Origin of the sequence: Methylobacterium organophilum (assembly GCF_022179465.1) — a bacterium.
Lineage (GTDB): Bacteria > Pseudomonadota > Alphaproteobacteria > Rhizobiales > Beijerinckiaceae > Methylobacterium > Methylobacterium organophilum.
This window is the reverse complement of sequence record NZ_BPQV01000007.1, coordinates 1-110,588: the sequence shown is the minus strand read 5'-3', so window position 1 is coordinate 110,588 and position 110,588 is coordinate 1. Positions and strand designations below refer to the sequence as shown.

Below are 110,588 nucleotides of genomic sequence, written 5' to 3'. Positions count from 1 at the left end.
CTGATCGAGCTCCAGGGTCTTGTCGATGGCGCTTCGGCTGTTCGAGGCGGCGAAGAACGCCGCGATGTAGTCGCGGCTATCATCGCCGTTCACGAAGTCCGGGGCGAGCGCCTGCTTCATCTCCGTGTGGTCGCGGTCGAAATAGGCTTTCGCGTAGTCGCCGACCGGATCGGTCGAGCCCATCAGCTTCGGATACCAGTGATAGCCGCCGAAGACCTCGTCGGCGCCCTGGCCGCTCTGGATCACCTTCACGTGCTTCGACACCTCCTGAGAGAGCAGCAGGAAGGCGACGGCGTCGTGGCTCATCTGCGGCTCGGCCATGGCGTGGATCGCGAGCGGCAGGGCGTCGAGGGTGCGGGCGCCATCGACAACGAGCTTGGTATGGTCGGTCTCGAATTCCCGGGCGATGATGTCGGAATACTTGAACTCGTCGCCCTCGACGCCGTTCACGGCGTCGAAGCCGACCGAAAACGTCTTCAGGCCGGTCTGCCCCTTCTTTGCCAGCAGGGCCACGATGATCGAGGAATCGAGGCCGCCCGAGAGCAGCACGCCGGTCGGCACGTCGGCGATCTGGCGGCGCTCCACCGCCGTGCCGAGGGAGTCGAGCACCGCGTCGCGCCAATCGGCCTCGCTCATCCCGCGGTCCGCGTCGCGGGGGCCGATGGTGAGCCTCCAGTAGGTCTCTTCCCGGCGCTCGCCGTTGGGCTCGATCGTCAGGATGGTGGCCGGATGCAGCTTGCGCACGCCCTTCAGGATGGTGAGCGGCGCCGGCACGCCCGCGTGCCAGCTCATGTAGTGGTGGAGCGCGCGCGGGTCGATCGCGGTGTCGACGTCGCCGGCCGCCAGGAGTGCGGGCAGCGAGGAAGCGAAGCGGAAGCGCTTTCGCGCCTCGCTGTAATAGAGCGGCTTGATGCCGAGCCGGTCGCGGGCAAGCACAACGCGGCCGGAATCGCGCTCATGCACGGCGAAGGCGAACATGCCGAGGAAGCGCGTCACGCAATCCCTGCCCCAGGCATGATAGGCCTTGAGCACCACCTCCGTGTCGCTGGTCGAGAAGAAGCGGTAGCCGATCGCCGTCAGCGCCTCGCGCAGGGCCGGATAGTTGTAGATGCAGCCGTTGAAGACGATGGCGAGCCCGAGTTCGGGATCGACCATCGGCTGCTGCCCCGCCTCCGACAGGTCGATGATCTTCAGGCGGCAATGGCCGAAAAGCACCCCGCCCTGGCCGTGGATCCCTCCGGCATCCGGCCCGCGCGGGTGCAACTCCCGCATCATCGCGCGGATCGCCGAGGGATCGGCCGCGCCGTCGAAGCTGATCTCTCCGCAGATGCCGCACATCGCTCACCCTCGCCTTCGGTGGCCGCCCGAGTGGACGAACCTCGACCGGCAGAACGGGGGCGCGCGCCGGGTGTTCCCATCCGTCCGCGATTGCCCCGGCATGGGATCGCCCGCGCGATGTCCGGGCCTGCCCGCCCGTTCAGGCCGGTTTCTAGGCTTTGCGCGGTGTCGCGCGGCGGACGAGGGCGAGGCCGGCGCCCATCCAGGCAAGCACGAGGAGCGGCCAGAGCGGGCCGGGCCAGGCGGGCGGTGGGTAGAGGCTGTTGAGGAGCGGCCAAGCCAGGAGCAGACTCCCCGCAAAACCCGTCACGCTCCAGCCCCAGCGCCGCTCCCGCGCCGCCAGCACGCCCTGGGCGAGGCCCACGGCCACGTAGACGAGAATGAGCACCAGGGTGGCGGTGGTGGCACAGGCCTCGCTGAAGGCCCGCGATCCGGCGAAGCTCCCGAAGACGATCAGCAGGAGCAGGTTGAGGCCGCCGACGAATCGGATCGCGGTTCGCGGCGCCCCGTGGGCGGGATCGATCTCGGCGAAACGGCCCCCGAGGCCGGCCCCGCCCAGCGCGTAGAGGATGCGGGCTGCCGCGGTCGCCGTGCCCAGCGCGCAGGCCAGCGAGCTGACGCCCGCGGCGAGGTCGAGGAAGATGCCGTAGCTCCGGGAGAGGTAACGCTCGGACAGCGTGTCGAGCGGTGCGGGCGCCGTGCCGAGGGCTTCGATGCCCATGCGCCCGTAGCCGAGCACCTGCGCGTAGGAGACGAGCGCGTAGAGCAGCGTCGCTGCGATCAGCGAGCCGAGGATTGCGCGGGGAATCGCCCGATGCGGGTCGCTGGTCTCTTCGGCGACCGTCGCCGCGCCCTCGAAGCCGGCGAGCGAGAGCACGGCGAAGACCATGCCGAAGCCGAGCCCGGAGAGACCGCGCGCCGGATCGGGCCAGAACGGCTCGGCCGTCAGCGGCACGCTCGCCAGGATCACCCCGGCCAGAACCACGATCGCCAGCACCGCCGCCACTTCGATGGCGAGCATCACCGCCGTGGCCTGCCGGATCTCCCGGCCGCCCAGCACGATCACCAGGGTGCCCCCGGAGAGCGCGATGGCGAGCCAGAGCCAGGGATGGCTGAGGCCCAGATGCGCGAGCCCCACCGCGAGGAAGCCGCCGATCAGCGAGGTCGCAGAGGCGAGGAAGGCAAGATAGGCGAGCAGCAGTCCCCACCCCGCCACGAACCCCCAGCGCCGGCCGAATACGGCGCCGACATAGGCCTGGGCCGATCCGGCGCTCGCGATCCGGCGGCTGAAAGCGACGAAGGAGAGGCCGATCAGCCCCATCGCCGCCCCGCCGACGAGGAAGGCGAGCGGCGCCGCCTGTCCCGCTGCCTGCACCGACAGGGAGACGTTGAAGGCCATGGCGAGTGTCGGCGCGATGATTGCCAGGGAGAGCACGAAGGCCTGGAAGCCGGTCAGGGTGCGCCGAAACTGCGTCATGCGATCGAGGGTTGTCGTGTGGGCGCCGGATGTCACCCCCCCCTGCCGGGAGCCCGCGAGGCGTGTCCTTGGAGCCATGCTTCCGGTGTCATTCACCTATGCGAAGCGCGGCCGCGTTGTCCGCCCTTGAAGCCTCCTCTATGGACACGACATTCCGAGCGGCCGCCGCCGGTCACCGCCCGGAGGCGGGCTCCGGCGCGTCCGTCTTCAACGATCGACGTTTCCCGGCGAGGCAGCGCATGGCGCGCGATACGTCCGACACCACCCCGCTCACCACGCGGGACGAGCTGATCGAGTGGTTCTCCGCCGGGGAGAAACCCGCGGATTCGTTCGCCATCGGCACCGAGCACGAGAAGGTCCCCTTCTATCGCGCGACCCGCCAGCCGGTGCCCTATGGCGGCGACACCGGCATCCGCGCCCTGCTCGAGGGGCTCGGCCGTGAGACCGGCTGGGAGCCGATCCTCGATGCGGGCAACATCATCGGCCTCGCAGGCGCCGAAGGCGGAGCGATCTCCATCGAGCCCGGCGGCCAGTTCGAACTCTCCGGCGCGCCGCTCCCCGACGTGCACGCCACCGTGGCCGAACTCTCCGAGCATCTCGCCGCGGTGAAGCGCGCTGCCGATCCCCTCGGCATCGGTTTCCTCGATCTCGGCATGAGCCCGAAATGGACGCGGGAAGAGACCCCGCTGATGCCGAAGAGCCGCTATCGCATCATGCATGCCTACATGCCGAAAGTCGGCAGCCTCGGCCTCGACATGATGCTGCGCACCGCCACCGTGCAGGTGAACGTGGATTTCTGCAGCGAGGCCGACATGGCCCGCAAGATGCGCGTCAGCCTCGCCCTGCAGCCGATCGCCACCGCGCTCTTCGCCAACTCGCCCTTCACCGATGGGCGCCCCAACGGCTTCCTCTCCCGCCGCTCGGAGATCTGGCGCGACACCGATGCCGACCGCACCGGCATGCTGTCCTTCGCCTTCGACGAAGGCTTCGGCTACGAGGCCTATGTCGACTGGCTGCTCGACGTGCCGATGTATTTCGTAAAGCGCGGCGAGACTTATCACGACGTGGCCGGCGCCTCCTTCCGCGACCTGATGGCCGGCCGGTTAGCGCAATTGCCCGGCGAGCGCGCCACGGTTTCGGACTGGGCGAACCACGCCTCCACGGTGTTCCCGGAGGTGCGGCTCAAGCGCTTTCTGGAGATGCGCGGGGCCGATGTCGGCGACGCGGGGATGATCGCGGCCCAGGCCGCCTTCTGGACCGGCCTGCTCTACGACGAGGCGGCCCTCGACGCGGCCTGGGATCTGGTGAAGGGCTGGAGCGCTTCGGAGCGAGAGGCGATGCGCTCCGGAGTGCCTCGCCTCGGCTTCAAAGTCTGTATCGACGGGCGCTGCCTCGGTACGGTCGCGGCAGAGGCCATCGCCATCGCCCGTCGGGGCCTGCAGGCGCGGGCGCGCCGCGACGCCTCCGGTCGCGACGAGACGATCTACCTTCAGCCCCTGGAAGAGATTATCGCCGCCGGCCGCAGCCATGCGGAGGATCTGCTCGCCGCCTACGAGGGCCCCTGGGAGCGCTCCGTCGATCCGGCCTTCGACACCTGCACGTTCTGAGGCGCGATTCCGTCCCTCTTCCTCCCCGCCCGCCTGCCCGTCATGTGCGGTTCGGCACCGGAGCCGCGCGCCCGCGCGTGAGGCAGGCGCAAGCACAGGAACGGTTTGTCATAGGTTATCGTTTGTGCGGTGGAAGATTCACTGACGGAGTTCTGCTCCCATGTCGCGCATCCGCACCTTCGCCGTCGCCGGCCTCGGCGTCGCGGCGATGACCTTCACCACCTTCGTCCCCGTCCAGGCCGCGCCGCTTCCCGCCGCGGGCAAGGGTCTGGTCGGCGGTGTCAACGGCACCGTGGACCAAGTCCATTGGCGCCGGGGCTATTACGGCGGCTACGGCTATCGCCGCGGCAATGTCGGCGGCGCTCTCTTCGCCGGCGCTGCCCTCGGCCTGATCGGGGGTGCCCTCGCGGCGAGTGCCGCCCGCCGGGACTACTATTACGGCGGCTACGGCTACCCGGCCTATGGTTACGGCTATTACGGCCGTCCCGTCGGCTACGGCTATTACGGGCGCCCGGTGAGCTACGGCTACTACGGCGGCTATCCGGGCTATTACGGCTGGGGCTACTGAGCTGCCCTACGGACGCTTCGATCGCGCCCTGCTGCCCTCGAGGCGGTGGGGCGTTTTCGTGCTATCGGGCCGGCATGCCCCCGGCCGACGCCCCTGCCCTCGAACTCGACCTCGTCGGCCTGCGCTGCCCCCTGCCGGCGCTGCGCACCCGCAAGGCCTTGCGGGCGTTGAGGCCGGGCCAGCGCCTCGTCGTCCGCGCCAGCGATCCCCTGGCCGGCCTTGATATCCCCAACGCCGTCCGGGAGGAGGGGGATCGGGTCGAGGACCAATCCCGTGAGGGGGCCGTCTTCCGCTTCCTCCTCCTGCGGCTTCCCCGTCCGGGCGAGGCAAGCCACCCCGCCGCCTGAATGCGCGGCCACCGGCTCCCTTGTCATCGCGCGGCGAGGATGGATCGGCGTGCGGACACCGTCCTCATCGCTGCATTGCCGTGCCCGACGAAGGGAGACGGCGGCTGCTTCGCAACGCCCCGCGTCACCCCTCGTGAGCGGTTCCTCGCGCCATGCCACAAGCGTGAAAAACGCGCGGATCTGTCGATGCCCCTGCCTCAGGCGCCCCGCCACCAGATGACGCCCATGATGAACAGGATGGCGAAGAACTGAAGCAGCACGCGCAGGCGCATCAGTTTCTGCGAGAGATTCGCGCTGCCCCCGCGCAACATGTTGACGAGGCCGAAGAGCAGCACGACGGCCACCGCGAGGCAGGCGATCAGGACGAGGGTGTCGGCGGACATCGGGAGTCGGATCTCTCGCGGTGGAGGCGGCCGCGCTTATGCCATGCGCGGCGGCGAAGGGCAGGAGCGCGTCAGTTCCGGCGCAGCAGGCGCTCGAAATAATCGAGCTCCTCCTGGGGCCGGGTCGGGTCGCCGAGCTTGCGCCGCAGCTCGTCCATGATCCGGCGGGCGCGCTGCACGGCGGATTCGTCGGCGTTGGGCACGCGCGCCCGGCCGTTCATGTCCCGCCCCTTGGTCGGGCGGCCGAGGGGATCGTCCTCAGAGGAGCTCGACTGGCCCTGCTGGCCGGGATTGTCGCTGGGCTGCTGGCCTTCCTGCCCCTCGCCCTCGGCCATCTGTTGCATCTGCTGCTGCATGCCCTCGGCGCCCTTCTTGAGGCCTTCGAGGGCGCGGCCCTGGGCGTCGACGGCGCGGCCGTCCTGACCCTTGCCCAGCGCATCCTCCGCCTCGCGCATGGCGTCCTCGGCGTCGGAGAGGCCCTGCTCGCCCTGCAGGCCCTGTTCCTTCATGCGACGCTGAAGGTCCTCCAGGCGCTGGCGCAGGGCCTGCTGGCGCTGCCCCGACCCCTGCTGGCCCTGCTGCGATGGGCCGTTGCCCTGCTGTTGGCCCTGCTCGCCCTGGCCGTTCTGGCCCTGCTGCTGCTCCGGCTGGCCCTGGGGCCGTCCCTGGCCCCGGCGCGGCTGCCCTTGGCGTTGCTGGCTGTCCCGCCGCTCCTGGCCCTCCTTGAAGGTCTGGTCGCGCAGCTCCTGCTGGTCGCGCGACATCTGGTCGAGCTCCTGCATCTGGCGGTTCATCTCGGCGCTGGACTGGTTCTGGCGCTGGCCGTTCTGGGCGCTTTGCAGGTTCTCCAGCACGTTGCGCAATTCCTCGAGCAGGCGTTGCGCCTCCGCGGTGTCGCCCCGGCGCATGGCCTCCTGCATGTCCTTGAGCATCTTCTGCAGGTCGTCGGGGGTCACCGTCTTGGCGTTGCGCTGATTCTGCTCGGCCTGCTGCTGGCGCTGCGATTGCGGGTTCTGCCGCTGCTTGTCGGCGAACTCCTTCATGAACTTGTCCAGCGCCTGCTTCAGATCCTGGGTCAGTTTGGCGATCTCCTCGTCGGAGGCGCCGCGCTCGATCGCCTCCTTGAGGCGGTCCTGGGCCGCCCGCAGGGCCTTCTCGGCGTCGGAGAGATCCCCGTCCTCGATCTTGAGGGCCATCTCCCAGAGCAGGTCGGCCACTTCGATCAGGTCGGCATCCTCGTCGGCGGCGCGCAGGCGCCGGGTCGCGGTCTTGAGGCCGAGGAACACGCTCGGCTGCGGCGTGAAGCGGTCGGGGGCGATCAGCAGGGCATCAAGGGCCGTCTGCACCCGCTTGCGGTCCTCGTCCGGCGCCGTGACCAGCCGCCGGCGCTCCTCGGCCAGCGCGCGGGCCAGGGGCTGGGTGAAGGGCCGCTCGGGCAACACGACCTCGGTGGGGGCGGTGCGCCCCTCCTGGCCGGCCTCGTCCTTCACCACCAGGGAGAGCCGCACCCGCGCCCCGGACCAGGGATTGTCGGTGAGGTCGATCAGCGTTTTCACGTCCGCCTCGCCCGAGGGATCGCCGGGCAGGGCCAGGGACAGATGCGGCGGCGGCACCAGGGAACGGGTGCCCTTCAGCGGCTCCACGATCCCTTCCGCGGAGGCGATGCCGTAATCGTCCTTGGCGCGGTAGGTCAGGTTGAAAGTGCCTCGGCCATTCGCCTCCAGGCCGCCGATCTGGCGTACCTCCGGCGGCTTGTCGGGGATCGCCTCGATCACGAGGCGCCGTGGTGCGGCGCCGGGCGTGGCCACGGAGAGCTCGGCGAGGCCGCCGGAGAGCCGGAAACGCTCCTCACGCAGGTCCGAGCGCGCCTCGCTCGGGGCTGGCACACGACCGGATCCGGCGGGGGCGGAGGCCGCCCCCTTGGCGTCCTTCTCCTTGCCGTTCCCCTCCCGGGTCACCGGTGTCAGGGCGGCGTTCGGGGTCAGGGTCGCCTCGCCATGCCCGGCGATGCGCACGATCAGGGTGGAATTGACCGGCGCGCGCAGGCGCTGCTCGGTCTCGGCGGCCGCGCCGCTCATGGTGACGATGAGCGGCGGCAGCCGGGTATAGAGCGGCGGGTCGATCCAGCCGTCGATGCGGAAATTCGGGGCGGAGGGCGGCGGAGCGCGCCAGTCGAAGGCGGCGCCAACGCGTTCACGCCATTCCGGGCCGGCGACGAAGAAGGCGGCGAAAGCCGCCACGATGACGCCCGCGCGCAAAGCCACGGGATCGTGGCGGGGCATGTCCGGTCGAGGCGGGCCGACCCTCAGCCGCGCGATCTGCGCCGCGGCGCGGCGCTGGTGGAGCGCCCACAGGGCCCGCGTCGCCGGGTCCGTCTGGCCTACGGCGAGGGTGTCCTCCAGGGTCGAGGCCGGATCGTGGGACAGGCCGCCTGCGCGCGCCGCCTCTCGGTCGAGGCGGGCCAGCGCCTCGCGCCGGTCGGGGCGCCCGACCCGCAGGAGCGGCAGGGTGGCGGCGGCGAGGAGCAGGGCGAAGAGGGCGAGCCCGGCGATCCGGGCGCTCGGCCCGAGATCGAGCCAGAGCCCGAGCCAGGAGCAGGCCAGGAACAGGAGCAGCACCCCGAGGCCGCGCCAGAGGATCGGCCAGACCCGCTCGACGAGCCCCGCCGCCCGCGCCCGGGCGACGAGCCGGTCGAGGCGCGCCGCGGGCGTCGCCCCGTTCCCGCTCTCAGGCCGCTTCCGAAAGACCCCTGCCATCCGTCCGTGGCTCCCACCGGGGCCGCACGCCTCGCGCAGCCTGCCCGGTCATCCAGGCTAGCATGGTGCCGGGCGGCTTCCGCCGGGTCAAATCAGCCCGGTCCGCGCGGTGTCCGCTCAGGTCAGCCAGTCCGGCAGATGGTCGAGGCTGATCAGGTCCTGGTAGGTCGGGCGCGGGCGCACGATGGCGGCCTTGTCGGCGCGCACCAGCACCTCGGGCACGAGGCGGCGGGTGTTGTAGGTGCCGGACTGGACCGCGCCATAGGCGCCCGCCGTCATCACCGCGAGCAGGTCGCCCGGGGCGACCTCGGGCATGTCCCGGGACAGGGCGAGGTAATCGCCGCTCTCGCAGACCGGGCCGACCACGTCGGCGACGATCCGGGGCGTGTCGGAGGCGGGCTCTGCCACCGGGCGCAGAGCGTGGAAGGCCTCGTAGAGGGTCGGGCGGATCAGGTCGTTCATCGCCGCATCGACGATGACGAAGGTGCGGCCCTCGCTCTTTTTCACGTAGATCACGCGGGTGAGCAGGATGCCCGCATTGCCTGCGATCATCCGGCCGATCTCGAAGACGGGGCGCAGGCCGAGCGGCTGGAAATGCGGGCGCAGGATCCTGGCCAGCGCCGCCGGGTCCGGCGGGGGCGCGTTGTCCTCGCGATAGGGGATGCCGAGGCCGCCGCCGAAATCGATATGGTCGAGCGTGTGCCCCTGGGCTATCAGTGCGCGGGCGAGTTCGGCGAGGAGCCGCGCCGCGTTGTCGAAGGGCGTCAGGTCTGTGATCTGACTGCCGATATGCATGTCGACGCCGGTGACGGCGATGCCCTTCAGGGTGGCGGCATGGGCATAGACCGTGGGCGCCCGGGTGATCGGGATGCCGAACTTGTTCTCGTACTTGCCGGTGGAGATCTTGGCGTGGGTGCCGGCATCCACGTCCGGGTTCACCCGGATCGAGACCGGCGCGCGCTTGCCGAGGGACAGGGCGACCTCGGAGAGCACGTCGAGCTCGGGCTCGCTCTCCACGTTGAAGCAGTAGATGCCGGCCTGGAGGGCCGCAGCCATCTCGTTGCGGGTCTTGCCGACGCCGGAGAAGACGATCTTCTTGGGGTCGACCCCGGCCGCCAAAGCCCGGTGCAACTCGCCCTCGGACACGATGTCCATGCCCGCGCCCTGGCGGGCGAGAGTGGCGAGCACCGCCTGGTTGGAATTCGCCTTCATCGCGAAGCAGACCAGGGCGTCGTCGCCCGAGAACGCCTCCGCGAACACGCGGTAATGCCGCTCCAGCGTTGCCGTGCTGTAGCAGTAGAAGGGCGTGCCGACCTGGGCGGCGAGCGCGGTGAGGTCGACCTCCTCGGCCTGGAGGCGGCCGTTGCGATAGTGGAAATGGTGCATCCGGCGTCCGAACTCGCTTCCGCCGCGGCTGCGGCGGCGGCGAGATGCCTAAAGCATATCCTGGCCGCGGGGCCAGGGCTGCCTCACGCAAAAACGCGCTGTGGCTAAAGGATCGGGTCGAGGATGAAGGGCTGCTTCGGGATGGTGTAGCCGCGTTTGGCGCCCTTGCCGGTGCGCACGGGCGGGCCGTCGCCGCCGGGTGCGGTGGCGGAGGGGCCGAGCTCGTCGCCCTCGCGCACCGCGTCCGGATCCGCCGAGGCCGAGCCGCCGCCGATCCCGACGCTGTTGGGCAGGCTGCGCGGCGAAGCCGGCATCGTCGTCCCCGACCCCTCCGGTCGTGCGGAGGCGGTCGCGTCCGGCGGCTGGAGCGAGCCGCGCCGGCCGCAGGCCGTGCAGGCGAGCAGCGCGAGGCCGGCGGCGGTCAGGAGCGTCAGGCGGTGCAGGCGGGCGGGCATCGGAGGGTCCGGCTTCTCGACGGGCATGAGCTTAGCCGTTGCCGCTCGCCGAGGCGAGCCCGCGGATGCAACGCCGCCGTCTCAGCTCTTCTTGCGCGGGGTGGTGGCGCCCTGGGGGTGATAGGCGTCGATGGCCCGGCGACAGTTCTCGGAGAGCTTCGCCCAGTTGGTCTTGAAGCAGGCATCCGTCGCCGGATCGTCCGGATCGAGATTGCCGCAATAGGACAGGTAATCCCCCGTGCAGTATTTCTTGAGGGTCTCGTTGCCGCGCTTGGACTGCGGCTCGGCCAGGGCGGACCCCGCGAAGAGCAGGGCGGTGCCGGCGAGGGCGGCAGTGAGCGGCGTCAGCTTCAAGGCCATGGGCAGTCTCGATCGTTCTTCTCTGCGAACGGGGAAGGAAGATCCCCGATGATGCCGGGGCGTGTTCGAAACAAGGCGCACGCGGGGTCGTGGCAAGACGATCCGTGAGGATGCGCTGCTTACGGGTCCCTGTGCCCGACTGCAAGTAAGCTCACGAAAGCGGGAGCGGAAGAAGCGGCTACCCGCGCGCCGCGGCGAAGGGGGTGGCCACGGGCAGCCTGTCGCGGTGGGCGAGGGCGTCGGCGACCTCGGTGATCCGCGCGCGTAGCGCGGCGTGATCGTGGTCGGCATCGGCGTCCCGCACCTCGGAGAGCATCCGCTCGGTGGCGTCGAGGCGGGCCAGCAGGGCCTCGTGCTCGGAGAGGGGCACTGCGGTGCCTGTCCCGTCCCCGCCGAGCTGCGCCGCAAGGTCGCGGCGGGCGCTCTCGCGCTCGCGCCGGGCGCTGCGCAGATCGTCGAGGAGCTCGCGATGGGCCGCTTCCAGCGCCTGCAGGGCGGCGAGGCCGACATCATGGTCGCTCCGCAGGGCGGCGAGGTCCTTGTCGAGGCCGTCGATGCGGGCGAGAGCCGCTTCGATCTCGGCCTTGCGGGCCTGCAACTCGGCCTCGCGCTCCTCCACCCGTCGGGCCATGGCGGCGGTCTCCAGGGTGCGCGCGCCGATCGCGACCATGTCGGCCTGCCGCTTCGCGCGGGCCTCGTCGACCTTGCGCTCGAGCCGGCGCTGCAGCACCGCGAACTCGGCCCGCAGGGCGTCGCGCTCGGCGGCGATCTCGCTGGTGGAGAGCGGCAGCGCCGCCTCCATGCGGCGGCGGGTCAGCCGGGCGGCGCGGGCGCTGACGGCCGGCAGCACGAGGAGGGCGCACAGGCTCGCGAGCAGGAACCCGAGCGCGAAGCTCATCACGGTCTCGATCACGCGGGCTCGCTCTTCACCGGCTTCGCGACAGGCTCACACGCGACGCCCGGCGGGCGGTCACTCGCGCGAGGTTGCGGGCCCGTTGTGCCCGCGATCCCGATCCCGAGGCAAGCCTTCCCCGTATCGTCCAGTGTCTCGATACAATCAGAAGGGATTCCAGGTCGGGTTCGCTGTGAATTTCAGATAGCCCACATTGATGCCGAGCCGGGCGCCGACGCCGGTGCGGATCGGCACCACGACCACGCCGTCATTGGTCACGGCGGTCATGCCGAAGCCGCCGATGAAATAGGCGGAGCCGTTCACCCCGCCGAAGCGGCGGTAGAGATCGCGCACCGAGGGCAGGTTGTAGACGAGCATCATGGTCCGCGCGCCGTCGCCGCCTACGTCGAAGCCGAGAGAGGGGCCCTGCCAGTAGACCCGGCGCTGGCCGGCATTGCGGGTGTAGAGCGTGCCCTCGCCGTAGCGCAGGCCGCCGACGAAGGCCCCGGAGGCCTCCTGTCCGAGGATGTAGCCGTTGGGCTCGCCCCAGCGGCGCGTGGCTTCCTCGACGGTGAGGGCGAGGCCGCGGGAGACGCTGCCGAAGAAGCGGTGGCCGTTGTCGACGACCTCGGAAACGCGGAAGGAATCGGGCCGCGACATGTCCTCGCCGACCGCCAGGGCCGGAACGCGGGAGAGGGCGAGCCCGGCCACGGTGGCGGCCAGCGTCGTCGCCAGGCGGCGGCGGGTGATCGGTTCGTCCTGCATCTCGGTCCTCCTCGGCTGCAGCGGCAGGCCGCGTGCCGCGAGCGGAACGCGTCCGATTCGCCGCATTATGGGTCGGATCGGTGCAAGAGATGGTTAACGGACGGTCACGCTCACGCTGACGTGACGCTCGGAACCTGTTCGGCGACAGGCCCGTGCGGTTCGACCTCGCCGGCGCGGCGCCGGTCGAAATAGCTCACCGCGCTCTCACGGGGCAGGCCGAGGCGCGGCGCGTAGGCCGTGTCGCCGAGTGCCGCGAAGGGGCCGTTCCGGTAGAAGCGGGCACGGTGGCCGTAGGTGACCTCCGCCCCCTCCGGTCCCAGCACCCGGCCGCCGGCGACGGTGAGCACATGGTCGCCCGCCGCGGTGTCCCATTCCATGGTGGGGGCGCAGCGGACATAGATGTCGGCCTCGCCCGCCGCGATCAGGCAGAACTTCAGGGCCGAGGAGGCGACGCGCCGCTCCGCGATGGGCAGCCGTTCGAGGCAGGCATCGGTGTCGCTGTCGCCGTGGCGGCGGCTCACCAGGGCGACGAGCCCCCCGCCCGGCGCGGCGCGGACGGAGACCGCATGCCATTCGGCCGGGCGCCCCTCGCGGATCGGCGCCTCGCGCGCCGTATCCCCCGCGCACCAGACCCGGAACAGGCCCGGCGCGGCGACGGCCGAGGCGATCGGGCGCTTGTCCCGGACGAGGCAGATGTTCACGCAATATTGCTGGCTGCCCGCCAGGAAGTCGCGGGTGCCGTCGAGGGGATCGACCAGGAAGAACAGGGGCGCGCAGGCGGCGTCGCAGCAGGTCTCCTCCGCCACGACCGGGATGCCGGGCCAGGCCTTGTGCAGGCGCTCGAGGATGCAGGCCTCCGAGCGCGCATCCGCCAGGCTCGCGGGGGAGCCGTCCGGCTTGAGCTGATGCGGGCAGTCGCCGCCGTGGTAGCTGCGCAGGATCTCCCCGGCCTCGCAGGCGATGGCCGCAAGCCGCTCCGCGATCGCGTCGCAGGTCTCGTAACCGAGGGAGGCGGTGGATGGTTGGGCGCTGACTGCCGGTGGCGCTGGAGGAGACATATCTCTGTCATGCCCCGATCACTCCGGGCTGTCGACCGTCTTCTTGCCCGTCATCCTGGTAGAGCGATGGCTTTTCAAACCACCGATCGGTGTCTATCGGTGCCCCTCCCGTCCCGCCGGCCCGTCATCGGGTCGTCCGGGGCCTTCGGGTTCGACCGACACCGCATCTCGGCGGAGCGCGCCATGACCACGACCGTGAATCTCGACGCCCTCGATCTCTCCGCGCTTCTCTGCTCGCGCATCTGCCACGACGTGATCAGCCCCATCGGCGCGATCGTGAACGGTCTCGAGGTGCTGGAGGATGACAACGATCCGAGCATGCGGGATTTTGCCCTCGACCTGATCCGCAAGAGCGCGCGCACCGCCTCGGCCCGGGTGCAGTTCGTACGCATCGCCTTCGGTGCCGCCGGCTCGGCCGGCGCCTCGATCGATCTCGCCGACGCGGAGAAGGTCTCCCGGGCGATGTATGCCGACGAAAAGACGCAACTGAGCTGGAGCGCGCCGCAGGCCTTGTTCCCCAAGAACAAGGTCAAGCTTCTCTTAAATCTCGTCGTCATCGCCGCCACCTCGATCCCCCGCGGCGGTACCATCGACGTGAAGGTGAGCGGCGACGGCGACGCGCCCGCGTTCGTGCTGCGCTCCAAGGGCAGCCATGCCCGCATCCCGCCTCATGTCGAGGAGCTGATCGCCGGTACGCCGGAGGGCGGCACCGTCGATTCCCACGGGATCGTCCCTTACTATTCCGGCCTCGTGGCCCGGGCCGCCGGCATGGGTGTCACCTTCACCCTCGAGGACGGCGAGGTCATCATCCGCTCGCATCCGCTCGCCGCCTCGGCCGAGCCTGCCGCGCCGTCGGCTCCGGCGAGCAGCGAGGACGCCCGCCCGTCCGACAGTTCTCCGCCGGACACGCTGCTGGCGTGAAATGACTGAAAAACATCACCGAGGAAGAGGCTATCCGCTTGCAAATCGAGACGTAGCAGCAACGCTTCACTAACGCCTTTGCGTCATCGTCCCCCTTGCACGGCTCTTCGTGTGCGTGACGAGTACCCGGCAATGGACGACCTTCTGCGAGAGTTCCTCACGGAGAGCGCGGAACACCTCGATACGGTTGACGCGGAACTGGTTCGGTTCGAGCAGGACCCCAACAACCAGCAAATTCTGCGTAACATTTTTAGGTTGGTCCACACCATCAAGGGAACCTGTGGCTTCCTCGGGCTCCCGCGCCTGGAAGCCCTGGCGCATGCCGCCGAAACCCTGATGGGCCGCTTCCGCGACGGTTATCCGGTGAGCGGCGCCTCGGTGACGCTGATCCTGGCGACCCTGGATCGTCTCAAGGCCATTCTCGCGGATCTGGAGGCGAGCGGCTCCGAGCCCGCCGGCAGCGATCAGGATCTGATCGGCGCCCTGGAGAAGATGGCCGGCGAGGAGGAGCCCCCGGTCGCTGCCGCCCCTGTCGCGCCGCCGCCTCCGCCGCCGGAGCCCGCCCGCGAGATGAAGCCCGGCGAGGTCTCGCTGGAAGAGCTGGAGCGCGCCTTCATGGAAGCGCCCGGCCCGGACGAGTTCCCCGCCGCCGAGGAACTGGCCCCGCCGCCCGTCGCTGCCAGCGCGCCGGCCCCGGAACCCGTCCACGCGCCTGCTCCCCGGCCTGAGAAGGCCGAGCGGGCCGAGGCCCCGTCCTCGGAAGGCGAGACCGCCGTCTCGAAGGTGCAGACGATCCGCGTGAACGTCGACACCATCGAGCATCTGATGACGATGGTGTCGGAACTGGTGCTGACCCGCAACCAGCTCCTCGAGATCGCCCGCCGCCACGAGGATTCGAGCTACAAGGTCCCGCTGCAGCGCCTGTCCCACGTCACGGCCGAGCTGCAGGAAGGCGTCATGAAGACGCGCATGCAGCCGATCGGCAACGCCTGGCAGAAGCTGCCCCGCGTCGTGCGCGATCTCTCGGCCGAATTGTCCAAGGGCATCGACCTGGTGATGCAGGGCGCCGAGACCGAGCTCGACCGGCAGGTGCTCGAGGTCATCAAGGACCCGCTGACCCACATGGTGCGCAACTCGGCCGACCACGGCATCGAGTCCACCAACGAGCGCATCAAGGCCGGCAAGCCGCCGCGCGGCTCGATCCGCCTCTCCGCCTATCACGAGGGCGGCACGATCACGATCGAGATCGCCGACGACGGCAAGGGTCTGGACCTCGCCGCCATCCGGCGCAAGGCGGTGGAGCGCGGCATCGCGAGCCACGCCGAGGTCGAGAAGATGACCGACGCGCAGGTCGCGAAGTTCATCTTCCACGCCGGCTTCTCGACCGCCAAGGCGGTGACCTCCGTCTCCGGCCGCGGCGTCGGCATGGACGTGGTCAAGACCAACATCGAGACCATCGGCGGCGTCATCGACATCGCCACCGAATTCGGCAAGGGCACCACCTTCACCATCAAGATCCCGCTCACCCTGGCGATCGTGGCGGCCCTCATCGTGAAGGCCGGCGACCACCGCTTCGCCCTGCCGCAGGTGGCGGTGCTGGAACTGGTGCGGGTCGACGCCAAGACATCGGGCACCAGCGGCGCCAACATGGTGGAGCGCATCAACGGCGCGCCCGTGCTGCGCCTGCGTGAGCGCCTGCTGCCGATCGTGACCCTGACCGGTCTGCTCAACGGCCAGAGCGCCGACGCGGCGACCGGGGACGAATCGGGCTTCGTGGTGGTGGCCCAGGTCGGCCGCCAGCGCTTCGGCATCCTCGTCGACGAGGTCTTCCATACGGAAGAGATCGTCGTGAAGCCGATGTCCTCGAAGCTGCGCCACCTGCCGCTCTTCGCCGGCAACACCATCCTCGGCGACGGCGCCGTCGTGCTCATCATCGACCCGAATGGCGTTGCCCGTCAGGTCAGCCAGAGCGCCCAGTCCGGCGCCATGACGACGGATGCCGAGATCGAGGAGACCGATACCGCCGACGCCAAGGCGACGCTGCTGGTGTTCAAGGCGGGCTCGAACGGCTTCAAGGCGGTGCCGCTCTCTCTGGTCACGCGCCTGGAGGAGATCGACGCCTCCAAGGTCGAGTGGCTGGGCGGGCGTCCGCTCATCCAGTACCGCGGCCGCCTGATGCCGCTGGTGCCCGCCGACGACAGCATCGCGATCCGCTCGGAGGGCATGCAGGCGCTGGTGGTGTTCTCGGATGGCGACCGGGCCATGGGCCTCGTGGTCGACGAGATCGTCGACATCGTCGAGGAGCGCCTCGACATCGAGATCTCCGCCGAGCGTTCCGATCTCATCGGCTCGGCGGTGCTGCGGGGCCGGGCGACGGACATCATCAACATCGCCCACTTCCTGCCGCTGGCCTACGACGACTGGGCCCGCGGCCCGCAGCGGCCGGCCGCCCGCAAGACGCCGACCCTGCTCCTCGTCGACGATTCCGCCTTCTTCCGCGACATGCTCACGCCGGTGCTCAAGGCCGCGGGCTACGCGGTGATCACGGCTACCGGCGCCGACGACGCCCTCGCCCAGCTCAAGGCGAACGAGCGGATCGACCTGGTGGTCAGCGACCTGGAGATGCCGGGCCGCGGCGGCTTCGAACTCGTGGCCGAGATGCGCGATCTCGGCGGCCGGATCGCGGCGCTGCCCGTCGTGGCGCTCGCCGGCACCATCGGCCAGGACACGGTGGAGCAGGCCCGTCGCCTGTCCATCAGCGACCTCGTGGCGAAGTTCGACCGCAGCGGCCTCGTCGCGGCCCTGTCGGAGATCGACGCCGCCGAACTCTCGAAGGCTGCCTGAGATGTCCGAGACGACCGACCGGAGACACGACGCCATGCAGGCCGCCAACACCAACGTCTCGTCCGAGACCTCGGATTTCGTCACCGTCTTCGTCGGCGAGACGATGTTCGGTCTGCCGATCGACCGGGTCCACGACGTCTTCGTGCCGGCGGGCGTGACGCCGGTGCCGCTGAGCCCGCCGGAGATCGTCGGCCTTCTCAACCTGCGCGGCCGCGTGGTGACGGCGCTCTGCCTGCGCCGCCGCCTGCGCATGCCCGACCGCGAGCCGGGGGCCGCCTCCATGGCGATCGGCCTGGAGCAGGCGGGCGAAACTTTCGCGCTCATCGTCGACGGTGTCGGCGAGGTGCTGAAGCTCGGGCAAGACACCTTCGAGCCCGTGCCGATCAACCTCGATGCCCGCTGGCGCAGCCTCGCCACGGGCGTGCACCGCCTCGACGGCCGCCTGCTCGTAATCCTCGACGTTGTCGCTCTGCTCGCCTTCGGCGAGACCGCGAAGGCCGGGGCTGCCTGAAGGACGCACGCGATCGGAGTGGAATGATGAGAACCGCCCTCGTCGTCGACGATTCCGCCGTGATCCGGAAGGTCGCGCGCCGCATCCTGGAGATGCAGAACTTCAAGGTGAGCGACGCGGAGGACGGCGAGCGGGCGCTGGAACTCTGCGCGGCCACCATGCCCGAGCTGATCCTGCTCGACTGGAACATGCCGAAGATGGACGGCTACGAGTTCCTGCGCGCCCTGCGCCTGACGGAGGGTGGCCATCTGCCGAAGGTGCTGTTCTGCACCACGGAGAACGATGTCGGCGCGATCGCCCGCGCGCTGCGCGCCGGCGCCGACGAGTACATCATGAAGCCCTTCGACCGCGACATCGTCGTGGCGAAGCTCGAACAGGTCGGCTTCGGCGCCACCGCGGAAGCCGCCTGACCTGACGTGTCCCGCCGGCGGGCTCACGCCGGCCTTTCTTGTGTAAATCGGGGCGCACATCCTCATGGCCGCAGCTGTCGCAGCGTCCCATCCGACGTCCACTTCGGCAGGCCATGCGATCCGTGTGATGATCGCGGACGATTCCGCGGTGGTACGGGGCTTGGTGTCCCGCTGGCTCGGCGAGGCCGGATTCGAGGTGGTGGCCACGGCCTCCAACGGCCGCCTCGCCCTGGACGGACTCACCCGTCACGACCCCGACATCGTGCTCCTCGACATCGACATGCCGGAGCTCGACGGCACCCAGGCGCTGCCGCTGATGCTTGCCCGCGCCCCTGGGCTGCAGGTCGTAATGATGTCGACGCTGACGCAGCGCAACGCGGACATCTCCCTGCGCTGCCTGTCGCTCGGCGCCGTGGACTACATCCCGAAGCCGGAGAGCAACCGGGGCGTCACCACTTCGGACGCGTTCCGCGCGGACTTGATCGAGCGAATCAAGATCTTCGGCGCCCGTAGGGCCCGGCGGCGCGTCGGGACCGGCCCGTCGCCCGCACTCTCCGCCCACCAGCCCGTCGCGGTGCCGGTCCCCGCGGCGGCCAAGCCGTCGGCTCCGATCGCGCTGCGCCAGAAGCCGCGGGCCTTCACCCAGCCGCGCTGCCTGCTGATCGGCTCCTCCACCGGCGGCCCCAAGGCCGTGGGCGAGACCCTGGAGCGGATCGGCGCGGCCACGCTCCGCACCGTGCCCGTGTTGATCGTGCAGCACATGCCGCCGGTCTTCACCGCCGTTTTCGCCGAGCATCTCGGCGCCCGCACCGGGCTGCCGGCGGCGGAAGGGAAAGCCGACGAGCGTGTCGTGCCCGGCCGGATCTACGTTGCTCCGGGCGGCCGCCACATGCGGATCTCCGGCAGCGTGGGCGAGCCGGTGCTGCGCCTCGATGACGGTCCCCCGGTGAATTTCTGCCGGCCCGCCGTCGACGTGCTGTTCCTCGACGCCGTGAACGTGTTCGGCGGCGCCACCGTGAGCGTCATCCTCACCGGCATGGGCGCCGACGGCACGGCGGGCGTGCGCGCCCTCGGCAATGCCGGCGGCCTCGTGCTGGCCCAGGACGAGGCGACGAGCACCGTGTGGGGCATGCCCGGCAGCGTCGCCAAGGCCGGCCTCGCCCATTCCGTCCTGCCGCTCCCTGAGATCGGACCGGCCCTTCGCGCCGCATTGGGGGGGCAGGGCCAGTGACCGATGCTGAATTCGATTTCCTGAGGGACTACCTCAAGCAGCGCTCCGGCCTGGCTCTCGGGGCGGAGAAGCGCTACCTGATCGACAGCCGTCTCACGCCGGTCTGCCGGCGTTTCGGCCTTGCCTCCCTGAGCAACCTCGTCGGTGCTCTGCGTATCTCCCGCGACAGCGCCATCGAGCGCGCCGTCGTGGAGGCGATGACCACCAACGAGACGTTCTTTTTCCGGGACCGCGTGCCCTTCGACCTGTTCAAGGACGTGCTGCTGCCCCGTGCTATCGCGGCGCGTGCCGCGACGCGCCGACTGCGGATCTGGTCGGCGGCGGCTTCCAGCGGGCAGGAGCCCTACTCGCTGGCCATGCTCATCGACCAGGCCTCTGCCGCGCTTGCCGGCTGGTCCGTCGAGATCGTCGCCACCGACCTTTCGACCGAGATGCTGGAGCGGGCCAAGCTCGGCCTCTACAGCCATTTCGAGGTGCAGCGCGGCCTGCCGGTGCAGCTTCTCGTGAAGTACTTCTCGCAGGTCGGCGACCAGTGGCAGATCACCCCGAGCCTCGCCCGGATGATCGATTTCCGGCCGCTCAACCTGCTGCAGCCCTTCGAGCAACTCGGGCAGTTCGACGTCATCTACTGCCGCAACGTGCTGATCTATTTCGATGCGGCGACCAAGGGCGACGTGCTGCGGCGCCTGTCCCGGGCCCTGGCGCCGGATGGGGCGGTGCTGCTTGGCGCGGCCGAGACGGTGATCGGGCTCACTGACGCCCTGGTGCCGGACCCCGATCATCGCGGCCTCTATCGGCAGTCGGGGGCGTCTTCGGCGACCCCGCGCCCGGCGACCGTCACGCCTCTCAGGCTCGCCGCCGGCTTCTGACCGGCTCCCGGGACGCGTCCGGTTTTTCACTTACGACGAACGGGCCGGATCGCCTCGGGCATCCAGCCTTTTTCGCGTCTCCGGGCCACGCTTCCGGCGGAGGCTCCCGGAACGCAAAAAACCCCGCCAGGGCGGGGCTCTTCGGTTGCGAGGGGAGGGGGCCTTCGGGCGCCGCGTCAGACCGCGATGCGTTCCTCGCCTTCCATGGGCTCGCGCAGCACGTAGCCGCGGCCCCAGACCGTCTCGATGTAGTTCTTGCCCTGGCTGGCATTGGCGAGCTTCTTGCGGAGCTTGCAGATGAACACGTCGATGATCTTGAGCTCGGGCTCGTCCATGCCGCCGTAGAGATGGTTGAGGAACATCTCCTTGGTGAGTGTCGTGCCCTTCCGGAGCGAGAGCAGCTCCAGCATCTGATATTCCTTGCCGGTGAGATGCACCCGGCTGCCGGAGACCTCGACGGTCTTCTGGTCGAGGTTCACGATGAGGTCGCCGGTGGTGATCACCGACTGGGCGTGACCCTTCGAGCGGCGCACGATGGCGTGGATGCGTGCGACCAGCTCGTCCTTGTGGAAGGGCTTGGTGAGATAGTCGTCGGCGCCGAAACCGAGACCCTTCACCTTGTCCTCGATGCCCGCCATGCCCGACAGGATCAGGATCGGCGTCTTCACCTTGGCGACGCGCAGCGAGCGAAGCACCTCGTAGCCCGACATGTCGGGCAGGTTCAGGTCGAGGAGAATGATGTCGTAGTCATAGAGCTTGCCGAGATCGACGCCCTCTTCGCCGAGGTCCGTCGTATACGTGTTGAAGTTTTCGGACTTCAGCATCAACTCGATGCTCTGCGCCGTGGCGCTGTCGTCCTCGATCAGAAGTACGCGCATCGTCGGTTCCCCGCCCGGCCCGGCCGTGTCGTGCGTTCGGGCACGCCCCCGCCGCTCGCCCGCCGACGGCCCCGGCGGACGCTCCCTCGTTCCTATTTCGAAACGCTATTCTTTAACCGTTAACAAAACACGAATCCCGGTTGCAAGCACGCTTAAAACGAGTCCGCTCCGGCATGGTTCGAGTCGCTCTCCGAGGCAGCGGGCAAATCGATCTCCCGCCACCGCACGGAACGCTCTCTCGTGCCTTAAGTGCTTCGTCCAAAACACATTGCTTCGCCATGTTGCCAGTGCGCAACGCCGGCTCGCGTTGTGACGGCTGCATGAAGGTCGCCCTCCACACTACCATCCCTTCCCGATCCGCCGCTGCCCGACCGGCTTCGCCAGTGTTAAGGAGGGGGGTAAACGAAAGGTTGCTCTGGGGGCCGACCCCCGGACAGAAGGCTCGACACGTAAACGCATGGCGCAGGATTCGATGGGATCGGGCGGAGGACCCCTTGCCGCGGCGATGGCGGCCCTGTCGCGCGTCGAGCCCCTCGAGACCTATGGCCGAGTCAGCGGCGTGCGTGGCCTGCTCGTCGAGGTGGCCGGGCCGATCGCCGCGATGCGGCTCGGCGGTCGCATCGACATCGCCATCGATCCGCGGGGTGGCGGCTCCGGGCTCGTCCCCTGCGAGGTCATCGGCTTCGCCGGCGACAAGGCGCTCGCCATGCCCTTCGGCGCCCTCAACGGGGTGCGCCGCGGCTGCCCCGCCTATGTGCGGGACGAGGCCGCCGGCGCGATCCGCCCGAGTTCCGGCTGGCTCGGCCGCACCATCGATGCCCTCGGCCGCCCCATCGATGGTCTCGGTCCCCTGCCGAGCGGCCCGGCGATCTATCCCCTGCGGGGCGACCCGCCGCCGGCCCATGCCCGCACCCGGGTGGGGCCGCCCCTCGATCTCGGGGTGCGCTGCATCAACACCTTCCTGACCATGTGTCGCGGCCAGCGCATGGGCATCTTCGCGGGCTCGGGCGTGGGCAAGTCGGTGCTGCTCTCCATGCTCGCCCGCTACACCAGAGCCGACGTGGCGGTGATCGGTCTTGTCGGCGAGCGCGGCCGCGAGGTGCAGGAATTCCTGCAGGACGATCTCGGGCCGGCGGGGCTCGCCCGGTCGGTCGTGGTGGTGGCGACCTCGGACGAGCCCGTGCTGATGCGCCGCAATGCGGCCTATGTGGCGCTCGCCGTTTCCGAGTACTTCCGCGATCAGGGCGCGCAGGTGCTCTGCATGATCGATTCGATCACCCGATTCGCCATGGCCCAGCGCGACATCGGCCTCGCCGCTGGCGAGCCGCCCACCGCCAAGGGCTACACGCCCACTGTCTTCTCCGAGCTGCCGCGGCTGCTCGAGCGGGCCGGGCCGGGTGTCGGGGAGGGCGCGATCTCCGGCCTGTTCACGGTGCTGGTCGAGGGCGACGATCACAACGAGCCGGTGGCGGATGCCGTGCGCGGCATCCTCGACGGTCATATCGTCATGGAGCGCTCCATCGCCGAGCGCGGCCGCTATCCGGCGATCAACGTGCTGCGCTCGGTCTCGCGCACCATGCCGCGGTCCTGCGACCCGGCCTATCTGCCGACCGTCCGCCGGGCCCGGCGCGTCCTCTCGACCTACGCGGATATGGAGGAGCTGATCCGGCTCGGTGCCTACCGGCAGGGCTCGTCACAGGAGGTGGACGAGGCCATCGCGCTGATGCCCGATCTTGAGGCTTTTATGGGGCAGGGTAAGGAAGAAGCAACCTCCATCGGCGAGGGTTACTCCAGGCTCGCCGCGATCGTCGGCCAGGGCTGAATGATGAGAGGTTGCGCGTGGCGCCGGGTGAAAACGTCCCCGCGTATCGCAGCGGCCCGTCCGATGCGTTGCGTGGAGTGGATGGCTCATGAAATCGCGTGACACGCTGATCCGCCTTCGGCGTTTTCAGGTCGACGAGAAGCGCCGCCGGGTGACGCAGATCGAGATGATGATGGCGGACTTCAACCGGATGGCCGCCGAGCTCGACCGCGAGGTCGCCCATGAGGAGAGCCGTGCCGGCATCTCCGATCCGGCCCATTTCGCCTATCCGACCTATGCCCGCGCCGCCGCCGTGCGCCGGGACAACATGCGCCAGTCGGCCGCTGCCCTGGAGGGCCAGCTCGCCGAGGCGAAGGCCGAGCTCGGCGAGGCCTTCGAGGAGCTGAAGAAGGTCGAGATCCTCGAGGATCGCGAGCGCTCCGCCGAGCGCGCCTCGGCCAATGCCCGCGAGCAGGCCGAGATGGATGCCGTGGGCCTGAGCCGCGCCCGCGCCTGACACCTTTCCATGTCGTCGCCGGCGTCGCAGCCGGCACGAAACCGTCATGATCGCCCGGCAAGAGCCCCGGCACGACGAGACCGCACCGGTCCCGCTTGCGATACGGGGCGCCGTGGCGCAGGAGAGACCGGTCGAGAGGGGATGCGACCGGTTTCCATGAAGAAGATCAGCGAATTCATCTGGCCCATCATCGGGCTGCTGGCGGTCGTGGTCTCGGGCTACCTGCTCTACCGCGAACTGCGAGGCATCTCGGTTGCCGAGATCCGCGACAGCCTGGCGGCGATTCCGCTCCACCGCTTCCTCCTCGCCGCGCTCTCGACCCTCGTCGCCTACGCGGCGCTCGCCTGGTACGACCGGATCGCGCTCCTGCATCTCGGCGTGCGCCACATCTCGTGGCTGTTCGTCTCGCTCTGCTCCTTCACCACCTACGCCCTGTCCCACAACATCGGCGCCTCGGTCTTCTCCGGCGCCGTGGTGCGCTACCGCGCCTACACCTCGAAGGGGCTGTCGGCGGCGCAGGTGGCGGTGCTGGTGGCGCTCTGCTCCTTCACCTTCGGCCTGGGCACGGTGCTGCTCGGCGGCCTCTCCCTCGTGGCGGTGCCCGAGGTGCTCGCCCGCCTCGAAGGCTACGTGCCGAGCGTCATCACCAACCCGGCGACGTCCCGCCTCCTCGGCGGCCTGCTGCTCGGCGGCGTCGCCCTCTACGTGATTGGCTCGCTGCTGCACCTGAAGCCGCTCGTCATCCGCTCCTTCAAGCTCGAATATCCGCGCCCCAACATCATGGTGCGCCAGCTGATCGCGGCGCCGCTGGAGCTGCTGGGCGCGGCCGGCATCATCTATTTCGCCCTGCCGGAGGCCGGGAATCCGGGCTTCCTGGTGGTGCTCGCGGTGTTCCTCGCCTCCTTCTCCGCGGCGCTGGTCTCGAATGCGCCGGGCGGCCTCGGGGTGTTCGAACTGGTCTTCGTGCTGGCCATGCCGGACATGCCGCGCCCCTCGATCATCGCGGCGCTGCTGGTGTTCCGCCTGTTCTATTTCTGGTTGCCCTTCCTCGCCTCGGTCGTCGTGGTGCTGCTGTTCGAGCGCGGCCGCCTCGCCGCCGCCTTGAAGGGGCGCAGCCAGGGCCCTGCGGCGGTGCCGGAAGCCCCCCTCGCCGCGCCAGGCCTCGACGCCCACGAGATCGAGCGGCGGCTGGAGAAGAACCCGGTCTGACGGGCGGCTTCGCGGCACGCCGTGGCGCCCCCTCCGTCAGGGAGGGGGGTTCGGATCCCGGGCCTGCCCGGGATCCGTCGGGGACGGGAAGGCGTCTCGCCTATCGTCCCGTGCGCACCTTGGTCCAGGCGCGGGTGACGAAGCGCTGGGTCGCGTCGGTCCAGGCGGTGTTCGTGGACAGGCGCTGCATCGTCGCATCGTCGGGATAGATGCCGGGATTGGACAGGATCTCGGGCTTTACGAACTGTTTCGCCGGGAGGTTGCCGCTCGCGTAGGACACGAAGTTCGTGTTGGCCGCGGCGATCTCGGGGCGCATCATATAGTCGATGAAGGCGTAGGCCTCGGCGGCATGTGGCGCGTCCTTCGGGATCGCGAAGGAATCGAACCACATCAGCGTGCCTTCCTTCGGGATCTCGTAGGTGACCTGCACGCCGTTCTTGGATTCTTCGGCCCGGCGCCGGGCCTGGATCACGTCCCCGGAATAGCCGACCGCCAGGCAGAGATCGCCGTTGGCGAGCCCGTTGATGTATTCCGAGGAGTGGAACTTCCGCACGGCACCGCGCACCTTGTAGAGGGCATCGGTGACCTGGGTGATGTCGTCCCAGCGCTTGGTGTCCGACTTGAGGCCGTAGAACGGCAGCATGCTCGGTATCAGGTCCTCGGGGGAATCGAGGAGCATTACCCCGCAATCCTTGAGCTTGTTGATGAGGCTCGGATTGAGGACGAGGCTCCAGGTGTTGAGCGCCTGGTTCGGCCCGAGCCGTTCGCGGATTGCCGCCACGTTCAGGCCGATGCCCGTGGTGCCCCACATGTAGTCGACGGCGTAGGCGTTGCCGGGATCGTAGGCCTGCAGACGCGCCGTGATCTCCGGCCACGCGTTCTTCAGGTTCGGGATCTTGGCCTTGTCGAGGGGCAGGAAGACCCCAGCCTTGATCAGCCGCTGCAGGAACGGCCCCGAGGGCACCACGATGTCGTAGCCGGACTTGCCGGCGAGCAGCTTCGTCTCGACGATCTCGTTGTTGTCGTAGGTGTCGTAGACGACCTTGATGCCGGTCTCCTTCGTGAAGCTCTCCAGCACCTTCGGGTCGATATAGTCCGACCAGTTGTAGATGTTGACGACCCGCTCCTGCGCCCCCGCGGCGCCGGACAGGCCGACAAGAAGGGCGGCAAGCCCGGCGGCGAGGGCGCGGCGCATCATTTCGCGGACCTCACGGCGACGATCACGATCTCGACGAGATATTCGGGCCCGGCCAGGCGCGCTTCCACGGTGGCGCGAGCCGGCGGGTTCTGCTTGTCGACCCAGGCGTCCCAGGCCGCGTTCATCTCGGCGAAGGTCGCGATGTCGGGCAGGTAGATCGTCGCGGTGAGGATGCGCGACTTGTCGGTACCGGCGGCCTTGAGCAGCCGATCGATCTGCTCGAGCACCTGCTGCGTCTGCGCGGTGACGCCGGTGCCGACCGTGTCCGCGGCGACCTGGCCCGCGAGATACACCATGTCGCCATAGGCCACGGCCTGGCTCATGCGGGGGCCGGTCTCGAAACGCTCGATGGTCATGGTGGCTGAAGGATCCTTGCGCGGTGAAAAGGTACCGCGACGCCTTCTGCCGCCACGGGGTGGGGCCGTAAAGGGGCTGGAAAGATCGGCGCGGGGCGAAGTGCGCGCGGAATGCCGGCGCCGGGCGACAGCTTCGCAAAGAATCCTGGCTCGGGGCTCTGGTTTCGAGCAACCGGCCCGTCGCCTCGCGCGTTCAAGAGAAGATTACGGCCAAGGCTGAGGGAGCCTTCACCATGGGTATCATCTGGACCATCATCATCGGCTTCGTGGCCGGCGTCATCGCGAAGTTTCTCATGCCGGGCGACCGCTACGAGCCGTCGGGCTTCATCCTGACGACCATCCTGGGCATCGTCGGCGCTTTCGTGGCGACCTTCATCGGGCAGGCGGTCGGCTGGTACGGGCCGAACCAGGGCGCCGGCTTCATCGCCTCGATCGTGGGCGCCTGCGTCGTGCTGGCGATCTACGGTTTCGTCGCCAGCCGCACGAGCAGCAACTCGCTCTGACCGGCGGGGGACACCGTTCCGCATGGAAGGGGCGCCCGGATCGGGCGCCCCTCGTTATTTTCGGGGATCACTTCGCCTTGTCGGCGATGCCCTTGAACCCGGCCTCGTAGATCCCGTCGATCACCTCCTGGGCCTTGGCGTCAGGGGCACCCTTGGCCTTGAACGAGCCGGTCCAAGTCAGCTTCGAGCCGGCGCCGTTGGGCGCCACCGAGAGCGTCGACTTATAGTCGGAGACCGGCAGCGGGCTCTGCAGGATGGTGTAGGTGTAATCCATCTTCTTCTCGTCGCGGGAGACCTGCTCCTCGACGATCTCGCCGCCGCCCTTCAGGCTCAGCGTGCGCACCGTCTTGCCACCCTTCTCGGCCAGCGTGCATTTCTCGACGGCCGGGTGCCAATCGCCGATTCCGCAGAAGGTGCCGATCGTCTTCCAGACCTTGGCGGGCGGCGCGGCGACCTCCGCCGTCTTGGTGACTTCGAGGGCCTGGGCGGACGCGAACGGAGCCGCGACGAGGGTCGCGGCCCACAGGACGTGCTTGATCATTTTTCGTTTCCTCCAGCCGAGCCTGTTGGTTCGGGCGGCTCGGCGGGAGCTAACATGGATCAGGCGCGGCAGGCGGCAACCTGCCCAAAGGTCGAGGACGCCTCGCCTCAGGCGGCGTAGTCGTGCCCGCCTTCGGTCAACGCCTTGACGGGGCAATGCCCGGTCGCCCCCCGGATGGCGATCGCCGCACCTGCCACCAGGGCGGCGAGGCTCAGGAACTTGTTCGGGCGCGGCTGCGCGGCGGCGGCCGCGAGCCCGAGTCCCAACGCCACGGACACGGCACGCTCGGTCATGGAGAGGTTCTGCTCTCCCTTGAACACGCTCGGGATCAGGTCGTCGGCCACGAAAGCACTCCTGTTGTTGCGCCGGACGAACGCCGCCCGGCGCAACCTGTTCCGCTTCAGCTTGCCGAAGCGGACCCCTGTTGCTCCGCGAGCAGGGCGTCGTCGATTTCCCGGGCGCGCCGGGCGGCGGGGCGGTCGAAATGGCGCCCCACGTAAGTCTGGAAGGCGGGGCGCTTCTCGATGGTTCCGAACTGCATGCCCCAGCCGAGATGGGCGGCGAGATAGAGATCGGCGGCGCTGAAATGCTCGCCTGCCACGTGCCCCGCTTTCGCGACCGCGCCTTCCAGGGCGTCCAGCACGGTATCCAGGCTGCCGTAGCCGACCATGCCCTGCATCCGCGGATCGTCGGGTACGACCACGGAGAGGGCCTTGTTGGTCACCGCCGCCTCCACCGGCCCCGCACAGAAGAACAGCCAGCGGTAATAGGGGCCGCGGGCCCGGCTCTCGGGCGCGGGGGCGAGACCGGCCCGCGGGAAGGCGTCGGCGAGGTAGGCAAGGATCGCCGCGCATTCGGTCACGACCGTGTCGCCGTGCCGGATCGCCGGCACCTTCCCCATCGGATTGATCGCCCGGTAATCCTGCGACTTCATCGAGGTGCCGAAGCCGAGGAGCTCCGTCCGGTAGGGCTGGCCGACCTCCTCCAGCATCCAGCGGACGATCCGGCCGCGGGACATCGGATGGGTATAGAAGACGAGGTCCTCGCTCATCGCACACTCCTGCTGCTTTGCTGTACCCGGGGCTCATACCCCGCCGAGGACGAGCACGGCAGCGGGTTCGGCCTGGTCCGGAAGACCGCTTCGCCCGAGGGCTTCGACGAAACGGTGACCGAGCGCGTGGTCGCTGCCGTAGATCGTGCGGACGCGCAGCGACCCGGTACAGAATTTCGGGCTGTGCCGCAGGAGCGTCTCGATGCGGGTCCCGGCTTCCTCCAGGCGCCCGCAGGCGATCTCCGCGGCGGCGGCGAGGGCGTAGGCGATCGTATAGCCTGGGCTCCGGTCGAGGGCGAGGGTCGCGAGGCGCCGTGCCTCCTCGGACTGGCCCAGGGCGTAATGCGCGGCGGCTGCGGCGGCGGCGTAGGTGGCGGGGGGCACGGAGCTCTCGGCGAGCGCCCGCTCGGCATTCGCGAGGGCCGGCGCAGAGAGTCCGGAGGCGGTCTGCGCCATCGCGAGGAAGGCGAGACCGCCGGTATCGTGCGGGGCGAGGGCGAGGCTGCGTTCCGCGGCGGCGAGGCCTTCTTCGTAGCGCTCGCGCAGGACCAGAAGATAACTCAGGGCGCGATGGCCGATCGGGCTCGCGGGGTTCAGGTCCAGCCCTCTGCGGATCATGGCCTCGGCCTGGGGCAGCGCCTCGGGGCCATAGGTTCCCGAGAGCGCGAGCGCCGCGTCGGTGGCCGCGGCGAGGCCCTTCAGGCTGTAGGCGGTCGAGAGCGTGGGATCGAGTTCGAGGGCGCGGTCCAGGGCCGCGTGCGTCAGCAGCAGATCGCGCCGGCTGAATTGATTGAGATGCGCGATGGCCTGCATCGTGAGGTCGTGAGCGCTCGACGGGGAGGCCGCACAGGCGAGATGCGCGATCTGCTCCGCTTCGCAGAGCCCGGCGAAGAGGGCGGTGACGATGCGGGCGATCAGGTCGTCCTGCATCGCGAAGAAGGCTTCGCGGGGCACGGCGTAGCGCTGCGCCCAGATGTGCCGGCTGTCCCGCCCGTCGATCAACTGCGCGTTGACGATGAGATTCGTCCCCGCATGCCGTACGCTGCCTTCGAGGACGTAGCGCACGCCGAGCCGTTGGGCGATCTCGGACGAGGTGCTGGCGCTCGCCCGCGCCGCGAAGGCGCTCTGCCGGGCGATCACGGTGATGTGGCGATTGCGGGCGAGCTCCGTGGTCAGATCCTCGGCGAAACCCGCGCCGAGGCCGGCGAAGCCCGGCTGCGGGCTCCCGAACTCGTCAAAGGGCAGCACCGCGATCGGCTGCCAGAACGAGCCCTGGATCCGGGCCGTTTGCGCCGACGCTGGGGCGGACGGCGCTTGGGCTTCCGGGAGGACCAGCAGGTAGCCGCGACGCGGGACCGTGCGGATGAGGTCGCGCCCCTGCGTGCCGAGCACGCGCCGGATCTCGCAGATGCACTGGGTGAGGGAATCCTCCGTCACCACCACGTTCGGCCAGCAGATCGAGAGCAGATCGTCCTTGCTGACGAGTTCGCCCGCCCGGCTCGCGAGATGACGGAGCACGTCGAAAGCGCGCGGCCTCAAGTCCAGGCGCCTTCCGTCTCGCGCGACGACTTGCTCTCGCTGCAGATCCAGAACGACGTCGACGAGGTCGATGCGATCCATTGTCCGGAATATGTCTTGTTTCGAACCCGGTTGCGGCGACGATATCAGAAAATTTCGGAGAATCTTCAGCCGCCCTCAGGAATGCTTCGGGATCCGGCTTCGAGCCGCGATCTAGGGTCCGGCATCGGCGGCTTCGGCCGCCGCCGTCCCGTACGGGGCAAATCCGAGAGGGAGGCACACCCGATGACTCGCACGATCCGCACGGCGCTCGCCGCCATCACCCTCGCCGCGCTGGCCCCCGTCGCGCAGGCCATGCCGCTCGGCGGCACCTTCAACGCGCATGTCGACAGTCAGTCCGCCCAACCGATCGGCAAGGCCGGGCAGGTCCGAATCGCCAAGACGGCCTCAGGCACCAATGCCGGTCCCGGAACCCCCCTCGACGGCGCGACGGTGCGCTTCAACGACGTCAGCCTGCTCAAGGATGGCCAGGGCACGGTGAAGGGCACGATCGTCTTCGTGACGCCCGGCGGCACCACCTCGAGTCCCTATACCGGCACGATCGCCACGGATCCGATGGGCCGCGTGACCGCCGAGGGCCAATTCCGGACGAAGAAGGGCACCGGCGAGTTCGCCGGCCTCAAGGGCAACGGTTCGTTCTCCGTCGCCTTCAGCTCGCCCACGGACTTCACCGGCCAGTGGCAGGGCGACTTCCAGATGCCGATGCAGAAGACCTCGCGGCGTTAGAGAATACGCCCCGCCGCAGGCAGCCCCAGATCGAAGCGCGACTAGCTCGGCAGGCGCACGGCGTTGTCGGAGGCGGCGAAGCTGTGCGCTTGGTTGAGATGGCCGGTCTGCTCCAAGCGCCGCGCCGGCGAGGGCGAGCGGGCATGAAAAAAGCGCGGCCCGGGGGGCCGCGCTTCTCGGATCATCCGATGAGACGGAGCGAAGAGGAGCTTACTCCCCGGCGCTCTCGCGGCGGCGCTCGCCGCGGTCGCGGCGCGGACCGCGATCGCCACGGTCGCCGCGCTCCTCCTGCTCGGGCTCGCCGCGGGCGGCGCGCTCGGCCTTCAGCTTCTCCGTGATGTCCTCGCCGGTCTCCTGATCGACGACCTTCATGGACAGGCGGATCTTGCCGCGCTCGTCCTGGCCGAGGAACTTCACCTTCACCTTCTGGCCTTCCTTGACCACGTCGCCGACCTTGGCGACGCGCTGCGGCGCCAGCTCGGAGATGTGGACGAGGCCGTCCTTGGCGCCGAAGAAGTTCACGAAGGCGCCGAACTCCATGATCTTGACGATGGTGCCGTCATAGATCGTGCCGGCCTCCGGCTCGGCGACGATGGAGCGGATCCAGTTATAGGCCGCCTTGATCGCCTTGCCGTCCGAGGAGGCGATCTTCACGACGCCGGTATCCTCGATGTTGATCTTGGCGCCGGTCTTCTCGACGATCTCGCGGATGATCTTGCCGCCGGTGCCGATCACGTCGCGGATCTTGTCGGTGGGGATCTGCATCGTCTCGATGCGCGGCGCGTACTCGCCGAGCTCGGGACGGGCCGCGGTCAGGGCCTGGGCCATCTCGCCGAGGATGTGGGCGCGGCCGTCCTTCGCCTGGGCGAGGGCGACCTTCATGATCTCCTCGGTGATGCCGGCGATCTTGATGTCCATCTGGAGGGAGGTGATGCCCTCCTCGGTGCCGGCCACCTTGAAGTCCATGTCGCCGAGATGATCCTCGTCCCCGAGGATGTCGGACAGCACCGCGAAGCGCTCACCTTCGAGGATGAGGCCCATGGCGATGCCGGCCACCGGACGGCGCAGGGGCACGCCCGCATCCATCAGCGACAGCGAGCCGCCGCAGACCGAGGCCATCGAGGACGAGCCGTTCGACTCGGTGATCTCGGAGACCACGCGGATCGTGTAGGGGAACTCGTGGGCCGGCGGCAGCACCGGGTGGATCGCGCGCCAGGCGAGCTTGCCGTGGCCGATCTCGCGGCGGCCGGGGGAGCCCATGCGGCCGGTCTCACCCACCGAATAGGGCGGGAAGTTGTAGTGCAGCAGGAAGGTCTCCTTGTAGGTGCCTTCCAGGGCGTCGATGAACTGCTCGTCCTCGCCGGTGCCGAGCGTGGCGACCACCAGGGCCTGCGTCTCGCCGCGGGTGAAGATCGCCGAGCCATGGGCGCGGGGCAGCACGCCGACCTCGGAGAGGATCGGGCGGACCGTCTTTACGTCGCGACCGTCGATGCGCGAGCCGGTGTCGAGGATGTTCCAGCGGACGACCTTGGACTGCGCCTCCTTGAAGGCCGCCTTGACCTTCTCGGGGTTGAACTTCTGCTCGCCCTCGGCCGGGCAGAGGGCGGCCACGACCTTCGCCTTCACGGCGTCGACGGCGGCGTAGCGCTCCTGCTTGACGGTCTTCTTGTAGGCCTCGCGCAGATCGGCTTCGGCGATCTCCAGCACGGCGGTCTCGACGTCGGCGTTCTCCGGCGGGGAGAAGTCGCGTGGCTCCTTGGCGGCCTTCTCGGCCAGGCGGATGATCGCCTCGATGACCGGCTGGAAATGCTTGTGGCCGAACATCACGGCGCCGAGCATGATCTCCTCGGAGAGCTCCTTGGCCTCCGACTCGACCATCAGCACCGCGTCCTGCGTGCCGGCGACGACGAGGTCGAGGCTCGACTCGTCCATCTCGGTCACGAGCGGGTTCAGCTTGTAGCCGCCGTTGATGTAGCCGACGCGGGCCGCACCGATCGGACCCATGAAGGGGACGCCCGACAGGGTGAGAGCGGCGGAGGCCGCGACCATCGAGACGACGTCCGGGTCGTTCTCGAGATCGTGGGACAGAACGGTGACGACGACCTGGGTGTCGTTGCGCCAGCCCTCGATGAAGAGCGGACGGATCGGGCGGTCGATCAGGCGGGAGACCAGGGTCTCCTTCTCGGAGGGACGGCCCTCGCGCTTGAAGTAGCCGCCCGGGATGCGGCCGGCGGCGTAGGCGCGTTCCTGGTAGTTCACGGTGAGCGGCAGGAAGTCGATGCCGGGCTTCGGCTCCTTGGCCGACACGACGGTGGCGAGCACGGTGGTCTCGCCGTAGGTGGCGACCACGGCCCCGTCGGCCTGGCGGGCGACCTTGCCGGTCTCGAGGACGAGCTTGCGGTCGCCCCAGATCAGCTCTTCGCGTTGAACGTCGAACATATGTCTCTTGCCTTCATACGGATCGGGCGAGCCCGGCACCGCCAGTGGCAAGACGGCGGGACGCTCGACTTCGCGCCGAGCGTCCGGCGATCCTGCCCTGGCGCCTCGTGCCTCGAAGCCGCCCGGGTTGGACATCCCCGAGCCCCATGCCCGGAGGGTCCATATGGAAAGCGCGGCCCCTCGGAGGGGCCGCGCGAGTCGTCTTCGCCTTAGCGGCGGATGCCGAGGCGCTCGATGAGGGCGCGGTAGCGCGGCTCGTCCTTGCGCTTCAGGTAGTCGAGCAGCGAGCGGCGCTGCGAGACCAGCTTCAGGAGGCCGCGGCGGGAGTGGTTGTCCTTGCCGTGGGTCTTGAAGTGGGCGGTCAGGTTGGTGATCCGCTCGGAGAGAAGGGCGATCTGCACCTCCGGCGAACCGGTGTCCTTGTTGCCCTTGGCGTATTCCTTGATGAGCGCGGTCTTGCGCTCTGCCGTGATCGACATCGCTGGCCTTTCGGTTCGATGGTGGGTCTTCCCGGCGCCCTCATCGAAGGGCGCCATCAGCCTGCGGATCGGCCGGTGCCGGGATGTCGTCCAGCACGGTCATCGCACAAGCAACGCAAGCCCCGCCCGTCAGCCGGGTCGAGGCGGGCGGATACATACACGAAAGCGGGGGGAACGCCAGAGGCGGGGTTCGCGCCTGCTGGCCCGATCGGGGCAGACGGGTCTCCGCCGAACATTAATGACGCGGATGGTATAGCAAGGTCTATCTTGCCCGCTGTTTGCAGGAGCCGCGTTCGAGAGTCACATTGAAGGCATCTCCTTCGTGACGCTGCATCAATTTCGTGATTCCGGCGCCAGCCATGCGCTTCTTGCCGAGCCGAGCGTGATCGAGCTCGTCCGCGAGAGAGTCGGCGCGTTCGGTGTAAAGCGTGTCTATGAGGGGCCTCTCGAAGCCCCGGTCGGGACGAACCCACGCGTACGATCGATTCGGCACAAGGCGACCGGCGACGTCGTCTGGCTGATGGTGACGGCCTATCCGATATAGGGTGTCCTGCGTTTCAAATCCGATGACCCGTCGGCTGCGGGCCGTCGGTCCTCCCGCACAATACCGAACTGCCATCCCCGCCCGGGATTTGCGTCCCTTGCGCGCCAGAGGGAGAGCCATGGTCGACAGCACCTCCATCGCCCGCAGACCGGTTGCGGATATTCTCCAGGCGGAAGCTGGCGGCGGGGGCGGGCCGGGACTCGCCCGGAACCTGTCCGCCTTCAGCCTCGTCTGCATCGGCGTCGGAGCCACGATCGGGGCGGGGATCTTCGTGCTCACCGGGACGGCGGCGGCGCATTATGCCGGGCCCGGGCTGATGCTGTCCTTCCTGCTCGGAGGAATCGCGAGCGGCCTCGTCGGCCTGTGCTACGCCGAGCTGGCCGCGATGATCCCGGCCTCGGGCTCGACCTACAGCTACACCTACGCGACGCTCGGCGCGCTCGCCGCCTGGATCATCGGCTGGGACCTCGTGCTCGAATTCGCCTTCGCCGCCGCGACGGTTGCGGTGGGGTGGTCGGGCTATGCTCAGAGCCTGATGGCCGATGCGGGGTTGCATCTGCCCGCGGCGCTGGCGGCGGCGCCGGGGGAGGGCGGTCGTCTCAATCTGCCGGCCGGCGGCATCGTATTGGCTCTGAGCGCGCTCCTGATCCTCGGCAGCCGGGAGGCGGCAAAGGTCAACGCGGCCATGGTGGCCTTGAAGGTCGCCATCATCCTCGCCTTCGTGCTGGTCGGGGCGGCGCATCTGCGCCCGGCGCTGTGGTCGCCCCTGGTTCCGCCCAACGAGGGCAGCTTCGGCGCCTTCGGCTGGAGCGGCGTCCTCCGCGGGGCCGGCGTGGTGTTCTTCGCCTATATCGGCTTCGAGACCGTCTCCGCAGCCGCGGGCGAGACTCGCGATCCGCAGCGCGACGCTCCGATCGGGTTGATCGGGGCGCTCGTCGTCAGCACACTTCTCTATGTGGCGGTGGCGGCCGTTCTGACGGGGCTCGTGCCCTACCGGGACCTCGCGGTGACCGATCCGATCGCCAGGGCGATCGACACGATCGGGTTCGGCGCCTTCGCGGTCCTGATCAAGGTAGGTGCGCTCGTCGGGCTCACCACCTCGACGCTGACCGCCCTCTACGGGCAGGCGCGGATCTTCTATGCCATGGCCCGGGACCGGATGCTACCCGACCTGTTCGCGCAGGTCCATGCCCACCGCCGCACCCCATGGATGAGCCAGGCCGCCATCGGTCTCGCCACCGCCCTCGTGGCGGCCCTGGTGCCGATCGATCTGCTCGGCGAGCTCGTCAGTATCGGCACTTTGTTCGCCTTCATCCTGGTCTGCCTGAGCGTCTTGATCCTGCGTCGCACCGAGCCGGATCGGCCGAGGCCCTTCCGTGTGCCCGGGGGGCCGCTGGTGCCTGTCCTGGGCATCCTGGCCTGCCTTGCCCTGATGGCGGGCTTGCCGGGGGACACCTGGATCCGGCTCTTCGCCTGGCTCGTCCTCGGCCTCGCGATCTGGTTCGGCTATGGGCGCCACCGCATCGGCAACGGCCCGGATCGTGGGATCCGGGCCGGATAGGGAGAGGGTGCGAAGGCGGGATCAGTAGCCGCGGTGAGGGCCCGCGGCCCGGCCGCCGTAGCGGCGGCGCAGCCAGCCGATGGCCTTGGGCAGCAGGAACACGACGAGGATCTGGCGCAGGATCGTGCGCATGGGGTCTCAAACTCCGATCGGGACACGGTTTCGTGAACCCAATGCGGGAGCGCGCGGCGCTGTTCCCCTTTCACAGCTCCAGGGTCAGCGTGACGGGAGCGTGGTCGGAGGGCCTCTCCCATCCCCTCACGTGCCGGGCGACCTCGACTTTGCGCACCGTGCCCGCGAGGTCCGGCGAGACCCAGGCATGGTCGAGACGCCGGCCCTTGTTGGCCGCGGCCCAGTCGGGGGAGCGGTAGCTCCACCACGTGTAGATCTTCTCGGGCTCCGGGGTGAGCAGCCGCGCCGTGTCGACCCACTCCGCCTCGCCGCGCAGGGTTTCCAGCGTCTCGGTCTCGATGGGTGTATGGCTCACCACGTCGAGAAGCTGCTTGTGGGACCAGACGTCGTGCTCCAGCGGCGCCACGTTGAGGTCGCCGACGAGAATCGCGGGGCCGGCGACGCGCTTGCCGCCCCAGGCCCGCAGCTCCGCCAGAAAGTCGAGCTTGTGCGCGAACTTCGGGTTGAGGGTACGGTCGGCCACGTCGCCACCGGCAGGAACGTAGAAATTGTGGAATACGAGGCCTGCCGCCGGGCCCGCCGCCGCCCCCAGAACCGCAGAGATATGGCGCGCGTCCTGCCTCTCGCAGAAGCCCATCACCGAGCGGGTCAGGAGGGGAAAGCGCGACAGGATGGCGACACCGTTATAGCCCTTCTGGCCCGCGAACTCGACATGCTCGTAACCGGAGCCGCGCAGCGCTTTCAGGGGAAAGGCGTCGTCCGGGCACTTCGTCTCTTGCAGGCAGAGGATGTCGGGCTTGGTTTCCGCCAGGAACCGCAACACCGAGTCGATGCGAAGACGGACGGAATTGATGTTCCAGGTGGTGACGGTCAGGCGCAAGGCAGCACTCCCAGGGCTCGGGCAGCCTTAGCCGTCTTGTCGATCGCTTGGGAGAGGCAAGGGTGAGGAAAGCGATGGGACGGAAACGTGGCGCGCCGGATACAGCAACCTGAGGTGGTAGTCTCTATATACTTTTCTCATGCCTGAATTGTCTTTTTGCGTACAATTTATATATGCGATCCTAGCTCGTGATTATGTATGCGATGCTGGCCAGAGATGATCCGCGGCTTGGCGGGGATGCCGGTCCTCCCAGCACCTTTCGATGAGGCTCCCGCACATGCCCAATAGGCGGTCGTTCACGCATAGATCGGTTGCGGCCAAACAGATTGTTCCAAGGATGCTGCCGCCCAAGTCGATCGGTTCCAGCGAAACGGCCATCCTGACGGAAGCGGGCTTTCTGGGCGTATGGGACACCGATGCCCGGCTCGATCTCGTGCGCTGTTCGCCGGGCTGCGCGGAGGCGTTCGGCATCCCCGTCGAGGCGGGGCGTGTGGGCGTTCCGCTCGAGGCCTTCCTGGCCGGCTGCCATCCGGAGGATCGGGACTTTCTCGCGAAGGCGGTCTCGGCCGCTTACGCGGATGGCGGCGGTCCCTTCGAGGCCGAGTATCGCACGATCGATAGCGAGGGGCGCGTCCGCTGGGTCCTCGCCCGCGGGCGCATGACGGTCGACGAGAAGTGCCAGCCGCTCGCCAGCCGGGGCATCCTCATCGACGTGTCCGAGAACCGGGCCGCAAGCGGCGAGACGCCGGATGAGCGCAGCCGCCTGCTGGAACGCCTGGCCGACCATGCCATCGCTCAGCGCGATCTCACGGAGCGCCTGCGGATGCCGGTGCTCCGCCGTCTCGTCGACGCGCTCCTTTTGGAAACGGGCCGCGAGATCGCCCGCGCCCTGCGCCTCGAAAGCCGCCGTTCCCTGAACTGACGCGGCGCCGCGCGGGTCAGCGCTGCAGCTGCTGCTGAATCGCCTTGTCCTCGGCGCGCCCGTAATTGATGAAGAACAGGGACATGTCGACCGCCTTGCCCTTCTGCAGATTCGAGAGCTGCACGGTGGTCAGGTAGCCCTGCGGGTCGGTGATCCGCCACTGCGACAGCGTCTTCATCTCGGCATCGAACAAGAGCTGGATCCGCGACGTGCCGCCGAGGGTCGAGCGATCCTCGAGGGCCACGCGGTAGCCGTTGGGATCGTTCGTGACCTCGGTGACCGTGAGGTCGCGGGCGAGGTCGATCTTCTCGCGGAGCAGGAATTTCAGCGGCGTCTGCGAGATGAAGTAGAGGTCCTGCGTGCCGAGCTTGCGGTCGCGGATGGCCACGGAGGTGCCGTCGGCGACGACTTCGAGGGGCGAGGGCTGGTCGTATTCGAAGCGCAGGCGGCCCGGCTTCGACAAAGTCAGCTTGCCGCCGATCCGGCGCCCGTCCGCGCCGGTCTGGATGAAGCTGCCGGTCAGGGTCTGGAAGCCGTTGAAATAGGCGTTGGCGCGCTCCAGCACGGTGGCCTGATCGAGATCCTCCATGGCGGCGCCGGCATTCGGCGCGCCGATGGCGGCGACCTTCGCTTCTGCTGGCTGCGCGGCGGTCTTGGGCGATGCCTTGGAGCTGCCGAGCTTATCGCTGGCCGCCTTGTCGGCGCTGGTCTTCGTCTTGCCGGCCTTGTCGGGGGCCGTCTTGTCCTGCGCCTGCTTGGCCGGCGGAGCCTTCTTGGCGGTCGGGGGCACCGGGGCGGCCTCCGGCTCGGGCGCCGGCTCCGGTGCAGGCTGTTCCTTGCGGCCGAACAGGCCGTCGAGGAAGGAGGAGACCTGCGCGGTGGCCGGCAGGGGCTGTAGGGCGAGCGTGGCGGCGAGAAGCACGGGACCGGCGGCGGGCAGGATTCGGCGGCCAGTCATCGGGCGGGGTCTCCGTCGCGTGCGGGGCTTGTCAGGCGGCCCTGGAAGGTTCCGCGGTCCGACAGGGGTCGTCCCGGCGGGAGGCAGCCGCAGGCCTGGGTTAGAGCCTGCGGCTGTGGCGAATATGCGACGCGGGCGCCGCCTCTCACTCGTCGTCGTCGTAGCCGGAGGATGGTGCGGCCATCCCCTCGACCAGGATCTCGCGCTTGCCGGCATGGTTGGCCGGGCCGACGATCCCGTCGATCTCCATCCGCTCCATGATCGAGGCGGCGCGGTTGTAGCCGATCTGCAGGCGGCGCTGGATGTACGAGGTCGAGGCCTTCTTGTCCCGCAGCACCACGGCGATGGCCTGCTCGTAGAGCTCGGCATCGGCCCCCGCGGCGGCGGTGAAGGCGCTCGCATCGAAGACCGGCAGGTCGGCCTCCTCGATCTCGGCGGCCTCCTCCTTGTCGGCCTTCGAGGCGCGGCTGCCCTTCTTGCCGGTCTCGGGCTCCGAGGAGCCGTCATCGGCGGTGACGGCTTCGAGATAGGCGGGTCGGCCCTGGCGCTTGAGATGGGCGACGACGCTCTCGACCTCGGCATCCGAGCAGAACGGTCCGTGCACGCGGGTGGTGCGGCCGCCACCGGCCATGAACAGCATGTCGCCCTGGCCGAGCAGCTGCTCGGCGCCCATCTCGCCCAGGATCGTGCGGCTGTCGATCTTGCTGGTGACCTGGAAGCTGATCCGCGTCGGGAAGTTGGCCTTGATCGTGCCGGTGATCACGTCGACCGAGGGGCGCTGCGTGGCCATGATCAGGTGGATGCCGGCCGCGCGCGCCATCTGGGCCAGCCGCTGGATCGCGCCCTCGATGTCCTTGCCCGCCACCATCATCAGGTCGGCCATCTCGTCGACCACGATCACGATGTAGGGCAGCGCCGAGCGGTCCATCTCCTCCTCTTCGAACACTGCCTCGCCGGTGTTGCGGTCGAAGCCGGTCTGGACGGTGCGGGTGATGATCTCGTCGTTGGCGCGCGCCTCCTTCATCCGGGCATTGTAGCCGTCGATGTTGCGCACGCTGATCTTGGCCATTTTCTTGTAGCGCTCCTCCATCTCGCGCACGGCCCATTTGAGGGCGATGACCGCCTTTTTGGGATCGGTGACGACGGGGGAGAGCAGGTGCGGGATGCCGTCGTAGACGGAGAGCTCCAGCATCTTGGGATCGACCATGATCAGGCGGCACTCCTCGGGCTTGAGCCGGTAGAGGAGCGAGAGGATCATGGTGTTGATGGCGACCGACTTGCCGGATCCGGTGGTGCCGGCGACGAGCAGGTGGGGCATGCGGGCGAGGTCGGCGATGATCGGCTCGCCGCCGATGTTCTTGCCCAGGCACAGAGCGAGCTTGTGCTTGGTCTCGACGAAATCGACCGAGGACAGGAGTTCGCGCAGATACACGGTCTCGCGCACCGGATTCGGCAGTTCGATGCCGATCACGTTGCGGCCGGGCACCACGGCGACGCGGGCGGAGACAGCCGACATCGAGCGGGCGATGTCGTCCGACAGACCAATCACGCGGCTGGACTTGGTGCCGGGGGCGGGTTCGAGCTCGTAGAGGGTGACGACGGGGCCGGGCCGCACGGCCAGGATGTCCCCGCGCACGCCGAAATCCTGGACCGTCTGCTGCAGGTTGAGGGCGTTCTGCTCCAGCTCGTCGGCATCGACCTCCTCGCCGTCCACCGGCGCCGGCAGGGCGAGCAGCTCGAGGGAGGGCAGCTCGTAATCCTCGCTGCCGACGAAGGACATCGGGATGTGGCGGTTGGCTGGGATCAGGGCCGTGCGCTCGGGCAGGACGGCCCGGGGTAGCGCCTGGACGGTCTGAGCGGGCGCGGACTCCTCGGGAACCGCCTCCACCACGATCTCCGCCTCGACCGCGGGTGCCTCGTCGAAAGCCTCCTCCGCCATCGGTTCATCGTTCGAGGCGGTCTTGGGCGAACGCAGAAGAACGGGGCGCGGTGGGATCGCGGTCGGCACAACCGTGGCGACGGAGGGGGCGGCGATGGCCGCTTCCTGCGCGACGACGGCCTCGGCCGGCTCGGCGTGCATGACCTTGGGGCTCGCCACCGCCGAGAGCGCGGAGAGCACGAAGGGGGAGAGGTAGCCGGGGGCGAGGGGCGCCAGATGCGCCGTGACCGAGAGGGGCGCCGGCACAGGGACCTGAGCCGGCTCGGACGTGGCCACGGGCGCCGCCGGCCGCACCGGCCGGATCGCCGCGCGCGCCGCCATGGCGGAGATGCGGGGCGCCTGCGGGGCGGGCGCTGCGGCGACGACGGCCTCCGGCTGAACGACGGCCGGCATCATTTGCAGGGACGCCCAGGTGTCGATCGCCGCGGAATCGGCGAAGCCGAAGCCGTCGTGCAGATCGGACCAATCCGGCACCTCGGACCAGTCGGCGGCCAATGACGGCGCGGGTTCGGCCGCGGCCGGCGCGATCACCTCGTGGGCGAATTCCTGCACCTCGGCCTCAGCGAAGGCCGCGGCCTCCGGTACGAACAGCTCGGCATCCATCGGCTCGGCGGCCGGCTCGATCTTGCGCGGCCGGTCGGGGGTGCGGAAGTAGCGGACGCCGGGCGGCGGCGTGAAGGGCTGGCGCCAGAGCGGGACGGTCTCGCGCGTGGCTTCCTGCGCGGCGGCGAGCGCGGCCTCGGCGGCGAGTTCCTCCAGGCGGAGCGCCTCGGCTTCCGCCGCCGCGCGGGCGGCCTCGGCCGCCGCCAGAGCCGCGGCTTGCGCCTCGGCCAGGGCTTCGGCCTGGCGCTGCGCCTCGCGCTCGGCTTCGAGCGCCCGCTGGCGCCGCTCCATCAGCACGGAATCGGGGGTGCGCACGAAACGCACCGCCTCCGGGCTCAGGGCCGGCGCGGTGGCGCGCTGGGGCTGCATCGGCATGGCCTGCCCGTGCTCGGGGGCGATGGCTTCCGGGCGCCGGGGCGTCCGGATCAGCACGCCGGGGCTCGATGCCTGCGTGTCGATGCGGCTCTCGTAAGGCATCTCCGGCATCGGCCGGCGGATCTGGGGCGCCAGGCTCGGATCGTTCCAGGGCGCGGGATCCGGGACCTGGGCCGACAGTCCGTCGGCAGGGTGCGGTACGAGCGCATAGGCGTCGTGCGGCAGCGGTTCGAAGCTCCCTTCCGCTCCGAGCATGGCCCGCGGCGGCGTCAGCCAGCTCTGCGGCTGCGGCGCGAGATGGGGATCATGCCGGCGCCCGGCCGGGATCTGCGGCCCCCCGGCGCGGCGACCGAAATTCGAGCGCAGGGTCATCAGCCGGTTGGCGATCGCCCCGATGGACAGGTCGAGGCGGTCGCCGCCACGGCCCGGACGCGATGGATCACGATGGGAATACGGAGGCCGTCCCGATGCGCGCATGAGCTGTGAAAGTACTCGAAACAAGGTCCTGCTCCCCCTGGAGCGGTTCTCCCCCAGTTAGGAGGATCGTCGTTAACGAACGCTTGCCCGGCGTGCCGCCGGGGCTGTTCCGAACCCGTCCCGGCCATGCGCCCGCCGCGACGGCGGCCCTGTCGGATCGGGCGCTCGACAGAGGCCGTTGCCGACCCCAGAATCATCTCGATGCCGCGCTCTAGCGGCGATGGCAGGGAGCGCCCGAGCGCCGTGACGACACCCGAGGCCGCGAAAGACTTCCGCTCGCTCTACCGCCACGGCTTCGCCCGGGTCGCCGCCTGCACGGGCCGCAGCCATCCGGGCGATCCGGCCGCCAATGCCGAGCAGACGGTGGCGCTCGCGCAAAGCTGCCACGCGGAGGGGGCCGCCCTGGCTGTCTTTCCCGAATTGAACCTCTCGGCCTATGCGAGCGAGGATCTCTTCCTCCAGGCGACGCTGCTCGATGGCGTCGAGGCCGCTCTGGAGCGGATCCGCCTGGCCTCCGAAGCGCTGACGCCGGTTCTCGTGGTCGGCGCGCCCCTGCGCTGGCGCAACCGGATCTACAATTGCGGCCTCGCCCTGCACCGGGGCCGCCTGCTCGGCGTGGTGCCCAAGAGCTACCTGCCGAACTACCGGGAATTCTACGAGAAAAGGCACTTCGCCTCTGGTGCCGGGATCGTCGGGGAGACCATCCGGGTCGCAGGCTGCGAGGTGCCCTTCGGCATCGACCTGCTGTTTGCCGCCGAGGACCTGCCGGGCTTCGTCCTCGGCATCGAGGTCTGCGAGGATCTCTGGGTGCCCCAGGCCCCCGGCATGGAGGCGGCGTTGGCGGGGGCGAGCGTGCTCGCCAACCTGTCGGGCAGCCCCATTACGGTCGGCCGGGCGGAGTCGCGGGCCATGCTCTCGCGGGCGGCCTCGATGCGGGGCTTGTGCGCCTATGTCTACGCCGCGGCGGGCTTGGGCGAATCCACCACCGACCTGTCCTGGGATGGCCAGACCAGCATCGACGAGAACGGCGTGCGCCTTGCCGAAGGCGAGCGGTTTCCCGCCGAGCCCCTCGTTACCATCGCGGATATCGACCTCGACCTGATCGCCCAGGAGCGCTTCTCCAACGGCAGCTTCGACGACAATGCCCGCCATCGGGGCCGCCCGTTCCGGCGGATCGGCTTCCGGCTCGATCCGCCGGCGGGCGATCTCGGCCTGCGCCGCAACGTGGAGCGCTTCCCCTTCGTCCCGTCCGATCCGGCCCGCCTCGCCCAGGATTGCTACGAGGCCTACAACATCCAGGTCGCCGGGCTCGTGCAGCGGCTGGAGGCGACAGGCACCAAAAGGGCCGTGATCGGCGTCTCGGGCGGCCTCGACTCGACCCACGCCCTGATCGTACTCGCCAAGGCCTTCGATCGCCTCGGCCGCCCGCGCTCCGACATCCTCGGCTACACCATGCCGGGCTTCGCCACCTCGGACGAGACCAAGACCAACGCCCTCGCTCTGATGAAGGCGCTCGGCATCAGCGCGGCCGAGATCGACATCCGCCCGGCTGCTCGGCAGATGCTCACCGACATGGGCCACCCCTACGGACGGGGCGAGGCGGTCTACGACGTCACCTTCGAGAACGTGCAGGCGGGCCTCCGCACGGACTACCTGTTCCGCCTCGCCAACCAGAACGGCGGCATCGTCATCGGCACGGGCGATCTGTCGGAGCTGGCGCTCGGCTGGAGCACCTACGGCGTCGGCGATCAGATGAGCCATTACGGCGTCAATGCCGGCGTGCCCAAGACCCTGATCCAGCACCTGATCCGCTGGGTGATCGCCACGGGCCAGTTCGGGCCGGAGGAGAACCGCACCCTCCGGGCGATCCTCGACACCGAGATATCGCCGGAGCTGGTGCCGGCAGCGGAAGGAGAAGGCCCGCAGAGCACGGAGGCCAAGATCGGCCCCTACGCCCTTCAGGACTTCAATCTTTGGTTCACGCTGCGGCACGGCTTCCGCCCCTCGAAGATCGCCTTCCTTGCCCTCCATGCCTGGGGCGATGTCGAGGCCGGATCCTGGCCGGCGGATTTCCCGCCGGCGAAGCGGGTCGCCTACGACCTGCCGGTGATCCGTCGCTGGCTCGGTGTGTTCCTCGACCGCTTCTTCCGCTTCAGCCAGTTCAAGCGCTCGGCCCTGCCCAACGGGCCGAAGGTCTCCGCCGGGGGCTCGCTGTCGCCCCGCGGCGACTGGCGCGCACCCTCCGACGCGTCCGCGAAAGCCTGGCTCGACGAGTGGGCGCGGAACATCCCGGAATCGTGACCAGGCGCCTCGTGCGGTGACGCACGCGGCGGGGTCGCCCGCCTCATCCAGACACAAACCCGTCTGATTGTCGGCCTATCTCCGGCCGCGAGGGTGCGGCGAAGCGGAGGACCACCGATGCGCAGCTACAATCTGTTCCGCCGCAAGGGCGGCGAGGCCCTCTGCTGCGCCGTTCCCGAGAGCCACGCCGTGCCCCGTTTCGTCACCGGCGGCCGCTGGACCTTCGAGGGCCGTGTGGAGGAGGCGGCGGGCGTGCCCCGCGGCTTCGACGGAAAGGCCGCCGCCACCGGGGTGCGCTTCAATGGTTTCTACCTTTTTCAGGCGGTCGATCGACGTTTCGGATAATGCGCTGAGCATTCCTTAAGGGGTGAAGCGCAACGCTAGATCTCCATCAGGTTGACCCGCAGCGGAGACAGGGCATGAGCGCGGAGCAGCGCGCAGTCGCGCGCAAGAAGACCTTTCTCAAGGGGCTGATCAGCTTCAATTATGGGTCGTCCAGTATGGATTGCCTCATCCGCGACATATCGGATCGCGGTGCCCGCCTGGAGCTGAGCGAGACCACGACCCTGCCCGAGGTCTTCGACATTCACATCCCCGCCCGGGACGAGAACTATCGCGCGACCCTGTGCTGGCGGAGCAACGAGGCCGTCGGTGTGGCTTTTCGTTCGGCCCAGAACGAGAAACGCGTCGAGCCTGCCGCGGCAGCGGTCGACCCGTCCGTGACCGCCCTGCTCAAGCGTGTGGCGGAACTCGAAGCGGAGAACGCGACGCTGCGCACGCTCCTGACGAAGCTCGGCGCTCCCGCTCAGGCCCGCAGCTCGGCCTGAGCGGAGCTGCGGCCGCTCAGGCCTCCAGCGCGGCCCGGATGCGCGCCGCGTGCTCGGCGAGCACCGCCTGATCGGCCATGCCGCCCTCGTGCCGCTTCAGCGGAACGCCCTCGTGCCGCGGCACGAGGTGGAAATGCAGATGGAACACCGTCTGGCCGCCGGCCGGCTCGTTGTACTGGAACAGCGTGAGGCCGTCGGCCTGGAAGGCCTGCTTCACTGCCCGACCGACCTTCTGGACGACGCGAATCAGCGCCGCGAGGGACTCCGGATCCGCGTCGAGCAGCCCGCGCGCGGGCGCCTTCGGGACCACCAGGGTGTGGCCTTCGCCCTGGGGCATCACGTCCATGAAGGCGAGGGTCTGCTCGTCCTCGTAGACCTTGTGGGCCGGGATCTCGCCGCGCAGGATCTTTCCGAAGATGTTGCTCGGGTCGTAGGCGGTACTCATCGGCGGCTCCAAGCCTTCTGTCCGGCTCCTCCCGGGGCGAACCGGTCTCGCGGTCGCCCGGGGGCGCTCTCAAGGGCCGGCACGATGCACAGGCGGCCGCCCCGCGTCCACATCCGCGCCGGCCCTCGCGCCCGGGCTTTCGGCCGAAGGGTGGCCTCGGCTATGAGGCCGCGCGCGCATGCCGAGGAGAATCATGCCCCGCATCGATCTCGTCACCACCGGTGGCACCATCGCCTCGACGGCGCGGGAGGCGGAGGGCGCCCCGGCCGATGTCGTCGCTTCGGTGAGCGGGGCCGCCCTGCGGGAGAGCCTGCACGACCGGCTCGCGGGGATCGATCTCGTCGTCGACGATTTCTGCCGTATCGGCAGCTCGGCGATGGATCTGCCCCTGTCCTTTGCCCTCGCCCGGCGCGTGGCCGAGCGCCTCGCCGATCCCGCCTGCGACGGGGTCGTGGTCACGCACGGCACCGATACGATGGAAGAGAGCGCCTTCCTCGCCGATCTCGTCGTGGCCGGCGAGAAGCCGGTGGTCTTCACCGGGGCGCAGAGGAGCGCGGATGCGCCGGATACGGACGGCCCGCGCAACATCGCCGAGTCGGTGCGCCTCGCCGCATCGCCCTTGGCCCGCGGCCTCGGTGCGGTGATCTGCTTCGAGGGCGATTTCCACGCGGCGCGGGACGTGACGAAGACCCATGCCTCCCGTACGGACACCTTCCGCTCCGGCGAGCACGGCAAGCTCGGCGAGGTCGACGGGACCCTGGTGACGCTCCATCGGCGCCCGATCCTGCGGCGCCAGTTTCCGGCGACCCGGATCGAGACGGAGGTCGAGCTCCTGCGCCTCGCGCTGGGCGCCTCCGACCGTCTCATCCGCTTTGCGGCCCGGAGCGGGGCGAAGGCGATCGTCCTCGAATGCTTCGGCCGCGGAAACGCGCCGCCCGCCGTCGCCGCGGCCGTGGCGGAGATCGTGGCCGCCGGCACGGCGGTCATCGTCGCCTCTCGCTGTCCGGAGGGGCGCGTGAAGCCGATCTACGGCAATGGCGGCGGCAAGGATCTGGAGCGGGCGGGCGCGATCTTCGCCGGCGATCTCTCAGGTCAGAAGGCCCGCATCCTGGCCGCGGTCGTGCTCGGCACCGAGGGGGCAGATCTCGCCGAGGCCTTCGCGAGCCTCGCCGGCTGACGCAAGGATCCCCTGGCCAGTGCGCGCGTTAGGCCCGCACGAAAAGGCCACGCTTGGCCTCTCCATCTCCACCGACCGACAGGGACGAACGCGCATGGCGCATGAGAGCACCGCTGCAATCTACACGGCGGCAGGCGCCAACCTCGCGATCGCCGCCGCGAAGTTCGTCGGCGCTTTCCTCACGGGCTCCACGGCCATGCTGGCCGAGGGGGCGCATTCGCTGGTCGATACCGCCAACCAGATCCTGCTCCTCGTCGGGCTGAAGCGGGCCGAGAAGCCGGCGGATGCGAAGCACCCGTTCGGCTACGGGCGGGAGGTCTATTTCTACGCCTTCGTGGTGGCGCTGTTCATCTTCCTCGGCGGCGGCATCTTCGCGATCTACGAGGGGGCCCACAAGATCCAGCATCCCGAGCCGCCGGCCGATGCGACGCTGCTCGGCTTCCATCTCTCCGGCTTCTGGGTGAACGTCGCGATCCTCGGCTTCGCGATCCTGGCGGAAGGCTATTCCTGCCTCGTCGCGATCCGCCAGTTCTGGGCGGAGAAGGGCCAGCGTTCGGCCATCACCGCGATCCGGCGCAGCAAGGACCCGGCCCTCTACACGATCCTGGTCGAGGACGTGGCGGCGCTGATCGGCCTCGTCATCGCCATGGCCGGCGTGGTGGCGGGCCATCTCCTCGACATGCCCGTCCTCGACGGTTGGTCCTCGATCGGCATCGGGCTCGTGCTCGTCGGCATGTCGATCTTCCTGATGATCGAGACGCACGGCCTCCTGATCGGCGAGGGCGCCGACCCGGAGGTGGTCGCCGCGATCCGCTCCGCCGTGCGGGGCGAGCGGGCGGTGCGCCATGTCAACGAGGTGCTCACCCAGCATCTCGGCCCCTCCGACATCCTGGTGAATGTGAGCCTGGACGTGGAGGATTCCGTGCCGGCGGGCGAGATCGAGCAGGCGGTCAGCCGCCTGGAGGCCCGCATCAAGGCCGAGGCGCCCGACGTCACTCGGGTCTTCGTGGAGATCCAGTCGCGGGCGACCCATCGGACCACGATGGCCTGAGGCGCCGCCCGCCGCGGATCAGGCTGCGCAGCGCCGCTCGATGATCCGCGCGAGATAGGCCGCGCCGAGCGGGATGATCGCGTCGTCGAAGTTGAACTTCGCATTGTGCAGGCCGGGGCCGGGGGCCGCGCCGATCCAGGCATAGGCGCCCGGCACGGCGGCGACCATGTCCGCGAAATCCTCGCTGCCCATGCGGGGCTTGGCCTCCGGCTCCACGTTCTCCGTTCCGAACACCTCCCGGGCAATCTCGAGCGCGGCGGCGGACGGCGCCGCGCTATTCTCGAGCACCGAGAAGACGTCGCGGATCTCGACATCGATCGTCGCCCCGAAGGCGGCGGCGATGCCCGCGGCGACCTCGCGGATGCGGGCGGCGACGAGCTTGCGCAGCTCGGCGTCGAAGGTCCGCACCGTTCCGGCCAGATGCGCGCTTTCCGGGATGACGTTGTAGGCCGCACCCGCATGGATCTGGGTGATCGAGACGACGGCCGCCTTCAGCGGATCGGCGTTGCGGCTGACGATCGACTGCATGGCCTGGGCGAGGGCGGTCGCCACCACGATCGGGTCGATCCCCTGGTTCGGCTGGGCGGCATGGGCGCCGCGGCCGGTGATGCGGATGTCGAAGAAGTCGGCCGCGGCCATGGCCGGGCCGGGCTTGAGGAAGAAGCGGCCCTGCGGCCCGTGCGGGGCATTGTGGACCGCGTAGATCTCGTCGACCGGGAACTTCTCGAACAGCCCGTCTGCGATCATGGCCCGGGCGCCGCCCAGTCCCTCCTCCGCCGGCTGGAACACGAACACGGCGGTGCCGTCGAAGTCCCGGGTCTCGGCCAGGTAGCGCGCGGCGCCGATCAGCATGGTGGTGTGCCCGTCATGCCCGCAGGCATGCATCTTCCCCGGCACGGTGGAGCGATAGGGGAGGTTGGTCTCCTCCTCGATCGGCAGGGCGTCCATGTCCGCGCGCAGGCCGATGCGGCGCGAGCCGGGCCGTCCCCGCAGCACGCCGACCACGCCCGTCTTGCCGATGCCCCGATGCACCTCGATGCCGAAGCGCACCAGATGCTCGGCCACGATGCCGGAGGTGCGGACCTCCTCGAAGCCGAGCTCGGGATGGGCGTGGAGGTCCCGCCGGAGCGCGGTGAGCTCTTCCGCATAGCCGCGGATACGGTCGATCGGGCTCATTCTCGGATTCCCTCGCAAGCTTGCCGGAACGGCGTCATGCGCTCGTACTCGGCCAGGGCCTGGTTCACATAGCTGCGCTCGCGCGTGAGGTATTCCGCCACGGCACGGCGCAGGGACGGGTCGGCGATGTCGTGGGCGGAGCGCATGGCCACCGGCCGGTAGCCGCGGGCGAGCTTGTGCTCCCCCTGGGCGCCGGCCTCCACGCGCTTCAGGCCGCGCTCGATCGCGAACTCGATCGCCTGATAGTAGCAGACCTCGAAATGCAGGAAGGGGCGGTCCTCAATGCAGCCCCAGTTGCGCCCGTAGAGCGCGACGTCGCCGATGAAGTTGATCGCGCCGGCGATGTAGCGCTCCGCGCGCCGGGCCATCACCAGCAGGATCCGGTCCTTCATCCGCTCGCCGATCAGCGAGAAGAAGCGCCGGTTGAGATAGGGGCGGCCCCATTTGCGGGCGCCCGTGTCCATGTAGAACGCGTAGAAGGCGTCCCAATGCGCCTCCGTGATCGCGTCTCCGGTGAGGCGGTCGATCTCGATGCCCTCGGCCAGCGCCTCGCGGCGCTCCCGGCGGATCGCCTTCCGCTTGCGGGCGTTGAGCGCCTCCAGGAAGTCCTCGAAGCGGCCGTAGCCCGGGTTCTCGAAATGGAACTGCTGATCGGTGCGCTGCAGCAGGCCGAGGGCGCCGGCCTGCGCCCATTCCCGCTCGCGCATGAAGGTGACGTGGATCGAGGAGGCCTCCGTTTCCGCCCGCAACGCCCGCAGGCCGGCGACGAGGGCGGCGGCGGCGGCGTCCACGTCCTCGCCGGGGGCGATCAGGAAACGCGGGCCGGTCACCGGGGTGAAGGGTACGCTGACTTGGAGCTTCGGGTAGTAGCTGCCGCCGGCCCGCTCGTAGGCGTCGGCCCAGCCGTGGTCGAACACGTACTCGCCCTGGCTGTGGGATTTCAAATAGCAGGGCGCTACCGCGACGAGGGTGTCGCCGCGCTCCACCGAGACATGGAGCGGCAGCCAGCCTGTACGCCGGGAGACGCAGCCCGACTCCTCCAGCGCCGAGAGGAAGGCGTGGCAGACGAAGGGGTTGAAGGTCTCGTCCCCCGCCGAGAGCGTCTCGGGCGAGGTGGCGCAGCGATCCCATTCCGCTGCCGGAATGCGCGCGAGGCCCGGCACGGCACGCACCTGAAGCTCGGGCGCGCTGCCGGTCTCGGAAGGTCCGGATGTCTCCATGGCGCCCGACTCTAGCCGGCCCGCCGGGCGCGGCAAGCGGGCCGGGCCGGATCCGCCGTCGCAGGGGTGACGGACGAGGAGTTCCTTCTCAGGTCACGACGCTCGGCTCGGCGCGTCCGGTCAGCGCCGCCATGTCCGACAGCGCCCCCGCGACGGCGACCGCCGGGGCCAGAATCTCCGCGGTCGGGCGTTCGAGCCGGGTCGGGTCGTTCACGTAGCGCTCGATATAGACCCGGATCGTCGCCCCCGCCGTGCCCGTGCCGGACAGGCGGTAGACGATGCGGGCATCCTCCTCGAAGGTGATGCGGATGCCCTGCTTATCCGAGACGGAGCCGTCCACCGGGTCGACGTAGCGGAACTCGTCGGCGCTCTTCACGGTGAAGTCGCCGACGCGGCGGCCGGGCAGCTCCGGCAACTGCGCCCGCAAATGGTCCATCACCTTGGCGGCGGCCTCGGACTCGATCTCCTCGTAGTCGTGGCGGGTGTAGTAGTCGCGGCCGAAGCGCGCCCAATGCGCGCGCACCAGCGCGTCCGCGCGCTCCCCGGTGGCCGCCAGCACGTTCAGCCAGAGCAGCACCGCCCAGAGCCCGTCCTTCTCGCGGACATGGTTGGAGCCGGTTCCGGCGCTCTCCTCGCCGCAGAGGGTGATCTTGCCGGCATCGAGCAGGTTGCCGAAGAACTTCCAGCCCGTCGGCGTCTCGTAGGCGGGGATGCCGAGGGCGGCGGCGACGCGGTCGGCGGCCCGGCTCGTCGGCATGGACCGCGCGATTCCGGCGAGCCCCGCCGCATAGCCCGGCGCGCGATGCGCCTGTGCGGCGAGGATCGCGAGGCTGTCGCTCGGCGTCACGAACAGGCCCGGGGCCACGATCATGTTGCGGTCGCCGTCGCCGTCCGAGGCCGCGCCGAAATCCGGTGCCTCCGGCCCGCTCATCAGTGCGACGAGGTCGTGGCAATGGACCGGGTTCGGGTCCGGGTGGTGGCCGCCGAAATCCTCCTGCGGTGTGCCGTTCACCACCGTCCCGGCGGGTGCGCCCAACGCCCCTTCGAGGATCGCCTTGGCGTAGGGGCCCGTCACCGCGCTCATCGCGTCGAAGCGCATGCGGAAGCCCGAGGCGAAGAGCCCGGCGATCGCGTCGAAATCGACGAGTTCGCGCATCAGCGCGGCGTAGTCGGCGACGGGGTCGATCACCTCGACGCGCATGTCCTCGATCCGGCTCGTCCCGATCCGGTCGAGGTCGATGTCGGGCACCTCGACGATACGGTAGGCCTCGATCGCCTTCGTGCGCTCGTAGATTGCCGCGGTGACCGCCTCCGGGGCAGGGCCGCCATTGGCGGTGTTGAACTTGATGCCGAAATCGCCCTCCGGGCCGCCGGGATTGTGGCTCGCCGAGAGGACGATGCCGCCGATGGCGCCGTGCTTGCGGATCACGCAGGAGGCGGCGGGCGTCGAGAGCAGCCCGCCTTGGCCGACGAGGACCCGGCCGAAGCCGTTGGCCGCGGCGATCTTCAGGGTGGTCTGCACCACCTCGCGGTTGAGGAAGCGCCCGTCGCCGCCGAGGACGAGGGTGGCGCCCTCCCGGTCCTCGATGGTGTCGAAGATCGACTGCACGAAATTCGCGACGTAGTGCGGTTGCCGGAACACCGGCACCTTCTTCCGCAATCCCGACGTACCCGGCTTCTGGTCCGCGAAGGGTGTGGTCGGTACGCGCTTCGACGCCATGGGGCGGGACCCTCTCGAACTGACTTCGTCCGACTCGGTAAGCCATCCCGCCCGATCCGCAAGGTTGTGCGCTGCGAAAAACCGCGCATGCCGCTCCGGCTTCTGGAAAATCGGCGCAGGCCGGGCCTGTCTGGATGAAAAACTTAACTGTGATGCATCGGATCGCGGCCGTGGGAGTTGAAGAGCGATGTGTCGGCTCAACACCACGGAACCGGACGCCGCGTGACCACCGAGCCTAAGCCGGACGGCCACGCCTTCGACCGCGATTTCTGGCGGGCAGAGGCGCATATCGATGCGATCCTGCCCGGCGTGGGATCCCAGATCGCGGATTCCGAGCTTCGCCTGCTCGCGGACAACATCCCGACCCTGTGCTGGATGGCCCGGGGCGACGGCTACATCGTCTGGTACAATCGGCGCTGGCACGAGTACTGCGGCACCACCCCCGAGGCGATGGAGGGCTGGGGCTGGCAGGCGGTGCACGATCCGGCCGAGCTCGACCGGGTGACGAAGGCCTGGACCGCCTCGATCGCCACGGGCGAGCCCGTCGAGATGGTGTGTCCCCTGCGCGGGGCGGACGGCATCTTTCGCCCCTTCCTGACCCGCATCGCGCCTCTGCGCGACGGCACCGGCCGGGTGATCCGCTGGTTCGGCGTCAACATGGAGATCGGGGCGCAGAGGCGGGCCGAGGCGGCGCGCGACGCGACGCAGGCGCAGTACGACGTCCTGACCGACGCGATGCCGCAGATGGTCTGGTCGACCCTGCCGGATGGCTACCACGACTACTACAACGACCGCTGGTACGAGTTCACCGGCGTGCCCGTGGGCTCCACCGACGGCGAGGCCTGGAACGGGATGTTCCACCCCGAGGATCAGGAGCGGGCCTGGAAGCGCTGGCGCCATTCCCTCGCGACGGGAGAGCCCTACGAGGTCGAGTACCGCCTGCGCCACCGCAGCGGCGAGTACCGCTGGACGCTCGGCCGCGCTCTGCCCGTGCGCGACGAGGAGGGGCGGATCATCCGCTGGATCGGCACCTGCACCGATATCGACGCGGCCAAGCGCGTGGCCGAGCAGAACGAGCTCCTGAACCGGGAGCTCAGCCACCGCATCAAGAACATCTTCGCGATCATCTCCGGGCTGATCCGCCTCTCGGCGCGGCGCGATCCCGCCGTGAAGGACTTCGCCCGCGACCTGATGAGCCGCATCGCCGCCCTGGGCCGGGCACATGAATTCGCGCGTCCCCACAGCGAGGAATCCCGGCCCGAGATGCCGGAGATGATGCTGCAGGGCATGCTGCGCGATCTCTTCGAGCCCTACGGGATCGACGGCGTGCCACGGGTCGCGCTGGAGGGAGACGATGTGCCCGTCGACGACAAGGGGGCGACCCCCCTCGCGCTCCTGTTCCACGAACTCGCCACCAACGCGGCGAAATACGGCGCCCTCTCCGTGCCCGACGGCCGGGTCCGCGTCTCGGTGGCCCGCACCGGCGACGACCTCGCCCTGGTCTGGGAAGAGCAGGGCGGCCCCGCGATCGAGGGGCCGCCGAGCCGCCGGGGCTTCGGCACGCAGCTCGCCACGATGAGCGTCGAGCAGCAGCTCGGCGGCCTCCTGGTGCGGGAGTGGCGGCGGGAGGGATTGCGGGCGAGCGTCGCCCTGCGATGCTCGCGGTTGGTCCGGTCTTGAGACGTCCCTGGCCGGAACGGGAGCGGCCGCGTGCGAGCAAGCGCGGCCCAGCTTTGGCGTGCGATCAGAAAACTTTCCGCGATCGTTTCCTGCACGGTCGCTCGATCAGCTGCACTTCGCGACAATGTCCGCGAGTTGACATTTCTGCTTCGATATCATTCCCGTCTGTGGGTTAGTGACCCATGAACGAACGCGCGACCATCGAAGAGCTTCAGCGCCGCCTGAGCGCGGCCGAAGCTGCTTTGCGCGCCCGCCCCAGAACAGCCGCAGCCTCAAGGAAGAACGGATCGGCTTCCCTCGGCAACGAGGCCTGGCTCGCCGTCCAGAAGGAAGCGTTCCAGGCGGCCATGAACGACGCTCCGCTGAAGGCGTCCCTCGGCCTCCTGGCCGACGCCGTCGTGAGGCAGATGGGCGACGGCCGCCGGTGCGCCTTCTACATCAGCGACGGCAAGGGCGGCCTGCACCATGTCGTGGGCATGTCCGAGACCTATGCGCGGCAGGTCGACGGTTTCAGGATTTCTCCGGAATCCGTGGCCTGCGGATTGGCTGCGGCGAAGGGAGCGCCGGTGATCACGCCGGACGTGCTCGAGGACCCCCGCTGGCGGCCCTGGATCTGGCTCGCCCGGGAACATGGCTATCGCGCCTGCTGGTCCTTTCCCGTGGAGGCGGCATCGGGGAAGCTCGTCGGCTCCTTCGCCATGTATTTCGACGAGCCGCGCGAGCCCGCACAGAGCGATTTCATCCTCGCGGACGAGCTCACGACCAGCGCCGCCATCCTCATCTCCCGTCATCAGGAGGCCGCGGAGCGTGTCCGGGCGGAGATGGCCCTGCGGGAGAGCGAGGCGCGCTTCCGGGCCGTCGCCATGGCCAGCGCCCAGATGCTGTACCGCATGAGTCCCGATTGGCGGGAGCTGCGCCAGCTCTCCGGAGGCGACCTCCTCACGAATATCTCGGAGCCGATCGACAATTGGGCGGAGATCTACCTGCTCCCCGAAGACCGGCCGACGATCTTCGCCGCCATCGAGGATGCGATCCGCGCGAAATCCCTCTTCGAGCTGGAGCTCCGCGTCCGCAAGGCAAGTGGCGGCATCGGCTGGGTGCTGTCGCGCGCCGTGCCCCTCCTCGACGACGCCGGCGAGATCCGCGAGTGGTTCGGCGTCGGCAGCGACGTGACCGAGCGGCGGGAGGCCCAGGAGAAGGTGCGGCTCGCCGCGGAGGCGCATCGCGACGAGCTGGAGCGCCAGGTGCAGGACCGGACGGCGGAACTCAGGGCCAGCCGCGATCTGCTCCAGGCCACCATGGACTGCTCCATGGACATGATCCAGGTGTTCGAGGCCGTGCGCGACGGGGGGGGCGCGATCGTCGATTTCCGCTGGCTCCTGAACAACCACACCTCCGAGCGCCTGTATGGCCAGGTGCTCGGGCAGCGCCTGCTCGAACGCAATCCCGGCGTGGTGCAGGAGGGGATCTTCGACGCCTTCAAGCGCGTCACGGTGACGGGCGAGCCGTCGATCGCGGAGCGGCACTACGTCCACGAGCAGTTCGACGGCTGGTACTTCCAGTCCGCCGTGAGGCTCGGCGACGGCGTGGCCACGACCACCAAGGACATCACGGCCTGGAAGGATGCCCAGGCCGAGGTGCTCCGCCTGCGCGACGAGGTGGCGGAGGCCAAGCTCCGCGAGAGCGAGGCGCGCTTCCGCACCCTGGTCGAGGGCGTGCCGCAACTGGTCTGGAGGGCGGTCGACGGCGGCGAGTGGACGTGGTCGAGCCCGCAATGGAGCGCCTATACCGGTCTCTCCGAAGCGGAAAGCTGCGGTTGGGGCTGGCTCGCCGCCCTCCATGCCGACGATCGCGACGCCGCCATGGCCCTCTGGCAATCGGCCGAAGGTTCCGGCCGGCTGGAGATGAACGGGCGCATCCGGCACGCGGCCGAGCAGCGCTACCGCTGGTTCCAGAGCCGCGCCACCCCCGTGCGCGACGAGACCGGGCGGATCGTCGAATGGCTCGGCACGTCGACGGATGTGGACGATCTGCGCCAGATGCAGGAACGCCAGCAGGTGCTCGTCGCCGAGTTGCAGCACCGGACCCGCAATCTCCTCGGCGTGGTCCGCTCGATCGCCGGGCAGACCATGCGCGCGAGCGAGACCCTGTCGGCGTTCGAAGGGGCCTTCAACAATCGCCTGAACGCGCTCTCCCGGGTTCAGGGCCTGCTATCGCGCTCGGAGGACGAGCCCATCACCATGGGCGCCCTGATCCGCTCGGAGCTGGACGCCCTGGGCGTCTCGGACCAGTCGCACCGCGTCAAGGCCAGCGGGCCGGAAGTCCGGCTGCGCAAGAGCACGGTGCAAACCCTGGCGCTCGCGCTGCACGAGCTGGCCACGAATGCCCGCAAATACGGCGCGCTCGTCTGCGAGGGCGGGACCCTTCAGGTGACGTGGCGGACCTATGCGGACCGGACGGGCCGGCGGCTCGCGCTCGAATGGCAGGAGACGGGGCTCGACCGCCGGCGCGAGGAACGGAGCCCGGTGACCAAGCAGGGCGGATACGGCCGCGAGCTGATCGAGCGTGCGCTGCCCTACGCGCTTCAGGCGCGCACGACCTACGAACTCGGCGAGACCGCTCTGCTCTGCACCATCGATCTGCCGCTCCCCGAGAACGCCCTCTGAGCCGCCTCATTCGGCGCGCGGGATCACCAGGTCTGACCAGGGACATTCCCGGTCGTCTCCAGGCGGGCAGACGAGGCCCGTTCAGGCGAGGTGGAAACTTTCGGATCATTCTCCGTCTGTTTTTAGCGCCCGGCGCGTCGAAGAAATATTCTGCACATGGTGCGGGCTAGATGAGAAATTGTATTTTTTCAATTTCATTGCGAACGATCAGAACTCGGAACTTAAGGATTCGCTCACGGGTGCCGGTCTAATTTTGGTGCTGACATTGTTGGAAAGGCACCTCGATGGGGAAGTGGGTTCCGGCCGTGGCCTCCATCGGGCTGCTCTGCCTCCTCATCATCCCGGCACCCGGTGTGCTCGGCCTGTTGATCGGGACAGCCTGCGCGCTCGCCATCATCATCAGCGCCGTGATGTGGTTTCTCGACAGGATGGCAACCCGCCTGCTGGTGTGGGGCGCCTCCTTCAAGCGCAAGGTCGCGGGCAAGCGCCGCCGCGACGTGCATGCCGGTTCGGGCATCAGCAAGAAGACGACCCGCCGGGTGGCGTGAGGGCCTGCCTTTAGAGCCGGACGGACTGCTCAGGCCGACGGGCTGAACGTCCGGAACCCCTCCGGCGGAACCAGGCGCTCGCCCTTCCGGCAGCCGATCGCGTAGGCGATCACCTGGTCGACTGCGGCCTCGTCGCAGGGCTTGGTGATGACGCCGAGGGTGCCCGGCACGCCGTTGCCCAACATGCGCGGATTAGCGGTGACGAAGATCACGGCGATGCCGCGCCGGCTCAGCATGGCGCCGATCTCGGCGCCGGTGGCGCCGTCGCGCAGGTTCAGGTCGACGAGGGCGATGTCGGGATCGGCGGCGGCGAGCGCCGTGGCGGCCTGGAGATCGGGGGCGATGCCCGTGCAGACATGCCCGAGATCCTCGATCGTCGCCTCCATGTCGGCGGCGACCAGCATCTCGTCCTCGACGATCAGGATCCGTGCGCTCACACCTTGCTCTCCTTGAAAGCCGGGGCCGCGGATCAGGCGCGACGATGCCGCATCCCGGACCGCCGGCCCGATCCTTACGAAGGGCACGACGCCACTTCGTCTAGCCCATGAACGCGCTCGGGATCCAGGGGCTCCCGCTGTCACGGGCCGATCACCCCTGTTAAGAACGACGGACGGCGCCTCTCGCCTGCCATCTTGCACCGCCAACCCTCCGCGATGATCCGCCTCCTCCTCGTTCTCTGCCTGCTCCTCTCCGCCCTCGGCCTCGGGCCGGCGCGGGCGGCGGGGCAGAGCGTGAAACCGAAGGACCTCGTGCGGGCGAGCCTCGTTTCGGAAGAGACGGCGCTGGTGCCGGGCCGCCGCCTCACCCTCGGCCTGCGCCTGGTGATGAAGCCGGGCTGGCACGTCTACTGGCGCAACCCGGGCGATTCCGGCCTGCCGCCGGACATGGCCTGGGCCAATCCGGCGGGTTTTTCCGTGGGCCCGACCGCCTGGCCGGTGCCCGAGCGGATCCCGGTCCAGACGCTGATGAATTACGGCTACGAGGGCGAGGTGGTGCTGCTCGTGCCCGTGACGGCGCCCGCAACCCTCGCCTTAGGCGGCAGCGCGCGTCTCGGCGGCCATCTGACCTACCTCGTCTGCGAGGAGATCTGCATTCCCGGCGAGGCCGACCTGAGCCTCGACCTGCCCGTGGCCGCCGAGGCCGAGAAGGATCCCGCCCAGGCCGGCCTGTTCGCCCAGGCCCGGGCCGCCTTGCCGGAGCCCTCGCCCTGGCCCTACCGCCTGACCCGTACGGGCGAGAGGCTAGTGCTCGATCTCGACCGGACCGGGCTCGCCGCGGGCGCCGTGACCGGGGCGGCCTTCTTTCCCTATGCCGAGACCGTCCTCGACAATGCCGCGCCCCAGGATTTCTCCGTCGACGGAACCGGTCTTCACCTGACCCTGAAGCCGACCGACGCCGCCAATCCGCCGCAGGATCTGCCGGGCGTGCTTGTCTTCACCGAGAACGGCGAACGCCAGGCTTATGCGCTCGGCAAGGAGCCGGAGCCCGCGCCCGCCCCGGCAGCGGCTGCCTCTCCCGGGGCCCCTTCCGCAGAGCTCCCGCGCGACGACGGCGAGGCGCTGACGTTTTGGAGCGCCGTCGCCTTTGCCTTCCTCGGCGGGCTCATCCTCAACCTGATGCCCTGCGTCTTCCCGGTCCTGTCGATCAAGGTGTTGAGCCTGGTGAAGCAGTCCGGCGCCTCGGCCGCCCGCGTGCGCCGGCACGGCCTCATCTACACCGCGGGCGTGCTCGTCAGCTTCCTGGGCCTGGCCGGCCTGCTGCTGGCGCTGAAGGCCGGCGGCGCCGGGATCGGCTGGGGCTTCCAGCTCCAGTCCCCCGTCGTAGTGGCTCTGCTCGCCTACGGGCTCTTCGCCATGGGCCTGAGCCTCTCCGGCGTCGTCCATGTCGGCGCCGGCATTGCCGGGCTCGGCGACGGGCTGACCCGGCGGGCGGGCTATCAGGGCTCGTTTTTCACCGGGGTGCTCGCCACCCTGGTGGCGACCCCCTGCACCGCCCCCTTCATGGGCACTGCGGTCGGTTTCGCGCTGACCCAGAGCCCGGCGGTGAGCCTCGCCGTCTTCGCGAGCCTCGGTCTCGGGCTCGCCCTGCCGTTCCTGTTGCTCACCCTGTTCCCCGGCGCCCTGCGGGGGCTGCCGCGGCCCGGCGCCTGGATGGATACGCTCAAGGGCGTGCTCGCCTTCCCGGTTTACGCCACCGTCGCCTGGCTCGTCTGGGTGCTGGCGCAGCAGGTCGGCCCGAATGGGCTCCTGGCCGGTTTGTGCGGGCTGGTGCTCGTGGGCTTTTCCGCCTGGGTCTGGGAGCGGGCGCGGCATTCGGGCCGCACCGGCGCCGGCCTCGCCCGGGCGGCGGCCTTGGCGGCTCTGGCCGCCACCCTCGGCCTCGTCGCCGTCCTCGACGGCGACCGGGCGCGCGCCGCCTCCACCGTCTCGGCGGAGGGGGTCGAGCCCTTCACCCAGGCCCGTCTCGACGCCCTGCGGGCGGAGGGCCGCACCGTCTTCGTCGACATGACCGCGGCTTGGTGCATCACCTGCCAGGTCAACGAGCGCACGGCGCTGGCCGGCGAGCGGGTCCGCGCCGCCTTCAAGGCCGGCGACGTCGCCTATCTGCGCGGCGACTGGACCAACCGGAATCCCGAGATCACCGCTCTCCTGGAGCGCCACGGCCGCAGCGGCGTGCCGCTCTACCTCGTCTATCGTGGGAGATCCGAGGCCCGGGTGCTGCCGCAGATCCTTACCGAGGGCATCGTGCTCGCGGAGATCGGCAAGCGGGCGGACTTGGCGGGGCGCTGATCACGCCGGCGGCGGATCCGGCGCCTCCACCTCGCCGCGGCGCTGCAGCTGCAGGGCGACGAACCAGCACAGGGCCGCCCAGGCGGCGCCGACGCACCAGCCGGCGAGCACGTCGCTCGGCCAATGCACCCCGAGATAGAGCCGGCTGATCCCCACCAGCACGGTCATCGTGACGCCGAGCGTCAGGGCCAGCACCTTCACCCGCCGCCGCGGCTCGATCCGGGCGAGCAGGGTGGCGAGCGTCAGGTAGGCGATGGCCGACATCATCGCGTGCCCGCTCGGGAAGCTCGCCGTGAAGGTCTCCATACCGTGGGGCACGAGGTCCGGCCGCGGCCGGTGGTAGAACAGCTTCAGGAGCGTCGAGACGGCCTCGCCCCCCACCACCGCGGCGAGGACGAAGACCGAGGCGCGCTGCTTCTGGGCCAGCGCCAGATAGGCGGCGACGCTCAGGGTCAGGAAGACGATGGTGACGACGCTCCCCCAGCCGGTGATGTCGCGCATGGTCTCCTCGAGCCAGGGCGGCCCGATCGGGTCGGCGAGGTCGGCCGGATTGCGCAGGGCGAGCAGGATCTTGCGGTCGAGCGCCTCGGTCGAGCCCTCGCCCACCTCGCGGGCCAGGGCGAAGAAGCCGTAGCCGAGCACGCTCAGGGTCAGCAGGGAGAGGAGAGGGCCGACCTCGTTGAGGTGCAGGCGCAGCCACACGGCCGAGACCGGACGCACCAGGGGCTGTCCGCGCCGGGCCAGATCGGGAAACTTCACGGGACGCCTCCGAAACCGATCGCCGCAATACGCTCCCAGGGCCCGCCGCGATAGCGCCAGAGCCGCAGGCCCGGTGCCCTGAAGCGGAAGGGCACGAAATCCTCCGCGAGTGCCGCATGCAGGGCCTTGGCGGCCTCGGGGGCGACCTTGTTCTGGATTGTGACGTGGGGCCGCCAGCCCTGCCGGTCCTGGGCGGTGAGCCGCCCCGAGAAGGCGGCGGCGAGGCGCGCCCGGAAGGTCTCCAGCGCGGGGCTTTCCAGGACATAGGCGACCCCGCGGCCGAGCAGGCGCAGGCCGGTCACCGCCACCTCGGGAGGGGGCTGCGTGCGCGCGAGCGCGGCGAGGGTCTCCTCGATGCCGGCCTCCACCTCGCCGGGCAGGTGGTGGAACAGGGTGGCATGCGCAGGGATGAAATTGAGCGCCTCCGGGAAGTGCCGGCGGCGCAGGCCGTCGAAGTGCACGAAGGTCGCTTCGTCGAAGGCCAGGGTCAGGATCAGGGGATCGGGCGCGGGCATCGGGCTCGGCATGATGCGGGAGAGGCGGACATGGCGCGGGCGGGCTGTCCGTCCAGCATCCGTCTGTTCACGCCGGGCCGGGCTGGTTTAAGAGGGCGGCGATGTCTGACCCTGCCCGGAGAGCGGCCCGCCGCGCGATTATCCATGTCGGACGTGACGGCTGGCTCTTCCTGATCGGCGGCACCAACGGCGTCCTGCGGCAATACCGGCGCTCGCTGGCGATGTGGTGGTGCCTGCGACGCTGGAAGCGGCTGGTCGAGGCCCGCGCCCGGCGGGCGGAACGGCTCGGCATCCGCTACGTCCATGCCATCGTGCCGGAAAAGCTCTCCGTCTACGACGACCGGGTCGATGGGCTCGCCTACGATCCCGCCCTGTCCCCGGCCCGGCGCCTCGCCCGCAAGCTCGAGAAGATCCCGGGCGTCGTCGATCTGGTCGCGCCCCTGCGGGCCATGCGCGACGGCCCGGTCGAGCTGTTCCGGCGCACGGATTCCCACTGGACCTACGATGGCTGCCTGATCGGCTACCGGCTGATGATGCGGGCCTGCGGTGCCGTGCCGCCACCCGGGATCGGCGAGCGCCCCCGCTTCGAGACCGAGGGGCTGTGGGACCTCGGCGACAAGCTGCCGAACCTGCCGCGGGAAACGGTGACCAACTGGGCGGTGGAGCGGGATGCGCGGCGCGACTACGCGAGTCCCCTGGTTCTCGCCTACGAGGAGGCGGGCCGGGCCGGCGACCTGCATGTCGGCGCGCATGTGATCTACCGGAACGACTCCCCCCATGCCGATCCGCGGGTTCTGGTGCTGTTCGGGGATTCCTATTCCCACTACGCGCCGATCCTGCTCACCGGCTTCCTCTCCGAGAGCTTCCGCGAGATGCACTTCGTCTGGTCGTCGAGCATCGACTGGGGCTATGTCGAGACGGTGCGCCCGGACGTGCTGATGTTCGAGATCGCCGAGCGCTTCCTCGTGCGGGTACCGGAAGACGATTTCGACGTCGCCGCCTTCGAGAAGCCGGACATGCCGGCCGCCCGGCGGCAGGCGGCCCTGGCGCCGGTGGTCTGACGGGGCGGCTCGGGGATGGCGGCGCTCTTCCCAAGCGCGTCCCCGCCTCCATGTGTGAAACGCGGGAACAGGAGGGTCCGGTGGGGCTGCTCGTCGAAGGTGTCTGGCAGGACCAGTGGTACGACACGAAGAGCACGGGCGGCCGCTTCGAGCGGAAGGCCTCGGCCTTCCGCAACTGGGTGACGGCGGACGGAGCGCTTGGCCCTTCGGGCGAGGGTGGCTTCAAGGCCGAGGCGGGGCGCTACCACCTCTACGTCTCCCTCGCCTGCCCCTGGGCGCACCGCACCCTGATCGTGCGCGCCCTGAAGGGCCTGGAGGAGGCGATCTCGGTCTCCGTGGTCTCGCCCTACATGCGCGAGGAGGGCTGGGTGTTCCAGCCGGCTGAGACGGGCGGCATCCCCGGCGCCACCGCGGATGCCGTCAACGGCGCGGACAGGCTCTACGAGGTCTATCTCAGGGCCGAACCCCGCTACACCGGCCGCGTCACCGTGCCGGTCCTCTGGGACAGGCAGCGCGCCACCATCGTCTCGAACGAATCCGCCGAGATCCTCCGCATGCTGAACGGCGCCTTCGGCACCGCCGGCCCCGATCTCTATCCGGAAGCCCTGCGGGCCGAGATCGATGCGGTGAACGAGCGCGTCTACGACCGCGTCAATAACGGGGTCTACAAGGCCGGCTTCGCCACGACGCAGGCGGCCTACGAGGAGGCCTTCACCGCCCTGTTCGACGAGCTCGACGCCCTCGAGGCTCGCCTCGACCGGAGCCGCTATCTCTGCGGCCCGGACCTGACGGAAGCGGATATCCGCCTGTTCACGACCCTGGTGCGGTTCGACGCGGTCTATGTCGGGCACTTCAAGTGCAACCGGCAGCGGATTGCCGATTACCCAAACCTGTCGAACTACCTGCGTGACCTCTACGCCCTGCCGGGCGTGGCCGGCACGGTCGATCTCGACCACATCAAGCGGCACTATTACGGCAGCCACGCCAACATCAACCCGACGGGCATCGTGCCCGCGGGGCCGGCCCTGCATTTCGATGCCCCCAACGACCGCGCCCTGCGCTTCTCCGCCTGAGAGCCGGTCCCTTCGAGGAAACGACCCGACGCCATGAAGACCGGTTTGAAGATGCTCCTCCTCGTCGCTCCCGTGCTGGTGGCCGGCCCGGCCCTCGCGCAGCAGACCGCCAGCGTGACCATGGAAGGCCGCTGCGAGAAGCTGGTGATCGGCGGGCAGGACATCACCCAGAATTGCAAGGAGAAGCTCGTCAACACCGTCTCCGGCACGCGCACGAGCTTCGACTTCGCGGCCTGGGACGGGCAGACGCTGAGCTTCAGCGGGGTCGGCGCCCAGCAGGAGCGGACCGAGGAGACCGATCCGCTCCAGCCGATCAGCCTCGTCATCCCGGGCAAGAAGGACGCCAACGCCATCGTGCGCAACCCGGCCCCGGCGGTCGGCTCCTGCACGTTCTCGACGCCGGAGCCCGGCAAGACCATGATCGCCTGCACGGCCAATTCCGCCGGCAAGACCTACGAGGGCGTGTTCGTGACGGAGGCCAAGGCTTCGGACGCCAAGAAGCCCGAGGATGCGCCCAAGCGCTGAAACGATCGCTGAACCGATCCGGGGAGAAGCGGCCGGGGTCTGCGCGAAAACCCTGGCCTTCCTGGGCGGATGGCACCATCTATGCGGCGTCGCGCACAGCGCGAGCCCAACCGACGACGAGACTTGAGGGTTCCATGCTCACCGACGCCTCCGCGACCGGCCCGACGCCGGCTGCCGGCCTGATCAAGGAGACCAGCACCGCCGGCTTCCGCCAGGACGTGATCGCGGAATCGATGAACCAGCCGGTGCTCGTCGATTTCTGGGCGCCCTGGTGCGGCCCCTGCAAGCAGCTCACCCCCATCCTCGAGAAGGTGGTGACGGCGGCCGGCGGCAAGGTGAAGCTCGTCAAGCTGAACATCGACGAGCATCCCGCGGTCTGGCAGCAGATCGGCCAGCAGCTCGGCCTGCAATCGATCCCCGCCGTGATCGCGATCGACCGCGGCCGTCCGGTCGATGCCTTCATGGGCGCGATCCCCGAATCCGAGGTGAAGAGCTTCGTGGGCCGCCTCGCCGGCCCCTCCGAGGTCGAGCAGGTGATGGAGGAGGCCGCCGCGGCTGCGGCCGCCGGAGACCTCGCCACGGCCTCCCAGCTCTACGCCGCCGTCATCCAGGAAGAGCCGGAGAACATCGCCGCCCTCGCGGCGCTCGCCAAGATCCAGGTCGATGCCGGCCAGCTCGACCATGCCAAGCAGGTGCTCGCCATGGTACCGGCGGGCAAGGAGAACGACCCCCTCCTCGCCGGCGTGAAGGCGGCCCTCGAGCTCGCGGAGCAGGCGGAGAGCCTGGGCGATCTGTCTGCCTTCCAGCATCGGATCGAGGCCGATCCGGACGATCACCAAGCGCGGTTCGACCTGGCCCTGGGCCTCAACGCGCTGGGCAAGCGCGACGAGGCGGTGGACCAGCTCGTCGCCATCGCCCGCCGGGACCGTAACTGGAACGAGGATGCCGCGCGCAAGCAGCTGCTCCAGTTCTTCGAGGCCTGGGGCCTGATGGACCCGGCGGCGATCCGGGGGCGGCGGCAGCTCTCGACGATCCTGTTCTCGTGAGCGGGGTCCGCTCCGTCACCACAACCGCGGCCGTGCGCCGCCATCGGTCAGGGGGGACGGCGCGATGAGCTTGCATGCCGGCTACAAGGCACCGGCCGATTGCCCGGGGGTCATCCCGGTCTTTCCGTTGCCCGGCGCCCTGCTGCTGCCGCGGGGGCAGATGCCGCTCAACATCTTCGAGCCGCGCTATCTCGCCATGGTCGACGAGGCCCTGCGCACCGACCGGATCATCGGCATGATCCAGCCGGATGCGGAGGGCGGCGGCTCCCCGATGGCGCCGCGGCTCTACCGGATCGGCTGCGCCGGCCGGATCTCGCAATTCGCGGAGACGGGGGATGGCCGCTACCTGATCTCGCTGACCGGCGTCGCCCGCTTCCGGGTCGAGAGCGAGATCGCCGGCCCGACGCCGTTCCGGCGCTGCCAGGTGAGCTACGACGACTTCGCCTCGGATTTCGAGGCGCGTGCGGGCGAGGAGCAGGTCGACCGCGAGGGCGTGCTCAAGGCCCTGCGCGACTTCGTCGAGGTCAACGACCTCAAGGTCGACTGGTCGGGCATCGAGGAGGCGCCGAACGAGGCCCTCGTCAACGCGCTCTGCATGATGAGCCCCTTCGGCGTGCGCGAGAAGCAGGCGATGCTGGAGGCGCCCGACCTGAAGACCCGGGCCGAGGTGCTGGTCGCGGTCACCGAGATGGAGCTGGTGCGCGGCGACGGCTCCGAGCCGACGCTGCAGTGACGGCGCACCCGCTCGGGGCTCGGACGATGCGGGCGGGACCGTGCGGATGCGCGATGACGAGTTTCGCCCGCGCCGGCTGCGCGCTATAGCCGGCGCGGCTCCCTTTCAGCGGATTCTCCACACATGGCCGAACAGACGACGCAGCCGGTCGAGGCGACCCGGGTCGATCCCAAGCTCCTGGAATTGCTGGTCTGCCCCCTGACCAAGGAGCCGCTCGACTACGATGCAAGCCGCCAGGAGCTGATCAGCCGCTCGGCGAAGCTCGCCTACCCGATCCGCGACGGCATCCCGATCATGCTGCCGGAGGAGGCGCGCCCGCTCACGGAGTAGCGGACGCTATCCGTAGACACCGCAATAGCGCCGCCCGAGGGGCGAGTGGGGAAAATCCTCCAGCGCCATGAAGAGCGGGATCATGTATTCCCGGAAGACCGGATCGTAGAGCGGCGCGCCGATCACCGCGCCGCCGGTGCCGAGGTGGAACTCCACCGCCCGCGGCAGGACGAGCCCGTCGAGATCGCCCGCCCGCGCGGCCAGACGCTCGGCGGTGCCGTAGGCGGGCTTGAGGCCCTCGCCCTCGTCCTCCTTGGGCAGGCTCAGCGTCGGCGCGGCCGCCAGCCGGCCCCTGCGCTTCAGCAGCGCCATCATGATCCCCGCATCGGCGGCGCTGTCCGTGCCCGTCAGCGCCAGCCCGATCCAGTGGCTCACGCCGGCCCGGAGCGAGCTCTCGTAGGCCGCCTGGTAGAGCCGGCCGATCGCCGGGGAGCCGCGATAGGCGGGCAGCACCGCCGCCCGGCCGAGCTCCGCCACCACCGCGCCCGGCGGCAGCCCGGTCAGCTGCCCCTTCAGGGTCAGCGGCAGGCCGAGGGGCGTGTCGTGGTGGCGGGCCAGCGCCCCGTTCGGCCGCAGCAGCCGGAGGGTGGCGATGGGCTGCCCGTGCCGGTAGGCGACGAACAGGTCCGTCGTGTCGAGCAGGTCGAAGCCGTTCACTTCGCGCAAGGACGGCAGGAAGCCGCCCTCGAAGCGCATGGTGCGGGAATAGACTTCGAAGCGGATCCGCGTCGCCGCGTCGAGCTCCGTCACCGTCCGCGCCCGCACCACCCGGTAGGGATCGGCGGCGCGCATCCCCGCCGGGAGGCCGCCGGACGCGTCCGGCCCGGCGGTGCCCCGATCGAGGACGACGGAGCCGTCCTCCCCGCCCTCAGGCATGGAGGGCCGGCTTCAGATGCGCGTCGGCGAGCTCGTCGAGCATGCCGAGATAGGCCTCGCGGGTGGCCGCGGCGGTCATGATGATCGCCTCCTGCTCCGCCGGGTCGGTCAGGCCGACGAGGATCCGCTCCATGTCGTCGACATGGCCGATATCGGCCTCCGCATGCAGCTCGAGGAAGGTCGTGGCCTTCTCGATGCCGTCGATGCCGCGCTTGGCGCGGAGCGCCCGGGCGCTCGGGCCGGCCCGATGCACGGCGAGCCCTTCGAGGACATAGGCGCTGCCGAGGAAGGACGCCGGGTGCCGTCCCTGCGTCGCCGCCTTGATCCAGGCGTTGTAGGCGGTGATCCAGCCGCCGGCGCCCTGCTCCTCCAGGGTCTTCTCGGCGCTGAGGCCGAGCGCCCGCAGGTCGTTGTCGATGAGGACGTCGTGGTCCTCCTCCTCTTCGGCCTTCTGGAACAGCAGGTCGGCGAGGAAGTCGTGCTGGCCGAGTTCCTTCATCCGGCGGCCGGCGCCGGAGAGACAGGGATAGGTCAGGGCCACGTAGTGCCGGGTCTGGACGAGATAGGACACGTAGAGGTCGCGGCCGGCCGAGCCGTCGAGCAGGGCCTTGCCCGCCGCCCGCTCGTCCGTGCCGGCGACGAGCCGGTCGAGTTCCGCCCTCAGAGTCGCGACGAGGGCCTCCCCACCGCTGTCGACAACCGTCTGATTCATCTGACGCACGCTCCGCATCGGGATCCGAGGCGGAGGGCCCGAGCGCCCTCCGCGACGCCCGGACGCTAGGCCGGGCCGGGGGGCGGCCTCCAACAAAACGGGGCAGCGGATTTTGTCGCCGTCATGCTTGACAGAGCGAGACCCTAGGTTGCCAGTAGCAACCGCCGTGACCAGAGGTCACGAAAAAGGGCGCGCGGTCCGAAGACCGCGCGCCCTGTCGCATTCCGAGCGGTTGAGGGCCGCGTCAGCGACCCTGCTGGATCGCCGAGAGCTGCCAGCGGCCGCCGCGCTCGCGCACGAAGGTCCAGAACTCCTTGGCCTCGGTCGGGCCGTTCTCCAGCACCTGGCCCGAGCGGCGGTCCAGGGTGATGTCGCGGAGCGAGAAGCGCATGGCGACGGTGGCGTATTCCGCCGTGCCCTCGCTCCAGGCCTCCGAGAGGTCGCCCTGGAGGAGCTTCACGTCGGAGATGCGGTTGACCACGCCGCGGGCGGCATTGGCGCGCAGTTCTTCCTCGAAATAGCCGACCATCTCCGGGGTCGCGAGGTTGCGCAGGGCCGCCACGTCCTCCTGGCCATAGGCGGCCTGGATCGCGTTCAGGCTCTGCTCGAAGGCCTCGTAGTCGGAGGGGCCGATCTGGATCGGGCGGGACGGCGCCGCCGCGGCGCCCCCGCCAGAGCCGTAGCCGGCATTGGGCTGGCCCGGGCCGTTCGGATTCGGGCCGCCCAGGTTCGAGCGCGCATAGCCCGCATTCGCCATGGCAGGCTCGCCCTGGCGGCGGCGGAAGAAGCGCAGCGCCAGCATCACCAGGCCGACCAGAAGGCCGATCTGGAGCAGCAGGCCGAGGAAGGAGGCGATGCCGCCGAGTCCGCCGAAGAGGCCGCCGCCGAGCAGGGCGCCGAGGAGACCCGCGCCGAGCAGGCCCGCGAAGAAACCGCCGCCGAAGCGGCGTCCCTGCGAGGGGGCCTGCATGCCGGGATTGTTGAAGCCCGGGCTCGGCTGGGTCTGCGAGCGCTGCATTGGGCCGGTCGCGCCGGGCGAGGTCGTCGTCGCGGCGGGCGGGCTATAGGTCCGCGAGCCGCGCGAGCCCATCCCGCCTCCGCCGCCCGGCCGGGCGTCGACGGCAGTTGCGGCGAAGGCCAGCGACGCGGCGAGCGCGAGCATGGTCGCGGCGCGCCGGCGACGGGGTTTCAGGGAATCCATGTCGATCCTCGAAGAAGGGTCCGAGAGGGCAGAAGCGCCCTCTCAAAATATGGTGACGGCCGAGCGTGCTTTTTAGTCCTTCCAAAAAGCACTTCTCCACAGCTGTGCTCAGCCGGCCGCAGGAAACACGAGGCGGATGGTGGCGCCCTCGTTGGGGCGGCTGTCGAGGGTGATGGTCCCGCTCTGCCGCTTCATCAGCCCGTGCACGATGGCGAGTCCGGTGCCGCGGCCGGCCTCCCGGCTGGTGGCGAAGGGGGCCAGCGCCCGGGTCAGCATCTCCGGTGACAGGCCGTGGCCGGTATCCGTGACGGCGATGCCGACGGCGCCGTTCTCGGGGCGCTGCAGGCTGCGGTCGCCGGGGGGCACCAGGAAGGTGCCGATGCTGATCCGGCCCGCCCCCGAGATCGCCTCGCAGGCATTGGCGAGCAGCAGGTCGAGGGCGAGGCCGACCTGGATCGGGTTGGCCAGCGCCATCGGCAGGTTCGGTACCGTCTCCGCGGTCAGGCTCAGCCGCTCGGGCATGCGGGGGCTGTGCCGCTCGACGAAGGCCGCGACCACGGCGTTGAGGTCGATCGGGCGCACGTCCGGCGCGATCCGCCGGGAATGGGCGAGGAGCTGCCGCGTCAGCGCCGCGGCCCGCTCCGAGGCTTCCGTCGATCGGGTGAGCGCCCGGCGCACGAAGGGCTCCTGCCGGTCGCCCAGGCGCCGGTTCAGGCCGTCGATGTAGCCGATCAGGATCTGCAGGAAGTTGTTGAACTCGTGGGCGACGCTGTTGGTGAGGAGCCCCAGCGCCTCCCGCTGGCGCGACAGGGCGAGCGCACCTTCGGCATCCTTGCGCCGGGTCACGTCGACGATCTGGCCGACATGGCCGCCGGCGGGTAGGGGCGCGAGATGCAGTTCCCCCCAGTAGCCCGCTCCGCCCTCGGCCTCGAACAGCAATTCGCCCGCGAAGGCCGTGCCCTCCGCGAGGGCCGCCTGCAGGCCGTGCAGGGCGCCGGCCTCCTCCTGCCGGGCCAGCAGCGTGTCCAGGCTGCGACCGAGGAGCGCCTCCGGCGCGAGGCCGGTCAGGGCGGACAGGGCCACATTGGCGGCCGTGAGGACGGATGCGCCCGGCGGCCCCGCGATCAGGAAGGCCGGCACGGGCAGCGCCGCGAGAAGAGCCGCCTCTGCCGGGGAGACGGACGCGCCGCCGTCGCGATGCGATGTCATGCTCGGATGCCCGCCGCCGGTTGAGGCCTCACCGGCAAGAGATAGGCTCTCTCCGGGCCACGGCTACGCCTTCGCGGCGATGGCGGAAGCGCGACGGGCGCTCAGCCGAACGCGATCGGACGGCTCACTGCCGCACCCACATCACCCGGGCGATCCAGGTGACCTCGCTCAGCGGCACGGTGCGGTCCTCGTGGGCCGGGTTGAGGGAGACGAGCTCGATGGTGCGGGCCGTGCGCCGGCGCAGCTCCTTGGCCAGCACCTCGCCGGTGACGAGGCGGACGACAATGCGGTCGCCCTTGCGGATGCTCGCCGTGGGCGAGACGATCAGCACATCCCCGTCCCGGTAGAGCGGCGCCATCGAATCGCCCTGTACTTCGAGGGCGAAGGCGCGGTCGCCGCCGAGATCGGGAAACTCGATCTCCTCCCAGCCCGGGCCGCCGGTGGGCATGCCCTCCTCGGTGAAGAGCCGGCCGGCCCCCGCCTGGGTCATGCCGATGAGCGGCACCATCGAGCGGATCGGACCCTCGCGGGCCGCGATCAGGCGGAAGAAGTCGTCGAGGCTGGCACCGGTGGCGGCCAGCACCTTCGAGACCGATTCGGTCGAGGGCCAGCGCTTGCGCCCGTCCGGGCCGATTCGCTTCGAGCGGTTGAAGCTGGTCGCGTCGAGGCCCGCCCGCCGGGCGAGCCCGGAGGCGGAATAGCCGTAGCGCTCGGCCAGCCGATCGATCGCGGCCCAGATCTGCTCGTGCGACAGCATGTCGGACTCGGGAAGGTTTGGGGCGCGATGTGGGACTGCTAACCTAGGACTAGGAAAGTAGAGCCAAAAGAAAGGAGACGCAACGCATCTTTCGGGATGGTGAGGTTTTCGCACCTGAGGCGCGCCGAGGCTAGAGCCGGCGGCGGCTGTCCGATGCAATGGCCCCGGTTGCCGCCATGCGCCGCGCGCATTATCGCTCCCGCGGCCTCTGGAGCACGCCCGCCACGCTGGTCGGGCGGGGCTCTCAAGCCCTGAGATTCCGCGCTCCCGGCACCCGCCGAGGACGCGCGCTCCAATGGGGAGGGCGATGGCGCTCATCTACAAGATCTGTCCGCGCGGCCTCTGGCAGGCCGCCGAGGCAGCGGGCGTCTTCACGGGCGCCCCCGTCGACCAGGCCGACGGCTTCATCCATTTCTCGACCGCGTCCCAGGCGGCCGAGACGGCGGCGCGGCATTTCGCGGGGCAGGCGGACCTGCTCCTCGTCACGGTGGAGGCGGCGGCGCTCGGCGACGCCCTGCGCTACGAGCCGTCCCGCGGCGGCGACCTCTTCCCCCATCTCTACGGCCCGCTTCCCCTCGCCGCCGTGCGCGCGGTGGACCCGCTGCCCCTCGGGGCGGAGGGTCGGCATGTCTTCCCGGCGGCGTTCGGCCCGGAAGGCGGTTCGGCGTGATGGGCCCCCTGTTCTCCCTGGCGCGTCCCGTCCTCCACGGGCTCGATGCCGAGGCCGCCCATGGCCTCACCCTGCGCGCCCTGGCGCTGATGCCCCCCCTCGGCCCGGCACCGGACGATTCCCGCCTGAAGGTCGAGGCCTTCGGGCGCCGCTTTCCCAATCCCGTCGGCCTGGCCGCGGGTTTCGACAAGGGCGCGCAGGTGCCCGACGCGCTGCTGCGCCTCGGCTTCGGCTTCGTCGAGGTCGGCGGCGTGGTGCCGAAGGCGCAGCCCGGCAATCCCCGCCCGCGGGTCTTCCGGCTCGTCCGCGACGGCGCGGTCATCAACCGCTTCGGCCTCAACAGCGAGGGACTCGCCGTGGTGGCGCCGCGCCTGGAGCGGCGGCGCGGCCGGCCGGGCCTCGTCGGCGTCAATATCGGGGCGAACAAGGACTCGGTCGACCGGCTCGCCGACTACGTCGCCTGCACGAAGGCGCTGGCGCCCCATGTCGCCTTCGTCACCGTCAACGTGTCCTCGCCCAACACCCCAGGTCTGCGCGACCTGCAGGGCGAGGCCTTCCTCGACGATCTGCTCGCCCGGGTGGTCGAGGCGCGGGACGGGACCTCGCCCGACACCGCCGTGCTCCTGAAGATCGCCCCCGATATCGGGCTCGAGGCCCTCGACGCCATGGTCGCCACGGCCCAGCGCCGGGGCGTGCAGGGGCTTGTCGTCTCGAACACCACCATCGCCCGGCCGCAGAGCCTCCAGGAGACGGTGCTCGCCCGCGAGACCGGCGGCCTCTCCGGCCGCCCGCTCTTCGGGCCTTCCACGCGCCTCCTCGCCCAGACCTTCCTGCGCGTCGGCGAGGCGATCCCGCTGATCGGGGTTGGCGGCGTCGATTCGGCGGAGGCCGCCTGGACCAAGATCCGGGCCGGCGCGAGCCTGATCCAGCTCTACTGCGCCCTGGTCTATCAGGGGCCGGGCCTGGTCGGGGCGATCAAGCGCGGCCTCCTCGAACGCCTTGAGGCGGAGAGGCTGCCCGGTCTCGGCCCGGTCGTCGGCCGCGACGCGGAGGCCATCGCCCGCGGCTGAGCGGCGGCCCGCGGCCCATGCAACCTTTGAGGAGTATGGGCCGCCCCTCATGTGTCGAAAGCATGCCGGCTGTCCGGGTCCGGCGGAGGTTCCGTGCGTTGTCCGGCCAAGCGCGCGGTCGCGCGGGGCACGGAGCCGGACCCATGAGCATCGAGAACGTCGCCGATCTCTTCGTCGAGACCCTGCAGCAGGTCGGCGTGCGCCGGATCTACGGCATCGTCGGCGACAGCCTGAACGGCATCACCGAGGCCGTGCGGGCTCGCGGCGTGATCGAGTGGGTCCATGTCCGCCACGAGGAGGTCGCCGCCTTCGCCGCTTCCGGCGAGGCGCAGGTCACCGGGGAACTCGCCGTCTGCGCCGGCTCCTGCGGCCCGGGCAACCTGCACCTCATCAACGGGCTCTACGACGCGCACCGCTCGCGCACCCCGGTCCTGGCCATCGCCGCCCAGATTCCCTCGGCGGAGATCGGCTCGAACTATTTCCAGGAGACCCATCCGGAAGAGCTCTTCCGCGAGTGCAGCCACTCCTGCGCCCTGGTCTCCGACCCGGCACAGCTGCCCTATGTGCTGGAGACCGCGATCCGCACGGCGGTGGGCCAGCGTGGCGTGGCGGTGATCGTCATCCCCGGCGACGTGGCCCTGCGCCCCGCCCCGAAGCGGGCCGTCGCGGCGCCGCGGAGCCTGCTGCCCAAGGCGCCCGTCACCGTCCCGGCGGAGGACGAGCTCGACCGGCTCGCCGCGCTCCTGAACGGGTCCTCGAAGATCACCCTGTTCTGCGGCCGGGGCTGCGCCGGCGCGCATCCGCTGCTGATGCGGCTCGCCGAGACGCTGAAGAGCCCGATCGTCCATGCCCTCGGGGGCAAGGAGCATGTCGAGCACGACAATCCCTACGATGTCGGCATGACCGGGCTGATCGGGTTCTCTTCGGGCTACGCGGCGATGGAGGCCTGCGAGACCCTGCTGATGCTGGGCACGGATTTCCCCTATCGGCAGTTCTTCCCCGACCACGCCACCATCGCGCAGGTCGATATCCGGCCCGAGAATCTCGGCCGGCGCTGCCGGCTCGACCTCGGCCTCGTCGGCGATGTCGGCACCACCGTCGCGGCGCTCCTGCGCCGGCTCACCCCGAAGCAGGACGACCGCCACCTCAAGGCCTGCCTCGCCCATTATGCCAAGGCCCGCGAGGGGCTGGACGACCTCGCCACCGGCAAAGCCGGCCGCAAGCCGATCCATCCGCAGTACCTGACCAAGGTCCTGAGCGACCTCGCAGGTCCCGACACGGCCTTCACGACTGATGTCGGGACGCCGACGATCTGGGCCGCCCGCTACCTGACGATGACGCCGGGCCGGCGGCTGATCGGCTCCTTCGCCCACGGCTCTATGGCCAATGCCATGGCCCAGGCCATCGGCATCCAGGCAGCGGATCGCAAGAGGCAGGTGGTCTCGCTCTCGGGCGATGGCGGCTTCGCCATGCTGATGGGCGACATCCTCACGCTCACGCAGCAGAAGCTGCCGGTGAAGGTGGTGATCTACAACAACGGCACCCTCGGCTTCGTCGAGATGGAGATGAAGGCCGCGGGCTATCTCGAGACCGGTGTCGCGCTGCAGAACCCGGACTTCGCCGCTATGGCCCGCGCCATCGGTATCCATGCGATCCGGGTCGAGGATCCGGGCGAGCTTGAGGGCGCCGTCCGCGAGGTGCTGGCCCATGACGGACCGGCCCTGCTGGACGTGGTCACCAACCGCCAGGAGTTGTCGATGCCCCCCAAGGTCGAGGCGGCCCAGCTCAAGGGGTTCAGCCTCTACGTGCTGCGCGCCGTGATGAACGGCCGCGGCGACGCGATCCTCGATCTGGCCAAGAGCAACCTGATCCGTTGAGAGGGCCGGCCCCTCATCCCTCGAAGGTGAGGGGCCTGGGCCAACTCGGCTCCTCGATCGGGAGGCCGTCGGGGCTCCCTCAGAGCCGCATCGCGCCTCGGGCGATCGCCGCGAAGGTCGGCCCGTCGAGCGGCCGATAGGCGCCATCGCGGTCGATGTAGAGCGGATCCGCGATCTTCTCCGGATCAAACCCGTCCTCGGCGAGCGCGCCCTTGCGCTGCTTGAAGGTCTCCGTGTGGGCGAAACCCGGCGCGAGGCGCAGGAAGAGCGGGCGGGCATAGGCCGGGAGCCGGGCGGCCAGGGCCGCGTACAGGTCCGCGAGATCGAAATCCGGGTCGGTGGTGAGGGCTGCCATGCCGGCCTTGCCCTCGGCGCCGGGCACGGCGACGCCGTAGACGATGGCCTCGGTCACCCCCGGGCAGCGGCCGAGCGCCTCGGCCACTTCGGTGGTGGCGACGTTCTCGCCCTTCCAGCGGAAGGTGTCGCCGATCCGGTCGACGAAATAGAAGAAGCCCTGCGCGTCCCGCCGCATCAGATCGCCGGTGCGCATCCAGGCGTCTCCCGGCTGCAGGACGTCGCGCAAAACCTTGCGGTCGGTCTCGGTGGCGCTGGTATAGCCCTCGAAGCTGTGCTCGGCCTTGGCCGAAAGGCGGCCGAGCAGCTCGCCCGTCTCGCCCGGATCGGCCGGCACGCAGCGCCCGGCGGCATCGCGCAGCGGCAGGCCCGTCTCCATATCGTGGCGCACGATCAGCGCCGGCGAGCGCCGCGCCATGAAGGGCGGCACCCGCCCCACCGCGCCGACCTTGCCTTCGACATTGTAGAGCGAGACCGTACCCTCGGTCGCCGCGTAGAATTCGAGGATGCGAGGCACTGCGAAGCGTGCCTGGAAGCGCTCCCACACCTCGGGCCGCAAGCCGTTGCCGGTGCAGAGGCGCAGCCGATGCGCGCGCTCCAGAGGGTCGGGGGGCGCCGCGGCGAGGTAGCGGCAGAGCTCGCCGATATACTGGAACAGGGTCGCGCCGCTCTCGACCACGTCCGGCCAGAACCGGCTCGCCGAGAATTTTTCGCGGAGGATGACCGCGCCGCCCCCGAGCAGCACGCTGCCCGGCGCCACCACCCCGCCGACGCTGTGATAGAGCGGCAGGCAATCGTACATCCGGTCGTCGGGCTGCGGATCGATCAGCCCCGCGAACCAATGCGTCCACATCATCACGCGATGGTGGCTCACCCGCGCGGCCTTGGGCAGGCCGGTCGTGCCCGAGGTGTAGATCAGGAGCGCCTCGTCGCGGACCGTGACGGATGGGGCCTCCTCCGCAAGCAAAGGCTCCCCGGAGAAGCCCGCGGCCGCCTCTGCGAGGGCGGGTGTTTCGCCCTCGCCCTGCCACCAGACCGGCGGTGGGGCGTCGAGATGCGGCCGCGCGCTCTCCAGGGCCTCGGCGAGCCCGGTCTCGGCGATCAGGATGCACGGGGCCGCCACCGCGAGGCAATGGGCGAGGCTGCGCTCGCGCAGATGGGCGTTGAGCAACGCCACCCGCAGGCCGACCCGCGTCAGCCCGAGCCAGAGCGCGAGATAGTCCGGCCGGTTGCGCATCAGCAGGGCGACGGTGTCCCCCTGGGCGAGGCCCTGGGCCAGGGCCCAGCGGGCGTAGCGGTTCTGGCGTTCGGACAAGGCGCGGTGGCTCAGAATCTCGTCGGTGCCGATCAGGGCCGGTGCTGCGCCGTGCCGCTCCGCCAGCTCGTCGATCACCCGCGGGAAGATGCGCTCCGGCTGCGCGTCGATGCGCGCGGTGCGTTCGAGCGCGCCGATCCAGCCCGCGGTCGAGGACGGGCGCTGGGAGGGGGGAGAGGCAGGCGAGGCGGCCATGTCGGTCGAGGGAGGCTCAGGCCGTCGCCGCATTGGCCCGGCGCGCCGCCACGCAGGCAAGCCAGTTGCGGAAGAACTGGGCCGCGGGCGCCTGCCAGGTGGCGGGGAGCGGTGGTGCCTCGGCGAGGCCGGGAAAGGCCGAGAACAGGGTCGGGTCGCGCCGGGCCCGCGCCCGCTTCGCGAAGGCTTCGAGGCGGGTGGCGGCCTCCGGCGTGAAGTAGTTCTCCGGCTGCTCCGGGCAGCTCTCCCGCGTACCGTCCAGGAAGCGACCGACATCCCGGCGATACTCGCGGGCAAGCCCGTCCCCGTCATATTCAGGGTGGCCCTGGAGAAAGACGAAGAGGCTGCCGGCGTCCCGCACGAACAGGTCGACGCCGATCGTGTCCGAGCGGCGCAGCACGGTGTAGCCCTGGGCGATCAGATCCGCCTCGTCGAGGTCGTTCCAGCGGGAATGGGGCACCGCCACCGTCTCCGGCAGGCCGGCGAGCAGGGGATGCCCGGCCGTCGTCTGGCAGGCATAGACGCCCGAATACTTGGTCGGGAGCGGCTTGCGGCGGATGCCGTGCAGGTGCAGCACCGCCGCGTGGGCGGCGAGGCAGGAGAACAGGGTCGAGACCGTGTGGCCGGCGGCCCAGTCCACCACCGCGCTCAGGGGTTCGTAGAAGGGCTCCTCCTCCAGCCGGGCGAGCCTCGGCTCGCTTCCGGTGATGACGAGGGCATCGAGGCCGGCGGCCGGAAGTGCCTCGTGCGCGGCGTAATGCGCGTCGCGATGCGCCGCGATCGTGTCGCCCCGGGGCGGGCCGAGGAAGGCGAAGAGCGCAAGGCTCGCCTCTGGACCGATCAGGCGGCGGAACTGCCGCTCGGTCTGCACGAAAGCGGCATCCGGCATGTTGTTCAGGAGCCCGATCTTCAGGGGGCGTGCCGGGACCTCCGCCGTGACCCTCGGCAGAGCCGTGCCGGTGTCATCCTCGCCGGTCGCGGAGGCGGGACGGGGCAGTCCGTGACCCAGCATGGGAGACTCCTGGATGGTTCGCGCGGCTCCGGGGCACTCTCGCTTGCGTAAGAAACCTCAGGCCGTGCGGCCCCTGGTCTCGGCAGCACGCAGCGCCTGGTCGAGGTCCTCGGTGATGTCGTCGATATGCTCGATACCGACGCTGAGCCGGATCATCTCGGGGAAGACACCGGCCAAGCGCTGCTCCTCGCGCGTCATCTGGCGGTGGGTGGTCGAGGCCGGGTGGCAGGCGAGCGACTTGGCATCGCCGATATTCACGAGGCGCTTCACCAGGGTGAGCGCGTCGTAGAACGCCTTCCCCGCTTCGAAGCCGCCATGCACGCCGAAGGTCAGCAGCGACGAGCCCTGGCCGTTCAGGTATTTCTGCGCCATGGCGTGATGCGGGCTGTCCGGGAAGCCGGCATAGTTCACCCAGGCGATGCCGGGATGCGCGCGCAGGAATTCGGCCACCTTGCGCGCGTTCTCCACGTGCCGCTCGACGCGCAGAGCCACGGTCTCGATGCCCTGGAGCAGCAGGAATGCGCTCATGGCCGGCAGCACCGCCCCGGTGGTGCGCTGGTAGACGCTGCGCGCCCGCGCCGCGAAGGCGCCCGGGCCGAAATGATCCGTGTAGACGAGGCCGTGATACGAGACGTCCGGCGTCGAGAACATCGGGAAGCGTCGCGCCTGCGCCGCCCAGTCGAACCGGCCGGAATCGACGATGACGCCGCCCAGGGTGGTGCCGTGGCCGCCCATGAACTTGGTGAGCGAGGCGATGACGATGTCGGCGCCGTATCGGATCGGCCGCATCAGGATCGGGGTCGGCACGGTGTTGTCGACGATCAGCGGTACGCCCCGCTCATGCGCGACGGCGGCGAGCGCTTCGATGTCGCAGATGTTGCCGGCGGGGTTGCCGATCGACTCGCAATAGACGGCGCGGGTGTCGTCGTCGATCAGCGCGGCGATCGCCTCCGGGGCGTCGCTCTCGGCGAAGCGGCACCGGATGCCCTGGCGCGGAAGCACATGGGCGAGCAGCGTGTGGGTGGTGCCGTAGAGCTGCGGCACGGAGACGATGTTGCCGCCATGGTCCGCGAGCGTCGCAATGGCGTAGTGCAGCGCCGCCTGGCCCGTGGCCACGGCCAATGCCGAGTGGCCGCCTTCCAGCTCCGCGACCCGCCGCTCCAGCACCGCGACCGTAGGGTTGGCGATCCGGCTGTAGCGAAAGCCTTCCTCCTCGAGGTTGAACAGGGCCGCGCCGTGGTCGGCGCTGTCGAAGGCGTAGGCCACGCTCTGGTAGATCGGCACCGCCACCGCATGCGTCGTCGGATCGTGCTCGAAGCCGGCATGGACGGCGATGGTTTCGGGACGCATGGGACGATTCGCCTCCGGGCGCAGGGCTCGATGGCCTTCACAGCAAGGCACACACCAGCAGCCGCCGTATCAAATGGAGACGACCGGTTTCGGAAGGTGGTGAAAGGGCGCGGCGCGGGATTTCCCCTACGGAAACGCCCCGCCCGAGGTGAACGTCCTCGCGCGGCAGGCAAGGCTGAGGTCGAAGGCCCCCCGCGCGAATGCGGATTTCCATCCCGCGGTGAAACAGATGTCCCTCAGGGGCACAGGTCAATAATGGCGAAAACAGTACAATCGTGCGGTGCGATCGCAGATTCTCTGTGATCGCGTTAATGATGTGCTTCGCCGGCACTTGTGTTGGGGGAAGATTCCCGCTCTTTCTCGCGAAGCAGCTTTTCGGACGGTTCCGAGCGCTGCCTTCATCCGCAAAGGGGGGTGGCCTTGGCGACGAAACCGATGATTCCTTCCGTGACCTCCGTGGAGTTGAGGTCGGCCCCGATCGAGCCGAGCTGGATCCGCGAGGGGACACCGGTCGCCCGCAACGCGACGCTCTCGCGCAGCGACGACGGTCTCGCCAGCACCCTGGTCTGGGACTGCACGGCGGGCAAGTTCCAGTGGATCTACGAGATCGACGAGACGATCTACTTCCTCGAAGGTTCGGCCACGATCTCCGACGGCCATAATCCGGCCAGGACCTTCGGACCGGGCGACGTGCTGTTCCTGCCCCGCGGTGCGGTGTGCGACTGGCACGTCGAGACCTACGTCAAGAAGGTCGCCTTCTGCCGCCGCACCACGCCCAAGGTCGTCGGCTTCGCCTTGCGCGCGACCGGCCGGATCGGCCGGATGCTGAGGCGCAAGCCCGCCACTGCCGGCGGCTTCCAGATCGGCGCCACCGAGGCGGCCTGATCGGCGATGTCCGCTGCGCCCGGGCCTCTCGGGCGCGGCAGGAGGCCGAAGCCGTCTCGGCTCGGCCGGGCAAGCGTGAGAGAAATGCGCCATGACGGCACCGGACCCGGACACCTGGACCTTTTTCGAGGGCGCCTGGCACCCGGGGAACGTGCGGATCATGGGGCCGCGCACGCATGGCGCCTGGCTCGCCTCCACGGTCTTCGATGGGGCCCGTGCCTTCGAGGGGATGACGCCCGACCTCGACCGGCACCTCGCCCGGGTCAACCGCTCCGCCACGGCCCTGGGGCTCAAGCCCAAGCTGAGCGTCGCGGAATGGGACGCCCTCGTGCGCGAGGGGCTCGCCCGCTTCCCCGACGGGGCCGAGCTCTACATCCGGCCGATGTACTGGGCGGAATCGGGCTTCGCCGGCGGCGTGCGCTTCGATCCCGAGTCCACCAATTGGTGCCTCTGCCTGTATCACGCGCCGATGCCGCTGCCTTCGGGCGTCAAGGCGACGCTCTCCCCCTTCCGCCGCCCCTCGATCGAGGTGGCGCCGGTGGATGCCAAGGCGGGCTGCCTCTACCCCAACGGCGCCCGGGCGCTCACGGAGGCCCTGTCGCGGGGCTTCGGCAACTGCCTGATGCGCGACGGGCTCGGCAACATCGCCGAGTTCGCCAACGCCAACGCCTTCTTCGCCAGGGACGGGGTGGTCTACACACCGGTTCCCAACGGTACCTTCCTCGCCGGCATCACCCGGGCGCGGGTGATCGACCTCCTGCGCGGCGACGGCGTCACGGTGGTGGAGAAGACGCTCGCCTACGCGGACTTCCTCCATGCCGACGAGGTCTTCACCGCCGGCAACTTCGCCAAGGTCGCCCCGGTCATCGGCCTCGACGAGATCCGCTTCGAGCCCGGCCCGCTCTTCCGCCGCGCCCGCCAGCTCTACTGGGACTTCGCGCATCACAGGCTCGGGTGAGGAGGGCGCGGTGGCCGCTCAGGTGAGCGGCACCGCCGTCACGAAGTGAGCCACCGGCTCGTCCTTGCGCAGCAGGTATGAGACTTCGACCGACATCTCCGAGAGGGGAGGGGAGCGGGGATCGGCTTACAAGCGGCGCGCCGAGCCCCCCGCTTCCGGATCGTCTCACCGTACCGCCAGCGCCTTCTCCCGGATCGCGGTGAGCGTCATGCCCGGTGCGATCGCGTCGGTGGACATCTTGAGGTGGATGATCGCGGGCTGATCGGAGGCGCGGGCAGCTTCGAGGGCGGCCGGGAAATCCTCCGTGCGCTCGACCGTGACGCCGAAGCCGCCGAAGGCCCGGGCATAGGCGGCGAAATCCGGGTTCACGAGGTCGGTCGCGCAGACGCGGCCCGGGAAATCCCGCTCCTGGTGCATGCGGATCGTGCCGTAGCTCGCATTGTCCGCGACGATGAAGAGAATGTTGAGCCCGTATTGCACGGCGGTCGCGAATTCCTGGCCGTTCATCAGGAAGTCGCCGTCGCCGTTGAGGGAGACCACCACCCGCTCCGGGTGGAGGCGCTTCATCCCTACCGCCGCGGGCACGCCGTAGCCCATGGAGCCGGAGGTCGGCGCCAGATGGGTGGCGAACCGGCGGAAGCGGTAGAAGCGGTGGATCCAGGCCGCGTAGTTGCCGGCGCCGTTGCAGAGGATCGCGTCCTCGGGCAGCGCCGCGCGCAGATGGACCATCACCGCGCCGAGATTGACCGGGCCCGGCTGCGGCGTCGCCGTCTCGCTCCAGGCGAGGTAGTCCGCATGGGCCGCCCGGGCCTGATCGGACCAGGGCTTCGCGGGGGGCGGCGCGAGCTGCGCCAGGGCGGCAGCCATGCGGGTCGGTGTGGCCACGATTCCGAGATGGGGCACGTAGACCCGTCCGAGCTCCTCCGGCCCCGGATGGATATGGACGAGCCGGGTCCGCGGCCCCGGGATTTCGAGCAGGCTGTAGGTCTGGCTCGCGACCTCGCCGAGGCGGCCGCCGAGGACGATCAGCAGGTCGGCGGCCTTCGCCCGGGCAACGAGCTTCGGATTGGCGGCGAGCCCCAGATCGCCCGCGTAGTTCGGGTGCAGCGGATCGAAGAGCGGCAGCCGGCGATAGCTCGTGGCGACCGGCAGGTCGAAGCGCTCCGCGAAGCTGCGGATCTCCGCATAGGCCTGTGCGCTCCAGCGGCTTCCGCCGAGCAGCAGGAACGGGCTCTCCGCCTCCGCGAGAAGGGCGGCGAGCCGCTCCATCTCCTCGGGGCCGGGCGCGGCCTCGACTGGTACGAAGGCGGGCGCCAGCGGTCCCGGCGCGGCCTCCTTCAGCATGTCCTTGGGCAGCGCCACCACCACCGGGCCGGGCCGTCCACCGGTGGCGGCGTGGAAGGCGCGGGAGACATATTCCGGCACCCGGGCGCCCTGGTCGATCTCGGTCGCCCATTTGGCGATCGGCCCGAAGGCGGCGCGGTAATCGACCTCCTGCCAGGCCTCGCGGTCGCGCAGGGAGCGCTCGACCTGCCCGACGAACAGGATCATCGGCGTCGAATCCTGCTGGGCGATGTGGATGCCCGCCGAGGCATTGGTCGCCCCCGGCCCCCGGGTGACGAAGCAGATGCCCGGCCGGCCCGTGGCCTTGCCATGGGCCTCCGCCATCATCGCCGCGCCGCCCTCCTGGCGGCAGACCGTGACATTGATGCCGGAATCGTAGAGCGCGTCGAGCACCGGCAGGAAGCTCTCGCCGGGCACGGTGAAGACGTGGGTCACGCCGTTGACCACGAGCTGGTCGACGAGCGCCTGGGCGGCGCTGCGGGGTCGGGATCCGTCTGTGTCGTGCATGGAGGAGATCCGGTGGGTCGTGGGCGCCGTCCTCGGGAGCCTGCGCGGCGTGTCGGCCGCGAAGCTCCGGCATGGGATGCGTTGCCCGTGCCATCCCGCGCCGCAGAGGCTAGGGCCTCTGCTCGTGACGATTTGCAGAGGGACGCTTCAGGTCCCGATCAGCGCCGCTTCCGTATAAGCGAGGTCGCCCAGCCGGGGCGCCTGCGTGCCGCGAAAATATTTCGGCATGCGGCCGGGCAGGAAGCGGCTGGGCAGGCCCGGCACCGGGCCGTTCGCGTCGAGCACGAGCAGGAACAGGCCGTGGCGTGCGAGCGCACGGCCGATCGCCGGCGACAGGAGCCTCCAGTCGGTCTCTGCCGCGCAATAGATCACCTGGGCGATCGGGAGACGGCCCCGGACCATCCGCCGCGCCACCACGAAGGGATAGGCCTTTCCGCCAGTGAGGCACCAGAAGGCGACGCAGCCGAGCCGCCTGTGATGCTCCATGAGCGCGACCTCGGCCGGGTCGAGGTCGAACGCGCCGTCGGGCGTCTCCCAGAGGACCTCGGCGCCGCCGAACCGCGGCAGCGCCAGGAGCGGGGCGGCCAGCGCGACGCCCTCGTTGTAGCAGACGAAGCCCTGTGCCTTGATGATCGGCGCGGTGTAGCGCTCCGCCGAGATGTTGAGATAGATCACCGAGCGATCGCGCAATGCGGCGCTCACGAGGGTCATGCTGTAGCGGCGATAGCCTTCGGCCACGTACCAGCTCGAGACGCTGCAACGCCGGCCGCCGGCCGCGTAGACCGTCAGCAGGCTTCCGACCAGCCTGTCTCCTTCGGCGAGCACGAAGCCCATTCCGGGCAGGGCTTCCGCCTTTGTCCAGGCGTGGATCCGTTCGAGAGACGCGCGCCAGGATGCCGCGTCGCGGACCGGGAAGCCCTGTGCCAGCAGGAGCGCCAGGGCATCGAGATCCTGCGCCTCGATCTTCCGGCAGCGTACGGAGCGCCGTTGCACCGGATCCGTCGGAGACGGCTTGATGGCATCGGAAAGACCTTCAGCTTGCGTCGTCATGCGTCGCCCTCGTCCGTCCCCGGTCGGCACAACCGTCTCGTTACAGGGACGGATCCCGTGTCGGATCCACACAGTTCGTGCCCTTGAAGGGGGTCTCGAACTTGCTCTTTAGGGGCCGATAAGCGGGCCAATATCGGTTCGGCACGGGGCCCGGGATCCGGTCCTCCGGCAGAACCCCGAGGAACGGGGCGGCGCGAGGAGAGAAAGGCAATGCGGGGCGTCTCGGCATGATCGCGAGTCTGACCGCGTCCGTGCTCGGCCGCCTGTCCGCCAAAGCCTCGGCGGCGGCGGGAGGGCGTGGCGGCTTCGGAAGCCGCTTCGCCGTGATCCTGTCGGGCGAGCTGATCCAGAGCCTGTTCCATTTCGTCCTGAATATCGTGCTCGTGCGGACTCTCAGCCAGCACGATTACGGGCTGTTCGCCATCGTGTTCACCAGCGGCGCGGTGGGCATCGCCTATATCCGCGCCCTCGTCGCGGTGCCGGCGACCCTGTTCCTCTCGCGCAGCCTCGGCCGTCCGGCCGAGCGCGGCTACGACGTGGTGTTCGGCTCGGGCGCCCTCGTCGTGGCCCTCGGCATGGGCCTCCTCGCCGTGGCGGCGCTCGTGCCCGTCATCGGCTCCGGTGCCCTCGCGGCCGGGGCCTTCATCGCCCTCTACGCCTTCCGCAGCTACCTGCGCATCGTGCTGCTCGCCCGGAAGGCCTCTCGGATCGCCGGCCTGAGCGACGCGGTCTATGCCGGCCTCGGCCTGGTCTTCGCGCTGGCGAGCCTGCACGGGAGCGACGTCGTTCTCCTCGACCATGCCTTCCTGTCGCTCGCCCTCGCCCATGCCGCGGGCATCGGCGTGTCCTATCTGGCGCTGCGCCGGCCCCTGCGCTTCACCCTGCGACGCTCGCTCTGGCGGCGCTATCTCGCCCTGTGGCGCACCCTTCTGTGGTCGCTCACCGGCGTCACCAGCATCACCGTGCAGGGGCAGGGGCTGACCCTCGCCTTCGCCACGATCGTCGGGCCGGCGAGCTACGCGCCGATCGCCGCGACCCTGGTGCTGTTCGCGCCCCTGCGCATCCCCACCAACGCGCTCACCAACATGGTGCTCGCCGAGATCACGGCGCTGCTCGCTCAGGGCAGGATGCGCCCCGCCTACTGGATCGTGGTGCGCTCCACCGTGGTGATCGCCGTCGCCTGCCTCGTCTACGGGGCCGCGATGTGGGGGCTTCTGCCCCTGATCGAGCATTCCCTGTTCAAGGGCCGCTTCAGCCACGAGCCCATGAACTGGATCGGCTTCGGCGTGTGGAGCGTGGTGACGATCTCGCTTCTCTACGCCATCCCCCGCGCGTATCTGGAGGCCTCCGCGGCCTTCCGGACCATCGCCTGGGGGGCCATCGCCGCCGCGATCCTCGGTTTCGCGATCATGATCCCGATCCTGCTCACGCGGCCCGCGCCCTTCGCCCTGATGGGCCTGGCGGCGTCCGAACTTGCGACCTTCCTCTGGTCGGCCCGCCATTTCCGGCGCCTCGCCCGCCGCGCCGACCGGCGCGTGCTGGAATCGGTGGCGGCCCTGGCGGAGGCCGAAGCGCCGCATCGCGACGCGGCTCGGCGCCCGGTGCCGGCGGAGGCGCGGTGATGGCCGAGGCGACGACGGGGCGAGGCCCCCTTTCACCGGACGGCTTCGAGGGGACGCGAGCGGAGGACGATGGGATGAACGTTCCGATCAGAGAGATCGCCAATCCGCTCGCGAGCGCGGCGCTGATGAAGATGGCGATGCGCCGCCTGGCCGGGGGCGTCGTGGTCGTCACGGCGGGAACGGGCGAGGAGCGCGTCGGCATGACGGCCACCTCTGCCGTCTCCCTCTCCGTCGACCCGCCGACCATGCTCGTCTGCGTCAACCGCGCCTCGTCGACCTGGCCGGTCATCGCCCGGCGCCGGCATTTCTGCGTGAGCGTCCTCGGCGCCGAGCACCAGGACGTGGCCGAGCGCTTCGCCGGGATCGGCGCCTTGCGCGGTCCCGCCCGCTACGAGGGCGCGGACTGGGTCCCGATGCGCTCGGGCGCCTTCGGCCTCGCCGGCGCGCAGGCGCTGATCGATTGCGAGCTCGACGAGGTGATCGAGCGCCACAGCCACGCGATCCTGCTCGGCGCCGTGCGCGAGGTGCGCCTCGCCCGCGAGGAGGCCGACTCGCTCGTCTACCGCCTCGGCCAGTTCGGAAGCGTGCCGCTGCCTTAGAGACTGGCGGCACGCATCGGCTGAAGAGGGTGAGCGGGCCTCGCTCTCTCTCCCTGGCCGTCCGATGTCATTGACTGGATAAGCGTTTGTAGAACGAGGATTTCTCGGCGAACACGTCGACGCTCATCTTCGCGTCATGGTGGATGTGGGGGCCGCCCATCGAGCCGCCGATTGCCACCATGTTCGCTTGCGGAAACCCGAGGCGCCCAGCCGTGATGAGCGCTTCGTGGACAGGATTGCGAAAGTGTAGCCTGTCGGGCGCGTTTCGAAAGAATCGGGCCTGTCGATCCGGATAGCGGCCGAGTGTCCCGAGCTCATCGCACAGATTGTAACGTGGCAGTGCGTAGGCGTCCGCATCACCGGACGTCGTCAGCTCTGCGAGACGCCGTGCATCGGTCGGCGTGATGAACTCGTCCGCATCGAGCATGAGGATCCACGCACAGGACGAGGGGACCGCCGCAATCGCGGCATTCCGCGCCTGAGCGAAATCGATGAAGGTGATGTGCTCGATATTGTAGGGCACCTTCATATCGCCGAGTGCGGCACGGGCTTGGTCGAGGGTGCCATCGGTCGAGCCTGTATCGACCAGCGTGACGTGGCTTACCAACCCGGCGCAGGAGCGCAGCATCTTCGCAATGCGCCGCTCCTCGTTCTTCACGATGGCCGCCAGGGCGATGGTCGGGCCGGCGAAGGTTTCCGTTGCCGGCTCCGGTGCCGACGGATAGTCGACGCAGAATGGCCAGACTGCCTTGGTGATCAGCAGGTGCCCATCGATGTGGAGGGCATCGCCCCATACGAGCGCTCTGGCGCCGTCGAGTGCATCGCGTAGGGCCGCATCGAAGGGAGGCAGGCAGATCATCGCGCCGACTTCCGGCAGGCTCAGATAGGCGGTTCGCGCCTCTTCCGGCTTCACTGCCCTGAGCACGGCGAGTCCCGGTGTGATCTCGGCTCCGGCGAGGATGTGGAGCAGCATGCGATCCGGAACGGGAACCCGAACCACACCGCTCGGTGACTCCCCGGTTGTCGCGTTGCTCACGACGATGGTCGGGCTCTGCGCGCAGGATGCAAGGAAGCACGCGTATTGCTCCGCCGTCTCGCCACCGAGTGCCAGGACGAGACTTGGAACGGACCTTTCGACCAAGCCTCGCAGGGCCCGCGCGATGTCCCGGGATGCCGGGGCGGATCCCGATGCCTTCTCAGGGACGACACCGAAATGCTTTTCGATGAGCCGGTGTGCGGTTTCGAAGCTCTGCGATGCGGCGGTCTTGGCCATCCGTTCGCGGTCGCGCATGATGCGATATTCTTCGGATTCGAGCAGGCCGTCGCGAAGATGTCGAAGATTGATGCCATGATCCTGCCACCACCTGATCTGCTCAGGCCCATCGGGGTCGCGGAGAAGGATCGTATTGAATGCGCCGATGATCTGTTCGGGCGACAGCATTTGGCTCCGTCTCCTAATTTCTCAGGAAGAAAGCCGAAACGTGCAGCTTCTCGCTCAATCTGTATCCTTGCTGTCCTAGGAACGCGACGATCGGGTGATCGGCAGCCCGCATGAGATCGAGGTCCTCGGCTTCGACGATGACGAGGCGCGGGCGATAGCGATTCCAGTCGTTTCCCTGAAGAACTTTGAGGTCGACACCTTCGACATCGACGGATAGCAGATCGATCGTGCGGCCGGAGGGCATGTGCTCGTCAAGCAGCTCGCGTAGCGGTCGCGTCGTGATCTGTTCACTTGAGACGATGTCCCATCGGGAGGCGTAGAAAGCCTTCTTTTCCGCGGAGATGGTGTTGACGGCGGTATCATTGAAACGGTTGAAAACGACGCTTTCGGATTTGTCGGAAACGAAAGCAGGGATATTTATATCCTCGGGGCGCTCAATTTCGAAAAGCTTTATGAGGTTCGGGTCGCCCTCAATGTTGATGCCGCGCCAGCCTTTTTTGTATAACAGATAGGTATTTGACAGCCTCTTCGGATGGTGCGCGCCCACGTCGACATAAAAACCAGGATCTGTTTTTCCGTGAAATATAATATCTATTAAAAGATCTTCGCCAAACTGAGAGTAAGATATATAGGCGTGAGGATTGAGTGCGAGTTCTATGATATGCTTTGCTCGGTCAAATTCCTCACCGACATGCATCGCAAATGCCTCGCGTGGTCTGGCTGCATTCGATCTTTAGCGAAGCCGGACTTAGCCTGAGGCCGCTCGTGAAGTCCACTCCAAACACTCATTTTGGGTTGAGTGTTTGCGCAATTCGCATCTCAGGGTGGAGGTGGTGCGGCGTGTTGCCGAGACGGCTGCGTGCCGGGCTTCGAGTCTTGAGACCGAATTCTCTCAAGCCGTGCTGCCCGCATCCACCGTCAGCACCGTGCCGGTCACGTTCCGGGCCTTGTCGGACATCAGGTAGGCGACGGCATGGGCCACGTCCTCCGGGGCCGGCAGGCGGCGCAGGGCGCTGCGCTTGGCGACGCGGTCGCGCTCGGCTTCGTCTATGCCCTCCGTCATCGCCGTCTCGATGAAGCCCGGGGCGACGGCGTTCACGGTGACGCCGAGGCGGCCGACCTCGCGGGAGAGGGACCGGGTGAAGCCGATCATTGAGGCCTTGGTCGCGGCATAGACCGACAGGGCGTTGTAGCCGGTGAAGGCGATGATCGAGCTGACATTGACGATGCGGCCGGCGCCCGCTGCCATCATCCCCCGCGCCACGTATTTCGTGAGCAGCATCGGGGCGAGGGTGTTGAGCGTGACCAGCTCGGCGATCTCCCGGTCGGGCATGGTCGCGAGCAGCCCGGGCGTGCCGATGGCGGCGTTGTTGACGAGGCCGTAGATCGGCCCGTGCTCGGCCCGGATGCGGCGCACCAGCGGCTGCAGCGCCTCGGTCTGGCCGAGGTCGCAGGCCGTGAAATGCATCGCCCCGCTTTCCGCCTGCGCCGCCGCCGCCTCGAAGGCGTCCGAGGCGCGGCGGGCCACGGCGACGGCGCGGAAGCCGTCCGCGGCCAGCGCCGAGGCGATGGCGAGGCCGATGCCCCGGCTCGCCCCGGTGACGATGACGGTGCGGCGCTCGCTCATCAGGGTCTCCGCAGCAGCTTGCCGCCGGAGGAGAGCGGCAGGTCGGGCACGAACCGCACGCTCACCGGCACCTTGTGCTTGGCGAGGTGGGGCCGGCAATGGGCGATGATGGCGCTCTTCAGCGCGGCCGGGTCCGTCGCCGCGGCCGAGGGCTCGCGCAGGACCACCTCCGCCTCGACCACGGCGCCGAGGATCGGGTTCGGCCGTGCCCGCACCCGGGACATCGAGACCTGCGGATGGCCGTTGATGACGGTCTCGACCTCTTCCGGCTGGACCTTGGCACCGCCGACATTGATCACGCCGCTGCGCCGGCCGAGGAAATAGTAGCGCTCGCCCCGTCTCTCCACGAGGTCGCCGGTATCGACGAAGGCCTCCGCGTCGGTGAGGGGTGCGGCCTCGGCGCCGAGATAGCGGCGGCCGGTACGCTTCGAGCGCACATGCAGGCTGTCCTCGCGCACCACGATCTCGATGCCGGCCCGCTCGCCGATCAGGCTCGCGGGGAAGCCCTCGCGCCCGTCCTCGACGGTGAAGCCGACGCCGCCCTCCGTCGAGGCATAGGCATGGGCGATCCGCGCTTCGGGGAAGGCGGCGCGGAGTAGGTCGAGGATCGCTTGGTCGGCGATCTCCCCCGACAGGCGCACGTAGCGCGGCGCGAGCCGGGGCAGGGCGGCGCTCATCAGGGCGAGGCGCCAATGCGAGGGCGTGCCCAGGATGTGCGTGACGCCCGCCTCCGCCGCCCGCAGGATGAAGTCGCGCACCGGCTCCTCCGCATCGGAGAGGACGAGCGGGGCGGGGCCGAGGATCGCCCGCAGGAAGATCTGCAGGCCGCCATAGCGGCGAATGTCGTAGAAGGTGGTCCAGACCGTGCCGGGATCGGGCACGGCCGCGGTGTTGATGCCGCCGGCGAGCCCTTCGAGCGTGTGGGCGACGAGCTTGGGCGCGCCGGTCGTGCCCGATGTGGTCAGCACCCATTCCGTGGGCTGCGGCGTCTCCACCTCCGGGGCGAGGGCGGCCTCCGCCGCCTCGAGGCAGGGCAGGGCACCGAGCGCCTCCGGGTGGGCGTAGTCCGCGTCGGTGACGCAGAGGTCGATCTCGGCATCGGCCAGGATCCGGGCGATCTGGTCTCCCGGCAGGCCGGGGGGCACCAGCACCATCCGCCGCACCAGCCCGTCGAGGGCGAGCATCGCCCGCGCCGAAGCCATCTGGCCGCCGGTCGCCAGCAGCACCGAGCGTCCGGCGAGCGTCGCGCCGAGATCGGCCCGGCGGGGCGCATCCAGGATCGCGCGCAGGGGGCGCCGCCCGTGCCGGTCCGCCAGGAACAGGCCGTCGAGGCTCGCCGCGCGCCGCAGGCCGTCGCGGAGGAACATGGCTTCAGGCCGCCGCGGCGGCGCGGTCGTAGAGCGCGACGAGATCGCCGACCGTGACCGGCAGGTCCGCCACCTCGACCTCGCTGAACGGATCGATGCCGATGCGGTCCTCCATCCGGGCGACGAGGAGGGCGAAGCAGAGCGAATCGAAGTCGGTATCGAGCAGCACGAGATCGTCGGTGATCGGCGGCATCGTCTTGTCGTTGTCGCGGGTGATCGCCTCGATCTCGGCGACGATGGTCGAACGCAGGCTCATGATGCTCTCCGTTGGCTCGGGCGATCGCCGAGGTCGGGCCGCGCCGCGGATGCGCCGCGCAGCAGAGGGCCGAACCCGCTTCCGATCTCGGTCAGGATGGTTTGCGATTTCGGCACCAGGCGGCCGAGACCGTAGAAGAAATGGATCATGCCCGCATGGCAGGCATAGGTCGCGGGGATTCCGGCCCGGGTCAGGCGTTCCGCATAGGCCGCGCCGTCGTCGCGGACGATGTCGAATTCCGCCGTGTGGATCTGGGCCGGGGGCAGGCCGGAGAGGTCCGGCTCCAGCAGCGGCGAGACCCGCGGATCCTCCGCGCGTCCGGCGACGCCGCAGGCCGCCATGTCCGCCCGCACCGTGCGCCCGTCGAGGAAGTAGCCCTCCTCGAAGTCGCGGTGGGAGGATGTGGCGCAGCGCAGGTCGAGCACCGGGCAGATCAGGAGCTGCGCGGCGATGGCCGCAGCGGTGCCCCGCAGCTCCTGGGCGACCCGGGCGGCGAGGCCGGCCCCGGCGGAATCGCCGCCGATGGCGAGGCGCGCCGGGTCGATGCCGAAGGCGCCGGCCGTGCCGGCGACATGGGCGAAGGCGGCGATCGCGTCCTCGAGCCCCGCGGGGAAGGGGTGCTCGGGGGCGAGCCGATAGGCCACGGAGACGATCCGGCAGCCGGCGGCGGCCGCGAGGCCCCGGCAGATCCCGTCATGGGTGTCGAGGTCCCCCGCCACCAGCCCGCCCCCATGGAAGAAGACGAGGCCGGGGCCCGTCGCCTCCGCCTCGGCGGGGACGTAGAGCCGCGCCGCGCAGGGCCCCGCGGGCAGGGGCAGCGCCCGGGCGGAGGCCTCGACCGGCGGAAGCGCCCCGGCCGCGAGCCGGGCCAGCACGCGCAGGCTCTCCCGGCGGCCGGCGACGTCGCCGGCTCCGGTCTCGCTCTTCGCCATGACGCCCATGGCCATCATGTCGAGGAAGCGCCTGACGTGCGGGTCGAGGGGCATCACGCGTCCACGCGCCGGCGGGGCCGGGTCAGAGGGACAGGGCGGCGCGGACGGAGGCCGGCCAGGCCGCGATCTCGGCCCCGTGGGTCGCGAACAGGGCCACGGCGAGGCGGTCCATGCCGAAGGCGACGCAGCCGGTATGGGCCGGCTCGCCATCGGCGTGGCGCAGGTCCCAGGTCGTGCCGAAATGCTCGCGGTGATAGTTGAAGCTCATGCAGGCGGTGCCCGCCGCCTCGCCCCGCAGGGGCACCAGCAGCTCGAACTTCAGGGCCGCCTCGAGCTGGCTGAAGGCCTTGATCTGGCCGAGCCGGCCGAAGAACGGGTCGCTCGCCTGCTCGACCGTGTAGGGAAGCCCGAGCTGGTCGGCGAGCGCCGTCGCCTTGACGATCCAGCGCTCGCGGAACGCGGCCACCTGCTCCGGCGTGCCGATGGTGACGTATTCGCGCATCCGGAAGGATTGCAGCCGGTCGAGATGCCGGGAGGGCTCCCGGCGGAAGCAGTCGCAGGCCACGTCGAAGCGGTAGCCGGCTTCCGGCACCGGCCCGCGGGCGGCGGCGATCGGATAGACCGGGTAGCAGGCGGCCGGGGTGAGCACGAGGTCGGCGGTGGTCAGCCCGCTCGTCCAGTCGCCGCCGGTGGCGTGGCGGTCGGCGATGGCCAGGATCTCCTGCTCCGTGCCGTCGAGACAGGAGACGCAGCCGAGCAGGTTCGGGAAGCTCTTGAGATAGCCGTGCCGTTCCAGATGCGCCCGGCTCATCACGGGGGGGAAGCGGAACACCTCCGTCTCCGCCTCGCGCTTCGCCGAGATCAGCGCGGCCAGCGCCTCCACCACGGATTCGTAGGCGCCCGTGCGCGCATAGACGCCCTGGGCGTCCATCGGCCGGAACATCGCGTCGAACAGCGCGTCGAGGGGATCCTGCTTCGGGGGCGCCGCCGGGGCGCCCGTGACGGACATGTTCACGGTCGTCGATCCTCGCGGGAAGGGCTCAATCGTTCAGGGAGTCCGCGACGGGGGCCATCAGAGTGGCGGTCGCGAGATTGGCCAGGATGCGGTCGTTGTGGATCATGAGCGGCGCGGAGAGGAGGTCGCGCAGGTGGCGACCGATGCTGAACGGGCCGTCCTCCCGGTAGCCGGCGAGCCCGTTGGCGCGCAGGGCGCTCATCGCGGTCGCGACGGCGAGCTCCGAGACCTCGACCTTGAGCATCGTGATCGCCGTCTGGAAATCCAAGGCCGAGAGGGCGGCAGGGTCCCCGGTCGCGGCGTCGAAGCGGTCGAGGGCCTGGCCGATCAGGGCACGGGCCTGCTTCAGGCTCGAGACGGCGCGGGCATAGTGCAGGGCGCCCGGCGGCGCGGCGCCGCCGGCCCCGCGCATGGCCGTGCGCGTGAAGGCCTGGGCCTTGTCCAGCGTGCAGGCGGCGATGCCGCTCCAGACGCTCGACCACAGGATATGGGAGACCGGCGTCATGGTCTGGCCGTGGATGTCGGCGTAGCGGGCGGCGAGCACCTGTTCGGGGCGTCCCCGGGCGAGCAGGCGGAAGCCGCTGCTGCAGGTGCCGCGCATGCCCAGGGTCTGCCAGCCGCTCAGGTGCTCCAGGCTGTAATCCGCCTTCAGGAAGACGCAGAGCACCTGGTCGGAGGGGGCGGAATCCGGCGTCCGGCGGGCCACGGTGACGACCCCATCGGCCTCGGCGCCGTAGGAGATGACCGTCGCGGCCCGGTCGAGGCGGATGCCGTCGCCCTCCGGCTCGATCGCGGCGGTCGAGACTCGGACATTGCCGCCGTTGTTGCCCTCGGTGGTCGAGGAGGCCATCAGCCACTGCTCGCTGGCGATGCGGCGCATCACGCTCTCGCGCCAGGGTTCGCCGCGCCCGTGGCGCACGAGGCAGGCGACCTTGGTCTGATGCATCGCGAAGATCATCGCCGCCGAGGCACAGGCGCGGCCCAGCGCGTAGCAGACATCGGCGAGCGCGCGGATCGAGCTTCCCTCGCCGCCGAGGTCCGGGGGAATCGCCGCGCCGAGCAGGCGCTGGGCCCGCATTGCCTCGACCGCCTCCGCGGGGAAGCGGCCGTCCCGGTCGACGGCAGCGGCATGGCGTGCCGCGATCGCCGCCACCGCGTCCGCCCGGCTCCGCAGGTCGGCCGCCGCAGCCTCCGGCCCCGGCGATGTCGCTCTCTGCTGCATCGTCATGGTCGCGCTCGAAATTTTTGCGATCCTGTTCCGCCGGAGCTGTTTCGCTCGGGGGTTGAACAGTTGGAGAATGACACGAAACCTATATCGGCCCGAAGGGGGCCACGGTAGAATTTTAGGGTAGCGCAAATACGTAGGAAAAACTGCGTAAAATTAACCGTGAATCGATTGGGGTTAAAGAATTCGTTGACCATCCCGGGGGCGTGTCCCACCTTGGTCGCCACTACCCTAGTCTATCACGCCGACGTTGACCCGACGCGCTTTGCCGGACCGTTTCCCATGAGCACGGACATCGCTTCCGCCGACGTGACGGACCGCACCATGGGTCTCGCCCGGGAGATTCTGGCGCAGCAGGCGCGCGACCGGGATTTCCGGCCGGAGGACGCGCTCGTGGATGTCGGCCTGTCCTCCCTCGATCTCGTCAACCTGATGGTGGCGATCGAGGCGGCGTTCGACATCATGATTCCCCCGGCCTACCTCAAGCCGGCCAACTTCTACTCGATCGAGACCATCGCCCGGATGATCGAGGCGGTGAAGGCGCACTGAGCGGGTGCCGGCCCGCCCTCAGATCGTGACGCAGATCTTCCCGAAATGCGCGGCGCTCTCCTCGTAGCGGAAGGCGTCGGCGAGCTCTGAGAGCGGGAAGGTCCGGTCGATCACCGGGTGCAAACCGGTGGCGTCGATGGCGCGGATCATGTCCTGCTGCTCCCGCCGGCTGCCCACCACGAGACCGTGCAGACGCTGCTGGCGCAGCATCAGAGCGGCCGTCGGCACCTGCCCCTCCCAGCCCGTCAGGATCCCGATCAGGGCGATGTGGCCGCCGATCCGGCAGGCGGCGATCGATTGGGCCAGCGTGGCCGGGCCGCCCACCTCGATCACGTGGTCGACGCCGCGACCTTCCGTGAGTTCGATGACCTTGGCGCCCCATTCGGGCTCCCGGCGGTAGTTGATCCCGTGATCGGCCCCCAGCGCACGGGCGCGTTTCAGCTTCGCGTCCGAGGAGGAGGTGGCGATGACGGTCGCGCCCATGGCCTTGGCGAATTGCAGCGCGAAGATCGAGACGCCGCCGGTGCCGAGCACCAGCACGGAATCGCCCGCCTTGAGCCCGCCCTGCGGAACGAGGGCGCGCCAGGCGGTGAGCCCGGCGGTGGTCAGGGTCGCGGCCTCCGCGTGCTCGTAGCCGCGGGGCGCCCGCGTGAACCAGGTCGCCGGCACGCAGACGACCTCGCGGGCATAGCCGTCGATCCCGTCGCCGGGTGTCTTCGAGAAATCGGCGATGGGCGGCGCGCCGTCGCTCCAATGCGGGAAGAAGCACGACACGACGCGGTCGCCCGCGGAGAACTCCTCGACGCCCTCGCCGACCGCCTCCACGATTCCGGCGCCGTCCGACAGGGGGATGCGCCCCTCCGCGGCGGGGATCGCGCCGGTGGCCACGGCGTAATCGTGGAAGTTCAGCGAGCTCGCATGGAGCCGGACGCGGATCGCGCCCGGCCCCGGCTGGCCGGGATCCGCCCGCTCGACGGTCACGAGATTGTCGAGCCCGGCGGGCTGGCGCAGCGTCACGGCTTTCATCGAGGACCTCGGCCTGGAGAGGGGGCGCCGGCCGGACAGGGCCGCCGCCGCGGGACTGCCGGGAAGGATTGGGCGCCGCGCCGGATCGTCCAGTCCGGCGGCGTTTCCGCGCGTCGATCGCGCCGTGGGCTTGCAGGGGATGGCTTGCATTCGCGAAAAGCCGTGGCACCGGGCGCCAAGCCGTATAGAACGCGTGCCAATCCCGTCCCCGACCTGTCTTCGAAAATCTGCCCGATGATCAATTCTCCCCTCATGACCGTGATGGTCGACGCCGTGCGCAAGGCCGCCCGCGGCCTCAAGCGCGATTTCGGCGAGGTCGAGAACCTGCAGGTCTCGCGCAAGGGCCCCGGCAACTTCGTCTCGGCCGCCGACCGCAAGGCCGAGGAGGTGCTGCGCGAGGCCCTGATGAAGGCCCGTCCCGGCTACGGCCTCGTGATGGAGGAGTCCGGCACGATCGAGGGCAGCGACAAGAGCCACACCTGGCATGTCGACCCGCTCGACGGCACCACCAACTTCCTGCACGGCATCCCGCATTTCGCGATCTCGGTCGGACTCGAGCGCGAGGGCCAGATCGTGGCCGGCGTGGTCTACGATCCGATCAAGGACGAGCTGTTCATGGCCGAGCGCGGCAAGGGCGCCTACCTGAACAACCGCCGCCTGCGCGTCTCCGGCCGCACGGATCTGGCCGACGCCCTCGTCGCCTACGGCTCGCCCTATCTCGGCCGCGGCAGCCATCCGCGCCTCCTGCGCGAGGTCGCCGCCGTGATGGCGGTGACCGGCGGAGCGCGCCGCTTCGGTTCGGCCGCCCTCGACCTCGCCTACGTCGCCTGCGGCCGCAACGACCTCTACTGGGAGCGCGACCTGCAGACCTGGGACATCGCCGCGGGTGTGATCCTGGTGCGCGAGGCCGGCGGCTTCGTCAGCAACGCCGATGGCGGCGCCGAGCCGATGGTCGCCCGCTCCGTCGCCTGCGGCAACGAGGTGTTGCACCGGGAGCTGGTGGCGATCCTGAAGAAGGCGAACGCCGCGGCCTGAGGAGTGGGGGTGCCAAGCCGAGCCACGAATGGGTGATCGCTCCGCGCCGCAGGAGCGGCGGCGGCGCATCCGGAAACCCTCTGGCCCTGCGCCGCGCCTTCTGCTCTAACCCCCGGCGCCCGTTTCCCGAAAAGGCCGAATGATGGAAGCCCGCCGCCACAGCGCCCTCAAGGATTCGATCCGCTCGATTCCGGATTACCCGAAGCCGGGCATCGTCTTCCGCGACATCACCACGCTGCTCAGCGACCCGCGCTCCTTCCGCCGGGCGGTGGATTCCCTGGTGCATCCCTTCGCGGGCGGGCGGATCGATCAGGTGGCGGGCATCGAGGCGCGGGGCTTCATCCTCGGGGGAGCCGTGGCGCATCAGCTCTCCTCGGGCTTCGTGCCGATCCGCAAGAAGGGCAAGCTGCCCCACAAGACCGTCTCGACGGCCTATGCCCTCGAATACGGCACCGACGAGATCGAGATCCACGTGGACGCGATCCGCGAGGGCGATCGGGTCATCCTGGTGGACGACCTCATCGCCACCGGCGGCACCGCCACGGCCGCGGTGAACCTGCTGAGGCAGCTCGGCGCCGAGGTGGTCGCGGCCTGCTTTGTGATCGACTTGCCGGAGATCGGGGGCGCCCAGCGCCTGCGCGACCTGGGCGTGACCGTGCGGACCCTGATGGAGTTCGAGGGGCACTGAGCCCTCGCCCGAGGACGGCGCGTCTGCGGTATCCCCGAACCTAGAGCGCTCTCCGCCGAAGTGGGTACCGGTTCGGCGTGAGAGAGCGCGTCACGACACAGGCTTGGAAGCGCTCCCGATGGCAACGCGATCGGAAGCGCTTCCAACGCGCGCCGGCCCCGCCTTCGTCGCTAGGAGCGCGCGTGGGGCAGTCCAGGGGGCTGACCTTGGGGAGAGAAGCGTGCGGGCCGGGTGACCGAGCCCGATCCGGCAGCATGGCGTCCGGGATCGAACCGGTTCCGCCTCGGGATCCGACCTCCGGTTCCAGCCACCTCGGCGGCTCCGGAGGATGGGGGATACGCCCTCGAAGCCTCGCGACCCTGCTTCGGGCCGACGCTCCGGGGCTGTTCGAGGCCCGGTGCGAAAGGCTCAGGCGGCGAGGCTCTGGAACAGGCCGCGCCCGTCCGTGCCGCCGACGAGATCCTCCACGAAGTTCTCGGGGTGCGGCATCATGCCGAGCACGTTGAGCTGCTCGGAGTAGATCCCGGCGATCCCGTTGAGCGAGCCGTTGATGTTGGCGTTCTCGGTCACGCCGCCGGCGGCATCGCAGTAGCGGAAGGCGACGCGGCCCTCGCCCTCGAGCCGGGCCAGGGTCTCCGGGTCGGCGAAGTAGTTGCCCTCGCCATGGGCCACGCAGACGTCGATCACCTGCCCCTTCGTATAGGCGGTGGTGAAGCGGGTGTCGGCACGCTCCACCCGCAGGGTCTGCCGGTGGCAGAGGAAGCGGCGGTTGACGTTGCGCATCAGCACGCCCGGCAGCAGGCCGGATTCGCACAGGATCTGGAAGCCGTTGCAGATGCCGAGCACGAGGCCACCGCGCGCCGCGTGCGCCCGCACCGCGTCCATGGCCGTGGCCCGGCCGGCGATGGCGCCGCAGCGCAGGTAGTCGCCATAGGAGAAGCCCCCCGGGACCACCGCGAGGTCGGTGCCGGCCGGCAGCGCCGTCTCCGCATGCCAGACCTTGCTGACCTCGGCACCGGCAAGTCGGAGCGCCCGCGCGACGTCGCCGTCGCGGTTCGATCCCGGAAAGACGACGACGGCCGCGCGCATCAGGCGATCTCGATCGAGTAGTTCTCGATGACGGTGTTCGCGAGCAGCTTCTCGCAGGCAGACTTCAGAGTCGATTCTGCGGCGGCGGCGTCCTCCGTCGACAACTCGACGTCGAACACCTTGCCCTGACGCACGCTACCCACGTCTTGGATGCCGAACGAGCGCAGAGCGGCCTCGATCGCCTTGCCCTGCGGATCAAGGACGCCGGTTTTCAGCGTGACGACGATGCGTGCTTTTTTCATTGTACCCGGTGAGCTGCGGTCATCCGCGTTTCGGTTCGATCCCACGCCGATAAAGCGGATCGATGCGGCGAGCAATCGCAGGTTTGCAGACTTGCCTCGGCAAAAATCGGACGGTTGAAGCCAATCCGCGTCCAGGTTGCGCTCGGGTCGGCCCCGTAACGCTATGATTGAGAGCCGGACGCGCGCGGGCGGCTTCGGCTCAGCGGCGCGCGGCTGATTCGCGTCGGCGCAGCGGCTCGATGCTGGTCGCGCGCCGCCAGAGCTGGAGCATGATCCAGGCGGCGAGCAGGCTGAACAGCGCCATCAGCACGTGACCGATCGTGTCGCCCAGCTCGAACAGCCCGGCGAGCGCCCAGCCGGCAGAGATCGCGGCAGCGAAAACCTCGGTCCCGACCAGGACCATCAGGCTGAGCACGGTGATGAGATGGCGCGTGTTCACCGGATATCCGTCCCGTCGCGGCGCCGGGCCGCTCGATCAGTCTTCGGCAGGCACTTGCCCGATCGGGGCGGCCCGCGCAACCGCCCCGAGCGCGCGCGCCCTCAGCGGGGCGCGCGCTTGGCCAGGATCCGCTGCAGGGTGCGGCGGTGCATGTTGAGGCGCCGGGCCGTTTCCGAGACGTTGCGCCCGCACAGCTCGTAGACCCGCTGGATATGCTCCCAGCGCACCCGGTCGGCGGACATCGGGTTCTCGGGCGGGTCGGCGCGCTCGCCCGGCTGGGCCATCAGGGTGCCGTGGATCTCGTCGGCGTCGGCCGGCTTGGCGAGATAGTCGAAGGCGCCGAGCTTCACCGCGGTCACGGCCGTGGCGATGTTGCCATAGCCGGTGAGGATCACGCCCCGTGCCTCGGGCCGGCGCTCCTTCAGCCGGGCGATCACATCGAGGCCGTTTCCGTCGCCGAGCCGCATGTCGATCACGGCGAAGGCGGGGGGCTGGGCCTCCACGGCGGAGACGCCCTCGGTCACGCTCTCGGCCACCTGCACCTGGTAGCCCCGCGCCTCCATGGCCCGGGCGAGCCGGGTGGAGAAGGGCCGGTCGTCGTCGACGATCAGGAGGCTCTTGTCGGAGAAAGCCGCGAGCGGATCGCGGTCGGTCAGCACGGCCGCTTCGGTCGTGCCCGCAGCGGCGCCGGAGTGCGTCAGCATGCGACGTTCCTCTCAAGTTCGATAGTTCGCAGACCCTTATATGGGTGCGGCATCGCGTTCGGGCAGGGGCGAAAGCGGATCGTGTGCGATTCTTTCGCGCGCGAGCGTGCCCCTCTCGAAGATGGGCCGCGCCCAGGAGATCCGGGCCACGGCGCCGTGGCTGCCGGGCGTCGTCGCGTTGGAGAGGGCGAGTTGCGCCCCCGAGCGCTCGATCAGGGTCTTGGCGATGAACAGCCCGAGTCCGAGGCCGGCCCCGACCTCGTCCTTGCCCGCGCCCTTCTCGCGGCCGCGCGTGGTCACGTAGGGCTCGCCCGCCCGCAGGAGGACCTCGCTCGGGAAGCCCGGCCCGTCGTCGCGGATCTCGAGGCTCACCGTGTCGGGCCCCCAGCGCGCCTCGACCACGACGCGGCTCTCGGCGAAGTCGACGGCGTTGTCGAGGATGTTGGCGAGGCCGAACATCACCCCGGGATTGCGTTGGCAGACCGGTTCCGAGCCCTCGCCCTGGTGGACCACCTCCACCGCGACGCCCAGCGCCCGCTGGGGCGCCACCAGCTCCTCGACGAGATGGTGGAAGGTGATGGTCTGCAGGAAGCTCTCGCTGCCCTCGGAGTCGTCGCCCAGAGAGGTCAGCTTGGAGAGGATGCCCCGGCAGCGGTCGACCTGCTCGCGCAGGAGGTGCAGATCCTCGGCCACCGCGGCGGAGGCGGTCGGCCCGAGCTGGCGGTCGAGCTCCTTGGCCACCACCATGATGGTGCCGAGGGGCGTGCCGAGCTCGTGGGCCGCCGCTGCCGCGAGGCCGTCGAGCTGCGAGAGATGCTGCTCGCGGGCCAGCACCAGCTCGGTGGCGGCGAGGGCCTGGGCGAGCTGGCGCGTCTCCTCCGCCACCCGCCAAGCATAGACGCCGGTGAAGGCCGTGCCGAGCAGGATCGCCGTCCACACCCCGGACACGTACAGAAACGGCAGCTCGATCTTGCCGTCGGCGAACCAGGGCAGCGGGCGATGCACCAGGGCGAGCAGGGTGGCAAGGCCGATGGCGAGCAGCCCGAGGGCCAGGGTGCGCTCCGGCGGCAGGGCCGTGGCCGAGATCAGCACCGGCGCCAGGAAGAGCAGCGCGAACGGGTTCTGCAGGCCGCCCGTGAGGAAGAGCAGGGCGGCGAGCTGGATGATGTCGAAGGCGAGGAGCAGGGCGGCCGAATCGTCGCTCAGGCGGTAGCTCGCGGGGAATCGGATCCGGAGCGCGAGGTTCAGCCAGGACGAGGCCGCGATCACCAGGAAGCACCAGCCGAAGGGCAGGTTCAGGCCGAGGCCGAACTGGGCTCCGAGCACGGCGGCGCTCTGCCCGGTCAGCGCCAGCCAGCGCAGGCGCACGAAGGTGTCGAGCCGGAGGTGCCGCACATCGCGGAGATCGGCTCTGGAATTCATGTCGATCATCGAGAGGGCAACGATAGGGCCGGTGCGTCGGGAATCCATCCCGCAGCCGTGACAACCTGCGGCCGGGCCTGCGCGCGGGCATCACGCAGTTGCAACTTTCGCGTGCTTAGGCAGGATAATGCCTGTTTTGATCGGCATTCCGTGACAGGATGGTGCGTTCGAAAGAGGGATTGTTCTGGAAGTGTACAGGTTCGAGCGCGAATACTGTATTGAACGCGCAAGAATCGCAGCTGGAGAGGACTGCGCCATGGATCTGGCCTACGCTTGGTACGAGGCGGCGCACGCGATGCTGACACCGGCGCGCTTCGCCGCGGACATGACGAAGCACGCCCTGGCAAATCCGGCCAACCCCCTCTCGTATTCCCCCTACGCGCGCTCGGCCCATGCCGGCTGCGAGATGTTCGAGCGTGTCACCCGGCGCTACGGCAAGCCGGCCTTCGGCCTCGACTTCACCGTGGTGGACGGGCGCGAGGTGCCCGTCTCCGAGCGCGTGGTCTGGTCGCGGCCCTTCTGCCGGGTCGTCACCTTCGACCGCGGCTTCGTGTGCGGGCCGTCCGAGCCGCAGCCCAAGCTCCTCATCGTCGCGCCGATGTCCGGCCACTACGCCACGCTGCTGCGCGGCACCGTCGAGGCGATGCTGCCCAATCACCAGGTGTTCATCACGGACTGGGCGGATGCGCGCATGGTGCCCGTGGTCGAGGGGAATTTCGACCTCGACACCTATATCGACTATCTCAAGGCGATGTACCGCGACCTCGGGCCGGACCTGCACGTCATGGCCGTGTGCCAGCCGGCGGTCCCGGTGATCGCGGCCGTGGCCCGGATGGAGGCCGAGGGCAGCCCCTTCGTGCCGGTCTCGATGACCCTGATGGGTGGCCCCATCGACACGCGCCGCTCCCCGACCGCCGTGAACTGCCTCGCCCAGGAACGGGGCATGGACTGGTTCGAGCGCAATTGCATCACGATCGTGCCGCCGATCTATCCGGGCATGTTCCGCAGCGTCTATCCGGGCTTCCTGCAGCTCTCGGGATTCATGGCGATGAATCTCGACCGCCATGTCACGGCCCACACCGACATGTTCCATCACCTGGTCACCGGCGACGGCGACTCGGCCGAGAAGCACCGCGAGTTTTACGACGAGTACCTCGCGGTGATGGATCTGACCGCGGAGTTCTACCTCCAGACGGTACAGACGGTCTTCGTCGACCACGCTCTGCCCCGGGGCACGATGCGCCACCGCGGCGAGCTGGTCGACCTCAAGGCGATCCGGCGCTGCGCCATCCTCGCCGTCGAGGGCGAGAACGACGACATTTCCGGGGTCGGCCAGACCAAGGCGGCCCTCGACCTCACGCCGAACCTGACGATCTCGCGCAAGGCCTATCACCTGCAATCGGGGGTTGGGCATTACGGCGTGTTCAACGGCTCCCGCTTCCGCACGGTCATCGCCCCCCGCATCGCCCGCTTCATGCGCGAGATGCAGGCGGGACAGGGCGGATCCGCCAGCTACCTGCGCGAGGTGAGCTGATGCCTGACGGTCGCGGTCCTGCCGAAAGGACCCGTCGCGGGCTGGGTCGACATCCCGGAAGACTGGCCGTCTCCGCACACGAAGACTAAGCTTAGGCCCATGAGACTCGCGCTGCTGCGTCGGCCGGATCCCGAGCATCTGGAGGTCCGGCATGAGGGGGAGATTCTGCGCGTCGCGTTGCGTCGGCGGCCGACGGCCCGGCGCCTGACCCTGCGTGTTTCCAATGCGACGGGCGAGGCTATCCTCACTCTGCCGTTGCGGACCTCGATCGCCACGGCGCAGAAATTCGCGGCAAGTCATGGCGGATGGATCGCCACGCGCCTCGCCAAGGTCCCGAGCCGGGTGCCGTTCGAGGCGGAGGCCGTGGTGCCGCTTCGCGGCGTCCCCCATCGAATCCTGCACGTCGCCGCGGGGCGCGGTCTGACGCGCCCCGCCCTGGGTGAAGGCGGCGAGCCGGTGCTGGCGGTGGCCTGCGAGGCGCCGCATCTGGCGCGCCGGGTTCGCGACTTCCTGCAGCGGGAGGCGCGCAAGGATCTGCTGGCGGCCGTGGCAAAATACGCCGACCGCCTTGGCGAGCGGCCCAAGCGCGTCACCCTGCGGGACACGCGCAGCCGCTGGGGCTCCTGCACGGCCCGGGGCGAGCTCAACTTCTCCTGGCGGCTGATCATGGCGCCACCGGTGGTGCTCGACTACCTCGTCGCGCACGAGATGGCCCACCTGCGCGAGATGAACCATTCCCCGCGCTTCTGGGCCCTCACCAACGCCCTCTGCCCCGATGTCGACGAGGCAGAGGCCTGGCTGAAGCGCCATGGCGCGGAGCTGCACCGCTACGGGTGAGGCCGGGGCGGCTCGATCGGATCGGCTCCGGCCAGCGTCACCCCTGACCTCCTCTCCGGTCGGCGCGGGGGGGCTCAGCCCTTGGTGCGCAGCACCCGGGTGCGGACCGCGTCCTGTGCCGGCCAGACCGGGCGGGGATCGACCGCGCCGGGTCTCATGGTCCGGGGGGCGACGTTGTCGCAGATCTCGCGCTGGCGCACGATCACGAACTGGCCCGAGCTGGTGTCGCGACGGCGCACGAAACCGCCCTCCTGGCAAAAGCCGGCGATGGCCGCCGCGCTGCCGCGCCGGCGTCCATAGGGATTCTGGGCGACGGGGGGATGCTCGATGATCAGCGGCGCCTGATGGTTCAGGGAGCGCTCCACATAGGTCGTGGTCTCTTCCGGAGGCAGATACTGGTACTCCTCCACGGGAAGGGCGATGGCGAAGGCCTGGCTTGTGCCGAAGGCAAGGACGGCAGCGGCGAGCACGGGGCTGCGGAACATGGAGAGGAATCCCACGGAGCGGTTGTGCTGCAAATTAGGGCCAGCTTGGCGCGAGAGGAAGCCTGACCGACACATCCATGCCGCGATTGCTTGACACCCGGGCATACGCATGGTCCGAACGCCGGCCATTCGGGCGGTGCGAAAGGCCGGTTGGCCGGGATGCGGGAGAACGGCGCGTGAGTCGAAAAGCGGGGCTGCGGCAGGCGTTTCGCCGCGCATCGTGGGGGCTTTTCGGGCTCGCCCTGGGATCCGTGGGGCTGGCGCTCACCGGTTCCGCCGCTCAGGCGCAGGGCAGCGTGCGCAAGACCTTCGATGATTGGCAGCTGCGCTGCGAAACGCCGGCCGGCGCCAAGGCGGAGCAATGCGCCCTCGTGCAATACGTCGCCGCCGAGGACCGGCCGAACCTCACCCTGGTGGTCATCGTGCTGAAGACGGCGGACAACCGCAACTATCTGTTGCGCGTGGTGGCGCCGCTGGGCGTGCTGCTGCCCTCGGGCCTCGGCCTGAAGATCGACCAGAACGACATCGGCCGGGCGGGCTTCGTGCGCTGCCTGACCACCGGCTGCGTCGCCGAGGTGGTGATGGACGAGGGCCTGCTGCGCTCGTTCAAGAACGGCACCCAGGCAACCTTCATCATCTTCCAGACGCCCGAGGAAGGCGTCGGCATTCCCCTGTCGATGAAGGGCTTCGCGGCCGGGTTCGACTCGCTGAAGTGATCGCGTACGGCCTGTGAGGATGGAACGGGAGCGGACGATGCGCCGGGCTCTGGGAATCGCGATGGCTCTGGTGGTGGCCGCGGGGCCGCTCGGGGCGGGGAACGCAGCGGCGCAATCGGGCAATTTCTTCAAGAACCTGTTCGAGGGCGGCGGCAACGGCGCGCCGACCCTCGCCGGCCCCCAGGCCCAGGATCCCTCGGACGTCTATTGCCCTGCGGTGGAGGTGGCCGATGGCGCGGCGGTGCTGCGCAGCGGCGGCGCCGACAGCATGAGCCTGCGCCACCAGATCGGCTTCGGCCAGTTGAGCCGCGAATGCGCCCCGGGACCGGACGGCTCGGTGCGCGTGAAGGTCGGCGTGCAGATTCGCGCGCTGCTCGGACCCGCCGGCGCCCCCGGCCGCTTCGAGGCGCCGCTGACGATCACCCTGAAATACAATGAGAAGGTGCTGTCGAGCCGCAGCCGCCGGGTCGGCGTGACGATTCCCGCCGGCGCCGCCCAGGGCAGCGAGGCCGTGGTCGAGGACGGCTTCACCGTGCCGGCCGAGGCCGCGATCGGCTACGACATCGTCGTCTCCCTCTCGGGAGCCCCGGCCCGTGAGAAGCACAAGCGCACCAGCAAGGCCCGGAAGCCCGCCACGGACGCACCGGCGCCGAGCGCGGCGGCCGACGGCGCCTCGGAATCTTCTCCGCAGTGACGGGCCGGTCGTCGCGCGCAGCGAGGGTCGCGCCCTGACGCCGTCCGATGCCAGGGGGCCGCGCTGGGGCGGCCGGGCGGTGCCGTTTCGTCTCGAGCCGTCCGCGAACGCGCCGTTCGACCGTCGCCTCGTCATCGAGGCGGCGTTCCGCGACCGCTGGCTCGTGCTGACCTATCGCGGCGGGAGCGAGACCGCCCCCGCCCGGCCGCTGCTGCGCCTGCACCGTGCGGGCGGCGCCACGCAGGATATGGTGCTGCCGGGCGTCGTGCTGGGCGCCGCGCATTGGCTCGGCTACCTGCCCCCCGACCTCGAGGAGATCGAGCTCTGCGCCGATCCGGATCTCGTGATCGAGAGGGTCGGGCTGCGCGGCCATGGCGGCGTGCTGGTCCAGGCGCTGCTGCGCCGACCTGACCGGGCCGCCTCGGCCCTGTGGTATCGCCTCAAGGGCAACGAGCGCCGCTTCAGAGACAGCCTCCGAGGCGCCTGCGCCGTAACCCCGCTCCACCGTTGGTCCGCCTGGAAGCGGGAGCGGCTCCGGGCCCTCCCCCCCCCAACCCCCCCCACCCGTGTCGGCCTCGTCCTGCCCGTGCTGCCTGGGCAGGAGGCTTTGCTCGGGCGGACGGTGGCGAGCCTCCTCGCCCAGGACCATGGCGATTGGTCGCTGCGCATCCTGTGGGCCGCGTCGGCGGGTAAGGTTCCGTTGCACTCTGGAGATCCCCGCATCGCCCACGCGCCGTGGGACGATACAATCCCGCTCGCGGAGGCATTTCCGAAGGGCGAGGCTGCCGGCTTGCTCCTGCCCGGTGCCTGCCTGACGCCGGATGCCCTCGCAAGACTAGCTGCGGCTTTGCCGCCGGACTTGGCGCTGGCCTATGCCGACGAGGAGGTGGGGGGCGTGCCCCGGCTGAAACCGGATTGGTCGCCGGATCTCGCGCGCGCCACCGCCTATACTGGCGAGCCGATGCTGGTTTCGGCTGCTCTGCTCGCCCGCATCGGCGACGCGCCGGCCGGAGCCTTCGCCAGTTTCTCCGAGCGCTTCGCGTTTGCCGCTTGCTGCACGGCGAAAACCGGGGTGCATCTGCCACGCTTGCTCCGCCAAGGCCCCGAGCGGCCCCGCTCGTCTGCCGCGGAGCGCGCCCGATACCTCGAAGCGGCGCTCGCCGCGCAGGGCTCGGCCGTCCTCCCGCGCATCGTCGGGAACGAGCTCGATCTGCAATGGCCGCTGCCCGATCCAGCGCCTCTGGTCAGCGTCATCATTCCCTCGAAGGATCGGCCCGAGTTGATCGGTAAGGCCATCGAAGGCGTTTTGAAGGAAACCAACTATCCGGCGATCGAGCTGATCGTCGTCGACAACGATTCGACCGATCCCGCGGTGCTGCGGCTTTACGAAGGGCTGCGGGCCGATCCGCGGGTGCGGATCGAGGCTTATCCGCAGCCCTTCAACTTCTCGGCCATGGTGAATCGGGGTGCTGGGGTCGCGCGGGGTGAGATCCTGCTGCTGCTCAACAACGACGTGGTCGTGCTCTCGCCGGGCTGGCTCACGGAGATGGTGCGGCAGGCGTGCCGGCCGGATGTCGGCGCCGTGGGCGCGATGCTCTTTTACGGGGATGGCCGCATCCAGCATGCGGGCGTGGTGGTCGGCCTCGGCGGCGAGGCGGGGCACCTCCTGCGCCGCCGGCCCGGCGATTTACCCGGCCATCTCGGACGCCTGCTGGTGGCGCACGAGGTCTCCGCCGTCACCGCGGCCTGCCTGGCGGTCTCGGCGAGAAAGTACATGGCTATCGGCGGCTTCGACGGAGACTCTTTTGCCGTAGACTTCAATGACGTGGATTTCTGCCTGCGTCTCGCTGCGGCAGGCTGGAAGACGGTTTGGACGCCGCATGCTGTCCTCGCCCATCTCGAATCGGTGAGCCGGGGTTCACCGAAGGGCGAGGCTCGGATGCGCTTCGAGCGCGAGGCCGCGACCTTCGCCGCGCGCTGGCGAGACACGATCCGGCACGATCCGTTCTATCACCCCGCCCTCTCGCTCACGACCTTCGGCGAAGCGCTCGAATGAGCTCGGATGATGCAGCGCTCGATGCTCTCGCCTTCCTACGTCGACGGCCGAAGCGGCTGAAGGCTTGGAGAGGGCTTCTGCATCATCCCCGCCAGACAGCCCGGATCGCCGGCTGGTGGCTTTCCGGCAAGCGGCTCCGGGCGCGTCAAGCACTCGCCGCCCTCGTCGGCCTCGACCATCGTCTCACTTATCTCGGCCCCCTGCCTCCAGAGGAATCCCAGGATGCCTTGGCTCGCCTAGGCATCGCCTGCCTAGAGCCACGCAATTTATCGGTGGGGGGGGATGCGCCGCTGATCCTGCTCACCGCGCCCGGCCATCGGCCGATGTCTGGTGCGGCGGAGGCCATCGCTGCCGTATTCGCTGCCGATCCCGGTCTCCATGCCCTCTACGGCGATGCGCTATTCCAGGAGAAGGAGGGGGAGCCCATTATCCCGATCCTGCGCCCTGCCTTCGACCCGATCTATCTGCGCCAGCTCGACTATGTCGGTCCGGTCCTCGCGCTGCGACGTGCGAGCCTTGAAGGCGTGGAAGCGGAGCTCGTTCTCGGCGCCGAGCCCCTCGATCTGCTCCTGCGTCTCGAGTGCTTGTACGGCGCGCACGCCATCCGCCACTTGCCGCGTTTCCTCTCGCATTGGCGGCCCGCTCGGGGAGGGGAGGAGGGCCCACGGCAGGCCCGTCTGAGCGCCGTCCGCCGCAATCTCGCCGAAGCAGGGGAGGGGAGCAGCGCCACCCTCGGTCGCAACGGCACCATCCGCATCTTGCATCCACTGCCCGAGCCGCCGCCTCGGGTCAGCTTGATCGTGCCGACCCGCGATCGGCTCGACCTGCTCCGGACTTGCCTCGACAGCTTGCGCGGCTGCACCGACTGGCCGGACAAGGAAATCCTGATCTGCGACAATGGCAGTCAGGCACCGGAGACGCTTGCTTATTTCCGTGCCCTCGAATCGGAGGGCGCAGCGCGCATCCTTGCTTGTCCCGGCCCCTTCGACTTCGCGGGCATGAACAACCGGGCCGCCTTGCAAGCCAGCGGCAGCGTGCTCGCCTTCGTGAACAACGACGTCGAGGCCTTCGCGCCCGATTGGCTCGCTCTCATGGTTCGCGAAGCCCTGCGCCCGGAGATCGGCGCGGTCGGCGCGAAGTTGCTCGACCGGGAGGGCCGCATGCAACATGGCGGCATCGTGCTCGGCACGGGCGGCCTGGTGACCCACGCCTATCGCCACTTTCCCGGAGATACGGCGGGCTATCTGGGCGCGCTGCAGGTGACCCACGCTGTCTCGGCCGTCACTGCCGCCTGCCTCGTGGTGGAGGCCAAGAAATTCCATGCGGTCGGCGGCTTCGATGCAAAGCGCTTTGCCGTCGACTTCAATGACGTCGATCTCTGCCTGCGGCTCGCTGCGGCTGGCCACCATTCCCTGCTGGTGCCAGAGGCTGTGCTCCATCACCGCGAGGCCGCGAGCCGGCGCCGGGACGCGGCCAGCGAGGTCCGTCACGCGGCGGAGATCGCTGCCTTGAAAGAACGATGGGGGCCGCTGCTCGTGCAGGACCCCCATTATCACCCGGGTTTCGATCCCGGCCTCTCGACTCATGCTCGTTTGGCGCGGGGCTGGACCGGGCTCGCGCCTGTGCCACCACGCTAGCGCGAGGCTATCAGATCATTGCACCAGGCGCGGACCGCCGGTCTGCACCTTCTCGTTCTCGGACATGATGCCGAGTCGCTTGGCGACCTCAGTATAGGCCTCGATCAGGCCGCCGAGATCCTTGCGGAAGCGGTCCTTGTCGAGCTTGTCCTGACTCTTGATGTCCCAGAGCCGGCAGGAATCCGGAGAGATCTCGTCGGCCACCACGATGCGCATCAGGTCACCTTCCCAGAGGCGCCCGGTCTCCATCTTGAAGTCCACGAGGCGGATGCCGACGCCGAGGAAGAGGCCCGACAGGAAGTCGTTGACCCGGATGGCAAGCGCCATGATGTCGTCGATCTCCTGGGGCGTCGCCCAGCCGAAGGCGGTGATGTGCTCCTCCGACACCATCGGGTCGTTGAGCTGGTCGTTCTTGTAGTAGAACTCGATGATCGAGCGCGGTAGCTGGGTGCCTTCCTCAAGGCCGAGACGTGTCGCCAACGAGCCCGCTGCCACGTTGCGCACCACCACCTCGAGCGGGATGATCTCGACCTCACGGATGAGCTGCTCGCGCATGTTCAGCCGGCGGATGAAGTGCGTCGGGACGCCGATATCGTTGAGGTGCTGGAAAACGAACTCGGAGATCCGGTTGTTCAGCACGCCCTTGCCGTCGATCACCTCGTGCTTCTTGGCGTTGAACGCGGTCGCGTCGTCCTTGAAGTGCTGGATCAGCGTCCCCGGCTCCGGCCCCTCATAGAGGACCTTCGCCTTGCCCTCGTAGATGCGACGGCGGCGGTTCATAGGCGTGTACCGTGGTTTGAGGAAGTCCATGAGGCCGTGGCTCCTTGCGGGACTGGCGTTCGAGCGGGATCCGCGGCGCGGGCGACCCGGACGGGGTCGGGCAGCGGGGATCCGTCGTGCCCGAAGGACCCCGGCGACCGGCGGTCAAACTACCCGAAGCGGGGTGTCAGCACAACGCGTTAGCCCCTCTCGGCGGGCGTGGCAGCCTTGCCGCCGCATGGGCGGGCGATGCGCGCGTCGACATGATCGTCAGGTCGGGATGGGGGAGCCGAAGTTCAACTGGCTCCAGCCGAAGGCGCGAGCCCGGTGGTTTTAGACGGGTAGCGGCACAGATCCTCGATCGGACAGCTCGGGCATTCCGGCCGACGCGCCTTACAGATGTAGCGCCCGTGCAGGATCAGCCAGTGATGCGCGTGCAGCAGGAAGTTCTCCGGCACCCTTGCTTCGAGTCCCGCCTGCACCTTGTCCGTGGTCGAGGCCATGAACAGCGGTATCCGGTTCGAGACGCGGAAGATGTGGGTGTCCACCGCGATCCGCGGCACGCCGAAGGCGACGTTGAGGACGACGCTTGCGGTCTTCACCCCGACCCCGGGCAGCACCTGCAGTTCCTCGAGCGTCCGCGGCACTTCTCCCCCATGTCGCTCCACCAGGATGCGCGAGAGCGCGATCACGTTCTTCGCCTTGGTGTTGAACAGCCCGATGGTGCGGATGAAGTCGCGCACCCGCTCCTCGCCAAGATCCAGCATCGCCTGAGGTGTGTCGGCCAACGCGAAGAGCGGCTTGGTAGCGAGGTTCACGCCCTTGTCGGTCGCCTGGGCCGAAAGCACTACGGCGACGAGGAGGGTAAACGGATTGTGATAGTGCAGCTCCGCCCGGGGCTCGGGATTGGCAGCGCTCAGGCGGGCGAAGATCGTCTCCAGCGTCGCCGCATCCACATCCTTCGGCGCCCTCTCGACCTTGGCGACGAGGGGCGTCTTCAGGAAGGCGCGTGCTTTGACAGGCGCATCCGGCGTCCCGGCCCTCGGACTCGGGGAAGCCTTGCGAGATTTGACGGGGGGAGACTTCCGGGTTGCCATGGCAGCGTTATATTGGCGCCATGGCGAGCGGCAACCGAGAGATCCATCCGGACGGGCTCGATCCCGCTATGATAGACCGCCCCCTCTATGCAGCGGTGATCCGGCCGCATCAATCGCTGGGGCAGAACGGCTTCCGGGTCGTGATGGGCCTGTGCGGGGGCGTCTCCCTCGTCACCTCGATCGCCTGTTGGCGCATGGGCTTCTGGCCGGTGGCCGGGTTCTTTGGTCTCGACATGCTGGCGCTCTACGTCGCCCTGAAGGCGAGCTTCCGGCGTGGACGCTCCTTCGAGGAGGTGGCGATCTCCCCGATCGAAGTACGTCTCGCCCGGATCGGCGTGCGCGGCGAACGGCGGGAATGGCGCTTCAACCCACTCTGGACGAATCTCCGGAAGGTCGAGGACGAGGATTACGGTCTGCGCAGCCTCACCTTGATCTCGCGGCGAGAGCAAGTGGCCGTGGCCCGCGACGCCTCGCCGGGGGAGCGCGCTACGGTTGCCGAGGGGCTGGCCCACGCTCTAGCAAAGGTGAAGAAGGGCTACTGAAAGAGGGAGGCACCTTCCGAGCTGGGCCGCAAAACCCGCACGATTTCGATTGACGAGCCGTGAGGGTGTGCCTATACCCGGTTCATCGGCGCCGGCCGCGGGAGTGGACCGGTTGCTGCGGCAT

105 protein-coding genes (1 of these 105 running past the window's edge) are annotated in these 110,588 nt (G+C 69.6%); 49 read left to right on the top strand and 56 right to left on the bottom strand.

Annotation, left to right across the window (positions count from 1 at the left end; translation table 11 throughout):
• Positions 1-1,338: the 5' portion of an N-acetylglutaminylglutamine amidotransferase gene (locus MFF21_RS13295; protein WP_238311600.1), read on the bottom strand. Its footprint begins 432 nt before the window's first position; 1,338 of the gene's 1,770 nt are visible here — the first part of the coding sequence; it begins with the start codon at positions 1,336-1,338; its stop codon lies off the left edge, out of view.
• A 151-nt stretch (positions 1,339-1,489) separates the two neighbouring features.
• Positions 1,490-2,815: an APC family permease gene (locus tag MFF21_RS13290; RefSeq protein ID WP_238311599.1), complete on the bottom strand. Its 1,326-nt coding sequence runs from the start codon at positions 2,813-2,815 to the stop codon at positions 1,490-1,492.
• Between the two features lie 239 nt (positions 2,816-3,054).
• Between MFF21_RS13290 and MFF21_RS13285 the strand changes: the two genes are divergently transcribed.
• From MFF21_RS13285 to MFF21_RS13275, 3 genes are all read left to right on the top strand, one after another.
• Positions 3,055-4,422: a glutamate--cysteine ligase gene (locus tag MFF21_RS13285; protein ID WP_238311598.1), complete on the top strand. Its 1,368-nt coding sequence runs from the start codon at positions 3,055-3,057 to the stop codon at positions 4,420-4,422.
• A 160-nt stretch (positions 4,423-4,582) separates the two neighbouring features.
• Positions 4,583-4,990, top strand: coding sequence for a hypothetical protein (locus tag MFF21_RS13280; protein WP_238311597.1), 408 nt, complete (start codon positions 4,583-4,585; stop codon positions 4,988-4,990).
• A 74-nt stretch (positions 4,991-5,064) separates the two neighbouring features.
• Positions 5,065-5,337 carry a sulfurtransferase TusA family protein gene (locus tag MFF21_RS13275; RefSeq protein WP_238311596.1) on the top strand — a complete coding sequence of 91 codons (273 nt, stop codon included), beginning with the start codon at positions 5,065-5,067 and terminating at the stop codon, positions 5,335-5,337.
• Between the two features lie 197 nt (positions 5,338-5,534).
• Here MFF21_RS13275 and MFF21_RS13270 read toward each other — a convergent pair whose 3' ends face one another.
• The 8 genes from MFF21_RS13270 to MFF21_RS13235 all read right to left on the bottom strand — a co-directional run bounded on the left by MFF21_RS13270 (position 5,535) and on the right by MFF21_RS13235 (position 13,392).
• Complete coding sequence (locus tag MFF21_RS13270; protein ID WP_238311595.1) at positions 5,535-5,720, bottom strand: twin transmembrane helix small protein; 186 nt, start codon at positions 5,718-5,720, stop codon at positions 5,535-5,537.
• A gap of 71 nt (positions 5,721-5,791) precedes the next feature.
• Positions 5,792-8,476 carry a TIGR02302 family protein gene (locus tag MFF21_RS13265; protein WP_238311594.1) on the bottom strand — a complete coding sequence of 895 codons (2,685 nt, stop codon included), beginning with the start codon at positions 8,474-8,476 and terminating at the stop codon, positions 5,792-5,794.
• Positions 8,477-8,593: 117 nt separating this feature from the next.
• Complete coding sequence (gene lysA / locus MFF21_RS13260) at positions 8,594-9,862, bottom strand: diaminopimelate decarboxylase (RefSeq protein WP_238311593.1); 1,269 nt, start codon at positions 9,860-9,862, stop codon at positions 8,594-8,596.
• A gap of 104 nt (positions 9,863-9,966) precedes the next feature.
• Positions 9,967-10,317: a hypothetical protein gene (locus MFF21_RS13255; protein ID WP_238311592.1), complete on the bottom strand. Its 351-nt coding sequence runs from the start codon at positions 10,315-10,317 to the stop codon at positions 9,967-9,969.
• Between the two features lie 81 nt (positions 10,318-10,398).
• Positions 10,399-10,677: a 3',5'-cyclic-nucleotide phosphodiesterase gene (locus MFF21_RS13250; RefSeq protein ID WP_238311591.1), complete on the bottom strand. Its 279-nt coding sequence runs from the start codon at positions 10,675-10,677 to the stop codon at positions 10,399-10,401.
• A 178-nt stretch (positions 10,678-10,855) separates the two neighbouring features.
• Positions 10,856-11,590: an Atg14 domain-containing protein gene (locus MFF21_RS13245; protein ID WP_238311590.1), complete on the bottom strand. Its 735-nt coding sequence runs from the start codon at positions 11,588-11,590 to the stop codon at positions 10,856-10,858.
• A gap of 144 nt (positions 11,591-11,734) precedes the next feature.
• Positions 11,735-12,334 (bottom strand): DUF1134 domain-containing protein, encoded by a 600-nt coding sequence (locus MFF21_RS13240; RefSeq protein WP_238311589.1) that lies wholly within the window; start codon positions 12,332-12,334, stop codon positions 11,735-11,737.
• Positions 12,335-12,444: 110 nt separating this feature from the next.
• Positions 12,445-13,392 carry a 3'(2'),5'-bisphosphate nucleotidase CysQ family protein gene (locus MFF21_RS13235; RefSeq protein WP_238311588.1) on the bottom strand — a complete coding sequence of 316 codons (948 nt, stop codon included), beginning with the start codon at positions 13,390-13,392 and terminating at the stop codon, positions 12,445-12,447.
• Between the two features lie 183 nt (positions 13,393-13,575).
• Between MFF21_RS13235 and chpT the strand changes: the two genes are divergently transcribed.
• The 6 genes from chpT (at position 13,576) to MFF21_RS13205 (ending at position 20,178) form a co-directional block, all read left to right on the top strand.
• The gene (chpT, locus tag MFF21_RS13230; protein ID WP_238311587.1) at positions 13,576-14,313 is read left to right on the top strand and encodes a histidine phosphotransferase ChpT; all 738 of its coding nucleotides are present in this window, start codon (positions 13,576-13,578) and stop codon (positions 14,311-14,313) included.
• A gap of 132 nt (positions 14,314-14,445) precedes the next feature.
• On the top strand, positions 14,446-17,157 hold the full coding sequence (locus MFF21_RS13225) for a hybrid sensor histidine kinase/response regulator (RefSeq protein WP_238311586.1): 2,712 nt from the start codon (positions 14,446-14,448) through the stop codon (positions 17,155-17,157).
• A gap of 34 nt (positions 17,158-17,191) precedes the next feature.
• Positions 17,192-17,668: a chemotaxis protein CheW gene (locus MFF21_RS13220; protein WP_238311760.1), complete on the top strand. Its 477-nt coding sequence runs from the start codon at positions 17,192-17,194 to the stop codon at positions 17,666-17,668.
• Between the two features lie 26 nt (positions 17,669-17,694).
• On the top strand, positions 17,695-18,078 hold the full coding sequence (locus tag MFF21_RS13215) for a response regulator (RefSeq protein WP_238311759.1): 384 nt from the start codon (positions 17,695-17,697) through the stop codon (positions 18,076-18,078).
• 64 nt (positions 18,079-18,142) lie between these two features.
• Entirely contained in the window at positions 18,143-19,309 is a 1,167-nt protein-coding gene (locus MFF21_RS13210; protein WP_238311585.1) for a protein-glutamate methylesterase/protein-glutamine glutaminase, read from the top strand.
• Positions 19,306-20,178, top strand: a complete 873-nt coding sequence (locus MFF21_RS13205) for a CheR family methyltransferase (RefSeq protein WP_238311584.1) — start codon at positions 19,306-19,308, stop codon at positions 20,176-20,178. The genes MFF21_RS13210 and MFF21_RS13205 overlap by 4 nt, the downstream gene beginning before the upstream one ends.
• A 176-nt stretch (positions 20,179-20,354) precedes the next feature.
• Here the strand turns inward: MFF21_RS13205 and ctrA are convergent, their stop codons facing one another.
• Positions 20,355-21,056 (bottom strand): response regulator transcription factor CtrA, encoded by a 702-nt coding sequence (gene ctrA / locus MFF21_RS13200; protein WP_238311583.1) that lies wholly within the window; start codon positions 21,054-21,056, stop codon positions 20,355-20,357.
• A 457-nt stretch (positions 21,057-21,513) separates the two neighbouring features.
• On the opposite strand from ctrA, the gene fliI reads away from it, so the two are divergent.
• The 3 genes from fliI to MFF21_RS13185 all read left to right on the top strand — a co-directional run bounded on the left by fliI (position 21,514) and on the right by MFF21_RS13185 (position 24,583).
• On the top strand, positions 21,514-22,878 hold the full coding sequence (fliI, locus tag MFF21_RS13195) for a flagellar protein export ATPase FliI (RefSeq protein ID WP_238311582.1): 1,365 nt from the start codon (positions 21,514-21,516) through the stop codon (positions 22,876-22,878).
• Positions 22,879-22,966: 88 nt separating this feature from the next.
• A complete protein-coding gene (gene fliJ, locus MFF21_RS13190) occupies positions 22,967-23,374 on the top strand; it encodes a flagellar export protein FliJ (protein WP_238311581.1) in 408 nt (135 codons plus the stop codon).
• Positions 23,375-23,530: 156 nt separating this feature from the next.
• Complete coding sequence (locus tag MFF21_RS13185) at positions 23,531-24,583, top strand: lysylphosphatidylglycerol synthase domain-containing protein (protein ID WP_238311580.1); 1,053 nt, start codon at positions 23,531-23,533, stop codon at positions 24,581-24,583.
• Positions 24,584-24,683: 100 nt separating this feature from the next.
• Here MFF21_RS13185 and MFF21_RS13180 read toward each other — a convergent pair whose 3' ends face one another.
• Positions 24,684-25,781, bottom strand: coding sequence for a polyamine ABC transporter substrate-binding protein (locus MFF21_RS13180; RefSeq protein WP_238311579.1), 1,098 nt, complete (start codon positions 25,779-25,781; stop codon positions 24,684-24,686).
• Complete coding sequence (locus MFF21_RS13175; protein WP_238311578.1) at positions 25,778-26,137, bottom strand: RidA family protein; 360 nt, start codon at positions 26,135-26,137, stop codon at positions 25,778-25,780. Before MFF21_RS13175 ends, MFF21_RS13180 begins: the two co-directional genes overlap by 4 nt.
• A gap of 233 nt (positions 26,138-26,370) precedes the next feature.
• Here MFF21_RS13175 and MFF21_RS13170 point away from each other — a divergent pair, with 233 nt between their 5' ends.
• Positions 26,371-26,640 carry a GlsB/YeaQ/YmgE family stress response membrane protein gene (locus tag MFF21_RS13170; protein ID WP_238311577.1) on the top strand — a complete coding sequence of 90 codons (270 nt, stop codon included), beginning with the start codon at positions 26,371-26,373 and terminating at the stop codon, positions 26,638-26,640.
• 67 nt (positions 26,641-26,707) lie between these two features.
• Here the strand turns inward: MFF21_RS13170 and MFF21_RS13165 are convergent, their stop codons facing one another.
• The 4 genes from MFF21_RS13165 to MFF21_RS13150 all read right to left on the bottom strand — a co-directional run bounded on the left by MFF21_RS13165 (position 26,708) and on the right by MFF21_RS13150 (position 29,852).
• Positions 26,708-27,181 (bottom strand): SRPBCC family protein, encoded by a 474-nt coding sequence (locus MFF21_RS13165; RefSeq protein WP_238311576.1) that lies wholly within the window; start codon positions 27,179-27,181, stop codon positions 26,708-26,710.
• Positions 27,182-27,288: 107 nt separating this feature from the next.
• Complete coding sequence (locus tag MFF21_RS13160; RefSeq protein ID WP_373325015.1) at positions 27,289-27,474, bottom strand: YgaP-like transmembrane domain; 186 nt, start codon at positions 27,472-27,474, stop codon at positions 27,289-27,291.
• A gap of 107 nt (positions 27,475-27,581) precedes the next feature.
• Complete coding sequence (locus MFF21_RS13155; protein ID WP_238311574.1) at positions 27,582-28,232, bottom strand: glutathione S-transferase family protein; 651 nt, start codon at positions 28,230-28,232, stop codon at positions 27,582-27,584.
• A 33-nt stretch (positions 28,233-28,265) separates the two neighbouring features.
• The gene (locus MFF21_RS13150; RefSeq protein ID WP_283206532.1) at positions 28,266-29,852 is read right to left on the bottom strand and encodes a winged helix-turn-helix domain-containing protein; all 1,587 of its coding nucleotides are present in this window, start codon (positions 29,850-29,852) and stop codon (positions 28,266-28,268) included.
• A gap of 183 nt (positions 29,853-30,035) precedes the next feature.
• Here MFF21_RS13150 and MFF21_RS13145 point away from each other — a divergent pair, with 183 nt between their 5' ends.
• Positions 30,036-30,536 (top strand): hypothetical protein, encoded by a 501-nt coding sequence (locus MFF21_RS13145; protein WP_238311572.1) that lies wholly within the window; start codon positions 30,036-30,038, stop codon positions 30,534-30,536.
• A gap of 210 nt (positions 30,537-30,746) precedes the next feature.
• Here MFF21_RS13145 and pnp read toward each other — a convergent pair whose 3' ends face one another.
• Entirely contained in the window at positions 30,747-32,975 is a 2,229-nt protein-coding gene (gene pnp, locus MFF21_RS13140) for a polyribonucleotide nucleotidyltransferase (protein WP_238311571.1), read from the bottom strand.
• A gap of 209 nt (positions 32,976-33,184) precedes the next feature.
• Positions 33,185-33,454: a 30S ribosomal protein S15 gene (gene rpsO / locus MFF21_RS13135; RefSeq protein WP_238311570.1), complete on the bottom strand. Its 270-nt coding sequence runs from the start codon at positions 33,452-33,454 to the stop codon at positions 33,185-33,187.
• Between the two features lie 322 nt (positions 33,455-33,776).
• Between rpsO and MFF21_RS13130 the strand changes: the two genes are divergently transcribed.
• Both MFF21_RS13130 and MFF21_RS13125 read left to right on the top strand, forming a co-directional pair.
• On the top strand, positions 33,777-33,998 hold the full coding sequence (locus tag MFF21_RS13130) for a hypothetical protein (RefSeq protein WP_238311569.1): 222 nt from the start codon (positions 33,777-33,779) through the stop codon (positions 33,996-33,998).
• A gap of 118 nt (positions 33,999-34,116) precedes the next feature.
• Positions 34,117-35,559 carry an amino acid permease gene (locus tag MFF21_RS13125; protein WP_238311568.1) on the top strand — a complete coding sequence of 481 codons (1,443 nt, stop codon included), beginning with the start codon at positions 34,117-34,119 and terminating at the stop codon, positions 35,557-35,559.
• 202 nt (positions 35,560-35,761) lie between these two features.
• On the opposite strand, the gene xth is transcribed toward MFF21_RS13125, so the two are convergent.
• Complete coding sequence (gene xth, locus MFF21_RS13120; protein ID WP_238311567.1) at positions 35,762-36,571, bottom strand: exodeoxyribonuclease III; 810 nt, start codon at positions 36,569-36,571, stop codon at positions 35,762-35,764.
• Positions 36,572-36,908: 337 nt separating this feature from the next.
• On the opposite strand from xth, the gene MFF21_RS13115 reads away from it, so the two are divergent.
• On the top strand, positions 36,909-37,493 hold the full coding sequence (locus tag MFF21_RS13115) for a PAS domain-containing protein (protein WP_238311566.1): 585 nt from the start codon (positions 36,909-36,911) through the stop codon (positions 37,491-37,493).
• A 16-nt stretch (positions 37,494-37,509) separates the two neighbouring features.
• Here the strand turns inward: MFF21_RS13115 and MFF21_RS13110 are convergent, their stop codons facing one another.
• Both MFF21_RS13110 and MFF21_RS13105 read right to left on the bottom strand, forming a co-directional pair.
• Positions 37,510-38,451: a LolA family protein gene (locus MFF21_RS13110; RefSeq protein ID WP_238311565.1), complete on the bottom strand. Its 942-nt coding sequence runs from the start codon at positions 38,449-38,451 to the stop codon at positions 37,510-37,512.
• Positions 38,452-38,596: 145 nt separating this feature from the next.
• A complete protein-coding gene (locus MFF21_RS13105) occupies positions 38,597-41,740 on the bottom strand; it encodes a DNA translocase FtsK (protein ID WP_238311564.1) in 3,144 nt (1,047 codons plus the stop codon).
• A gap of 306 nt (positions 41,741-42,046) precedes the next feature.
• Here MFF21_RS13105 and MFF21_RS13100 point away from each other — a divergent pair, with 306 nt between their 5' ends.
• The 3 genes from MFF21_RS13100 (at position 42,047) to MFF21_RS13090 (ending at position 44,973) form a co-directional block, all read left to right on the top strand.
• Complete coding sequence (locus tag MFF21_RS13100) at positions 42,047-44,146, top strand: NAD(+) synthase (protein WP_238311563.1); 2,100 nt, start codon at positions 42,047-42,049, stop codon at positions 44,144-44,146.
• Between the two features lie 117 nt (positions 44,147-44,263).
• The gene (locus MFF21_RS13095; RefSeq protein ID WP_238311562.1) at positions 44,264-44,491 is read left to right on the top strand and encodes a hypothetical protein; all 228 of its coding nucleotides are present in this window, start codon (positions 44,264-44,266) and stop codon (positions 44,489-44,491) included.
• Positions 44,492-44,565: 74 nt separating this feature from the next.
• Positions 44,566-44,973, top strand: a complete 408-nt coding sequence (locus MFF21_RS13090; RefSeq protein ID WP_238311561.1) for a PilZ domain-containing protein — start codon at positions 44,566-44,568, stop codon at positions 44,971-44,973.
• A gap of 16 nt (positions 44,974-44,989) precedes the next feature.
• Here MFF21_RS13090 and MFF21_RS13085 read toward each other — a convergent pair whose 3' ends face one another.
• Positions 44,990-45,418 carry an HIT family protein gene (locus MFF21_RS13085; RefSeq protein WP_238311560.1) on the bottom strand — a complete coding sequence of 143 codons (429 nt, stop codon included), beginning with the start codon at positions 45,416-45,418 and terminating at the stop codon, positions 44,990-44,992.
• A 193-nt stretch (positions 45,419-45,611) separates the two neighbouring features.
• Between MFF21_RS13085 and MFF21_RS13080 the strand changes: the two genes are divergently transcribed.
• Together MFF21_RS13080 and MFF21_RS13075 are read left to right on the top strand one after the other, a co-directional pair.
• Positions 45,612-46,595 (top strand): asparaginase, encoded by a 984-nt coding sequence (locus MFF21_RS13080; protein ID WP_238311559.1) that lies wholly within the window; start codon positions 45,612-45,614, stop codon positions 46,593-46,595.
• Positions 46,596-46,689: 94 nt separating this feature from the next.
• Positions 46,690-47,646, top strand: coding sequence for a cation diffusion facilitator family transporter (locus MFF21_RS13075; protein WP_238311558.1), 957 nt, complete (start codon positions 46,690-46,692; stop codon positions 47,644-47,646).
• Between the two features lie 18 nt (positions 47,647-47,664).
• On the opposite strand, the gene MFF21_RS13070 is transcribed toward MFF21_RS13075, so the two are convergent.
• The 3 genes from MFF21_RS13070 to MFF21_RS13060 all read right to left on the bottom strand — a co-directional run bounded on the left by MFF21_RS13070 (position 47,665) and on the right by MFF21_RS13060 (position 51,762).
• Positions 47,665-48,822, bottom strand: coding sequence for a M20 aminoacylase family protein (locus tag MFF21_RS13070; RefSeq protein ID WP_238311557.1), 1,158 nt, complete (start codon positions 48,820-48,822; stop codon positions 47,665-47,667).
• Positions 48,819-50,042, bottom strand: coding sequence for a GNAT family N-acetyltransferase (locus MFF21_RS13065; RefSeq protein ID WP_238311556.1), 1,224 nt, complete (start codon positions 50,040-50,042; stop codon positions 48,819-48,821). The genes MFF21_RS13070 and MFF21_RS13065 overlap by 4 nt, the downstream gene beginning before the upstream one ends.
• A gap of 88 nt (positions 50,043-50,130) precedes the next feature.
• The gene (locus tag MFF21_RS13060) at positions 50,131-51,762 is read right to left on the bottom strand and encodes an alpha-D-glucose phosphate-specific phosphoglucomutase (protein ID WP_238311555.1); all 1,632 of its coding nucleotides are present in this window, start codon (positions 51,760-51,762) and stop codon (positions 50,131-50,133) included.
• 222 nt (positions 51,763-51,984) lie between these two features.
• Between MFF21_RS13060 and MFF21_RS13055 the strand changes: the two genes are divergently transcribed.
• The 3 genes from MFF21_RS13055 (at position 51,985) to MFF21_RS13045 (ending at position 56,656) form a co-directional block, all read left to right on the top strand.
• Positions 51,985-53,442 carry a sensor histidine kinase gene (locus tag MFF21_RS13055; RefSeq protein ID WP_238311554.1) on the top strand — a complete coding sequence of 486 codons (1,458 nt, stop codon included), beginning with the start codon at positions 51,985-51,987 and terminating at the stop codon, positions 53,440-53,442.
• Between the two features lie 182 nt (positions 53,443-53,624).
• Entirely contained in the window at positions 53,625-56,108 is a 2,484-nt protein-coding gene (locus MFF21_RS13050; protein ID WP_238311553.1) for a PAS domain-containing protein, read from the top strand.
• 284 nt (positions 56,109-56,392) lie between these two features.
• Positions 56,393-56,656, top strand: a complete 264-nt coding sequence (locus MFF21_RS13045) for a hypothetical protein (RefSeq protein WP_238311552.1) — start codon at positions 56,393-56,395, stop codon at positions 56,654-56,656.
• 29 nt (positions 56,657-56,685) lie between these two features.
• Here MFF21_RS13045 and MFF21_RS13040 read toward each other — a convergent pair whose 3' ends face one another.
• Positions 56,686-57,180, bottom strand: a complete 495-nt coding sequence (locus MFF21_RS13040) for a response regulator (protein ID WP_283206531.1) — start codon at positions 57,178-57,180, stop codon at positions 56,686-56,688.
• Positions 57,181-57,309: 129 nt separating this feature from the next.
• On the opposite strand from MFF21_RS13040, the gene MFF21_RS13035 reads away from it, so the two are divergent.
• On the top strand, positions 57,310-59,445 hold the full coding sequence (locus MFF21_RS13035) for a protein-disulfide reductase DsbD family protein (RefSeq protein WP_238311550.1): 2,136 nt from the start codon (positions 57,310-57,312) through the stop codon (positions 59,443-59,445).
• Here the strand turns inward: MFF21_RS13035 and MFF21_RS13030 are convergent, their stop codons facing one another.
• Complete coding sequence (locus MFF21_RS13030; RefSeq protein WP_238311549.1) at positions 59,446-60,204, bottom strand: phosphatase PAP2 family protein; 759 nt, start codon at positions 60,202-60,204, stop codon at positions 59,446-59,448.
• Entirely contained in the window at positions 60,201-60,719 is a 519-nt protein-coding gene (locus tag MFF21_RS13025; RefSeq protein WP_238311548.1) for a 2'-5' RNA ligase family protein, read from the bottom strand. Before MFF21_RS13025 ends, MFF21_RS13030 begins: the two co-directional genes overlap by 4 nt.
• A gap of 101 nt (positions 60,720-60,820) precedes the next feature.
• On the opposite strand from MFF21_RS13025, the gene MFF21_RS13020 reads away from it, so the two are divergent.
• From MFF21_RS13020 to MFF21_RS12995, 6 genes are all read left to right on the top strand, one after another.
• Complete coding sequence (locus tag MFF21_RS13020; protein ID WP_238311547.1) at positions 60,821-61,780, top strand: alginate O-acetyltransferase AlgX-related protein; 960 nt, start codon at positions 60,821-60,823, stop codon at positions 61,778-61,780.
• 80 nt (positions 61,781-61,860) lie between these two features.
• On the top strand, positions 61,861-62,853 hold the full coding sequence (locus tag MFF21_RS13015; RefSeq protein ID WP_238311546.1) for a glutathione S-transferase family protein: 993 nt from the start codon (positions 61,861-61,863) through the stop codon (positions 62,851-62,853).
• Positions 62,854-62,886: 33 nt separating this feature from the next.
• On the top strand, positions 62,887-63,378 hold the full coding sequence (locus MFF21_RS13010; RefSeq protein ID WP_238311545.1) for a hypothetical protein: 492 nt from the start codon (positions 62,887-62,889) through the stop codon (positions 63,376-63,378).
• Positions 63,379-63,512: 134 nt separating this feature from the next.
• Positions 63,513-64,424, top strand: a complete 912-nt coding sequence (locus MFF21_RS13005) for a thioredoxin family protein (RefSeq protein WP_238311544.1) — start codon at positions 63,513-63,515, stop codon at positions 64,422-64,424.
• A 64-nt stretch (positions 64,425-64,488) separates the two neighbouring features.
• A complete protein-coding gene (locus tag MFF21_RS13000; RefSeq protein ID WP_238311543.1) occupies positions 64,489-65,157 on the top strand; it encodes an LON peptidase substrate-binding domain-containing protein in 669 nt (222 codons plus the stop codon).
• Between the two features lie 123 nt (positions 65,158-65,280).
• Entirely contained in the window at positions 65,281-65,487 is a 207-nt protein-coding gene (locus tag MFF21_RS12995) for a Trm112 family protein (RefSeq protein WP_238311542.1), read from the top strand.
• A 6-nt stretch (positions 65,488-65,493) separates the two neighbouring features.
• Here MFF21_RS12995 and MFF21_RS12990 read toward each other — a convergent pair whose 3' ends face one another.
• The 5 genes from MFF21_RS12990 to MFF21_RS12970 all read right to left on the bottom strand — a co-directional run bounded on the left by MFF21_RS12990 (position 65,494) and on the right by MFF21_RS12970 (position 70,242).
• A complete protein-coding gene (locus MFF21_RS12990; protein WP_238311541.1) occupies positions 65,494-66,363 on the bottom strand; it encodes a GNAT family N-acyltransferase in 870 nt (289 codons plus the stop codon).
• On the bottom strand, positions 66,356-67,075 hold the full coding sequence (locus tag MFF21_RS12985; RefSeq protein WP_238311540.1) for an iron-containing redox enzyme family protein: 720 nt from the start codon (positions 67,073-67,075) through the stop codon (positions 66,356-66,358). The genes MFF21_RS12990 and MFF21_RS12985 overlap by 8 nt, the downstream gene beginning before the upstream one ends.
• 244 nt (positions 67,076-67,319) lie before the next feature.
• The gene (locus MFF21_RS12980; RefSeq protein WP_238311539.1) at positions 67,320-68,276 is read right to left on the bottom strand and encodes a TIM44-like domain-containing protein; all 957 of its coding nucleotides are present in this window, start codon (positions 68,274-68,276) and stop codon (positions 67,320-67,322) included.
• A 108-nt stretch (positions 68,277-68,384) separates the two neighbouring features.
• Positions 68,385-69,485 carry an ATP-binding protein gene (locus MFF21_RS12975; protein WP_238311538.1) on the bottom strand — a complete coding sequence of 367 codons (1,101 nt, stop codon included), beginning with the start codon at positions 69,483-69,485 and terminating at the stop codon, positions 68,385-68,387.
• Between the two features lie 124 nt (positions 69,486-69,609).
• Positions 69,610-70,242, bottom strand: a complete 633-nt coding sequence (locus MFF21_RS12970) for a S24 family peptidase (protein ID WP_238311537.1) — start codon at positions 70,240-70,242, stop codon at positions 69,610-69,612.
• Positions 70,243-70,549: 307 nt separating this feature from the next.
• Here MFF21_RS12970 and MFF21_RS12965 point away from each other — a divergent pair, with 307 nt between their 5' ends.
• The 3 genes from MFF21_RS12965 to poxB all read left to right on the top strand — a co-directional run bounded on the left by MFF21_RS12965 (position 70,550) and on the right by poxB (position 73,859).
• Positions 70,550-70,912, top strand: a complete 363-nt coding sequence (locus MFF21_RS12965) for a DUF952 domain-containing protein (RefSeq protein WP_238311536.1) — start codon at positions 70,550-70,552, stop codon at positions 70,910-70,912.
• A complete protein-coding gene (locus MFF21_RS12960) occupies positions 70,912-71,982 on the top strand; it encodes a quinone-dependent dihydroorotate dehydrogenase (protein ID WP_373325004.1) in 1,071 nt (356 codons plus the stop codon). The genes MFF21_RS12965 and MFF21_RS12960 overlap by 1 nt, the downstream gene beginning before the upstream one ends.
• A 143-nt stretch (positions 71,983-72,125) precedes the next feature.
• The gene (gene poxB, locus MFF21_RS12955; protein ID WP_238311534.1) at positions 72,126-73,859 is read left to right on the top strand and encodes a ubiquinone-dependent pyruvate dehydrogenase; all 1,734 of its coding nucleotides are present in this window, start codon (positions 72,126-72,128) and stop codon (positions 73,857-73,859) included.
• A 79-nt stretch (positions 73,860-73,938) separates the two neighbouring features.
• Here poxB and MFF21_RS12950 read toward each other — a convergent pair whose 3' ends face one another.
• The 3 genes from MFF21_RS12950 to MFF21_RS12940 are packed head-to-tail and all read right to left on the bottom strand — an operon-like array spanning position 73,939 to position 78,085.
• Entirely contained in the window at positions 73,939-75,723 is a 1,785-nt protein-coding gene (locus MFF21_RS12950) for a long-chain-acyl-CoA synthetase (protein WP_238311533.1), read from the bottom strand.
• Positions 75,724-75,739: 16 nt separating this feature from the next.
• Entirely contained in the window at positions 75,740-76,735 is a 996-nt protein-coding gene (gene metA / locus MFF21_RS12945; RefSeq protein WP_238311532.1) for a homoserine O-succinyltransferase MetA, read from the bottom strand.
• Between the two features lie 57 nt (positions 76,736-76,792).
• A complete protein-coding gene (locus tag MFF21_RS12940) occupies positions 76,793-78,085 on the bottom strand; it encodes an O-acetylhomoserine aminocarboxypropyltransferase/cysteine synthase family protein (protein WP_238311531.1) in 1,293 nt (430 codons plus the stop codon).
• 435 nt (positions 78,086-78,520) lie between these two features.
• Between MFF21_RS12940 and MFF21_RS12935 the strand changes: the two genes are divergently transcribed.
• Together MFF21_RS12935 and MFF21_RS12930 are read left to right on the top strand one after the other, a co-directional pair.
• Positions 78,521-78,970 carry a cupin domain-containing protein gene (locus MFF21_RS12935; protein ID WP_238311530.1) on the top strand — a complete coding sequence of 150 codons (450 nt, stop codon included), beginning with the start codon at positions 78,521-78,523 and terminating at the stop codon, positions 78,968-78,970.
• A gap of 91 nt (positions 78,971-79,061) precedes the next feature.
• Positions 79,062-79,928, top strand: a complete 867-nt coding sequence (locus MFF21_RS12930) for a branched-chain amino acid aminotransferase (protein WP_238311529.1) — start codon at positions 79,062-79,064, stop codon at positions 79,926-79,928.
• Between the two features lie 165 nt (positions 79,929-80,093).
• Here the strand turns inward: MFF21_RS12930 and MFF21_RS12925 are convergent, their stop codons facing one another.
• Both MFF21_RS12925 and MFF21_RS12920 read right to left on the bottom strand, forming a co-directional pair.
• Positions 80,094-81,779 carry a thiamine pyrophosphate-binding protein gene (locus MFF21_RS12925; RefSeq protein ID WP_238311528.1) on the bottom strand — a complete coding sequence of 562 codons (1,686 nt, stop codon included), beginning with the start codon at positions 81,777-81,779 and terminating at the stop codon, positions 80,094-80,096.
• 147 nt (positions 81,780-81,926) lie between these two features.
• On the bottom strand, positions 81,927-82,829 hold the full coding sequence (locus MFF21_RS12920) for a hypothetical protein (protein WP_238311527.1): 903 nt from the start codon (positions 82,827-82,829) through the stop codon (positions 81,927-81,929).
• A gap of 227 nt (positions 82,830-83,056) precedes the next feature.
• Between MFF21_RS12920 and MFF21_RS12915 the strand changes: the two genes are divergently transcribed.
• Both MFF21_RS12915 and MFF21_RS12910 read left to right on the top strand, forming a co-directional pair.
• Positions 83,057-84,451, top strand: a complete 1,395-nt coding sequence (locus tag MFF21_RS12915) for an MATE family efflux transporter (RefSeq protein ID WP_238311526.1) — start codon at positions 83,057-83,059, stop codon at positions 84,449-84,451.
• 74 nt (positions 84,452-84,525) lie between these two features.
• Positions 84,526-85,050: a flavin reductase family protein gene (locus MFF21_RS12910; protein WP_238311525.1), complete on the top strand. Its 525-nt coding sequence runs from the start codon at positions 84,526-84,528 to the stop codon at positions 85,048-85,050.
• Between the two features lie 67 nt (positions 85,051-85,117).
• Here the strand turns inward: MFF21_RS12910 and MFF21_RS12905 are convergent, their stop codons facing one another.
• The 8 genes from MFF21_RS12905 to MFF21_RS12870 form a co-directional block, all read right to left on the bottom strand.
• Complete coding sequence (locus MFF21_RS12905; protein WP_238311524.1) at positions 85,118-86,491, bottom strand: glycosyltransferase; 1,374 nt, start codon at positions 86,489-86,491, stop codon at positions 85,118-85,120.
• A gap of 13 nt (positions 86,492-86,504) precedes the next feature.
• Positions 86,505-87,188: an FkbM family methyltransferase gene (locus tag MFF21_RS12900; RefSeq protein ID WP_238311523.1), complete on the bottom strand. Its 684-nt coding sequence runs from the start codon at positions 87,186-87,188 to the stop codon at positions 86,505-86,507.
• 195 nt (positions 87,189-87,383) lie between these two features.
• Positions 87,384-88,118 carry an SDR family NAD(P)-dependent oxidoreductase gene (locus tag MFF21_RS12895; protein ID WP_238311522.1) on the bottom strand — a complete coding sequence of 245 codons (735 nt, stop codon included), beginning with the start codon at positions 88,116-88,118 and terminating at the stop codon, positions 87,384-87,386.
• The gene (locus tag MFF21_RS12890) at positions 88,118-89,485 is read right to left on the bottom strand and encodes a class I adenylate-forming enzyme family protein (protein WP_238311521.1); all 1,368 of its coding nucleotides are present in this window, start codon (positions 89,483-89,485) and stop codon (positions 88,118-88,120) included. The genes MFF21_RS12895 and MFF21_RS12890 overlap by 1 nt, the downstream gene beginning before the upstream one ends.
• A 4-nt stretch (positions 89,486-89,489) precedes the next feature.
• Entirely contained in the window at positions 89,490-89,741 is a 252-nt protein-coding gene (locus tag MFF21_RS12885) for an acyl carrier protein (protein WP_238311520.1), read from the bottom strand.
• Positions 89,738-90,727 (bottom strand): alpha/beta hydrolase, encoded by a 990-nt coding sequence (locus tag MFF21_RS12880; RefSeq protein ID WP_238311519.1) that lies wholly within the window; start codon positions 90,725-90,727, stop codon positions 89,738-89,740. Before MFF21_RS12880 ends, MFF21_RS12885 begins: the two co-directional genes overlap by 4 nt.
• Positions 90,728-90,755: 28 nt before the next feature.
• Positions 90,756-91,688 (bottom strand): amino acid--[acyl-carrier-protein] ligase, encoded by a 933-nt coding sequence (locus MFF21_RS12875; protein WP_373325002.1) that lies wholly within the window; start codon positions 91,686-91,688, stop codon positions 90,756-90,758.
• A 25-nt stretch (positions 91,689-91,713) separates the two neighbouring features.
• Positions 91,714-92,916: an acyl-CoA dehydrogenase family protein gene (locus MFF21_RS12870; RefSeq protein WP_373325000.1), complete on the bottom strand. Its 1,203-nt coding sequence runs from the start codon at positions 92,914-92,916 to the stop codon at positions 91,714-91,716.
• A gap of 279 nt (positions 92,917-93,195) precedes the next feature.
• On the opposite strand from MFF21_RS12870, the gene MFF21_RS12865 reads away from it, so the two are divergent.
• On the top strand, positions 93,196-93,462 hold the full coding sequence (locus MFF21_RS12865; protein WP_238311517.1) for a phosphopantetheine-binding protein: 267 nt from the start codon (positions 93,196-93,198) through the stop codon (positions 93,460-93,462).
• 18 nt (positions 93,463-93,480) lie between these two features.
• On the opposite strand, the gene MFF21_RS12860 is transcribed toward MFF21_RS12865, so the two are convergent.
• The gene (locus tag MFF21_RS12860; RefSeq protein ID WP_238311516.1) at positions 93,481-94,488 is read right to left on the bottom strand and encodes a zinc-dependent alcohol dehydrogenase family protein; all 1,008 of its coding nucleotides are present in this window, start codon (positions 94,486-94,488) and stop codon (positions 93,481-93,483) included.
• Positions 94,489-94,722: 234 nt separating this feature from the next.
• On the opposite strand from MFF21_RS12860, the gene MFF21_RS12855 reads away from it, so the two are divergent.
• Positions 94,723-95,523 carry an inositol monophosphatase family protein gene (locus tag MFF21_RS12855; RefSeq protein WP_238311515.1) on the top strand — a complete coding sequence of 267 codons (801 nt, stop codon included), beginning with the start codon at positions 94,723-94,725 and terminating at the stop codon, positions 95,521-95,523.
• Positions 95,524-95,665: 142 nt separating this feature from the next.
• Positions 95,666-96,211 (top strand): adenine phosphoribosyltransferase, encoded by a 546-nt coding sequence (locus MFF21_RS12850; protein WP_238311757.1) that lies wholly within the window; start codon positions 95,666-95,668, stop codon positions 96,209-96,211.
• 408 nt (positions 96,212-96,619) lie between these two features.
• On the opposite strand, the gene purQ is transcribed toward MFF21_RS12850, so the two are convergent.
• The 5 genes from purQ to MFF21_RS12825 form a co-directional block, all read right to left on the bottom strand.
• The gene (gene purQ, locus MFF21_RS12845) at positions 96,620-97,300 is read right to left on the bottom strand and encodes a phosphoribosylformylglycinamidine synthase subunit PurQ (protein WP_238311514.1); all 681 of its coding nucleotides are present in this window, start codon (positions 97,298-97,300) and stop codon (positions 96,620-96,622) included.
• Entirely contained in the window at positions 97,300-97,542 is a 243-nt protein-coding gene (gene purS / locus MFF21_RS12840) for a phosphoribosylformylglycinamidine synthase subunit PurS (RefSeq protein ID WP_238311756.1), read from the bottom strand. Before purS ends, purQ begins: the two co-directional genes overlap by 1 nt.
• 199 nt (positions 97,543-97,741) lie before the next feature.
• Complete coding sequence (locus MFF21_RS12835; protein ID WP_238311513.1) at positions 97,742-97,981, bottom strand: hypothetical protein; 240 nt, start codon at positions 97,979-97,981, stop codon at positions 97,742-97,744.
• Between the two features lie 101 nt (positions 97,982-98,082).
• Entirely contained in the window at positions 98,083-98,685 is a 603-nt protein-coding gene (locus MFF21_RS12830) for an ActR/PrrA/RegA family redox response regulator transcription factor (protein ID WP_238311512.1), read from the bottom strand.
• Between the two features lie 36 nt (positions 98,686-98,721).
• Positions 98,722-100,116 (bottom strand): ActS/PrrB/RegB family redox-sensitive histidine kinase, encoded by a 1,395-nt coding sequence (locus MFF21_RS12825; protein WP_238311511.1) that lies wholly within the window; start codon positions 100,114-100,116, stop codon positions 98,722-98,724.
• 247 nt (positions 100,117-100,363) lie between these two features.
• On the opposite strand from MFF21_RS12825, the gene MFF21_RS12820 reads away from it, so the two are divergent.
• The gene (locus MFF21_RS12820; protein ID WP_238311510.1) at positions 100,364-101,641 is read left to right on the top strand and encodes a polyhydroxyalkanoate depolymerase; all 1,278 of its coding nucleotides are present in this window, start codon (positions 100,364-100,366) and stop codon (positions 101,639-101,641) included.
• A 99-nt stretch (positions 101,642-101,740) separates the two neighbouring features.
• Positions 101,741-102,478: a M48 family metallopeptidase gene (locus tag MFF21_RS12815; protein WP_238311509.1), complete on the top strand. Its 738-nt coding sequence runs from the start codon at positions 101,741-101,743 to the stop codon at positions 102,476-102,478.
• A 74-nt stretch (positions 102,479-102,552) separates the two neighbouring features.
• Here the strand turns inward: MFF21_RS12815 and MFF21_RS12810 are convergent, their stop codons facing one another.
• Positions 102,553-102,963 (bottom strand): hypothetical protein, encoded by a 411-nt coding sequence (locus MFF21_RS12810; RefSeq protein WP_238311508.1) that lies wholly within the window; start codon positions 102,961-102,963, stop codon positions 102,553-102,555.
• 242 nt (positions 102,964-103,205) lie between these two features.
• Between MFF21_RS12810 and MFF21_RS12805 the strand changes: the two genes are divergently transcribed.
• The 4 genes from MFF21_RS12805 to MFF21_RS12790 all read left to right on the top strand — a co-directional run bounded on the left by MFF21_RS12805 (position 103,206) and on the right by MFF21_RS12790 (position 108,066).
• Positions 103,206-103,679, top strand: coding sequence for an invasion associated locus B family protein (locus MFF21_RS12805; RefSeq protein ID WP_238311755.1), 474 nt, complete (start codon positions 103,206-103,208; stop codon positions 103,677-103,679).
• 37 nt (positions 103,680-103,716) lie between these two features.
• Positions 103,717-104,373, top strand: a complete 657-nt coding sequence (locus MFF21_RS12800; RefSeq protein ID WP_238311507.1) for a hypothetical protein — start codon at positions 103,717-103,719, stop codon at positions 104,371-104,373.
• A 247-nt stretch (positions 104,374-104,620) separates the two neighbouring features.
• The gene (locus tag MFF21_RS12795) at positions 104,621-106,429 is read left to right on the top strand and encodes a glycosyltransferase family 2 protein (protein ID WP_238311754.1); all 1,809 of its coding nucleotides are present in this window, start codon (positions 104,621-104,623) and stop codon (positions 106,427-106,429) included.
• Positions 106,426-108,066, top strand: a complete 1,641-nt coding sequence (locus MFF21_RS12790; RefSeq protein WP_238311506.1) for a glycosyltransferase family 2 protein — start codon at positions 106,426-106,428, stop codon at positions 108,064-108,066. The genes MFF21_RS12795 and MFF21_RS12790 overlap by 4 nt, the downstream gene beginning before the upstream one ends.
• Positions 108,067-108,081: 15 nt before the next feature.
• Here MFF21_RS12790 and purC read toward each other — a convergent pair whose 3' ends face one another.
• Positions 108,082-108,876 carry a phosphoribosylaminoimidazolesuccinocarboxamide synthase gene (gene purC, locus MFF21_RS12785; protein ID WP_238311505.1) on the bottom strand — a complete coding sequence of 265 codons (795 nt, stop codon included), beginning with the start codon at positions 108,874-108,876 and terminating at the stop codon, positions 108,082-108,084.
• 245 nt (positions 108,877-109,121) lie between these two features.
• Positions 109,122-109,922 (bottom strand): endonuclease III, encoded by an 801-nt coding sequence (nth, locus tag MFF21_RS12780; RefSeq protein ID WP_238311504.1) that lies wholly within the window; start codon positions 109,920-109,922, stop codon positions 109,122-109,124.
• A 20-nt stretch (positions 109,923-109,942) separates the two neighbouring features.
• Here nth and MFF21_RS12775 point away from each other — a divergent pair, with 20 nt between their 5' ends.
• The gene (locus tag MFF21_RS12775; protein ID WP_238311503.1) at positions 109,943-110,464 is read left to right on the top strand and encodes a DUF2244 domain-containing protein; all 522 of its coding nucleotides are present in this window, start codon (positions 109,943-109,945) and stop codon (positions 110,462-110,464) included.
• Positions 110,465-110,588: the final 124 nt, after the last annotated feature.

Coding starts and splice junctions, on each gene's coding strand:
- MFF21_RS12900 (WP_238311523.1), bottom strand. CDS start 87,188: ATGCATGTCGGTGAGGAATTTGACCGAGCAAAGCATATCATAGAACTC.
- MFF21_RS13045 (WP_238311552.1), top strand. CDS start 56,393: ATGGGGAAGTGGGTTCCGGCCGTGGCCTCCATCGGGCTGCTCTGCCTC.
- MFF21_RS13280 (WP_238311597.1), top strand. CDS start 4,583: ATGTCGCGCATCCGCACCTTCGCCGTCGCCGGCCTCGGCGTCGCGGCG.
- MFF21_RS12940 (WP_238311531.1), bottom strand. CDS start 78,085: ATGCGTCCCGAAACCATCGCCGTCCATGCCGGCTTCGAGCACGATCCG.
- MFF21_RS12795 (WP_238311754.1), top strand. CDS start 104,621: ATGGTGCTGCCGGGCGTCGTGCTGGGCGCCGCGCATTGGCTCGGCTAC.
- nth (WP_238311504.1), bottom strand. CDS start 109,922: ATGGCAACCCGGAAGTCTCCCCCCGTCAAATCTCGCAAGGCTTCCCCG.
- MFF21_RS12950 (WP_238311533.1), bottom strand. CDS start 75,723: ATGGCCGCCTCGCCTGCCTCTCCCCCCTCCCAGCGCCCGTCCTCGACC.
- MFF21_RS12975 (WP_238311538.1), bottom strand. CDS start 69,485: ATGACATCGCATCGCGACGGCGGCGCGTCCGTCTCCCCGGCAGAGGCG.
- pnp (WP_238311571.1), bottom strand. CDS start 32,975: ATGTTCGACGTTCAACGCGAAGAGCTGATCTGGGGCGACCGCAAGCTC.
- MFF21_RS13215 (WP_238311759.1), top strand. CDS start 17,695: ATGAGAACCGCCCTCGTCGTCGACGATTCCGCCGTGATCCGGAAGGTC.
- purS (WP_238311756.1), bottom strand. CDS start 97,542: ATGAAAAAAGCACGCATCGTCGTCACGCTGAAAACCGGCGTCCTTGAT.
- MFF21_RS12870 (WP_373325000.1), bottom strand. CDS start 92,916: ATGACGATGCAGCAGAGAGCGACATCGCCGGGGCCGGAGGCTGCGGCG.
- MFF21_RS13010 (WP_238311545.1), top strand. CDS start 62,887: ATGAAGACCGGTTTGAAGATGCTCCTCCTCGTCGCTCCCGTGCTGGTG.
- ctrA (WP_238311583.1), bottom strand. CDS start 21,056: ATGCGCGTACTTCTGATCGAGGACGACAGCGCCACGGCGCAGAGCATC.
- MFF21_RS13035 (WP_238311550.1), top strand. CDS start 57,310: ATGATCCGCCTCCTCCTCGTTCTCTGCCTGCTCCTCTCCGCCCTCGGC.
- MFF21_RS13220 (WP_238311760.1), top strand. CDS start 17,192: ATGCAGGCCGCCAACACCAACGTCTCGTCCGAGACCTCGGATTTCGTC.
- MFF21_RS13090 (WP_238311561.1), top strand. CDS start 44,566: ATGAGCGCGGAGCAGCGCGCAGTCGCGCGCAAGAAGACCTTTCTCAAG.
- MFF21_RS12890 (WP_238311521.1), bottom strand. CDS start 89,485: ATGTTCCTCCGCGACGGCCTGCGGCGCGCGGCGAGCCTCGACGGCCTG.
- MFF21_RS13020 (WP_238311547.1), top strand. CDS start 60,821: ATGTCTGACCCTGCCCGGAGAGCGGCCCGCCGCGCGATTATCCATGTC.
- MFF21_RS13085 (WP_238311560.1), bottom strand. CDS start 45,418: ATGAGTACCGCCTACGACCCGAGCAACATCTTCGGAAAGATCCTGCGC.
- MFF21_RS12980 (WP_238311539.1), bottom strand. CDS start 68,276: ATGGATTCCCTGAAACCCCGTCGCCGGCGCGCCGCGACCATGCTCGCG.
- MFF21_RS13060 (WP_238311555.1), bottom strand. CDS start 51,762: ATGGCGTCGAAGCGCGTACCGACCACACCCTTCGCGGACCAGAAGCCG.
- MFF21_RS13150 (WP_283206532.1), bottom strand. CDS start 29,852: ATGGATCGCATCGACCTCGTCGACGTCGTTCTGGATCTGCAGCGAGAG.
- MFF21_RS13125 (WP_238311568.1), top strand. CDS start 34,117: ATGGTCGACAGCACCTCCATCGCCCGCAGACCGGTTGCGGATATTCTC.
- MFF21_RS13145 (WP_238311572.1), top strand. CDS start 30,036: ATGACTCGCACGATCCGCACGGCGCTCGCCGCCATCACCCTCGCCGCG.
- MFF21_RS12810 (WP_238311508.1), bottom strand. CDS start 102,963: ATGTTCCGCAGCCCCGTGCTCGCCGCTGCCGTCCTTGCCTTCGGCACA.
- MFF21_RS12815 (WP_238311509.1), top strand. CDS start 101,741: ATGAGACTCGCGCTGCTGCGTCGGCCGGATCCCGAGCATCTGGAGGTC.
- MFF21_RS13115 (WP_238311566.1), top strand. CDS start 36,909: ATGCTGCCGCCCAAGTCGATCGGTTCCAGCGAAACGGCCATCCTGACG.
- rpsO (WP_238311570.1), bottom strand. CDS start 33,454: ATGTCGATCACGGCAGAGCGCAAGACCGCGCTCATCAAGGAATACGCC.
- MFF21_RS13265 (WP_238311594.1), bottom strand. CDS start 8,476: ATGGCAGGGGTCTTTCGGAAGCGGCCTGAGAGCGGGAACGGGGCGACG.
- MFF21_RS12965 (WP_238311536.1), top strand. CDS start 70,550: ATGGCGCTCATCTACAAGATCTGTCCGCGCGGCCTCTGGCAGGCCGCC.
- fliJ (WP_238311581.1), top strand. CDS start 22,967: ATGAAATCGCGTGACACGCTGATCCGCCTTCGGCGTTTTCAGGTCGAC.
- MFF21_RS12850 (WP_238311757.1), top strand. CDS start 95,666: ATGGAAGCCCGCCGCCACAGCGCCCTCAAGGATTCGATCCGCTCGATT.
- MFF21_RS13100 (WP_238311563.1), top strand. CDS start 42,047: ATGCCGCGCTCTAGCGGCGATGGCAGGGAGCGCCCGAGCGCCGTGACG.
- MFF21_RS12930 (WP_238311529.1), top strand. CDS start 79,062: ATGACGGCACCGGACCCGGACACCTGGACCTTTTTCGAGGGCGCCTGG.
- purC (WP_238311505.1), bottom strand. CDS start 108,876: ATGGACTTCCTCAAACCACGGTACACGCCTATGAACCGCCGCCGTCGC.
- MFF21_RS13175 (WP_238311578.1), bottom strand. CDS start 26,137: ATGACCATCGAGCGTTTCGAGACCGGCCCCCGCATGAGCCAGGCCGTG.
- MFF21_RS13050 (WP_238311553.1), top strand. CDS start 53,625: ATGAACGAACGCGCGACCATCGAAGAGCTTCAGCGCCGCCTGAGCGCG.
- chpT (WP_238311587.1), top strand. CDS start 13,576: ATGACCACGACCGTGAATCTCGACGCCCTCGATCTCTCCGCGCTTCTC.
- MFF21_RS12800 (WP_238311507.1), top strand. CDS start 103,717: ATGCGCCGGGCTCTGGGAATCGCGATGGCTCTGGTGGTGGCCGCGGGG.
- MFF21_RS13285 (WP_238311598.1), top strand. CDS start 3,055: ATGGCGCGCGATACGTCCGACACCACCCCGCTCACCACGCGGGACGAG.
- MFF21_RS13240 (WP_238311589.1), bottom strand. CDS start 12,334: ATGCAGGACGAACCGATCACCCGCCGCCGCCTGGCGACGACGCTGGCC.
- MFF21_RS12790 (WP_238311506.1), top strand. CDS start 106,426: ATGAGCTCGGATGATGCAGCGCTCGATGCTCTCGCCTTCCTACGTCGA.
- MFF21_RS12915 (WP_238311526.1), top strand. CDS start 83,057: ATGATCGCGAGTCTGACCGCGTCCGTGCTCGGCCGCCTGTCCGCCAAA.
- MFF21_RS13290 (WP_238311599.1), bottom strand. CDS start 2,815: ATGACGCAGTTTCGGCGCACCCTGACCGGCTTCCAGGCCTTCGTGCTC.
- MFF21_RS13160 (WP_373325015.1), bottom strand. CDS start 27,474: ATGACCGAGCGTGCCGTGTCCGTGGCGTTGGGACTCGGGCTCGCGGCC.
- MFF21_RS13170 (WP_238311577.1), top strand. CDS start 26,371: ATGGGTATCATCTGGACCATCATCATCGGCTTCGTGGCCGGCGTCATC.
- MFF21_RS13180 (WP_238311579.1), bottom strand. CDS start 25,781: ATGATGCGCCGCGCCCTCGCCGCCGGGCTTGCCGCCCTTCTTGTCGGC.
- MFF21_RS12775 (WP_238311503.1), top strand. CDS start 109,943: ATGGCGAGCGGCAACCGAGAGATCCATCCGGACGGGCTCGATCCCGCT.
- MFF21_RS12990 (WP_238311541.1), bottom strand. CDS start 66,363: ATGCCTGAGGGCGGGGAGGACGGCTCCGTCGTCCTCGATCGGGGCACC.
- MFF21_RS12880 (WP_238311519.1), bottom strand. CDS start 90,727: ATGCCCCTCGACCCGCACGTCAGGCGCTTCCTCGACATGATGGCCATG.
- MFF21_RS12865 (WP_238311517.1), top strand. CDS start 93,196: ATGAGCACGGACATCGCTTCCGCCGACGTGACGGACCGCACCATGGGT.
- MFF21_RS13270 (WP_238311595.1), bottom strand. CDS start 5,720: ATGTCCGCCGACACCCTCGTCCTGATCGCCTGCCTCGCGGTGGCCGTC.
- MFF21_RS13070 (WP_238311557.1), bottom strand. CDS start 48,822: ATGAGCCCGATCGACCGTATCCGCGGCTATGCGGAAGAGCTCACCGCG.
- MFF21_RS12860 (WP_238311516.1), bottom strand. CDS start 94,488: ATGAAAGCCGTGACGCTGCGCCAGCCCGCCGGGCTCGACAATCTCGTG.
- MFF21_RS13025 (WP_238311548.1), bottom strand. CDS start 60,719: ATGCCCGCGCCCGATCCCCTGATCCTGACCCTGGCCTTCGACGAAGCG.
- MFF21_RS13255 (WP_238311592.1), bottom strand. CDS start 10,317: ATGCCCGCCCGCCTGCACCGCCTGACGCTCCTGACCGCCGCCGGCCTC.
- MFF21_RS13110 (WP_238311565.1), bottom strand. CDS start 38,451: ATGACTGGCCGCCGAATCCTGCCCGCCGCCGGTCCCGTGCTTCTCGCC.
- MFF21_RS12855 (WP_238311515.1), top strand. CDS start 94,723: ATGATCAATTCTCCCCTCATGACCGTGATGGTCGACGCCGTGCGCAAG.
- MFF21_RS13005 (WP_238311544.1), top strand. CDS start 63,513: ATGCTCACCGACGCCTCCGCGACCGGCCCGACGCCGGCTGCCGGCCTG.
- MFF21_RS13075 (WP_238311558.1), top strand. CDS start 46,690: ATGGCGCATGAGAGCACCGCTGCAATCTACACGGCGGCAGGCGCCAAC.
- MFF21_RS12925 (WP_238311528.1), bottom strand. CDS start 81,779: ATGCACGACACAGACGGATCCCGACCCCGCAGCGCCGCCCAGGCGCTC.
- purQ (WP_238311514.1), bottom strand. CDS start 97,300: ATGCGCGCGGCCGTCGTCGTCTTTCCGGGATCGAACCGCGACGGCGAC.
- MFF21_RS12970 (WP_238311537.1), bottom strand. CDS start 70,242: ATGCTGTCGCACGAGCAGATCTGGGCCGCGATCGATCGGCTGGCCGAG.
- MFF21_RS12920 (WP_238311527.1), bottom strand. CDS start 82,829: ATGACGACGCAAGCTGAAGGTCTTTCCGATGCCATCAAGCCGTCTCCG.
- MFF21_RS13250 (WP_238311591.1), bottom strand. CDS start 10,677: ATGGCCTTGAAGCTGACGCCGCTCACTGCCGCCCTCGCCGGCACCGCC.
- MFF21_RS13000 (WP_238311543.1), top strand. CDS start 64,489: ATGAGCTTGCATGCCGGCTACAAGGCACCGGCCGATTGCCCGGGGGTC.
- MFF21_RS13235 (WP_238311588.1), bottom strand. CDS start 13,392: ATGTCTCCTCCAGCGCCACCGGCAGTCAGCGCCCAACCATCCACCGCC.
- metA (WP_238311532.1), bottom strand. CDS start 76,735: ATGCTGGGTCACGGACTGCCCCGTCCCGCCTCCGCGACCGGCGAGGAT.
- fliI (WP_238311582.1), top strand. CDS start 21,514: ATGGCGCAGGATTCGATGGGATCGGGCGGAGGACCCCTTGCCGCGGCG.
- MFF21_RS13185 (WP_238311580.1), top strand. CDS start 23,531: ATGAAGAAGATCAGCGAATTCATCTGGCCCATCATCGGGCTGCTGGCG.
- MFF21_RS13210 (WP_238311585.1), top strand. CDS start 18,143: ATGGCCGCAGCTGTCGCAGCGTCCCATCCGACGTCCACTTCGGCAGGC.
- MFF21_RS12885 (WP_238311520.1), bottom strand. CDS start 89,741: ATGAGCCTGCGTTCGACCATCGTCGCCGAGATCGAGGCGATCACCCGC.
- MFF21_RS13155 (WP_238311574.1), bottom strand. CDS start 28,232: ATGAGCGAGGACCTCGTCTTCTATACCCATCCGATGTCCCGCGGCCGG.
- MFF21_RS13275 (WP_238311596.1), top strand. CDS start 5,065: ATGCCCCCGGCCGACGCCCCTGCCCTCGAACTCGACCTCGTCGGCCTG.
- MFF21_RS12830 (WP_238311512.1), bottom strand. CDS start 98,685: ATGCTGACGCACTCCGGCGCCGCTGCGGGCACGACCGAAGCGGCCGTG.
- MFF21_RS12995 (WP_238311542.1), top strand. CDS start 65,281: ATGGCCGAACAGACGACGCAGCCGGTCGAGGCGACCCGGGTCGATCCC.
- MFF21_RS12820 (WP_238311510.1), top strand. CDS start 100,364: ATGGATCTGGCCTACGCTTGGTACGAGGCGGCGCACGCGATGCTGACA.
- MFF21_RS13095 (WP_238311562.1), top strand. CDS start 44,264: ATGCGCAGCTACAATCTGTTCCGCCGCAAGGGCGGCGAGGCCCTCTGC.
- MFF21_RS13065 (WP_238311556.1), bottom strand. CDS start 50,042: ATGGAGACATCCGGACCTTCCGAGACCGGCAGCGCGCCCGAGCTTCAG.
- MFF21_RS13080 (WP_238311559.1), top strand. CDS start 45,612: ATGCCCCGCATCGATCTCGTCACCACCGGTGGCACCATCGCCTCGACG.
- lysA (WP_238311593.1), bottom strand. CDS start 9,862: ATGCACCATTTCCACTATCGCAACGGCCGCCTCCAGGCCGAGGAGGTC.
- MFF21_RS12910 (WP_238311525.1), top strand. CDS start 84,526: ATGAACGTTCCGATCAGAGAGATCGCCAATCCGCTCGCGAGCGCGGCG.
- MFF21_RS12960 (WP_373325004.1), top strand. CDS start 70,912: ATGGGCCCCCTGTTCTCCCTGGCGCGTCCCGTCCTCCACGGGCTCGAT.
- poxB (WP_238311534.1), top strand. CDS start 72,126: ATGAGCATCGAGAACGTCGCCGATCTCTTCGTCGAGACCCTGCAGCAG.
- MFF21_RS12905 (WP_238311524.1), bottom strand. CDS start 86,491: ATGCTGTCGCCCGAACAGATCATCGGCGCATTCAATACGATCCTTCTC.
- MFF21_RS13165 (WP_238311576.1), bottom strand. CDS start 27,181: ATGATCAAGCACGTCCTGTGGGCCGCGACCCTCGTCGCGGCTCCGTTC.
- MFF21_RS13225 (WP_238311586.1), top strand. CDS start 14,446: ATGGACGACCTTCTGCGAGAGTTCCTCACGGAGAGCGCGGAACACCTC.
- MFF21_RS12825 (WP_238311511.1), bottom strand. CDS start 100,116: ATGATCGACATGAATTCCAGAGCCGATCTCCGCGATGTGCGGCACCTC.
- MFF21_RS12985 (WP_238311540.1), bottom strand. CDS start 67,075: ATGAATCAGACGGTTGTCGACAGCGGTGGGGAGGCCCTCGTCGCGACT.
- MFF21_RS13105 (WP_238311564.1), bottom strand. CDS start 41,740: ATGACCCTGCGCTCGAATTTCGGTCGCCGCGCCGGGGGGCCGCAGATC.
- MFF21_RS12895 (WP_238311522.1), bottom strand. CDS start 88,118: ATGAGCGAGCGCCGCACCGTCATCGTCACCGGGGCGAGCCGGGGCATC.
- MFF21_RS12935 (WP_238311530.1), top strand. CDS start 78,521: ATGATTCCTTCCGTGACCTCCGTGGAGTTGAGGTCGGCCCCGATCGAG.